This is a genomic window from Streptomyces sp. BV286 (genome assembly GCF_019090165.1).
Classification (GTDB): domain Bacteria; phylum Actinomycetota; class Actinomycetes; order Streptomycetales; family Streptomycetaceae; genus Streptomyces.
In genome coordinates, this window is the sequence record NZ_JAHRIB010000061.1 from 1 (window position 1) to 110,210 (window position 110,210).

112 protein-coding genes, 3 tRNA genes, 3 pseudogenes and 1 riboswitch (1 of these 119 running past the window's edge) are annotated in these 110,210 nt (G+C 70.6%); of the genes and pseudogenes, 69 read left to right on the plus strand and 49 right to left on the minus strand.

The features are described from left to right. Positions 1-135 precede the first annotated feature (135 nt). On the minus strand, positions 136-1,242 hold the full coding sequence (locus KUF83_RS08515; RefSeq protein WP_217453977.1) for a S1C family serine protease: 1,107 nt from the start codon (positions 1,240-1,242) through the stop codon (positions 136-138). Positions 1,243-1,481: 239 nt separating this feature from the next. On the opposite strand from KUF83_RS08515, the gene KUF83_RS08520 reads away from it, so the two are divergent. Then, complete coding sequence (locus tag KUF83_RS08520) at positions 1,482-3,242, plus strand: trypsin-like serine protease (protein ID WP_217453978.1); 1,761 nt, start codon at positions 1,482-1,484, stop codon at positions 3,240-3,242. Positions 3,243-3,488: 246 nt separating this feature from the next. Here KUF83_RS08520 and KUF83_RS08525 read toward each other — a convergent pair whose 3' ends face one another. Beyond that, on the minus strand, positions 3,489-4,511 hold the full coding sequence (locus KUF83_RS08525) for a LacI family DNA-binding transcriptional regulator (RefSeq protein ID WP_217453979.1): 1,023 nt from the start codon (positions 4,509-4,511) through the stop codon (positions 3,489-3,491). A gap of 23 nt (positions 4,512-4,534) precedes the next feature. After that, a complete protein-coding gene (locus tag KUF83_RS08530; protein ID WP_217453980.1) occupies positions 4,535-5,353 on the minus strand; it encodes a response regulator transcription factor in 819 nt (272 codons plus the stop codon). A 278-nt stretch (positions 5,354-5,631) separates the two neighbouring features. Here KUF83_RS08530 and KUF83_RS08535 point away from each other — a divergent pair, with 278 nt between their 5' ends. The 8 genes from KUF83_RS08535 to KUF83_RS08565 all read left to right on the plus strand — a co-directional run bounded on the left by KUF83_RS08535 (position 5,632) and on the right by KUF83_RS08565 (position 11,220). Then, positions 5,632-6,537 carry an alpha/beta hydrolase gene (locus KUF83_RS08535; protein WP_217453981.1) on the plus strand — a complete coding sequence of 302 codons (906 nt, stop codon included), beginning with the start codon at positions 5,632-5,634 and terminating at the stop codon, positions 6,535-6,537. Between the two features lie 50 nt (positions 6,538-6,587). Next, positions 6,588-6,842 (plus strand): MoaD/ThiS family protein, encoded by a 255-nt coding sequence (locus tag KUF83_RS08540; RefSeq protein ID WP_217453982.1) that lies wholly within the window; start codon positions 6,588-6,590, stop codon positions 6,840-6,842. A gap of 7 nt (positions 6,843-6,849) precedes the next feature. Continuing rightward, positions 6,850-8,223 (plus strand): hypothetical protein, encoded by a 1,374-nt coding sequence (locus KUF83_RS08545; RefSeq protein WP_217453983.1) that lies wholly within the window; start codon positions 6,850-6,852, stop codon positions 8,221-8,223. Between the two features lie 138 nt (positions 8,224-8,361). Further along, positions 8,362-9,120 carry a DUF2993 domain-containing protein gene (locus KUF83_RS08550; protein ID WP_217453984.1) on the plus strand — a complete coding sequence of 253 codons (759 nt, stop codon included), beginning with the start codon at positions 8,362-8,364 and terminating at the stop codon, positions 9,118-9,120. 277 nt (positions 9,121-9,397) lie between these two features. Continuing rightward, entirely contained in the window at positions 9,398-9,478 is an 81-nt protein-coding gene (locus tag KUF83_RS42950; RefSeq protein ID WP_350310325.1) for a putative leader peptide, read from the plus strand. Between the two features lie 161 nt (positions 9,479-9,639). Next, on the plus strand, positions 9,640-10,479 hold the full coding sequence (locus KUF83_RS08555; protein WP_217453985.1) for a sulfurtransferase: 840 nt from the start codon (positions 9,640-9,642) through the stop codon (positions 10,477-10,479). Between the two features lie 37 nt (positions 10,480-10,516). Then, positions 10,517-10,804, plus strand: coding sequence for a DUF1416 domain-containing protein (locus KUF83_RS08560; RefSeq protein WP_033324392.1), 288 nt, complete (start codon positions 10,517-10,519; stop codon positions 10,802-10,804). A gap of 155 nt (positions 10,805-10,959) precedes the next feature. Further along, positions 10,960-11,220 (plus strand): DUF3099 domain-containing protein, encoded by a 261-nt coding sequence (locus KUF83_RS08565; RefSeq protein ID WP_217453986.1) that lies wholly within the window; start codon positions 10,960-10,962, stop codon positions 11,218-11,220. Between the two features lie 25 nt (positions 11,221-11,245). On the opposite strand, the gene KUF83_RS08570 is transcribed toward KUF83_RS08565, so the two are convergent. Next, the gene (locus KUF83_RS08570) at positions 11,246-11,608 is read right to left on the minus strand and encodes a DsrE family protein (protein ID WP_217453987.1); all 363 of its coding nucleotides are present in this window, start codon (positions 11,606-11,608) and stop codon (positions 11,246-11,248) included. A 231-nt stretch (positions 11,609-11,839) separates the two neighbouring features. Between KUF83_RS08570 and KUF83_RS08575 the strand changes: the two genes are divergently transcribed. From KUF83_RS08575 to KUF83_RS08585, 3 genes are read left to right on the plus strand one after another with little or no spacing between them, the layout of a single operon-like run. Further along, positions 11,840-12,415, plus strand: a complete 576-nt coding sequence (locus KUF83_RS08575; RefSeq protein ID WP_217453988.1) for an FABP family protein — start codon at positions 11,840-11,842, stop codon at positions 12,413-12,415. Between the two features lie 15 nt (positions 12,416-12,430). After that, positions 12,431-12,895 (plus strand): transcriptional repressor, encoded by a 465-nt coding sequence (locus KUF83_RS08580; protein WP_308402947.1) that lies wholly within the window; start codon positions 12,431-12,433, stop codon positions 12,893-12,895. A 34-nt stretch (positions 12,896-12,929) separates the two neighbouring features. Then, positions 12,930-13,904 carry a folate-binding protein YgfZ gene (locus tag KUF83_RS08585; RefSeq protein WP_217453989.1) on the plus strand — a complete coding sequence of 325 codons (975 nt, stop codon included), beginning with the start codon at positions 12,930-12,932 and terminating at the stop codon, positions 13,902-13,904. A gap of 66 nt (positions 13,905-13,970) precedes the next feature. Here KUF83_RS08585 and dtd read toward each other — a convergent pair whose 3' ends face one another. After that, on the minus strand, positions 13,971-14,396 hold the full coding sequence (gene dtd, locus KUF83_RS08590) for a D-aminoacyl-tRNA deacylase (protein ID WP_217453990.1): 426 nt from the start codon (positions 14,394-14,396) through the stop codon (positions 13,971-13,973). A gap of 160 nt (positions 14,397-14,556) precedes the next feature. Between dtd and KUF83_RS08595 the strand changes: the two genes are divergently transcribed. Both KUF83_RS08595 and KUF83_RS08600 read left to right on the plus strand, forming a co-directional pair. Continuing rightward, complete coding sequence (locus tag KUF83_RS08595; protein ID WP_217453991.1) at positions 14,557-15,222, plus strand: hypothetical protein; 666 nt, start codon at positions 14,557-14,559, stop codon at positions 15,220-15,222. Between the two features lie 163 nt (positions 15,223-15,385). Next, positions 15,386-16,642 carry a GNAT family N-acetyltransferase gene (locus KUF83_RS08600; protein ID WP_217453992.1) on the plus strand — a complete coding sequence of 419 codons (1,257 nt, stop codon included), beginning with the start codon at positions 15,386-15,388 and terminating at the stop codon, positions 16,640-16,642. 338 nt (positions 16,643-16,980) lie between these two features. Here KUF83_RS08600 and KUF83_RS08605 read toward each other — a convergent pair whose 3' ends face one another. After that, positions 16,981-17,166, minus strand: coding sequence for a hypothetical protein (locus tag KUF83_RS08605; protein ID WP_217453993.1), 186 nt, complete (start codon positions 17,164-17,166; stop codon positions 16,981-16,983). 204 nt (positions 17,167-17,370) lie between these two features. Between KUF83_RS08605 and KUF83_RS08610 the strand changes: the two genes are divergently transcribed. Beyond that, positions 17,371-18,282, plus strand: coding sequence for a winged helix-turn-helix domain-containing protein (locus KUF83_RS08610; protein WP_217453994.1), 912 nt, complete (start codon positions 17,371-17,373; stop codon positions 18,280-18,282). Here KUF83_RS08610 and KUF83_RS08615 read toward each other — a convergent pair. Together KUF83_RS08615 and KUF83_RS08620 are read right to left on the minus strand one after the other, a co-directional pair. Further along, the gene (locus KUF83_RS08615; RefSeq protein WP_217453995.1) at positions 18,272-18,436 is read right to left on the minus strand and encodes a hypothetical protein; all 165 of its coding nucleotides are present in this window, start codon (positions 18,434-18,436) and stop codon (positions 18,272-18,274) included. The genes KUF83_RS08610 and KUF83_RS08615 overlap by 11 nt on opposite strands. Continuing rightward, positions 18,433-18,621 carry a hypothetical protein gene (locus KUF83_RS08620; RefSeq protein ID WP_217453996.1) on the minus strand — a complete coding sequence of 63 codons (189 nt, stop codon included), beginning with the start codon at positions 18,619-18,621 and terminating at the stop codon, positions 18,433-18,435. Before KUF83_RS08620 ends, KUF83_RS08615 begins: the two co-directional genes overlap by 4 nt. A gap of 278 nt (positions 18,622-18,899) precedes the next feature. Between KUF83_RS08620 and KUF83_RS08625 the strand changes: the two genes are divergently transcribed. Together KUF83_RS08625 and KUF83_RS08630 are read left to right on the plus strand one after the other, a co-directional pair. After that, entirely contained in the window at positions 18,900-19,781 is an 882-nt protein-coding gene (locus tag KUF83_RS08625) for a winged helix-turn-helix domain-containing protein (protein WP_217453997.1), read from the plus strand. Then, on the plus strand, positions 19,730-20,524 hold the full coding sequence (locus tag KUF83_RS08630; protein WP_217453998.1) for an HAD-IA family hydrolase: 795 nt from the start codon (positions 19,730-19,732) through the stop codon (positions 20,522-20,524). Before KUF83_RS08625 ends, KUF83_RS08630 begins: the two co-directional genes overlap by 52 nt. Here the strand turns inward: KUF83_RS08630 and KUF83_RS08635 are convergent. Next, positions 20,500-20,700 (minus strand): hypothetical protein, encoded by a 201-nt coding sequence (locus tag KUF83_RS08635; RefSeq protein WP_217453999.1) that lies wholly within the window; start codon positions 20,698-20,700, stop codon positions 20,500-20,502. The genes KUF83_RS08630 and KUF83_RS08635 overlap by 25 nt on opposite strands. 171 nt (positions 20,701-20,871) lie before the next feature. Here KUF83_RS08635 and KUF83_RS08640 point away from each other — a divergent pair, with 171 nt between their 5' ends. The 4 genes from KUF83_RS08640 to KUF83_RS08655 all read left to right on the plus strand — a co-directional run bounded on the left by KUF83_RS08640 (position 20,872) and on the right by KUF83_RS08655 (position 27,296). After that, positions 20,872-21,810 carry a GntR family transcriptional regulator gene (locus tag KUF83_RS08640; protein ID WP_217454000.1) on the plus strand — a complete coding sequence of 313 codons (939 nt, stop codon included), beginning with the start codon at positions 20,872-20,874 and terminating at the stop codon, positions 21,808-21,810. Between the two features lie 144 nt (positions 21,811-21,954). Further along, the gene (locus KUF83_RS08645) at positions 21,955-24,279 is read left to right on the plus strand and encodes a phosphotransferase (RefSeq protein ID WP_374106020.1); all 2,325 of its coding nucleotides are present in this window, start codon (positions 21,955-21,957) and stop codon (positions 24,277-24,279) included. Between the two features lie 181 nt (positions 24,280-24,460). Then, positions 24,461-25,090 carry a TetR/AcrR family transcriptional regulator gene (locus KUF83_RS08650; RefSeq protein ID WP_217454121.1) on the plus strand — a complete coding sequence of 210 codons (630 nt, stop codon included), beginning with the start codon at positions 24,461-24,463 and terminating at the stop codon, positions 25,088-25,090. 40 nt (positions 25,091-25,130) lie between these two features. Beyond that, positions 25,131-27,296 (plus strand): AAA family ATPase, encoded by a 2,166-nt coding sequence (locus KUF83_RS08655; RefSeq protein ID WP_254643561.1) that lies wholly within the window; start codon positions 25,131-25,133, stop codon positions 27,294-27,296. Between the two features lie 55 nt (positions 27,297-27,351). On the opposite strand, the gene KUF83_RS08660 is transcribed toward KUF83_RS08655, so the two are convergent. Further along, positions 27,352-28,212 carry a nitroreductase/quinone reductase family protein gene (locus tag KUF83_RS08660; RefSeq protein WP_217454001.1) on the minus strand — a complete coding sequence of 287 codons (861 nt, stop codon included), beginning with the start codon at positions 28,210-28,212 and terminating at the stop codon, positions 27,352-27,354. A 561-nt stretch (positions 28,213-28,773) separates the two neighbouring features. Here KUF83_RS08660 and KUF83_RS08665 point away from each other — a divergent pair. From KUF83_RS08665 to KUF83_RS08680, 4 genes are all read left to right on the plus strand, one after another. After that, positions 28,774-30,144 carry a hypothetical protein gene (locus KUF83_RS08665; protein ID WP_217454002.1) on the plus strand — a complete coding sequence of 457 codons (1,371 nt, stop codon included), beginning with the start codon at positions 28,774-28,776 and terminating at the stop codon, positions 30,142-30,144. Between the two features lie 35 nt (positions 30,145-30,179). Next, positions 30,180-30,251: transfer RNA gene (locus KUF83_RS08670), tRNA-Phe, on the plus strand. A gap of 12 nt (positions 30,252-30,263) precedes the next feature. Further along, positions 30,264-30,337 (plus strand) — tRNA-Pro (locus tag KUF83_RS08675). Positions 30,338-30,413: 76 nt separating this feature from the next. Next, on the plus strand, positions 30,414-30,809 hold the full coding sequence (locus KUF83_RS08680; protein WP_217454003.1) for a hypothetical protein: 396 nt from the start codon (positions 30,414-30,416) through the stop codon (positions 30,807-30,809). A gap of 257 nt (positions 30,810-31,066) precedes the next feature. Here the strand turns inward: KUF83_RS08680 and KUF83_RS08685 are convergent, their stop codons facing one another. Further along, the gene (locus KUF83_RS08685; protein WP_217454004.1) at positions 31,067-31,915 is read right to left on the minus strand and encodes an AraC family transcriptional regulator; all 849 of its coding nucleotides are present in this window, start codon (positions 31,913-31,915) and stop codon (positions 31,067-31,069) included. Positions 31,916-32,158: 243 nt separating this feature from the next. Here KUF83_RS08685 and KUF83_RS08690 point away from each other — a divergent pair, with 243 nt between their 5' ends. The 4 genes from KUF83_RS08690 to KUF83_RS08705 all read left to right on the plus strand — a co-directional run bounded on the left by KUF83_RS08690 (position 32,159) and on the right by KUF83_RS08705 (position 34,472). Continuing rightward, on the plus strand, positions 32,159-32,554 hold the full coding sequence (locus KUF83_RS08690) for an MmcQ/YjbR family DNA-binding protein (RefSeq protein WP_217454005.1): 396 nt from the start codon (positions 32,159-32,161) through the stop codon (positions 32,552-32,554). Positions 32,555-32,660: 106 nt separating this feature from the next. Then, positions 32,661-33,209, plus strand: a complete 549-nt coding sequence (locus tag KUF83_RS08695) for a helix-turn-helix domain-containing protein (protein ID WP_217454006.1) — start codon at positions 32,661-32,663, stop codon at positions 33,207-33,209. A gap of 133 nt (positions 33,210-33,342) precedes the next feature. Beyond that, positions 33,343-33,960 (plus strand): hypothetical protein, encoded by a 618-nt coding sequence (locus KUF83_RS08700; RefSeq protein WP_217454007.1) that lies wholly within the window; start codon positions 33,343-33,345, stop codon positions 33,958-33,960. Positions 33,961-34,133: 173 nt separating this feature from the next. Beyond that, on the plus strand, positions 34,134-34,472 hold the full coding sequence (locus tag KUF83_RS08705; protein WP_217454008.1) for a DUF2516 family protein: 339 nt from the start codon (positions 34,134-34,136) through the stop codon (positions 34,470-34,472). A 244-nt stretch (positions 34,473-34,716) separates the two neighbouring features. Here the strand turns inward: KUF83_RS08705 and KUF83_RS08710 are convergent, their stop codons facing one another. The 3 genes from KUF83_RS08710 to KUF83_RS08720 form a co-directional block, all read right to left on the minus strand. Beyond that, on the minus strand, positions 34,717-36,162 hold the full coding sequence (locus KUF83_RS08710) for a PP2C family protein-serine/threonine phosphatase (protein ID WP_217454009.1): 1,446 nt from the start codon (positions 36,160-36,162) through the stop codon (positions 34,717-34,719). A gap of 381 nt (positions 36,163-36,543) precedes the next feature. After that, positions 36,544-37,626 (minus strand): C40 family peptidase, encoded by a 1,083-nt coding sequence (locus KUF83_RS08715; protein WP_217454010.1) that lies wholly within the window; start codon positions 37,624-37,626, stop codon positions 36,544-36,546. Between the two features lie 385 nt (positions 37,627-38,011). Beyond that, positions 38,012-38,821, minus strand: coding sequence for a class I SAM-dependent methyltransferase (locus KUF83_RS08720; protein ID WP_217454011.1), 810 nt, complete (start codon positions 38,819-38,821; stop codon positions 38,012-38,014). A 349-nt stretch (positions 38,822-39,170) separates the two neighbouring features. Here KUF83_RS08720 and mshA point away from each other — a divergent pair, with 349 nt between their 5' ends. The 3 genes from mshA to KUF83_RS08735 all read left to right on the plus strand — a co-directional run bounded on the left by mshA (position 39,171) and on the right by KUF83_RS08735 (position 42,879). After that, positions 39,171-40,508, plus strand: a complete 1,338-nt coding sequence (gene mshA, locus KUF83_RS08725) for a D-inositol-3-phosphate glycosyltransferase (RefSeq protein WP_217454012.1) — start codon at positions 39,171-39,173, stop codon at positions 40,506-40,508. Beyond that, positions 40,501-41,010: a YbjN domain-containing protein gene (locus KUF83_RS08730; protein WP_217454013.1), complete on the plus strand. Its 510-nt coding sequence runs from the start codon at positions 40,501-40,503 to the stop codon at positions 41,008-41,010. Before mshA ends, KUF83_RS08730 begins: the two co-directional genes overlap by 8 nt. 135 nt (positions 41,011-41,145) lie before the next feature. After that, the gene (locus KUF83_RS08735) at positions 41,146-42,879 is read left to right on the plus strand and encodes a glycoside hydrolase family 55 protein (protein WP_217454014.1); all 1,734 of its coding nucleotides are present in this window, start codon (positions 41,146-41,148) and stop codon (positions 42,877-42,879) included. Here the strand turns inward: KUF83_RS08735 and KUF83_RS08740 are convergent. Next, positions 42,858-43,655: an AraC family transcriptional regulator gene (locus KUF83_RS08740; protein WP_254643563.1), complete on the minus strand. Its 798-nt coding sequence runs from the start codon at positions 43,653-43,655 to the stop codon at positions 42,858-42,860. The genes KUF83_RS08735 and KUF83_RS08740 overlap by 22 nt on opposite strands. A 49-nt stretch (positions 43,656-43,704) precedes the next feature. Between KUF83_RS08740 and KUF83_RS08745 the strand changes: the two genes are divergently transcribed. Continuing rightward, the gene (locus KUF83_RS08745; protein ID WP_217454016.1) at positions 43,705-44,235 is read left to right on the plus strand and encodes a DUF2000 domain-containing protein; all 531 of its coding nucleotides are present in this window, start codon (positions 43,705-43,707) and stop codon (positions 44,233-44,235) included. A 65-nt stretch (positions 44,236-44,300) separates the two neighbouring features. Here the strand turns inward: KUF83_RS08745 and KUF83_RS08750 are convergent, their stop codons facing one another. Beyond that, entirely contained in the window at positions 44,301-45,614 is a 1,314-nt protein-coding gene (locus KUF83_RS08750; protein ID WP_217454017.1) for an MFS transporter, read from the minus strand. Positions 45,615-45,904: 290 nt separating this feature from the next. Here KUF83_RS08750 and KUF83_RS08755 point away from each other — a divergent pair, with 290 nt between their 5' ends. Further along, on the plus strand, positions 45,905-46,666 hold the full coding sequence (locus KUF83_RS08755; protein WP_217454018.1) for a phosphoglyceromutase: 762 nt from the start codon (positions 45,905-45,907) through the stop codon (positions 46,664-46,666). Between the two features lie 128 nt (positions 46,667-46,794). Here KUF83_RS08755 and KUF83_RS08760 read toward each other — a convergent pair whose 3' ends face one another. From KUF83_RS08760 to KUF83_RS08775, 4 genes and pseudogenes are all read right to left on the minus strand, one after another. Next, the gene (locus KUF83_RS08760; RefSeq protein WP_217454019.1) at positions 46,795-47,304 is read right to left on the minus strand and encodes a DUF4760 domain-containing protein; all 510 of its coding nucleotides are present in this window, start codon (positions 47,302-47,304) and stop codon (positions 46,795-46,797) included. Between the two features lie 28 nt (positions 47,305-47,332). Then, positions 47,333-47,637 (minus strand): annotated as a pseudogene (locus tag KUF83_RS08765) (site-specific integrase); the annotation flags it as partial. 26 nt (positions 47,638-47,663) lie between these two features. Next, positions 47,664-48,302, minus strand: coding sequence for a response regulator (locus KUF83_RS08770; protein WP_217454020.1), 639 nt, complete (start codon positions 48,300-48,302; stop codon positions 47,664-47,666). A 402-nt stretch (positions 48,303-48,704) separates the two neighbouring features. Beyond that, positions 48,705-49,250 carry a hypothetical protein gene (locus KUF83_RS08775; RefSeq protein ID WP_217454021.1) on the minus strand — a complete coding sequence of 182 codons (546 nt, stop codon included), beginning with the start codon at positions 49,248-49,250 and terminating at the stop codon, positions 48,705-48,707. Positions 49,251-49,856: 606 nt separating this feature from the next. On the opposite strand from KUF83_RS08775, the gene KUF83_RS08780 reads away from it, so the two are divergent. After that, positions 49,857-50,480, plus strand: coding sequence for a hypothetical protein (locus KUF83_RS08780; RefSeq protein ID WP_217454022.1), 624 nt, complete (start codon positions 49,857-49,859; stop codon positions 50,478-50,480). On the opposite strand, the gene KUF83_RS08785 is transcribed toward KUF83_RS08780, so the two are convergent. From KUF83_RS08785 to phoU, 3 genes are all read right to left on the minus strand, one after another. Continuing rightward, on the minus strand, positions 50,431-50,973 hold the full coding sequence (locus KUF83_RS08785; RefSeq protein ID WP_217454023.1) for an HAD domain-containing protein: 543 nt from the start codon (positions 50,971-50,973) through the stop codon (positions 50,431-50,433). The two genes, KUF83_RS08780 and KUF83_RS08785, sit on opposite strands and share 50 nt — an antisense overlap. Positions 50,974-51,179: 206 nt before the next feature. After that, positions 51,180-51,332, minus strand: coding sequence for a hypothetical protein (locus tag KUF83_RS08790; RefSeq protein ID WP_217454024.1), 153 nt, complete (start codon positions 51,330-51,332; stop codon positions 51,180-51,182). A gap of 272 nt (positions 51,333-51,604) precedes the next feature. After that, the gene (gene phoU, locus KUF83_RS08795) at positions 51,605-52,282 is read right to left on the minus strand and encodes a phosphate signaling complex protein PhoU (protein ID WP_217454025.1); all 678 of its coding nucleotides are present in this window, start codon (positions 52,280-52,282) and stop codon (positions 51,605-51,607) included. A 289-nt stretch (positions 52,283-52,571) separates the two neighbouring features. Here phoU and KUF83_RS08800 point away from each other — a divergent pair, with 289 nt between their 5' ends. Continuing rightward, positions 52,572-53,900 carry a cell wall metabolism sensor histidine kinase WalK gene (locus KUF83_RS08800; RefSeq protein WP_217454026.1) on the plus strand — a complete coding sequence of 443 codons (1,329 nt, stop codon included), beginning with the start codon at positions 52,572-52,574 and terminating at the stop codon, positions 53,898-53,900. Then, positions 53,897-54,577 (plus strand): response regulator transcription factor, encoded by a 681-nt coding sequence (locus tag KUF83_RS08805; protein WP_189771758.1) that lies wholly within the window; start codon positions 53,897-53,899, stop codon positions 54,575-54,577. The genes KUF83_RS08800 and KUF83_RS08805 overlap by 4 nt, the downstream gene beginning before the upstream one ends. 139 nt (positions 54,578-54,716) lie before the next feature. On the opposite strand, the gene KUF83_RS08810 is transcribed toward KUF83_RS08805, so the two are convergent. Continuing rightward, positions 54,717-55,406, minus strand: a complete 690-nt coding sequence (locus tag KUF83_RS08810; RefSeq protein ID WP_217454027.1) for a copper chaperone PCu(A)C — start codon at positions 55,404-55,406, stop codon at positions 54,717-54,719. Between the two features lie 646 nt (positions 55,407-56,052). Between KUF83_RS08810 and KUF83_RS08815 the strand changes: the two genes are divergently transcribed. From KUF83_RS08815 to KUF83_RS08840, 6 genes are all read left to right on the plus strand, one after another. Further along, the gene (locus tag KUF83_RS08815) at positions 56,053-56,535 is read left to right on the plus strand and encodes a CarD family transcriptional regulator (RefSeq protein ID WP_003953493.1); all 483 of its coding nucleotides are present in this window, start codon (positions 56,053-56,055) and stop codon (positions 56,533-56,535) included. 353 nt (positions 56,536-56,888) lie between these two features. Then, positions 56,889-57,641, plus strand: coding sequence for a 2-C-methyl-D-erythritol 4-phosphate cytidylyltransferase (ispD, locus tag KUF83_RS08820; protein WP_217454028.1), 753 nt, complete (start codon positions 56,889-56,891; stop codon positions 57,639-57,641). Further along, positions 57,631-58,185: a 2-C-methyl-D-erythritol 2,4-cyclodiphosphate synthase gene (ispF, locus tag KUF83_RS08825; protein WP_254643564.1), complete on the plus strand. Its 555-nt coding sequence runs from the start codon at positions 57,631-57,633 to the stop codon at positions 58,183-58,185. Before ispD ends, ispF begins: the two co-directional genes overlap by 11 nt. 195 nt (positions 58,186-58,380) lie before the next feature. Continuing rightward, positions 58,381-59,778, plus strand: a complete 1,398-nt coding sequence (cysS, locus tag KUF83_RS08830; protein WP_217454029.1) for a cysteine--tRNA ligase — start codon at positions 58,381-58,383, stop codon at positions 59,776-59,778. Between the two features lie 122 nt (positions 59,779-59,900). Next, the gene (gene rlmB, locus KUF83_RS08835; RefSeq protein WP_217454030.1) at positions 59,901-60,857 is read left to right on the plus strand and encodes a 23S rRNA (guanosine(2251)-2'-O)-methyltransferase RlmB; all 957 of its coding nucleotides are present in this window, start codon (positions 59,901-59,903) and stop codon (positions 60,855-60,857) included. 135 nt (positions 60,858-60,992) lie between these two features. Continuing rightward, positions 60,993-62,645, plus strand: a complete 1,653-nt coding sequence (locus tag KUF83_RS08840) for a DoxX family protein (RefSeq protein WP_254643566.1) — start codon at positions 60,993-60,995, stop codon at positions 62,643-62,645. Between the two features lie 91 nt (positions 62,646-62,736). Here the strand turns inward: KUF83_RS08840 and KUF83_RS08845 are convergent, their stop codons facing one another. The 3 genes from KUF83_RS08845 to KUF83_RS08855 form a co-directional block, all read right to left on the minus strand. After that, on the minus strand, positions 62,737-63,468 hold the full coding sequence (locus KUF83_RS08845; protein ID WP_217454031.1) for a nucleotidyltransferase family protein: 732 nt from the start codon (positions 63,466-63,468) through the stop codon (positions 62,737-62,739). Between the two features lie 165 nt (positions 63,469-63,633). After that, positions 63,634-64,116 (minus strand): hypothetical protein, encoded by a 483-nt coding sequence (locus tag KUF83_RS08850; protein WP_217454032.1) that lies wholly within the window; start codon positions 64,114-64,116, stop codon positions 63,634-63,636. Between the two features lie 217 nt (positions 64,117-64,333). Beyond that, a complete protein-coding gene (locus KUF83_RS08855) occupies positions 64,334-65,470 on the minus strand; it encodes an ABC transporter ATP-binding protein (RefSeq protein WP_217454033.1) in 1,137 nt (378 codons plus the stop codon). 253 nt (positions 65,471-65,723) lie between these two features. Here KUF83_RS08855 and KUF83_RS08860 point away from each other — a divergent pair. Continuing rightward, positions 65,724-65,797 (plus strand) — tRNA-Thr (locus KUF83_RS08860). A 26-nt stretch (positions 65,798-65,823) separates the two neighbouring features. Here the strand turns inward: KUF83_RS08860 and KUF83_RS08865 are convergent. Both KUF83_RS08865 and KUF83_RS08870 read right to left on the minus strand, forming a co-directional pair. Continuing rightward, positions 65,824-66,552, minus strand: a complete 729-nt coding sequence (locus tag KUF83_RS08865; protein ID WP_217454034.1) for an alpha/beta hydrolase — start codon at positions 66,550-66,552, stop codon at positions 65,824-65,826. Between the two features lie 16 nt (positions 66,553-66,568). Next, positions 66,569-68,056, minus strand: a complete 1,488-nt coding sequence (locus tag KUF83_RS08870) for an FAD-binding oxidoreductase (RefSeq protein ID WP_217454035.1) — start codon at positions 68,054-68,056, stop codon at positions 66,569-66,571. Between the two features lie 23 nt (positions 68,057-68,079). Here KUF83_RS08870 and KUF83_RS08875 point away from each other — a divergent pair. Next, positions 68,080-68,962: pseudogene (locus KUF83_RS08875) on the plus strand (aminoglycoside phosphotransferase family protein). Between the two features lie 41 nt (positions 68,963-69,003). Then, positions 69,004-69,489 (plus strand): GNAT family N-acetyltransferase, encoded by a 486-nt coding sequence (locus KUF83_RS08880; protein ID WP_217454036.1) that lies wholly within the window; start codon positions 69,004-69,006, stop codon positions 69,487-69,489. A gap of 182 nt (positions 69,490-69,671) precedes the next feature. On the opposite strand, the pseudogene KUF83_RS08885 reads toward KUF83_RS08880, so the two are convergent. Together KUF83_RS08885 and KUF83_RS08890 are read right to left on the minus strand one after the other, a co-directional pair. Beyond that, a pseudogene (locus KUF83_RS08885) lies at positions 69,672-70,654 on the minus strand (zinc-binding dehydrogenase). A gap of 68 nt (positions 70,655-70,722) precedes the next feature. Then, positions 70,723-71,895: an FAD-dependent oxidoreductase gene (locus KUF83_RS08890; protein WP_217454125.1), complete on the minus strand. Its 1,173-nt coding sequence runs from the start codon at positions 71,893-71,895 to the stop codon at positions 70,723-70,725. A 205-nt stretch (positions 71,896-72,100) separates the two neighbouring features. On the opposite strand from KUF83_RS08890, the gene KUF83_RS08895 reads away from it, so the two are divergent. Further along, complete coding sequence (locus KUF83_RS08895) at positions 72,101-72,820, plus strand: pentapeptide repeat-containing protein (protein ID WP_217454037.1); 720 nt, start codon at positions 72,101-72,103, stop codon at positions 72,818-72,820. Positions 72,821-73,148: 328 nt separating this feature from the next. Here the strand turns inward: KUF83_RS08895 and KUF83_RS08900 are convergent, their stop codons facing one another. After that, a complete protein-coding gene (locus KUF83_RS08900) occupies positions 73,149-73,649 on the minus strand; it encodes a hypothetical protein (RefSeq protein ID WP_217454126.1) in 501 nt (166 codons plus the stop codon). 37 nt (positions 73,650-73,686) lie between these two features. Here KUF83_RS08900 and KUF83_RS08905 point away from each other — a divergent pair, with 37 nt between their 5' ends. Then, complete coding sequence (locus tag KUF83_RS08905) at positions 73,687-75,060, plus strand: M1 family metallopeptidase (protein ID WP_217454038.1); 1,374 nt, start codon at positions 73,687-73,689, stop codon at positions 75,058-75,060. 12 nt (positions 75,061-75,072) lie between these two features. Here KUF83_RS08905 and KUF83_RS08910 read toward each other — a convergent pair whose 3' ends face one another. Together KUF83_RS08910 and KUF83_RS08915 are read right to left on the minus strand one after the other, a co-directional pair. Next, entirely contained in the window at positions 75,073-75,588 is a 516-nt protein-coding gene (locus tag KUF83_RS08910) for a GNAT family N-acetyltransferase (RefSeq protein ID WP_217454039.1), read from the minus strand. A gap of 105 nt (positions 75,589-75,693) precedes the next feature. Continuing rightward, positions 75,694-76,269: a TerD family protein gene (locus KUF83_RS08915; protein WP_217454040.1), complete on the minus strand. Its 576-nt coding sequence runs from the start codon at positions 76,267-76,269 to the stop codon at positions 75,694-75,696. 278 nt (positions 76,270-76,547) lie between these two features. Between KUF83_RS08915 and arfB the strand changes: the two genes are divergently transcribed. After that, positions 76,548-76,976 (plus strand): alternative ribosome rescue aminoacyl-tRNA hydrolase ArfB, encoded by a 429-nt coding sequence (gene arfB, locus KUF83_RS08920; RefSeq protein WP_217454041.1) that lies wholly within the window; start codon positions 76,548-76,550, stop codon positions 76,974-76,976. An 11-nt stretch (positions 76,977-76,987) separates the two neighbouring features. Here the strand turns inward: arfB and KUF83_RS08925 are convergent, their stop codons facing one another. Then, a complete protein-coding gene (locus KUF83_RS08925) occupies positions 76,988-77,551 on the minus strand; it encodes a flavin reductase family protein (protein WP_308402949.1) in 564 nt (187 codons plus the stop codon). A gap of 325 nt (positions 77,552-77,876) precedes the next feature. Between KUF83_RS08925 and cdgB the strand changes: the two genes are divergently transcribed. Then, entirely contained in the window at positions 77,877-79,559 is a 1,683-nt protein-coding gene (gene cdgB / locus KUF83_RS08930; RefSeq protein WP_217454042.1) for a diguanylate cyclase CdgB, read from the plus strand. A gap of 118 nt (positions 79,560-79,677) precedes the next feature. Next, positions 79,678-80,637, plus strand: coding sequence for a carbohydrate-binding protein (locus KUF83_RS08935; protein WP_217454043.1), 960 nt, complete (start codon positions 79,678-79,680; stop codon positions 80,635-80,637). Positions 80,638-80,759: 122 nt separating this feature from the next. Here the strand turns inward: KUF83_RS08935 and KUF83_RS08940 are convergent, their stop codons facing one another. The 3 genes from KUF83_RS08940 to KUF83_RS08950 form a co-directional block, all read right to left on the minus strand. Further along, positions 80,760-81,689, minus strand: coding sequence for a 1-phosphofructokinase family hexose kinase (locus KUF83_RS08940; RefSeq protein ID WP_217454044.1), 930 nt, complete (start codon positions 81,687-81,689; stop codon positions 80,760-80,762). A gap of 176 nt (positions 81,690-81,865) precedes the next feature. Then, positions 81,866-83,095: an N-acetylglucosamine-6-phosphate deacetylase gene (nagA, locus tag KUF83_RS08945; protein WP_217454045.1), complete on the minus strand. Its 1,230-nt coding sequence runs from the start codon at positions 83,093-83,095 to the stop codon at positions 81,866-81,868. Further along, a complete protein-coding gene (locus KUF83_RS08950; protein WP_217454046.1) occupies positions 83,092-84,033 on the minus strand; it encodes an ROK family protein in 942 nt (313 codons plus the stop codon). Before KUF83_RS08950 ends, nagA begins: the two co-directional genes overlap by 4 nt. 181 nt (positions 84,034-84,214) lie before the next feature. Between KUF83_RS08950 and KUF83_RS08955 the strand changes: the two genes are divergently transcribed. Both KUF83_RS08955 and KUF83_RS08960 read left to right on the plus strand, forming a co-directional pair. Further along, on the plus strand, positions 84,215-85,459 hold the full coding sequence (locus KUF83_RS08955; protein ID WP_254643581.1) for an ABC transporter substrate-binding protein: 1,245 nt from the start codon (positions 84,215-84,217) through the stop codon (positions 85,457-85,459). A 123-nt stretch (positions 85,460-85,582) separates the two neighbouring features. Next, positions 85,583-85,822, plus strand: a complete 240-nt coding sequence (locus KUF83_RS08960) for a DUF3263 domain-containing protein (RefSeq protein ID WP_217454048.1) — start codon at positions 85,583-85,585, stop codon at positions 85,820-85,822. Positions 85,823-85,826: 4 nt separating this feature from the next. On the opposite strand, the gene KUF83_RS08965 is transcribed toward KUF83_RS08960, so the two are convergent. Continuing rightward, positions 85,827-86,585 (minus strand): helix-turn-helix domain-containing protein, encoded by a 759-nt coding sequence (locus KUF83_RS08965; protein WP_217454049.1) that lies wholly within the window; start codon positions 86,583-86,585, stop codon positions 85,827-85,829. A 223-nt stretch (positions 86,586-86,808) separates the two neighbouring features. Here KUF83_RS08965 and KUF83_RS08970 point away from each other — a divergent pair, with 223 nt between their 5' ends. The 4 genes from KUF83_RS08970 to otsB all read left to right on the plus strand — a co-directional run bounded on the left by KUF83_RS08970 (position 86,809) and on the right by otsB (position 90,455). Continuing rightward, positions 86,809-87,480, plus strand: coding sequence for a DUF4097 family beta strand repeat-containing protein (locus KUF83_RS08970; RefSeq protein ID WP_217454050.1), 672 nt, complete (start codon positions 86,809-86,811; stop codon positions 87,478-87,480). Positions 87,481-87,598: 118 nt separating this feature from the next. Beyond that, positions 87,599-88,636 carry an ATP-binding cassette domain-containing protein gene (locus tag KUF83_RS08975; protein ID WP_217454051.1) on the plus strand — a complete coding sequence of 346 codons (1,038 nt, stop codon included), beginning with the start codon at positions 87,599-87,601 and terminating at the stop codon, positions 88,634-88,636. Continuing rightward, complete coding sequence (locus tag KUF83_RS08980) at positions 88,633-89,424, plus strand: ABC transporter permease (RefSeq protein ID WP_217454052.1); 792 nt, start codon at positions 88,633-88,635, stop codon at positions 89,422-89,424. The genes KUF83_RS08975 and KUF83_RS08980 overlap by 4 nt, the downstream gene beginning before the upstream one ends. 179 nt (positions 89,425-89,603) lie before the next feature. Beyond that, complete coding sequence (otsB, locus tag KUF83_RS08985) at positions 89,604-90,455, plus strand: trehalose-phosphatase (protein WP_217454053.1); 852 nt, start codon at positions 89,604-89,606, stop codon at positions 90,453-90,455. Positions 90,456-90,666: 211 nt separating this feature from the next. Here otsB and KUF83_RS08990 read toward each other — a convergent pair whose 3' ends face one another. Then, positions 90,667-92,085, minus strand: coding sequence for a trehalose-6-phosphate synthase (locus KUF83_RS08990; RefSeq protein WP_217454054.1), 1,419 nt, complete (start codon positions 92,083-92,085; stop codon positions 90,667-90,669). A gap of 77 nt (positions 92,086-92,162) precedes the next feature. After that, the gene (locus KUF83_RS08995; RefSeq protein ID WP_217454055.1) at positions 92,163-93,137 is read right to left on the minus strand and encodes a glucosyl-3-phosphoglycerate synthase; all 975 of its coding nucleotides are present in this window, start codon (positions 93,135-93,137) and stop codon (positions 92,163-92,165) included. Between the two features lie 186 nt (positions 93,138-93,323). Beyond that, positions 93,324-93,479: riboswitch (SAM riboswitch) on the plus strand. A gap of 17 nt (positions 93,480-93,496) precedes the next feature. On the opposite strand from KUF83_RS08995, the gene thrC reads away from it, so the two are divergent. The 8 genes from thrC to KUF83_RS09035 all read left to right on the plus strand — a co-directional run bounded on the left by thrC (position 93,497) and on the right by KUF83_RS09035 (position 101,764). Next, complete coding sequence (gene thrC / locus KUF83_RS09000; RefSeq protein WP_217454056.1) at positions 93,497-94,801, plus strand: threonine synthase; 1,305 nt, start codon at positions 93,497-93,499, stop codon at positions 94,799-94,801. Between the two features lie 89 nt (positions 94,802-94,890). Beyond that, on the plus strand, positions 94,891-95,166 hold the full coding sequence (locus tag KUF83_RS09005; RefSeq protein WP_217454057.1) for a MoaD/ThiS family protein: 276 nt from the start codon (positions 94,891-94,893) through the stop codon (positions 95,164-95,166). A gap of 452 nt (positions 95,167-95,618) precedes the next feature. Further along, entirely contained in the window at positions 95,619-95,825 is a 207-nt protein-coding gene (locus tag KUF83_RS09010; RefSeq protein WP_007493268.1) for a cold-shock protein, read from the plus strand. 412 nt (positions 95,826-96,237) lie between these two features. Continuing rightward, a complete protein-coding gene (gene groL / locus KUF83_RS09015) occupies positions 96,238-97,866 on the plus strand; it encodes a chaperonin GroEL (RefSeq protein WP_217454058.1) in 1,629 nt (542 codons plus the stop codon). Positions 97,867-98,085: 219 nt separating this feature from the next. Further along, a complete protein-coding gene (locus KUF83_RS09020) occupies positions 98,086-98,544 on the plus strand; it encodes a hypothetical protein (RefSeq protein WP_217454059.1) in 459 nt (152 codons plus the stop codon). Positions 98,545-98,799: 255 nt separating this feature from the next. Beyond that, positions 98,800-99,540, plus strand: a complete 741-nt coding sequence (locus tag KUF83_RS09025) for a hypothetical protein (protein WP_217454060.1) — start codon at positions 98,800-98,802, stop codon at positions 99,538-99,540. Positions 99,541-99,794: 254 nt separating this feature from the next. Further along, positions 99,795-100,919 (plus strand): NADH:flavin oxidoreductase, encoded by a 1,125-nt coding sequence (locus KUF83_RS09030; RefSeq protein WP_217454061.1) that lies wholly within the window; start codon positions 99,795-99,797, stop codon positions 100,917-100,919. Positions 100,920-101,146: 227 nt separating this feature from the next. After that, entirely contained in the window at positions 101,147-101,764 is a 618-nt protein-coding gene (locus tag KUF83_RS09035; protein WP_217454062.1) for a hypothetical protein, read from the plus strand. A 69-nt stretch (positions 101,765-101,833) separates the two neighbouring features. Here the strand turns inward: KUF83_RS09035 and KUF83_RS09040 are convergent, their stop codons facing one another. The 3 genes from KUF83_RS09040 to KUF83_RS09050 all read right to left on the minus strand — a co-directional run bounded on the left by KUF83_RS09040 (position 101,834) and on the right by KUF83_RS09050 (position 104,150). Further along, positions 101,834-102,769 (minus strand): hypothetical protein, encoded by a 936-nt coding sequence (locus tag KUF83_RS09040; RefSeq protein WP_217454063.1) that lies wholly within the window; start codon positions 102,767-102,769, stop codon positions 101,834-101,836. 291 nt (positions 102,770-103,060) lie between these two features. Beyond that, positions 103,061-103,327 carry a DUF397 domain-containing protein gene (locus KUF83_RS09045; RefSeq protein ID WP_217454064.1) on the minus strand — a complete coding sequence of 89 codons (267 nt, stop codon included), beginning with the start codon at positions 103,325-103,327 and terminating at the stop codon, positions 103,061-103,063. Beyond that, positions 103,308-104,150, minus strand: coding sequence for a helix-turn-helix transcriptional regulator (locus tag KUF83_RS09050; protein ID WP_217454065.1), 843 nt, complete (start codon positions 104,148-104,150; stop codon positions 103,308-103,310). Before KUF83_RS09050 ends, KUF83_RS09045 begins: the two co-directional genes overlap by 20 nt. 107 nt (positions 104,151-104,257) lie before the next feature. Here KUF83_RS09050 and KUF83_RS09055 point away from each other — a divergent pair, with 107 nt between their 5' ends. Together KUF83_RS09055 and KUF83_RS09060 are read left to right on the plus strand one after the other, a co-directional pair. Then, a complete protein-coding gene (locus KUF83_RS09055; RefSeq protein WP_217454066.1) occupies positions 104,258-104,488 on the plus strand; it encodes a hypothetical protein in 231 nt (76 codons plus the stop codon). Beyond that, complete coding sequence (locus KUF83_RS09060) at positions 104,485-104,685, plus strand: hypothetical protein (RefSeq protein ID WP_217454134.1); 201 nt, start codon at positions 104,485-104,487, stop codon at positions 104,683-104,685. Before KUF83_RS09055 ends, KUF83_RS09060 begins: the two co-directional genes overlap by 4 nt. A gap of 48 nt (positions 104,686-104,733) precedes the next feature. Here KUF83_RS09060 and KUF83_RS09065 read toward each other — a convergent pair whose 3' ends face one another. The 3 genes from KUF83_RS09065 to KUF83_RS09075 form a co-directional block, all read right to left on the minus strand. Further along, the gene (locus KUF83_RS09065) at positions 104,734-105,333 is read right to left on the minus strand and encodes a hypothetical protein (protein WP_217454067.1); all 600 of its coding nucleotides are present in this window, start codon (positions 105,331-105,333) and stop codon (positions 104,734-104,736) included. Positions 105,334-105,487: 154 nt separating this feature from the next. Then, positions 105,488-106,477 (minus strand): N-acetylmuramic acid 6-phosphate etherase, encoded by a 990-nt coding sequence (murQ, locus tag KUF83_RS09070; protein WP_217454068.1) that lies wholly within the window; start codon positions 106,475-106,477, stop codon positions 105,488-105,490. A 61-nt stretch (positions 106,478-106,538) separates the two neighbouring features. Then, the gene (locus KUF83_RS09075) at positions 106,539-107,462 is read right to left on the minus strand and encodes a MurR/RpiR family transcriptional regulator (RefSeq protein WP_217454069.1); all 924 of its coding nucleotides are present in this window, start codon (positions 107,460-107,462) and stop codon (positions 106,539-106,541) included. Between the two features lie 236 nt (positions 107,463-107,698). Here KUF83_RS09075 and KUF83_RS09080 point away from each other — a divergent pair, with 236 nt between their 5' ends. Both KUF83_RS09080 and KUF83_RS09085 read left to right on the plus strand, forming a co-directional pair. After that, entirely contained in the window at positions 107,699-108,109 is a 411-nt protein-coding gene (locus KUF83_RS09080) for a hypothetical protein (RefSeq protein WP_217454070.1), read from the plus strand. Continuing rightward, positions 108,106-108,384, plus strand: coding sequence for a DUF4031 domain-containing protein (locus KUF83_RS09085; protein WP_217454071.1), 279 nt, complete (start codon positions 108,106-108,108; stop codon positions 108,382-108,384). Before KUF83_RS09080 ends, KUF83_RS09085 begins: the two co-directional genes overlap by 4 nt. A gap of 35 nt (positions 108,385-108,419) precedes the next feature. On the opposite strand, the gene KUF83_RS09090 is transcribed toward KUF83_RS09085, so the two are convergent. After that, positions 108,420-109,520 carry a GNAT family N-acetyltransferase gene (locus KUF83_RS09090; protein ID WP_217454072.1) on the minus strand — a complete coding sequence of 367 codons (1,101 nt, stop codon included), beginning with the start codon at positions 109,518-109,520 and terminating at the stop codon, positions 108,420-108,422. Positions 109,521-109,538: 18 nt separating this feature from the next. Beyond that, positions 109,539-110,210: the 3' portion of a Cmx/CmrA family chloramphenicol efflux MFS transporter gene (locus KUF83_RS09095; RefSeq protein WP_217454128.1), read on the minus strand. The gene runs 552 nt beyond the window's last position; 672 of the gene's 1,224 nt are visible here — the last part of the coding sequence; the start codon falls outside the window, past its right edge; it ends in the stop codon at positions 109,539-109,541.

Genomic DNA, 110,210 nt, shown 5'->3' on the forward strand with positions numbered 1-110,210 from the left:
GCGGCGCCGGGGCGTGCAGCTCGTACGCCACTTCGAGGGCCAGGGCGTACGCGGCGGGGTCGGTGTCCGCGACGGTGCGGGAGACGGTCCTGATCTTCATGACGACCTCCGGGGTCGGCTCGGGGTGAGCTCGGGTCAGCTGTCGGAGCCACCGGCCCGGAGCGTGTCCAGGTCGGCCTTGACGGTGTTGATCGGGATGGCGAAGCCGAGACCGACGCTGCCGGCGGTCGACGAGGTGGCGTCCGCGGCCGAGTACATCGCGGAGTTGATGCCGATGATGTTGCCGTTCATGTCGATCAGCGCGCCGCCGGAGTTGCCCGGGTTGAGGGACGCGTCGGTCTGGAGGGCCTTGTACGTCGTCGTGGACGAGCCGGTGTCGCCGTTGAACTGCTGGCCGCCGAACTCGAACGGCCACTGGCCGCCGCCACCGCCCTGCTGCTGTTGCTGCTGGCCCTGGCTCTCGTCCGTGGAGACGGTGACGTCACGGTCGAGCGCGGAGACGATGCCGCTGGTGACCGTGCCCGTCAGGCCCTCGGGGGAGCCGATCGCCACGACCTGGTCACCGACCTTGACGGCGTCGGAGTCGCCGAGCGTCGCGGCCGTCAGACCGGACGGGGCGTCCTCCAGTTTGATCAGCGCGAGGTCCTTCTTGCTGTCGGTGCCGACGACGGTCGCGGTGTACGACTTGCCGTTGCTCAGCTGCACCTTGATCTGGGAGGCGCCGGAGACCACGTGGTTGTTGGTGACGATCTCGCCGCCGGTCGTGATGATCACGCCGGACCCGGTCGAGGAGCCCGCGTTCGAGGTCGCGCTGATCTCGACGATGCTCGGGCTGACCGACTCGGCGACCCCGGCGACCGTGCCCTTCTTGCTGGCCGGGACGACGCTGGTGCTGGTGCTGCTGCTCGCCACGGTGTCGCTGCCGGTCAGCTGCTGGAAGGCGTACGCGGTTCCGCCGCCCACGGCCGCCGCGGCTATCGCCACCGCGGCCAGCAGCGCCAGCGGCCCCTTGGCACGCTGTCGGGGAGCGGCGGGGGAGACGGGCTCGGTGAGGAGAGCGGTGGGAGCGGCGCCCGGCTGCGTCGGCTCGTACGCCGGCGGGGGCGGCCACTCCGGGTTCACGGAGGAGGTCGTGGGGTTCTCGGGAGAGGCGTACGGCTGCGCGTACGGCTGCTCGGAGTACGCGGACTGCTGGTGGTCGCCCTGGGGGTACTCGCCGCTGCGGCGGAAGCTCTCGGTCATGGATCAGACTCTGCAGCCCCACCATGAGAGCTCCCTGAGTGCTCCCTGAGAAGCCCGACAGAACCGCGTATGCCCGATATAAAGCCGTCGGGGCCGGTGAAACAGGGGGTTGCGGCATGGTGTTGTCACGGAAGCGGCGGACGAATACTTGTCGGGCCGCTGTGAAGTGCGTGTGCGGGGAGGTCCGCGGGCCGCAGGCTTGGCGGGTTCACGAACCTCACCCACCTCAGGAGCCCTGAGTGATACGTGCCCTGCGCAGCCGCCTGAGACGCCCCGGCACGGCGTTCCCCGCGGCCGCTCTCGCGCTGGCGCTGAGTTGCGCCGGTGCCGTCGCGGCCCAGCCCGCGACCGCGGCGGACGGCCCCACCGTGGGTCTGCCCGACGCGGGCCTCGCACAGCCCGCGAAGCCGGCCGCCTCCACCGAGGAGCTGCGCGACCGGATCGTCGAGGCCGCGAAGGCGACGGGCGAGACCCCGGAGAAGGCCTCGCCCGGCAGGTCCCCGTTCATCATCGGCGGCGGCGAGACCACCATCGAGAGCGCCCCGTGGATGGTCCAGCTCGGCTACTCCGACCCGGCCACCGGCGACGGCTACTTCTGCGGCGGCACCCTCGTCGCCCCCAACAAGGTCCTCACCGCCGCCCACTGCGTGGCCGGCCTCGACTGGGCGGGCAACGGCGCCGTCCTGGCGGGCACCACCGACCTCGACGACTACACGACCGGCACGGCCGCGGGCGTGTTCCGCCAGTGGACCCACCCCCGCTACAACGCCGACACCACGCAGAACGACATCGCGGTCCTCACCCTGGACCGCCCGCTGCTGGACCGGCCGACCCTGCGCCTGGCCGCCTCCGACGACAGCACGCTCTACCGGCCCGGCACCACCGGCTCCGTCTACGGCTGGGGCCTGACCTCCGGGGCCGAGGACGCCACCCTCTCGACGAAGCTGAAGAAGGCGAACCTGCCGCTGGTCGCCGACGCGACCTGCAAGAGCGCGATGGCGTCGGTCCTCGACGGCGACTACTTCGTCGCCGGCTCGATGACCTGCGCGGGCACTCCCGCGACCGGCGTCGACGAGGGAACGAACAGCCCCTGCAACGGCGACTCGGGCGGCCCGCTGGTCGTCGGCGGCAAGATCGTCGGCATCGTCTCCTGGGGCGTCGCGGGCTGCACCGCCAAGGGCGCCTACCCGGTGTTCACCAAGGTCAGCTCCTACACATGGGCGGCCCAGCCGCGCGTCGACGACGCCGACCTGTCGTACGACGGCCGCGCCGACCTGCTCGCGCGCACGCCCTCGGGCGGGCTCTTCCAGCAGAACAGCAAGGGCACCTCGCTCGCGCAGCGCGCCTACCAGGGCAGCGGCTGGCAGAACGCCACCTGGGCCCTGCAGGCCGACCTGGACCGGGACTTCCACCAGGACCTGATCATCCGCGACAAGAGCGACGGCAAGCTGTACCGCAGCTACATGGACCACTCCGTCGGCGACTGGACCTGGATGCAGGTCAGCTCGGTCTGGGGCGGCTACAAGTCGTACGCGATCCCCGGCGACCTGACGGGCGACGCCCGCCCGGACCTGGTCGCGGTGGACGCCGACGGTTCGGTCTACCTCTACCCGGGCCGGGGCAACGGCCAGTTCCACGGCAAGGTCAAGGTTGTCAGCGGCGCCTGGAAGGGCGTGAAGGTCTTCGGCCGCGGCGACCTCTCCGGCGACGGCAAGCCCGACCTCCTGGTCCGCTCCACGGACGGCACGCTGTGGCTCTACCGCGGCACCGGCAAGGAGAAGACCCCCTGGTCGGCCCGTATCAAGGCCCGTACCGGCTGGAACTTCACCTCGTACGTCTCCAACGGCGACGTGACGGGCGACGGAGTGGCCGACGTCATGGCCCGCGACTCGGCCGGCACGCTGTGGCTCTACCGCGGCACGAACAAGGCGTCCGGCGACCTCTTCGCCACCCGCACCAGCCTGGGCACCGGCTTCAACCAGTACAACCTGCTGTTCTAGACCGGCGGAAGCACGCGTCGGCCCTCGCCACCGGGCGAGGGCCGACGCTTTCTGCTTTCCAGGGCCACGGGGACCGGCGCGCGTTCAGGGGCGCCGGGCCACCGCGTGCCTTCAGGGGCGCGGGGACCGTCACGCTTCCGGGCCGGCCGAGGCGCCGGGCAACCGCATCCCTTCAGGGGCGCGGGGAACTGCGTGACCAGCCACGACCCACCCGCAGCCATCAATCAAACGCACCTACCAGCGGAACTACCCACACCCACAAGAGCGCCGCACGACCAACTGGGAGGGGAACAGCTTCAACCGCTCCCGCCGAGCCCCGGCGACCCGCAGCCCGTCATCGAGTACGAGATCCACCGCGGCCCGGGCCATCGCGGACCGGTCGGACGAGATCGTGGTCAGCGGCGGATCGGTCAGCGCCGCTTCCTTGATGTCGTCGAACCCGGCGACCGCCAGCTCACCCGGCACATCGATCCGCAGCTCACGGGCCGCCCGCAGCAGTCCGACCGCCTGGTCGTCGGTGGAACAGAAGATCGCCGGCGGCCGATCGGGCCCGGCCAGCAGTTCGAGGCCCACCTTGTAGGCGTCGTAACGGTTGTAGAGCGCCTCGAAGAGGCGGCCCTCCGTGGAGCGCCCCGCCTCGTGCATCGCACGCCGCCAGCCCTCCACGTGGTCGGAGACCGGGTCACCGACGGTGGGGGTCTCCGCGACACCGCCGAGACAGGCGACGTACTCGTAGCCGTGCTCCAGAAGGTGGCTGGTGGCGAGCTGCGCGCCGCCCACGTCGTCCGTGACGACCGCGACGTCGTCGATGGCCTCGGGCCGCTCGTGCAGCAGCACCACCCGGGCGTCCCACGCGTCGATCTCGGCGGCGGCCAGGTCGTTCAGCGCGTGGCTGACGAGGATCAGCCCCGAGACCCGCATGCCCAGAAAGGCCCGCAGATAGTGGACCTCGCGCTCACCGACGTAGTCGGAGTTGCCGACGAGCACCATCTTTCCGCGCTCGGACGCGGCCTGTTCGACCGCATGCGCCATCTCCCCGAAGAAGGGCTGGCGCGCGTCCGGCACGATCAGGCCTATGAGGTCCGTACGCCGGGACGCCATGGCCTGGGCGACCCGGTCCGGCCGGTAGGACAGCTCCTTGATCGCGGCGAGGACACGCTCGCGCGTGGCCGGGGCGACCGGCCGGGGTCCGTTGTTGATGACATAGCTGACGACGGCGGTGGAAGTACCCGCAAGTCGCGCCACGTCATCCCGAGTCACCTTGGCCACGCGCGGAGTCTACGCGGATGGACCTATCGCCGGGCAGGCCGTACGGCTTCTTCCTGCGCCTTCGCGGTCGTCTCCCCGGCGGCCGCCGCGTCCAGGTGGGCGGTCTCGTCCGCATCCTCCGGCTTTGGCTGGGCCGCCTTGGCCTTCGTCTCGTCCGCCGCCCGCTCCACCTTCTCCGGCGTAACGAATCGATAACCGACGTTCCGGACCGTCCCGATCAGCGACTCGTGCTCGGGGCCGAGCTTCGCGCGCAGCCGCCGGACGTGCACGTCGACGGTCCGGGTGCCACCGAAGTAGTCGTAGCCCCAGACCTCCTGGAGGAGCTGAGCGCGGGTGAAGACGCGGCCGGGGTGCTGCGCCAGGTACTTCAGGAGCTCGAACTCCTTGAAGGTGAGGTCGAGGACCCGCCCCTTGAGCTTCGCGGAGTACGTCGCCTCGTCGACCGACAGGTCGCCGTTGCGGATCTCCATGGGGGAGTCGTCGTTGACGATCTGCTGGCGGCCCATGGCCAGCCGCAGTCGCGCCTCGACCTCGGCCGGGCCGGCGGTGTCGAGGAGCACGTCGTCGATGCCCCAGTCGGCGGTGACGGCCGCGAGGCCGCCTTCCGTGACGACGAGGACGAGTGGACAGCCGGGCCCGGTGGAGCGCAGCAGCTGACACAGGCTGCGGACCTGCGGGAGGTCACGCCGGCCGTCGATGAGGATGACGTCGGCACCTGGGGTGTCGACGAGAGCGGGGCCCTCCGCCGGAGCCACGCGCACGTTGTGCAGCAGGAGGCCGAGGGCGGGAAGCACCTCCGTCGACGGCTGGAGGGCATTCGTAAGGAGCAGCAGAGAGCTCATCGCGCCCCACCTGCCTGGGTCGTCATACGGTCACGCACGGTTCGCTCGCCCATAACGTCTGGTTCCTCCTCGGTCCCTGCGAGGACGTTTGCGGCACTGCTTCGTAGTGCTTGCGGCTCCCGCGCCCCCGGGCGCCGCAACTGCGCATTCACGGCGCATTTCTCATGCCGTTCTCGAACCGGAACCTCGTATACAGCGTTCGTATACAACGCTCCGGAAAGCGCAAAAGGACCCGGGGGCTACGCTGCCCGAGTCCTCTGCCCAGCAGAATAGCCCACATGAGCCAAGGTCCGGCAGGTCATGTGACGCGATCTTTCATTCGTCCAGAACCTGAGACGGCGGAGAGATGTACGGAAACTTCTCCGGAACGAACTCCGGAACGATCTCCGAGAGGGGTGGCGCGGAGGTTTCTGCGCACCGCCGACGGAGTCACGATCGACGCGGAGCACCGGCCCGGAACCAACGCGTCCGACACCTCCGGCGACCTCGTCATCGTTGTCGCGCACGGCTTCACGGGGGATCTGGAACGACCCCACGTCCGGCGGGCGGCCACCGTCTTCGCGCGGTACGCGGCGGTGATCACCTTCTCCTTCCGCGGACACGGCGCCTCCGGCGGGCACTCCACGGTCGGCGACCGTGAGGTCCTCGATCTGGCGGCGGTGGTGGAGTGGGCGCGAGAGCTCGGTCACACCCGCGTGGCCACCGTCGGATTCTCCATGGGCGGCTCGGTGGTGCTCCGGCACGCGGCCCTGCACGCCAAGAGCGGTGAGGAGCACGAGGGGCGCACGGGAGCGCATACGGACGCGGTGGTTTCGGTCAGTGCACCCGCCCGCTGGTACTACCGGGGGACGGCCCCTATGCGGCGCCTGCACTGGCTGGTAACCCGGCCGGTCGGCCGCGCGGTCGGCCGCTACGGACTGCGTACCCGGATCCATCACCGCGAATGGGACCCGGTGCCCTCCTCCCCGGTGGAGTCGGTTCCCCTGATCGCGCCCACACCGCTGCTGATCGTCCACGGCGACCGCGACGGCTATTTCCCGGTGGACCACCCGCGCATGCTGGCCGCCGCGTCCGGGGACCACGCGGAGCTGTGGCTGGAGCGGGGGATGGGCCACGCCGAGAACGCGGCGGACGACGAACTCCTGGCCCGTATCGGGGAATGGGCCGCCGCCCACGCGGGCTAGCCTGACGGTGTCCGTCACCCGTTTCTTCCACCGTTGATCGAGGACATCAGATGGCAAAGGGCACGGTGCGTTACTGGGCCGCCGCCAAGGCCGCCGCGGGAGTCGCCGAGGAGCCGTACGAGGCGCAGACCCTCGCCCAGGCGCTCGACGCGGCCCGCGAGCGACACCCCGGCGAACTCGTCCGCGTCCTGCGGCGATGCTCGTTCCTCATCGACGGCGACCCCGTGGGTACCCGCGGACATGAGACGGTACGGCTGGCCGAGGGCGGCACGGTCGAGGTGCTCCCGCCGTTCGCAGGAGGGTGACGGGACCATGAGCAACCAGCCGTACGAGGGGAACGGGCCGTACGAGGGGTACGACCCGTACCAGCAGCAACCCCAGCCGCAGCAGCAGGACCACCAGCACCAGCAGGCCCCGCAGCAGCCGTCCGGGTGGACCGGGCAGCAGCAGTACGACGAGGCCGCTGCGCAGCAGCAGTACACCCAGCAGTGGGAGGGCCGGACCTGGGAGACACAGGTCCAGCCGCCGGTCGCGCCCGCCGCGGACACGGCGTACCTGCCCCAGCAGGGCCCGGGAGAGGACGCGTACGGGGCTCAGCCGCCGCACGCGGCCCGGTACGGCGTCGTGGGACAGCCGATGCCCGCGGAGGCCGGGGCGGGCTGGAACCACGCCCCACAGCCGCAGGGCCGGCCGGGCCAGGGTCAGCCGGGCCAGGGCCCGCAGCACGCCCAGGGTGCCCATCGGGCCCAGGACGGCCCGTACGCCCAGGCTGCCCCCTACTCCCAGGGCGGGCAGCAGGCCGAGGGCAGCGGAAACCCCGTCCCCGCGCCGGCGGCCGGACCCGGCCCCACGCCCGCCCCCGGCGCCTTCGCCGCCGACCCCGCGTCCGCCTCGGGCTACGGCCCCGCCACGGTCACCGGCAACACCCGTGTGACCGACGCCCAGCGGGCCCGCGCCGAGGGGCGTTCGCCGATCATCGAGCCCGGCGCGCAGCCTGCCGTGCTGACGGCGGTCCTCGGACTGCTGCTCGCCGGGGCCGCCGCGGTCGGGCAGTACGCGCTGGTCGTACCGCTGGTGATCCTTCAGGCGGTGACCGCGGCGGGCTGGTTCCGGCTGAACGGCATGTGGCCCGCCCGGCAGGGCATCGCACTGGCCTTCGCGGGTGCGCTCACCGCTGACGTGGCGCTGCTCGCGGCCGGGCGGGACAACGCCCCCGCCGCGATTCTCGGCACCCTCGGTGTCTGGGTCCTGCTGACCCTGGTCCTCCAGCTGCGCAGCCACGCCGAACCCGACGAGCGGATGTACGGCCTGATGGCCACGGTCGTCTCGGCGGCCCTCGCGATCGTCGCGACGGGCCACCTGGCGGCGGACGCGGACGCGGTGACGGTCGGCGGGGTGGCGGTGGCGGCGGCGATTCTGGCGCGGGCGCTTCCCCTGCCGACGATCGCCTCGGTGGCCGTGGCGCTGCTGGCCGCGGCGGGGGCGGGGATCGCCGTCGGCGGGCTCACCGATCTCGGCGAGGCCGGGGCGGTTCTCGGGGCCGGGGCCGGTGTCTGCGCGCTGATCGGACACCGGGTCGCCAGTTACGACTATCCGTCGCGGTTCGTCCACTTCACCGCGGGAGTGGCCCTGCCCCTCGCGGCGGCGGCCCCGGCCGTCTATCTGCTGGGCCGGGCCCTGGCCTGAGGCCCCGGAACCGGGACGCACCCCCGGGTGCACCCCTGTCACAGCTGATCGACAACCCACCCCGTCCCCCCGGCCGGAGGGACCGTCAGGGTTACCCTCGCGCTCAGAAGACCGCCTAGGTGGGGGAACACGGAAAACATGCGAGCACTGCGAATACTTCTGATCGTGACCGTCATCCTGGGCGGCCTCTTCGTCATCGCCGACCGCGTCGCCGTGGGCTTCGCCGAGGACGAGGCCGCGGACCGGCTGAAGACCAACGAGGGCCTGGCCACCACCCCGGACGTGTCGATCAAGGGCTTCCCCTTCCTCACCCAGGTGGCCGGCGGCGAGCTGGACGAGGTCGAGGTCGGGATCAAGGACTACGAGGCCGACACCAGCGGCGCGACGGGCGGCACCGGCGGGGGAGCGCCCGCCAAGATCCGTATCGACAACCTCGACGCCCGGATGAAGGGCGTCGCGTTCTCCGGCGACTACAGCTCCGCGAAGGCCGCCTCCGCCACCGGCACGGCCACGATCTCGTACGACGAGCTCCTCAAGGCCGCCAAGGCCGAGCCCGTGGACGTCGCGACCGGGGTCACCGCCAAGGTGGTCGGTCTCTCCGACGGCGGCAACGGAAAGATCAAGGTCGAGGTGGAGGCCACCGTGCTCGGTACGAAGCTGCCCCGCCCGGTCTCCGTGCTCAGCTCGGTGAGCGTCAAGGGCGACACCGTCGAGGTGCGCGCGGACTCCCTGCCCAACCTCGGCGTCCAGCTCGCGGAGGACCGGGTGCGCCTGATCACCGACTTCCGGCAGAAGATCGACGGCCTGCCGGGCGGCATCAGGATCGACAAGGTCGAGGCGGCCGACAAGGGCGTCGACATCGGGGTGAAGGGTTCCAACGTCAGCCTCGTCGGGTAGGACACCGGGCGGCCGGGACGGCCGGAGGGCGGACCGCCGGGCGGGCGGCGGCCCCCGACCACGGTCCGGGCGGCGTGCGGATCACCCTCGCCGTCCGAAAGGCGAGACGGACCAGTCCGCACAGCAGATGCATCAGTGATGTGACGAGGGCTACAGAGACCCCCGGGGCGTGCGGGAGTTGGTTCCGCGCCCCGTGCATCCCACATCGCGGACGATCGCGTCTCAGCATGCGACACGCCGGTGACATGTCCGGCTTTCCGTCCCTACGATCGACGGCATGAAGCGACAGGCGGACCTCACGAAGCGGCGGGCAGTAGACCTGTGCCGCGTCGCCGCCATGCTCTGTCGCACCTTCTGAGCGGAAGCGTCCGTACTTCCGCGAGCCGGGCCCTTCGACCTCTCTTGTCGGGGCCACCCCCGCGCCGCGTACACCTCGCAGCCATGGCCACCGAGCCCGTACGTGCCCGCACCCCTCACTTACGCAACGCCCCGCCGCAACTGCCCCGGAGGAGAACGAGCATGAGCCGCAGCGACGTCCTGGTAGACGCCGACTGGGTCCAGGACCACCTGGACGACCCGAACGTGGCCGTCGTCGAGGTCGACGAGGACACGTCCGCGTACGAGAAGAACCACATCCGCAACGCGATCCGGATCGACTGGACCAAGGACCTCCAGGACCCGGTCCGCCGTGACTTCGTCGACCAGGAGGGCTTCGAGAAGCTCCTGTCGGAGAAGGGCATCGCGAACGACACCCTGGTCGTCCTCTACGGCGGCAACAACAACTGGTTCGCGTCCTACGCCTACTGGTACTTCAAGCTCTACGGCCACGAGAACGTGAAGCTCCTCGACGGCGGCCGCAAGAAGTGGGAGCTCGACTCCCGCGACCTGGTCGCCGAGGTGCCGGCCCGCGCGAAGACGGACTACAAGGCCAAGGCCCAGAACACCGCGATCCGCGCCTTCCGCGACGACGTCGTGGCGGCCATCGGTTCGCAGAACCTGGTCGACGTCCGCTCGCCCGACGAGTTCAGCGGCAAGCTGCTCGCGCCGGCCCACCTGCCGCAGGAGCAGTCGCAGCGTCCGGGCCACGTCCCGTCCGCGCGCAACATCCCGTGGTCGAAGAACGCCAACGACGACGGCACCTTCAAGTCGGACGACGAGCTCAAGGAGCTCTACGCCGACGAGCAGGTCGACCTCGCCAAGGACACCATCGCGTACTGCCGCATCGGTGAGCGTTCCGCGCTCACCTGGTTCGTGCTGCACGAGCTCCTCGGTGTCGAGAACGTCAAGAACTACGACGGCTCGTGGACCGAGTACGGCTCCCTCGTCGGCGTGCCGATCGAGCTCGGCGCCAACAAGTAACCCCTAGGCCCGCAGTACTGAAGGACGGAATCGAAACATGTGTGGAGCGAAGGCAGGCGGCCCCGACGCCTCGACGATCAAGCCCGGTGAGACCACCATCCAGGGTCAGGTGACCAAGGACGGCGAGCCGGTGGTGGGCTACGTCCGCCTCCTGGACTCGACCGGCGAGTTCACCGCCGAGGTCCCCACCTCGGCGACCGGGCAGTTCCGCTTCTACGCGGCCGAGGGCACCTGGACCGTCCGCGCCCTCGTTCCCGGCGGCACGGCCGACCGCACGGTCGTCGCCCAGACCGGCGGCCTGGCCGAGGTGGCCATCGCCGTCTGAACCGTCTGACGGTTCGCACCGTATGAACGGCCGAAGGGCCGCACCCCCGGGGGTTGGACGCTTTCCGGTACGGGGTGCGGCCCTTCGGCTCGCCCACGCCGCCTTGGGGGCCCGCGGGGCGGGCTTTCCCGCCGGGGGCGCTCTACGCTGGACGTATGTATGCGCGAAGGCGTCACGTCTACTTCGCCATGATGGGGACGTGCATCGGGTTGTTCGTGCTGGCCTGGGGCGTCGTACGGCTCTGGTCGGTCCCCGTCGCCGTCGGCATGTGCGTGGTGGCCATGGTGATCCCGCCGATCGCGGCGATGACGGCCAACCGGCGCGGCCCCGACGACCGCTGGTGGGACGACCCCTCCGGCGACGCCAGGTCCGACGAGTGGTGGGACGAGCTGGACGGCAAAAAGCGGCGGCCCTAGAAGCCGTGGGGCGACGACCGGGGACTCAGTAGACGAGCGCCTGCGTGTCCTCCGCCAGTGCCTCCTGCACGAAGACCTGCGCGCCCGCGATCCGTACGCCCTGCAGGACGTCCTTCTCCGAGATGTCACGCCGGGCGGCGCACTGCGTGCAGAGGGTGACACGGCCACCGGCCAGGACCGAGGCGAGCAGACCGGGAAGCGGGGCCGCGTGCGGCAGCTCGAACTCGGCGGCGCGGCCCGGCAACGCGAACCACGCGGACTCGCCGGTCAGCCACAGCGACACGTCCACCCCACTGGCCACGGCGACCGCCGCCACCGTGAAGGCCTGCGAACACCGCTCGGGAGAGTCGGCCCCTGCCGTCACCTTGATCACTAGCTTCTTCGCCATGCAGCGCATCGTAGGGCCTACCTCATGAAGAGCCCGGGTCCCGGCCCGACTAGAGTGGAAGCGGCTCTGTACTGCCCACCACCGCGTCACCCGAGGAGCACCCCGTGCTTGAGTACTTCTTCGAAGCTCTGCTGATCCTGGTCTGTGTCGGCGTTCTCGCCTTCACCGGGCTCGCCGTGAAGAAGCTGTACCAGGGCCAGCGCTGACCCCCACCAAGGAACTGCCGACCTCATGATCGAGATCCCGTCCGACCTGCATCCGGACCTCGTCCCCCTCGTCTTCCTGCTCGGCGACTGGACCGGCGCGGGCGTCCACGACTTCCCCGGCGACGAGAAGTGCAACTTCGGCCAGGAAGTCAGCTTCACCCACGACGGGCGCGACTTCCTCGAGTACCACTCGCACACCTGGGTCCTCGACTCCGAGGGCAACAAGGTGCGGCCGCTGGAGTCCGAGTCGGGCTTCTGGCGTATCGACAAGGACCGCAAGGTCGAGGTCGTGATGGTCCGCGACGACGGCGTGGTCGAGGTCTGGTACGGCGAGCTGGCCGACAAGAAGCCGCAGATCGACCTGGTCACGGACGCGGTGGCGCGCACGGCCGCCTCGGGCCCGTACAACGGCGGCAAGCGGCTGTACGGCTATGTGAAGAGCGACCTCATGTGGGTGGGCGAGAAGCAGACCCCCGAGATCCCGCTGCGCCCGTACATGTCGGCGCAGCTCAAGAAGGTCGTCAGCCCGCAGGACGTCGAGCGCTGGGCGAAGGCCCTGCCGGACGACATGCCGGACGACGGGATCGCTTTCTTCAAGTAGTTCTAGACTTTCGGTGTGGTGAGCACCGGAAGCAGCACCGAAGGCACGGACTGGAAGAGCGATCTGCGGCAGCGCGGCTACCGCCTGACCCCGCAGCGGCAGCTCGTGCTCGAAGCCGTGGACACCCTGGAGCACGCGACTCCCGACGACATCCTCGTGGAAGTGAGGAAGACGGCGTCGGGGGTCAACATCTCCACGGTCTACCGGACCCTGGAGCTCCTGGAGGAGCTCGGGCTGGTCTCCCACGCGCACCTCGGGCACGGCGCGCCCACGTACCACCTCGCGGACCGGCACCATCACATCCATCTGGTCTGCCGCGACTGCACGAACGTCATCGAGGCGGACATCGAGGTCGCCGCCGACTTCACCGCCAAGCTGCGCGAGACCTTCGGCTTCGTCACCGACATGAAGCACTTCGCGATCTTCGGGCGCTGCGAGGACTGTGCGGCCAAGGCCGGCGCCGGCGGTGCCGGGAAATAAAATCGGCCACCACTCGGTCGTAGGCTGTGTGGATATGAAAAGCCCTCTGCTGTCCCTGCCCGGTGCCGTGCCCGCCGAGGGCGTCGACGAAGGTGTCGCCGCCCACTACGGCGACCTGTTCCGTGAGCAGCGTGCCCTCGCCGAGGGCACCGGTTTCGTGGACCTCTCGCACCGCGGGGTGGTCGCGGTCACCGGCGACGACCGGCTCAGCTGGCTGCACCTGCTGCTCACCCAGCACGTCAGCGATCTTCCGGCGGGGCAGGCCACCGAGGCGCTGATCCTCTCCGCGCACGGTCACGTCGAGCACGCGCTGTACCTCGTCGACGACGGGACGACGACCTGGGCCCACGTGGAGCCCGGCAGCCAGGACGCGCTGATCGCGTACCTGGAGTCGATGAAGTTCTTCTACCGCGTCGACGTCACCGACCGGAGTGCCGACTTCGCGGTCGTGCACCTGCCGGCCGGCTCCATCGCCGAGGTCCCGGACGGCGCGGTCGTCCGCGAGACCCCGTACGGGCGTGATCTCCTGCTTCCGCGGGCGGACCTGGAGTCGTACGCCGCCGACGTCGCCAAGCACGGTCCGGCGGTCGGCCTGCTGGCGTACGAGGCCCTGCGCGTCGAGCACCACCAGCCGCGGCTCGGCTTCGAGACCGACCACCGCACCATCCCGCACGAGCTGGGCTGGATCGGCAGCGCGGTGCACCTGCAGAAGGGCTGCTACCGCGGCCAGGAGACCGTGGCCCGGGTCCAGAACCTGGGCAAGCCGCCGCGCAGGCTCGTCTTCCTGCACCTGGACGGCAGCGAGGTCCACCTGCCGCCGCACGGCACCGAGCTGCGTCTCGCGGACGACGGGCCCGAAGGACGGAAGATCGGCTTCATCACGACGTCCGTACGGCATCACGAGCTCGGCCCGATCGCGCTGGGCCTCGTCAAGCGGAACGTGCCCCTGGACGCCCGGCTGGTGGCCGACACGACGGCCGCGGCGCAGGAGGTCGTGGTCGAGCCGTAGGAGCTGTGAGGGCCGTGGGGGCGGGCTGGTCCTGGGGCGCCTCGTCGTGAGCGGCGGCCCCGGGGCTCACATGTCGAGCAGCACGGTGAACGGGCCGTCGTTCGTCAGGGAGACGCGCATCTGCGCGCCGAACCTGCCCGTGGCCACGGTCGCCCCCAGCGAACGGAGTTGAGCCACGACCTCGTCCACGAGGGGCTCGGCGACCTCGCCGGGGGCCGCCGCGTTCCAGGTGGGGCGCCGGCCCTTGCGGGCGTCCCCGTAGAGGGTGAACTGGCTGATGACGAGGAGCGGCGCGTCGATGTCGGAGCACGACTTCTCGTCGGCCAGCATCCGGACGGACCAGAGTTTGCGGGCCAGTTGGGCTGCCTTCTCCTTCGTGTCCTCGTGGGTCACCCCGACGAGGACGCACAGTCCCTCGCCGTTGATCTCCCCGACCGTCTCGCCGTTCACGACGACGCTCGCGCCGTCCACCCTCTGCACCACCGCACGCATGCGGACCATCATGCCGTGCGCCGGACCGGCCTCCGTACGGGGTCTTTCTTATTGATCCTTAACCGTCCATCTGGGGCCGATCGGGGGCACTCGGTCACATAGCGGCCACTTGGGGTGGCACGATGCTCACACGCGCCGGTCGAGGGGACGGTTGAGGCACATGAGCACACCGAGTACGGGGCAGTCACCCGGGTTCGCATCACTGAGCCGGGGGGAGCCTCCGTCACCGCAGCCGTCACCGTCAGCGGGCCGTCCGGTCACCACGCGTCCGCCCACCCAGCGAACGGACAGTCCGATGCCGGAGCCGTCGCCCGATCTGGGCATGCTGCGACTGCCCGAACTGCGCACCCTGCGGCGGGACGCGCAGCGGGACGAGGCCGATCTCAGTTACGTACGGCGCCTGTTGCAGGGGCGGATCGACATCCTGCGGGCCGAGCTGGGGCGGCGCACGGAACCTCCGAGGGGCCAGGCGGGCGACCGTGCGACCTGGGCCGCCGAGGAGGCGTCCGTCGTCGACCGGCTGTCGGAGATCCTCACGGACGCGCCCGCCAGGCACCGTTCGTCGGCGCGGCACGTGACGGTGGGGACGCCGCACAGCGAGGAGTACCGGCGGCTGGCCGCCGACATGCTCGCCGAGGTCGAACTGTCCGACCTGGAGGCGCGTACGGATCCGGAGCTGAACGCCGCGATGGGGCGGCTCGTGCGGTACGAGCAGCAGGTCTCGCGGCGGCGGCAGCACCTGCAGCGCACGGCCGACGACTGCAGCGCGGAGATCGCCCGCAGGTATCGCGAGGGCGAGGCCCAGGTCGACGACCTGCTCGTGTAGAGCGCCCGGTCAGGGTGCTTCCACGGGTTCGGCGCGGCGCGGGCGTGTGTGGGGGCTGGCCGCCCGGTCCCCGCGCGGGCGCCCCGTCCGGTCGGCGGAGGGCGGTCGGCGGCGCACGAAAATCCGCACGACACCTCCCGGGCCGTATGCCTAGCGTGGGCGCATGAGTTCGCGCGAGGACATCGACGTACGCCCCGTCCGTGACGGCGAGATCCCGGAGTGGATCCGCGCGCTGAACACCGGGTTCCTGCGGCCGCCGAGTGTGTCGGAGACGGAGGTCGCGGACCGCCGGACCTACATCGAGCCGGAGCGGACGCTGGGAGCGTTCGACGGGGAGCGGTGCGTGGGGACCTTCCGGTCGTTCCCGCAGGAGATCACGGCGGTGGGCGGTGCGACCGTGCGGGCGGACGCGATCTCGAACGTCACCGTGACCTCGACCCACCGCCGACGCGGGATCCTCACACGGATGATGGCCCACGACCTCGCGGCCGCGAAGGAACGCGGCGACGTCGTGGCGACACTGATCGCCGCCGAGTACCCGATCTACGGGCGGTACGGGTTCGGGGCGGCCACCTCGGCCGCCGAGTGGACGATCGACGTCCCGCGGGCAGGGCTCGACCCCCGCTGGGCCGGCCCTGACGACGGCGGCCGTATCGACCTCGTCGACGCCGACGACGTACGGAAGACGGGGCCTGAGCTGCATGAGCGGCTCAGGCGGGCGCAGCCGGGCGCGATCGACCGGAACGAGCGGTGGTGGCAGGTCGCCACCGGGGCCGTGGTCCTGGACCGGGCCCCGTGGACCGAGCCCTTCCACGCGGTGTACCGCGATGCGCGGGGGCAGGCCGAGGGCCTGCTCACGTACTCCGTGGACGACCGATGGGGGGATGCGAAGCAGCCGCTCGACACGGCGAAGGTCAGGGATCTGATCGCCGTCACACCGGCCGCGGAACGCGCGCTGTGGCAGTACGTCTGCTCGGTCGACTGGGTCACGGCGGTCAGGACGGGCCGGCGGGCGCCGGACGACCTGCTGCCGCATCTGCTGCCCGATCCGCGCGCGGCCGCCATCACCTCGCAGGTGGACTGGCTGTGGGTGCGGATCCTGGACGTCGTCGCGGCACTCGAGGCGCGTACGTACGCGGCGACGGGCGCCCTCGTCCTGGAGGTGGTCGACGGGAACGGGCCGGCCGCGGGGCGGTACCGGCTGGACGCCTCACCCGAGGGCGCGAGCTGCACCCGGACCGGCGAGAGCGCCGAACTCACGCTGTCCGCGGCGGAGTTGGGGGCGCTGTGGCTCGGGGACCAGTCCGTGGTCCGGCTCGCGTCGCTGGGGCGGGTCCGGGAAGAGCGAGCGGGCGCCGCCGAAGTGGCCGACGCCCTGCTGCGCACGTCCAGGCGGCCGTGGTGCCCGGACATCTTCTGAGTCCTGCTTCTGAGTCCTGCTTCTGATTTCTGACTTCCGACTTCTGGCCGCTGCTTCTGGCCTCTGCTCCTGACGCAGGCCTGCGGCCGGTGCTTCGTGGTTCCTCCGTTCCGTTTCGGTTGATCCGGTGGTGCGTCGATCCCGTGGTGCGTCGATCCGGTGGTGCGTTGATCCGTAGCGATTCAGTTGTGTTCCGGTACTGCCGTACGGCCGGTGGTTCTGTTCTGCCGTACTTCCGCGGGCGTGGAACCTGTCCGCGGTGGTGCGGACCGACCGGGCTCCCGGCTCCCCTCCGGAAGGGAGCCCGGTCGGCCGGACTGCCGGACGGTGGCGCCCGATCAGCCGGACTGGGCGAGCAGCATCACGAGGATCACTGCCCCGATGCCGCCGATCATTGAGTTCTTGGCCTTGATTCCGACGGCGAGGGCGACGAAGGCGATGACGCCCATCACTCCGTACTTCACCTGGAGCAGTTGCTCGAGGGCGATGACGAGGGCGGCGACGACGATGGCGATGAGCGGCATGCGGTCCCTCCTTGGGGACGGGAGACGGACCCCCGCTGGGACCGATCCACCTGGTCGACGCTTGCGACTCTGGCGGCCAACCCCTGGGAAGTTTGACCATGTTGCTCAAGTTGGTGACCAACTTCAATGAAGTTATCTCCGCTTGGATGCGTCTCATAACCACCTTCTCTGTAACTGCCCAAAGATGGCGCGAAGTTGTAGTGTTTGGTCGTGGACCCGGAACGCGTCGCCGTCAACGGGCGGAAGAGGTCACAACGGCCACAGAGGTCACACCGAGAGGTGGCCGACGAGCTGCGCAGCCGGATCAGGTCCGGTGAACTGCGGGCTGGAGAGCGCATGCCCACGCAGGCCAGGCTGGCCGACGAGTTCGGTGTCGAGCGCGGGACCGTCCGCCAGGCGCTGCGCATCCTGCAGACGGAGCACCTGCTGTCCAACGTGTCCAAGGGGAGCCCGGCGACCGTCGCGCAGGACGTGGACAGGGCCCTGACCGGCCCGGAGGCTCCGCCGCAGCCCACCATGGTGGCGCTGGCGGCACGGATCACGGACGCCTTCTCCGCGCCTCACGTGGAGATCGACGCGCTGTGCCTGACGGCGGTCTCCCTCACCCTCGCGATGGGCGAACCGTTGCGTCTCATCCACGAAGGGCGAACAAAACCAGCCAGGATCGACGTCCGGGTGCTGCTGCCGTCCCGCGACATCGACCTCGCCTTCCCGGCGGCGGTGGACGCGGCGGAGGACGGTGACCGGATCCAGCGGCGCTGGCTGGCCCAGCGCAACGCCCAGGGCCAGGTCCTCAGGCACAACCTGCTGGCGTTACGGGCGACGCACGGCATCGACGTACACGTCACGTTCCGGGCCCTGCCGTTCACGCCGCCGGTGAAGTTGTACCTGCTCAACGGGGCGGAGGCGCTCTTCGCCTACTACACGCTGTCGCGGCGCGGCGAGGAGATCGACCACGAGTACCTGGAGATGTACGACGCGGAGGGGACGCAGTCGATGCTGTTCCCCTTCGAGCAGGGTGAGGGCCTGCGGGCCATGACGTTCGTGGAGCAGTCGCATCTGTGGTTCAACGCACTGTGGGAGACCATCAGCTCGGAGCTGGTGCTCACGCGCTGAGGTCTCCCACAGGTCCGGTCCGGAGCTTCTCCGGATCCTCCGGTGGATCGTCCTCGTGGATCGTGCCGCTGGTGCGGGCGGTGCCGTCCGAGCGGCCGGTGCGGGTCGTGCGGATGGTGCCGGCCCTGCGGACCGGGCGGTTCGCGCAGGTCACAGGGCCGGCCCCGCGAACATCAGGGCGAGGACGACGGCTCCGACCGAGCTGCAGGTGGGGCTCTTCGTCTTGAGACCCACGGTGAGCAGCAGCAGTCCGACGACGCCGCTCGGGCCGTACCGCCACTCGACGAACTGCTCGAAACCGACGACGAAGAGGGCGGAGAGAAGGGCTATGGCGGGCATGGTGGATCCTCCTTCGGGTCTTGCGGGGGCGGGCGGGAGGAGTGCGATGGTGCTGTGGTGCGGTGCGGAGCCGTGGTGCGGTGCCGTGGTGCGGCAGTGAAGTCCTGGTGCCGGGGAGGTGCGAAGCCTTCCCAGCTGCCAAGTGCATGCGAGAGGAGGCAAACCTTCCGCCATCTCCACCAAGTTGGCAACCAACTATGGTTAAGTTATCCCCAGTTGGTTCCTACTTATAAACAACTTCCAAACAACTCCCCTTAGATGGGGCAAAGTTGTAGCGTTTGGTCGTGACCCAGGAGAACGTGGCAGTGAACGGCAGCAGAAGGCTCTCGCCGCAGGAGATCGCCGACATCCTGCGGGACCGCATCCGCGCGGGCGACCTGCGCGCCGGCGACCGCCTGCCCACGCAGGCCGAGCTCGCCGAGGAGTTCGGGGTGGAGCGGGGCACGGTCCGCCAGGCCCTGCGCGCGCTTCAGGACGACGGACTGCTCAGCAACGTCAGCAAGGGAAGCCCCCCCCGGATCGCGGAGGTCACCCCGACCCGGGACGAACCCCAGCCGACGATGGTGGGGCTGGCGCCGCGACTGGTGGAGGCGTTCGCCGCGCCGCACGTCCGGGTGGACGCCGCGTGCCTCACGGCCGAGACCCTGATGCTGGCCCTCGGCGAACCGGTCCGGCTGATCCACGAGGGCAAGCTCCGTCCGGAGTCGATCGACGTCCGCATCCTGCTCCCGTCCCGGGACATCAACCTCGCCTTCCCGGTCTCGGTGGAGGTGCAGGAGGGCGGCGAGGACCCCGTCCACCAGCGGTGGCTGGAGATGCGCAACGCCCAGGGCCACGTCCTGCGCCACAACCTCAAGTCCCTGCGCTCCTCCCACGGCATCGACGTCCGGGTGACGTTCCGGGCGCTTCCGTTCACCCCGCCGGTGAAGCTGTACCTGCTCAACGGCGTCGAGGCGCTGATGGCGTACTACATGATCGCCAGGCGGGAGGAGGCCGGAGACAGCGGCATGCTCGACATGTACGACGCGCTCGGCTCCAAGTCCCTCCTGTTCTCCTTCGAGGAGCGGGCCGGCCAGCGTGACGCCGCCTTCGTCGAGCAGTCCCAGAAGTGGTTCGACGCCCTCTGGGAAACCATCACGACGGACCTGACACTCTCCTAGTGACTAGTGATACGGCGCAGACTGAACAGGTGACAGCGGAGACAGAGAAACTACGAGAACTGATCAAGCTCGCTCGTTACGTGGCCTTCGACTTCGACGGGCCGATCTGTCGGCTGTTCGCGGGGCACCGGGCGGAGCTGATCGCCGACGAGCAGGTGCGGTGGCTCGGGGACCGGGGGCTGCACGGCCTGCTCACCCCGGCCGAGCGGGATCATCCCGATCCGCACGTCGTTCTCCGCGCGGTGAACGAGCGTCACCCGGGCAGCGATCTGGCGGCCGAGCTGGAGGAGAGACTCACCCAGCACGAGCTGAGGGCCGCGGCTTCAGCCATGCCCACGGCCTTCGCCGATCCGCTGATACGGACCTGGACCGCCGTGGGAGCCCGGCTCGCCATCGTCACCAACAACTCCGCGCGGACGGCGTACGCGTATCTCGCCGACCGAGGGCTCACCTCGTGCTTCGACCCGCATGTCTACGGCCGTACGCAGGAACTCCACCTGATGAAGCCGGATCCGTACCGGCTCAACCAGGCGCTGAGCGCCATGGGGGCCGCACCTTCGTCCTCGCTGATGATCGGCGACGCCCCGTCGGACTACGTGGCCGCGCAGGCCGCGGGCACCCACTTCCTGGGCTACGCGCGTAACGAGCGCAAGTACGAGGCACTTCGGAAGGCCGAGGTGGAGCCCGCCCACATCGTCACCTCGCTGGAGCCGGTGCTTCACCTGCTCAGGGCGCACCCTTGAAGCATCAGCATCACGAAGAGGAACAGTGCTGGCCACCACGCCTGGCGCAGCTGTCCCGCCCGTACGGTCGCCACGGCGAGCGCCACGAGCAACAGGCCCAGCAGGCCCAGTCTCTGGCGCACCAGCTCCGTGAGGACGAAACGGACCGCCATCCCGATCAGTTCGTAGAGAACCATTCGCCCACCCCTGTCAGCTTCCGGTCAACCGGCCAACTGGCCATCCAATTGGGCTGGTTGACTCATATTGGTTATGCCCGCCCGCTCTGATCCCTTAACTGGCAGTCCAGTTGGGCCGGTCACTTGACCGGAAGGGGTTTGTTCGTGGACTGAAAGCGGTACGGTCGCCGTGTGACTGAAGGGCGGGCGGTCGACGGCGGTGGCAGGGAGTTCGAGCGTGTTCTGGAGGCGCTGCGGGCTCGCATCGCCGACGGCACCCATCCGTTCGGGTCCCTCCTGCCTCCCCAGCGTCAGCTCGCCGAGGACTTCGACGTGTCCCGTGACACCGTGCAGCGCGTGCTGAGGGAGCTGCGGAACCACGGGTGGATCGCCTCGCGGCAGGGCAGCGGGTCCCGGGTGGTCAAGGTCCCGGCCGGGTCCGCGGCGGCGTCCGTGTCCGCGCCCACGTCTTTGCCCGCGCAGGCGCAGGCCGGGACGGAGACGCAGACATCAGGGGAGCGCGGCAGTCGGCCGCATGAGGAAGTGATCCTGCGCCCCCTCATCAGTGAGGCCTTCGAGCGGCCCCACGTCACTCTGGACGTCTACACCCTGACCTCGGAGTCCCTGGACGCCCACATAAGGCTGCAGGAGGAGCGGATCAGGCGGGGGGCGATCACCCCTCAGAGCATCACCCTGCGCCTGCTGCTCCCCTCCGACGGCGTGGACCTCCCGTATCCGCGGAACGCCGAAAACCCGAGCGATCCACGACCGCGCAAACGCCTTCGCGAGATCACCGGCCGGCAGACCGCCTCACTGAACGCCGTCTTCCGCGACCTGCGCGTGGACGGCCTCGTCCCGTCCTGCGACATCCGGATACGGCGCGCGCCCCTTGCGCCCGCGTTCAAGCTCTACCTGCTCAACGGGGTCCAGGCGCTGCACGGCGTCTACCAGGTGGTGCAACGGCCCATCGAGTTCGAGGACGGCGAGCGGATCGACGCCCTCGACGTCCTCGGCCTCGGCGCCACCCTGTCGCGGTTCGACGTGGACGACGACCCGGGCTCCCACGACTCCGTCTTCGTGGCCGGCATGAACGCGTGGTTCGAGTCCGTCTGGACGCACCTCTCCGAGTGACCGGCGCCCCGGCCGGCGTCGTACGCCACGCGCGTCCCGCGCAGTGTCGTACACCTCATTGAGACCTCGGATCCTCCGACTCCGGTCGTGAGGCCTTCGTGCGCGCACTAGGGTGTGCACACCTTCCAGCTCCAGGAGTGGCCCGTGGGCGCACATCCTGCTTCCGGGCCAGCCTCACGGGAGCGACGTGCCGCCGATGACGCCTACGACGAGTTCGTACGGCGGGCGAAACAGTTCGGAGTGATGAGCCGCGGCCATCACCACCGCAATTACGTGCTGCCCCTGACGGAGGCCATGGCACGGTACGTCGACGCCGAGGCGGGCACCCCGGTCGTCGTACGGATCCGCAGGCCCGAAGCCCTGCCGGTCGTGGTCAGGACCTGGCGGCACGAGGCGCGGATCCTCGATGCCGCGCGCGGGATCCTGCCGCAGGTGCCGCGCTGTCTCGCCACGCGGAGGGACTCGGCCGTCCACAGCCATGTGGAAGGCATCCCGCTCTCCCAGCTGTGCCCCAGCGGCAAACCGGTCGACGGCATCACGATGGGCGCCCTGGCCGAGGTCCTGGCGCGGATGTCGCAGGTGCGCAGGGAGGCGCTCCCGCCGCTGCCCGCCGACTGGCCGCGCAACGACAAGGACAGTCAGGGCTTTCTGCGCATGCTGACGCAGCTCGCCGACCGGCAGATCCGTCAGCCCAATTGGGCTGCTTACGGTGGGCTCTTCGCCGCCCTGGGTGTCCCGGAGGACGCCCTGACCAGGCTGGCCGCGCGGGTTCCCGCCATGGCCCGCAGGCCGTACAGCCTGCTCCACACCGACCTGCACCGGGACAACGTGGTGGTGACGACCCACGGAGACCCCCATCTGGTCTGCGTCGACTGGGAACAGGCCACCTACGGCGACCCGTTGCACGACCTCGCCACGCACCTGGTGCGGATGCGGTACGCGGACTGGGAGCGGGACGAGGCGATCAGCGCCTGGGCGCAGGCCATGCAGACGATCAAGCCTGCGGCGACCAACGGCCTCGCCAGGGACCTGCGTCACTACATCGCCTTCGAGCACGCGCAGTCGGTCTTTCCGGACGTGATACGGGCCGCGAGGTCGCTGCAGGACGCGCATGAGGACGGGCACGAGGACAGGCACGAGGACGGGCATGAGGACGGGCACGAGGACAGGCGGCTGACCGAGGCGGTGGCCACCGTGCGTCAGGCGCTGGCGTCCGCGGCGGAGCCGCTCGGGCTGTCGGCCGTGCCGGAGAGGCTCGAGGTCGAGCGGGTGCTCCACCGGTGGCAGACGGCATGGCGTCAGCGCGGGGGCCGGCCCGCCGTCCGCTGGAAGCGGGACAGGCGCGTCGAGAGGCACCCCGGGTTCCCTCCGGCAGCGGTGCACGACGCCCTGGTCGCCGAGGGCGCCGCACCCACGGGCCGGGTGTTCAAGGGCACGGCACACCTCAACACGGTGGTCCGGGTCCCGGACGTCGACTTCCCGGTCGTGGTGCGCCGCAAGATCGTGTCCCCGGCGCGCCGTGAGCCGCGCTTCCTCAGCGAGCACGCGGTGCTCCGGGCGATCGAGCGGTCCAAGGTGGCGGTGACGGCTCCGCGCGTACTCGCGCTGGGCGAGAGCCATCCCGAGGACCTGTTCGCCATCCACACCTACGTGGGGCCGCTGAACAGCGACCAGCCCCCCAACCATCCGGTCCTCGGTCTCCTCCCGCACGAGGCGGACGGGCTCGTGGGCCAGCTCGCCGCGCTGACGGACGTCGATTTCAGCGAGCTGGATCCGACGGCTCGCGAGGCGGACTTCCACCACTGGCTAAGCGACCAACTGGTCCTGTTCGTCGCGCAGTTGCCGAGCGAGTCGCAGCAACTCGCCCGGGCGATGGGACTGCCGGACGCGGCCCGGCTGAAGGAGATCCTCGCCAGGCACGAGCTGACGTTCCGGGAACCGACCCTGCTGCACGGCGACCTGAATCCATGGAACCTCGTGCGCCGGGACGACGGCTTCGCGCTCACCATCATCGACTGGGAGATGGCGATGATCGGTGACCCCCTGTACGACCTGGTCCGGCATCTGCATCTGACCCCCACGCGGCCGGAGATCCGGGACCGCCTCTTCCGGGCGTGGGAGAAGCTGCTGCCCGCCACGCACACGCGCGACTGGCGCAAGGACTGGCGGGTCTACCGCTGGATCGAGCTGGTCCGCTCCGCGTACGTGGATCTCGACCGCATGGTCACCGGGGCCGGCCTCGACGCCCCCAACGTCCGCCGGGCGGTGGACTCGTACGCGATGACTCTCAGAGCCGCCACGGCCTCGCTCGGCCTTCCGCTGCGCCCGTCGCCCAGGGCCGGGGGCGGCCCGGGCCCGGAGCGGCGGGACCGCGGTCCCGCCTCAGGGGGCGGGCGGCCGGTCGTGGCCGTGCCCGCGTCCTCGGTGGCGGCCCTTCCGTCGGCCGGCCGTTCCCCGTCACCGCGGTGAGTTCCGCGCCGCCCGTGGCCGCGGTGCCTTCGTGGGCCCCGGGAGCGCGGTCCCCGGCCGCCAACCTCGTCGGGTCCAAGGGGAGGGCGGGAGTCCGGAAACTGCGTAGGCTCGGGGCATGGGCGAGACGGGTGCGAGGGACGCGGCTGGTGCGAGCCGCGCGGGTGAGGAGAGAGCCGTGATGGGCGCCGCGAACGCCATGGGGCTGCGGGAGCGCAAGAAGCTGCGGATGTACCAGGACGTCTCCGACGTCGCCATCCAGCTCTTCCTCGCGAAGGGGTTCGAGAGGGTCTCCGTGGCGGAGGTCGCCGCCGCGGCCGAGATCTCCAAGCCGACCCTCTTCCGGTACTTCCCCGCGAAGGAGGACCTCGTCCTGCACCGGTTCGCCGATCACGAGACCGAGGCCGCGCGGGTGGTCGGGGGGCGGGCGCCCGGGCAGTCCGCGATCGACGCGCTGCGGCTCCACTTCCTCGCCGGGATCGAGCGGAGCGACCCCGTGACCGGCGTCAACGGCGATCCCCACATCCTTGCCTTCCACGAGCTGCTGTACGGGACTCCGTCCCTGGTGGCGCGGCTGTACGAGTACCTGGAGCGGTCCGAGGCCGCCCTCGCCGCGGCGCTCGGCGGCAGTCTCGGAGCGCGGCTCGCCGCCGGGCAGGTCGTCGCGGTGCAGCGGATCCTCGCGATGGAGAACTGGCGGCGGATCGCCCGGGGCGAGGACGTCGCCACGGTGCGGGGGGATGCCGTCGAGGCGGCGGAGGGCGCGTTCGCGAGGCTGAGGGAAGGACTCCCGGAGTACGCGACAGAGTAAGAAATCTAACTCAGTTGCATTTTCGGGTATTCTCAGCCGAATGACGTCAGCCGACCCCGCCCGCGGCTCCTCCCGGCCCCAGGACCCTTCCGCCACGGCCTCCCAGGGCAGCTCGCCCGACCGTTTCCCCGACCGCTCACTCGACGCGGTCCTCCGACGCGAACGCGACTACCACGACGTCTGCCGTGCCGCCCTCGCCGCGATGGTCGAAGGGGCACAGGAGCACGTCGTCTCGGGAGAGGACGTGTCGGCGTCCGGTGCCGACGCCGAAGTACTCGGGTACCGGCTCCGCAGCCGGGCGAAGGAGATGCGCGAGCTGCCCGAAGGCCCGCTGTTCTTCGGGCGGCTGGACCACGGCAGGGACCGCCCGGCCGCCGGTGACCATGCCGGGCAGAGCTATCACATCGGACGGCGGAGGATCAGCGAGCACCCCGCGGCCCCGCCCCTCGTCGTCGACTGGCGTGCGCCCGTCTCCCGCGCCTTCTACCAGGCGAGCTCCCGCGATCCACAGGGTGTGGACGTGCGGCGGCGGTTCGGCTGGGCGCCGGGCAGCCGGGGGGACTCCGCCGACCTCACCGGGCTGGAGGACGAGCACCTCGGCGGGAACGAGCGCCCTACGAGCCCTCAGAAGGGGAGCCGCATTCTCGCGAGCGAGATCGAGCGCCCCCGCGTCGGCCCGATGCGCGACATCGCCGCGACCATCCAGCCGGACCAGGACGACCTCGTACGGGCGGACCTCGCCGTGTCCGTGTGCGTCCAGGGCGCGCCCGGCACGGGCAAGACGGCCGTCGGGCTGCACCGGGCCGCGTACCTGCTCTACACGTATCCGCAGCGCATCCGGCGCGGGGGACTGCTGATCCTCGGGCCGAACCCCACCTTCCTCTCCTACATCTCGGAGGTGCTGCCCGCGCTCGGCGAGACCGGCGTGCGGCAGTCCACGATCGCCGACGAGATCGGCCGGCACCCGATCAGGGGCGAGGACGACGAGACGGCCGCCGTCGTCAAGCACGACGCGCGCATGGCGGAGGTGCTGCGGCGCGCCCTGTACGCCAGGGTGAACCCGGCCGTCGCCGACGACCTGGCCGTGCCCGACGGTTCGTACCGCTGGCGGGTGCCCGCCCGGGCGCTCGCGCGGATCGTGGCGGACGTACGGGCGGAGGAGCCGCCGTACGCCGTCGGACGGGAGCGCGTACGGACCCGGGTCGTGCGGCATCTGCAGGCCCAGGCGGAACTGCGGTCCGGGCCCCCGGCGAACGCCTGGCTGCAGAAGGTCTCGCGGGCACGGCCCGTGAGCGCGTACGTCGACGCGGTGTGGCCCAGGGTGCGGCCGGAGGAGGTCGTCGCGGAGCTGCTCACCGACCCGGACGCACTGGCCGCGGCGGCGGACGGTGTCCTGGACGCGGACGAGCAGAAGGCGGTCCTGTGGGCGCGGCCGCCCAGGTCGTGGAAGTCGGCCCGCTGGTCCACCGCCGATCTGGTGCTGCTCGACGAAGTGGCCGGACTGGCCGAACACCCCGTCGGATACGGCCACTTGGTCATCGACGAGGCGCAGGACCTGTCGCCGATGGAATGCCGTGCGATCGGCCGCCGCGCCACCTTCGGATCGGTCACGGTCCTCGGCGACCTCGCCCAGGGGACCACGCCGTGGGCCGCGCGGGAGTGGGGCGAGCTGCTTGCGCACCTGGGGAAGCCCGAGGCGGCGGTCGTGCCGTTGACCATCGGGTTCCGGGTGCCCGAGGCGGTGGTCGGACTGGCCAACCGGGTACTGGCCCTGCTGGACGTGGGGGTGCCTCCGGGGCGGTCCCTGCGCAGGGACGGCGAGTTGAGGATCCTCCCCACGGACGACGTGCTGCGCGAGACGGTCGACGCCGTCCGCCGGGCGCTCACCCACGAAGGGTCCGTGGGGGTCATCGCGGCCGACCCGGACGTCGAGCGGGTGCGGGAGGCGCTCGACGCCGCCGGGATCGAAGTGGCCGATGTGGACCAACTCAGGGCTCGTACGACCGTGTTGGCGGCCGGAGCCGCGAAGGGACTCGAGTACGACCACGTCGTCGCCGTGGAGCCGGCGACGATCGCGGACGGGCCGGTAGGTGAACGGGGCCGGGGGTCGGGGCGGGGGCGGGGGCTGAACCAGCTGTACGTCGTCCTGACGCGGGCCGTGTCCAGGCTGGACGTCGTACACGCGCGGCCGTTGCCGTTCGAGTGAGGGCTGCGGCCGCGCGTGGCTCGCCGGCGGTGAACGGCATCCCCGGCCGACCGGTCTACGGGGTGTCGCCGGGCCCTGCCGGAGCGTCGAGCACGGGGATCAACTGCTCCTCCTCGTAGGTCAGATGCGCCTCCAGCGCGGCGGTGAGGCGCTCGACCTCCTCGCGTACGTGCGCGGGGTCCGCCTGAGCCGTACCGATGACCTGCTTCAACTCCGCGGTCAGAGCGGCGATCTGCACGTGTTCCTCGCGCAGGCGGTCCAGGGCGGGGGAGAGCTCCGGGCGCTGGTCGGCCAGGAAGGGGAACATGCCGAGGTCCTCGCCGGTGTGGTGGTTGTGCAGGCCCTGGCAGAAGGTCAGACAGTTGATACGGAGCTGGGCGCCGAGCGTGGCGCCCGCCTCGCCGATCTCCTTGCGGATCAGGGCGAGTTCGCGGCGGAACGCGTCATGGATCGCCTTGACCGCCTGCCCCATCGAGGAGGCGTTCACGTTCGGCGGGCCGTCGCCGGCGATCTCGTGGAGGGCGACGACCGGAATCACGCGACGTGTACCGGCCTGGTATTCCGCCCAGCCCAAGTCGGCCTCGACCGCGCGGGCGAAGGCCTCGTCGCGTGCGGCGCCCGTCAGCACCTCGGCCTTGGCCTCGTACGTGAACACCCCTGTCTCCACCGTGACTTGGGGTTGTGCGACGAGATTGTGGTACCAGTCCGGGTGCTTCGGGCTGCCGCCTGCCGAGGCGATGACCAGCACGCTGCCGCCGCCGTCGGGGTAGTAGCCGAGGGGGGTGGTGCGGCGCTCGCCGGAACGGGCCCCAGTGGTGGTGAGCAGGATCAGCCGGGCGCCCTCGAAATAGCCGCCGACCTCCCCGGCGTTGGCGCGGAATTCCTCGATGACCTGCTGGTTGAAGTCGTTGGGCATTCTCTTCTTTCTTCTCGGTGGATTCCGGATCAGGGCATGGGGAATCGCCACGCGGCGAATTCGGTCCCGCCCGTGCGGGGGTGATGGAACGGTGAGCGCCGGAAACTTCAGCGCTGGAGCGGGGGGTGACGTGGACGCTTACGGTGGCGAGACGCGCGAACGCACGCTGTACGGAGGCGTGGTCGCGTCGGTGTGCCCTTGGGCTGGCGCGTGGATGCGTGGATACGTGGATGCGCGTACGGGGCAACGGGGCACGTGGGTACGCGGATGCGACGCGCTCGGCACGCTTGGCCCGCCTGGCGTGTCGCCGTGCGGCGCCCGCTACGAGCGCTCGGCGTACGCACGGGAGAAAGGGCGGCCCTCTGGCCCGCCCGGGCCTCACTCGGAGGCCGGGAACCCTACTGTTTCTTGGCCCATGGCCGACCCGGCAGTCACGGAGAAGAGATTAGGGGAATGGGCGCGTACAGGCAATGCCTTTGTTTTCGCGGTGCTTGATATCGGCCGCGCTCGGCGAAATCAATCCGGTGGAACCGTCGGGCGCCGGATGTCAGCCTGGTGCGCATGTCCGAGAACACCGAGGCGGTCTTGCGGGAGTTGTACGCCTCTCTCAGTCTGCGCAAGCGTCCCGAGGACGTGGCCCAGCTCGTCCGCGACCTCCTCGAAGCGGGCGCGGGGCCGGACGGCCTCGACCCGGCCACCCGCAGGGCGCTCGACAAGGCCACCCGCACCTCGCTGCGCACCCTGTGGCACGGATACACCTCGATGCTGGAGGACTTCGCCCGCCCGGTCGGTGCCGGGCGCCAACTGGACCGAGCGGCAGCCCTGTTCGAGTCCGTGCAGGTGCTGCCCGACGAGGCCGGTGAGGATCCCGCACAGGTGGAGGCGGCGATCAGGGCCGCGGGTGCCGAGATCCGCAAGGAGTTCGGCCGCAGCGACTTCCTCGACGACCGGCTGAACCGCACTCAGCGCGCCGAGGCCGGACTGGGCGAGGTGTCCAAGCGGCAGTACAACAAGCGCTTCAGGCTGCTGCGGCGCATGGAGGCCAAGCTCGCCACGATCCTCGCGGGACAGCGCAAGCGCGAGATCACGATGATCGGCAAGAGCGGCCTCGCGTCCCGGCTGTCGTACGAGGAGTTCGCGGCCGATCACGCCACGGCGGCTTTCATCGCGTACCTCACCGCCCGCGCCAACCTGCGCGGCGAGTTCACGATCCAGGGGCAGCAACAGGCGTACGACGAGGTGGCCGAGGCGCTCTACCGGCGGCTGGAGCCCGGGACGGCCGGCTGGTTCGCCGTCGCGCACGTGCATCCGACGGCCGACGTGCTGCGGCACGTCGGAGACGAGCAGCGGGGGACGCTGCTCGGGCGCTGGTACCGGATCCTGCTCGACGTCGCCGAACAACTGGAGGCGGTGTGGGAGCGGGGGCCCCTGGACCGTACGACGATGATCGTGCAGCGCGGGAACGACTCCACGACCTGGAACCAGGCCGCCCGGGCGTGGACGAGGGCGCGGGCCAACTGGTTCGCGCTGCTGGAGTCGATGGGGGCGGGTGACGTCATCGATCGGATCTGCCCCGGCAAGGTGCTGCTGCTCGTCGCGGCGGATGTCGCCGCGTGGCACCGCCGGTCGGGCGGCGGGCTGCACCCGGACACCGACGTGTGGGCGGAACTGCCGTTGCCCTGGGAGGTGTTGCGGGGCGAGGCGCAGTGCCCGCGGTGGCTGGTCGATCAGGTGTGCCGGCGCAACGGCGTGGATCCGGAGCGGGGTGGCTGGACCCGGGCCCGGCGGGCTGTGAGTGCCGTGCCGTTCCGGGCGACGCCCGAGCTGGTGCACGGGGTGACGGTCGCCGACCCGATGCTGGCGACGCTGCTCCGCTCCACGGGCGCGTTCTCCGGGAAGAAGCCGCGTCCCGCCGCATCGGAAATCCTTTGACCCGTGAGGGAGTCAGTGGCGAGGATCGGGACAGCGACGGGGAAGCTCAGTGGTGGAGCGGCCGGCTGAAATCCGGTTGGACGCAGGTTCGAGCCCTGCCCCCGTCGTTCGTGCCACGGGCACCGGGAAGCTCTGCGGTGGAGCGCCCGGCTCGGGACCGGGTGGACGCAGGTTCGAATCCTGCTCCGGTGCCTGTGGGACGGCCGGACCCCGTGCTGTGACCGGTGCACGGTGGACCGCCGGCACCTGTCCGTGGTCGACTCCCTGCCATGAGTCTGTCGGTCGATGTGTACGTGCCCCGTGCTGAGGGCGGCATCGAGGTGCTGGACGTGCCGCCCGGATGCTCCGACGCGGCGGGCGGGGAGCACTGGCGCACCGAGGTGTGGGGGTCGGAGCCGGTCCGTTCGCTGGGCGCGCGGTTCCTTCCGCGACTGGCCACCGAGGACCTCACCGTGGCGCCGGACGAGATGCCCGCGTTCCTCGCCGAGTGCGACCTCGTCCGCGCGCACCTGACGCGGATCGCCGAGCACCTGGACCCGGACCCGGGAACAGGCCCGCCGAGATCCCCCTCCGAGCACGCCGACGACGTGGGCCGCCGCCTGGACAACATCGTGGACGCGGCCCGGCGGGCGCTGGACATCGGCGGCGGGGTCATCATCTGGTAGCCGGGGCCGCGACGGGCGGACAGGCGTGGCCCGGCTACCCGGAGGGGCCGCATCGGCGGAGGGGGCAGCGGAGTGCCTCCGGGGCGTGGGGCCGCAGGGTCTGCGGACGATGAGGAACGGCGAGGAACGACGAGGAAGAGGAGCGGCTGACTGTCACCTGGTGACCATCGTGCCGAAGCCCGGCGGGCATCCGTGGCCTGGAACGTTCAGGTGTCGGCCGGGACGGGTTTCCTCGGCCGGCTGACGCCGGGTTTCCGTCACACGTCGGTCCTCGCTGCGCGGGCGGCGAAGGCGGCCGGGGTGAGGCCGGTGCGGTCGCGGAAGAAGCGGCCGAAGTTCGCGGGGTCGGTGAAGCCGAGGTGGACGGCCACAGTCCGGGCATCCCACCGGGCACCTCCCAGCAGGCGCCGGGCTTCCAGGAGGCGCCGCTCGTCGATGAGTTCACGTACACCCTTGCCCGTGGCGTCCCGGGCGGCACGGCTGAGGGTGCGGACCGAACAGCCGAGCAACTCGGCGTAGTCCGCGGCGTGATGCAACTCGCGAAAGTGCAGCTCCAGGGTGTCCAGGAAGCGCCCGTACCTGTCGGCACGGCCGCGGTCGGCGCGGGCCGTGGCGGCGGCCGTTGCCGTACCGAGGGGGTCGAGGCCCGGGGAGTTGGCCAGGCGCAGCAGCAGCGATTCGAGCAGGCTGCGCCGCAGGGCGTGGTGGATGTCGAGAGGGCGGCGTCCCAGTGCGCGGTGTTCGTCCAGGAGCTGGAGCGCCGTCTGCTGGAGCCAGGCGGCGTCGTCGGCTTGCGGGCTCAGCACGGCAGGGGCGTCGTGCGCGGTGAGCGGGGCCAGCAGACGGGCGATGTCGGGCCGCAGCACGTCCGGTTCGAACAGGATGAACGGGCCGCGCGCCGCGCCGGGCGGATGCCAGCACTGCGCGTGCCCGGGACGCACCCACAGCCACTGGCCGGCGGCGACGGTCCGCGTGACGTGGTCGACGTCGTGCCGCAGCTCACCCTCGGTGACCAGGATCAGGTAGTGGAAGGTGGCACGGCCCGGCCGGGGCGGGTTCCACGGCCAGCTGTCGTGCTGGGCGAAGAAGTCCTCGACGGTACTCACTTCAAGGCCGTAGGGAGTACCGACCGGGGGCTGGAAACCGTACAGCGGAACCGCAACTGGTCCGCCCCGCCCGCCCTGCACGCTCGGCCTCGAGTGTCGCTTGTCGACCATCACGTGTCCGCAGCCTACCGCCCTTCCCGTCGGCTTCGACGGAAGGATGGAACGCGCCACCGCGCCCGCGCGGCGCGCTCTGCGCCCCCTTCGATGCCGCAGCCCGTCACCACCCGAGAAGGCTCACCACCCATGAACGGATCGACTCTGCACAAGACCGCCGCCGACCGCGCCGAGGAACTTCCCGGAGCCCAGCTGGAGCATCCCTTCGGCCCCGACTGGGAGGTCTTCAAGGTGCGCGGCAAGGTGTTCATGCTGATGACCGACGTCCCCGGACGCCCCGTCGTGATCCTCAAGGCGGACCCCGGCGAAGCCCACGCCCTGCGGGAGCAGTACAGCCACATCACCCCCGGCTACCACATGAACAAAAAGCACTGGATCACCCTGGAGAGCGGAGAAGGCATCGACAAGGAGCTCGTCAGGGAGCTCGTCACCGACTCCTACCGGCTCGTCGTCGCCCTTCTGTCCAAGGCCGAGCAGCCCGTCGACCCGCACACCTACGGCACCGGCACGCGGACGGCCCGGTGAGCGCGGACGGCAACCGGCTCCAGGACACCGCCCGCCGGACGTGGCGTAGCGCACTTTTGCAAGCACGTGCTTGCAATAGTTAGCAAGGGTGGTGCAGGGTGGGGGCATGGCATCGCTCAACGTCGGCAATCTTGGTGAGTACCTGCGGGACCAGCGGCGCAACGCGCAGCTGAGCCTGCGGCAGCTCGCCGAGGCGGCCGGGGTGTCCAATCCGTATCTGAGCCAGATCGAGCGCGGGCTGCGCAAGCCGAGCGCGGAGGTGTTGCAGCAGGTCGCCAAGGCCCTGCGGATCTCCGCCGAGACGCTGTACGTCCGTGCCGGGATCCTGGACGCGGAGCGCGACCGGGACGAGGTGGAGACGCGTGCGGTCATCATCGCGGACCCGACGCTCACCGAGCGGCAGAAGCAGGTGCTGCTCCAGATCTACGAGTCCTTCCGCAAGGAGAACGGGTTCGAGATCAAGACCGTCGAGGACGCTCTGGACGTCACGGACGCCGACACGACAGGCGCAGCGGACGCAACAGCCGTAACGAATGGTGGGGACACCGTCGTTGACAGGGCCCGCACGGCCGACGGCAGCGATGCCGCAGAGAACGATCCGCATGACCCGCACAACCCGCACAGCCCGTTTGACAAGCATTCCTCCGCCGGCTGACCGAGTCCGGCACGACCGGGCGCGGCACGGCCGAGTCCGGTACGGACCGGCCCGATCTGCCCGGTCGGCCGCGGAGTACCGACAGACAAACCCTCACGCTCCACGCCTTAGCGATTCCGGGAGGACCGCCACCATGGCCATCACCGACGACCTGCGCAAGACCTTCAGCGACCCGACCCCGCTCTACTTCGCCGCAGGCACGGCCGACCTGGCCATCCAGCAGGCCAAGAAGGTGCCCGGCATCGTCGAGCAGCTTCGTGCCGAGGCGCCGGCCCGTATCGACGCCGTTCGCGGCATCGACCCGAACGCCGTCCAGGAGAAGGCCTCCGCCCGTGCCAAGGAGGCGCAGGAGACCATCCAGACCCGGGTGAGCGGCTTCATCACCAACCTGGACACCGACCTGAAGAAGATCGGTGAGTCCGCTCAGGACCTCGCCCTGCGCAGCGTCGGCGTCGCCGCCGAGTACGCCGTGAAGGCGCGCGAGACGTACGAGAAGGTCGCCGAGCACGGCGAGCAGACCGTGAAGACCTGGCGCGGCGAGGCGGCCGAGGAGATCGAGGAGCTGGCCATCGCCGTCGAGCCGAACACGGCGCCGGTCGAGGTCAAGGACGAGAAGCCCACCGAGGTCAAGGCCACGCCCGCCCCGGCCAAGAAGCCGGTGGCCAAGCCCGTGGCCAAGAAGGCCCCGGCCCGCAAGACCACCGCCGCCACCAACGCCACGGCCAAGAAGACGACGCCGCCCGCGAAGTAGGCGCGAGCTCGGGCTGAAGCGAGCGGCAAGTGAGCGGCAGGGGATACAAGCCGTAACAGCGGACCCGTGTCACGCGAACGGGCCGGGGACTCCGGGCACTATCGGAGTCCCCGGCCCGTTCTGCGGGTACGGTGACCGCGTAGGGACGACGACTCGACTCGGGTGGTGGGCACATGCTCTTGACGGCATTCGGCGGCCTCATGTGGCTGCTCTTCACCGCCATGCTGGTGCTGGCGGTGGTGGCGCTGGTCATGGCCGGTCTGGCCCGCGACGACGCCTACCGTGCCGCGAACAAGCAGAGCAAGATGTTCTGGCTGGTCATCCTCGGTGTCACGGTGGCCGTGAACCTGCTGGTCCCGATGGTCTTCCTGCAGATCGCCGGCCTCATCGCCACGATCGTCTTCTTCGTCGACGTCCGGCCCGCCCTCAAGCAGGTCTCGGGTGGCGGCGGCCGTCGCGGCGGCGGCAGCAGCAGCGACGGTCCGTACGGTCCCTACAACGGCGGGCGCTGAGCCCCGGTCTCGAAAGCCGAAAGCCGAAAGCCGAAAGCCGGAGGCCGAATGCCGAATGCCGGAGGCCGGGCGTTTCGGAAGCCCCGGGGGCCGACCGGCCGGCAGCAGGCTCTTGGCGCCCGACGCCCGGCACCGAGCACCTCGACAGAACCCTCGCGCCAGGTCTCCCTTGCCCGGGCAGTGACGGCCCCGGACCGGACGTACGTACGTACCCGACGCACGTACCGGACGCCGTGCCCTGCGCCTACGCCATACGGTCCAGCAGCAGTACCGCCACGTCGTCCGTCAGCTCCCCGCCGTTGAGGTCGCGCACCTCGTTCACGGCGGCGCGCAGCAGTTCCTCGCCGCGCAGGCCCTGGGCCAGCTGGCGGCGGACCATGTCCACCATCCCGTCCTGGCCGAGCCGCTCCCTGCCCTCGCCGGTCCGGCCCTCGATCAGGCCGTCCGTGTAGAGCATCAGACTCCACTCGCCGCCCAGCTCCACCTGCTGGCGCGGCCACCGGGCGTTCGGCAGGAGACCGAGCGCCGGGCCGCCGTTCTCGAACGGCAGCAGCTCGGCGACGGGGGGTGCATCGATCACGCCCGTACCGTCGACGCCCGCCAGTGCCCGGGAGCGGGCCGGGCGCGAGATCAGCGGAGCGGGATGGCCCGCCAGGCACAGACCCGCGCGGCGGCCATCGGGTGCGATGTCCACCGTGCAGAGCGTCGCGAAGATCTCCTCGCTGTCGCGCTCGTGCTCAAGAACCTGCTGGAGCGTCGACAGCAGCCGGTCGCCGCACAGGCCCGCCAGCGTCAGCGCGCGCCACGCGATCCGCAGCTCCACACCGAGCGCGGCCTCGTCGGGGCCGTGCCCGCAGACGTCACCGATCATGGCGTGCACGGTGCCGTCGGGAGTGCGGACGGTGTCGTAGAAGTCGCCGCCGAGCAGCGCGCGTGAGCGGCCGGGCCGGTAGCGCGCGGCGAACCGCAGCGAGGAGCCCTCCAGGAGCGGGGTGGGCAGCAGACCGCGCTCCAGCCGCGCGTTCTCCTGCGCGCGCAGCCTGGACTCGGTCAGCCGCCGCTCGGCCCGGTCGGAACGCTTGCGTTCGACCGCGTAGCGGATCGCGCGGCTCAGCAGCCGGCCGTCCAGCTCGTCGCGGAAGAGATAGTCCTGGGCGCCGACGCGCACGGCTTCGGCGCCGCGCTCGGTGTCCTCGGACGCGGTGAGCGCGAGGACGGCGTGCCGGGGCGCGAGCCGCAGCACGTGCTTGAGCGTGGCCAGCTCGTCGTCCGCCTCCTCCGCTGTGGCCGCCGGGCCGGGGGTCCGCAGCGCGAGGTCGAGCAGGATGCACTGGACGTCGTCGGTGAGCAGCCGCTCGGCCTCGGTGAGGTTGCGTGCGGTACGGACGCGGATCTGCTTGCCGGCCGCGTCCCGCAGCTCGGGCACGGTCAGCGCGCCGGCCGGGTCGTCCTCGATCACGAGCAACGTCAGCGGGGCGGTGCCGGTGACGGCACCGCCGCCGTGGCCGGTCTCGCCGTGGCCGGTGTCGGTGCCGCGCCTCGTCGAGGGCGGCGCCTGGCCGGACGGCTCGCCGGGCGCGGGTACGGGTGCGGGCGCGGCCTGCGCCGGTCCGCCGGAAGAAGACGCGGCGCGAGCCTGACCACCTTCCACGGCGGGGATCGCTCTCTGCCGCGGTACGGGTACGGGCATCGTCTTGGGTTCCTTCCCTCCCCCCGAGGGCATGGCGGGCCGAGGGACCTCGACCCACCGACGGGGACCATAGCGTCAGGCGCCGCCCCATAGGAATGGCGTAAGGATGCACGTGTCGAATGCAGCCACCGTCATATGCCGCATCCTGTACCGCAATTGGGCAGGATGTGCGCTTGTACGGGATGACGTACATCACGCCCCGGTGGTTGATCGGTGGCCCGGAACGTGCCGCGCATCACGTGCGGCAGGTCACGCGAGCGTGACACCCGGCCGGACCCGGTACGGCACCAATGCGACAAGCCTCGCTCGACGGGACGTATGCCCCTCACCCTGTCGGGGCGCCTGGCGCGGGTGCGCTCCTGCCGGGGCGGGCGGGCCCCACTAGTCGGGGCGCACCACTCCGAGTATCGGCATCGAGCCCGCTCCCGCGATCGTCACCGTACGGCCGGGCCGGGGTGCGTGGATCATCGCGCCGTCGCCTATGTACAGCGCGACGTGGCTGGCGTCGGAGTTGTAGATGATGAGGTCGCCCGGGCGCATGGCCTCGACGGAGACGCGGTCGAGCTGCTTCCACTGCTCCTGCGAGGTGCGGGGGATGCCCTGCCCGGCCGCCGCCCATGCCTGGGAGGTGAGACCTGAGCAGTCGAACGTGTTCGGTCCCTCGGCGCCCCACTGGTAGGGCTTGCCGATCTGTGCCGTCGCGTACTCCACGGCCTTCTTGCCCTGGGTGGTGGCCTTGCCGCTGACGTCATCCAGGACGCCGGAGCTCAGCCAGTTCGTCTGCGCCTCGTACGCGGCCTGCTGCTCCAGCTTCGCCAGGCGCTGCTTCTCTTCCTTCTCCAGCGCCGACTCGACCTTCTCGGCGGCGGCGATCTGCTTCTTGACCTTCTTCTTGGCCTTGGCCTTCGCCTCGCGGTTGGCCTCCAGCTTCTTCCACTGGGCCGCCGCGTCGCGCGCGTACTGCTCCAAGTCGTCCTGGGTGCGGCGCATTTCGGCGAGCAGGCCCTTGGTCGCCTGCTGACCCTGGCGGACCCGGCCCGCACCGTCCAGGAACTCCCGCGGGTCGTCGCTGAGCACCAGCTTGGCCTCGTCCGGCAGACCGCCGCCGCGGTACTGGGCGCGGGCCGCGGCGCCCGCGCGGTGCTTCAGCTCGTCCAGCCGGGCCTTGCCCTCGACGATCTCGCGGGCGAGGCCGACGATCTGTGTGGACTGCTCCTCGGTGCGCTCCTCGGCGAGGTTGTACGCGTCCGTGGCGACCGCCGCGTCGTGGTAGAGCGTCTCCAGCTTCTTGCGGATCGCTTCAAGGTCCGCGTTGCTCGCGGGCGTTGAGGCCGGAGCCGGGGTCGGGGTGGGTGTCGGCGTGGGTGTCGGGGCCGCGTACGCCACGCCTGGCGCGGCCAGGATGGTCGCCGCGCAGGCCAGGGCCATGGCCGTAGTGGTCAGGCTCCGCACGCCGGATCCCATGGACCGACCCCCAAACTGATTTACCGTCAGTAACTTACGAACGCCTCGGGGATCGTGCCATGTCGGCGCGCATTACGACAGAGGCGGGCAAGAACTCCCTCCCCCGTACCGCCCGTTCCCTCCCCCTCACTGCCCACTAGGCGGTGATCTTCCTCGCGCTCCCCGTCAATGTGACGAACCACTCAGCGAGATCGTTCCCGTCCCGCCCCATCCCGCCCCCATCCCGTCCCCATCCCGTCCCGCCCCGTCCCGCCCCGTCCCCTCCCGCTCATCCCGTCGCGCCCCATCGCGTCGCACTCCAGCCACCGGGTTCTGCCGCGCCGGAGTTCCGCCCCGCCCCTGGCCACGCGGGCGGGTCTATGCGGGCGGGTCTGCGCGGGCGGGTCTACGCGGCCGGCGCCAACGCCTCCCACCGCACGGTCACTTCGCCCTGCCGCCAGCGCGAGACCCCGTCCGTGACCGGCCAGTCGGCCGCCAGGTCGCGGACCGACCGGATCCAGCGCTGCCGGGCGCCGTAGGAGGCGTACGGCGCGGCACTCGCCCACGCGCGGTCGAAGTCGCGCAGGAAGGCGTGCACCGGCTCGCCCGGGACGTTGCGGTGGATGAGGGCCTTGGGGAGGCGTTCGGCCAGGTCGGACGGGCGGTCCAGGGAGCCGAGGCGGGTGGCGAACGTGACGGTCCGCGGGCCTTCGGGGCCGAGGGCGACCCACACGTGCCGACGGCCGATCTCGTCGCACGTGCCCTCGATGAGGAGCCCGCCGCGCGAGACGGCGTCCGCCGGTGCCAGGCGGGCGCACAGCCGGGCCCACACCGCGGCGACCTCGGCCTCCTCGTACTGGCGCAGGACGTTCGCCGCGCGGATCAGGGACGGCCGCTCCGGCAGCGGGATCTCGAAGCCGCCGTGCCGGAACTCCAGGCCCTCCCGCTCGTACGGCTTCGCCGCCGCGACCCGGGCCGGGTCGATCTCGACGCCCACCACGCGCGCGCGTGGAGCGGCGGTACGCAGGCGCTGGAGCAGTTCGAGCGCGGTCCAGGGAGCCGCCCCGTATCCGAGGTCGACCGCCACGGGGTCGCCGGACCGGCGCAGTTCGGCGCCGTGGGTGGCCGCGATCCAGCGGTCCATGCGGCGCAGGCGGTTCGGGTTGGTCGTCCCGCGCGTGACCGTCCCCACCGGGGTCGCTGCGCGGGCTCTCATGGGGACCAGGGTAGGCGGTGCCCATCGGCGGAGCCGCCCGCCCGTCGGGCCCGCTTCCGGTGGCTCCCGGGCCCCCTCATCGGCCGGACGGTCCCATGTCCTGAGCCGGACGGCCCCGTGCTCCTGAGCCGGACGGCCTGCCGGGCTACGGGCCCACGCAGCCGAGGGTCGAACGGTTGAGCGACTTCCGGCAATGATTCGGCAAAGAGGAAATGGAGCAGAGTGCGCCGGCGTTCAAGGAGCTGGAGGGCGCCCCACGTCCTCCGTCAGGCGTGCCCGCGACACGGTCCGTGCAAGCGCGGCAAATCCGCTAAGTCCGCAGTAAGTCCGCAGCAAGGAGGAACGCCACGTGAGCCAGTACGTGAGCAGGCTCGGGCGCCGCTCGCCGGCGGCCCCGTCGAGGCTCCGGCTGCACCGCAGGCCGCGCCGCGTGGCGATGCTCTCCGTCCACACCTCGCCGCTGCACCAGCCGGGCACGGGCGACGCGGGCGGCATGAACGTCTACATCGTGGAGCTGGCCCAGCGCCTCGCCGCGATCAACATCGAGGTCGAGATCTTCACGCGCGCGACGACCGGAGCCCTGCCGCCCAAGGTGGAGCTCGCGCCCGGCGTCCTGGTCAGGCACGTGGACGCGGGCCCCTACGAAGGGCTCGCCAAGGAGGACCTGCCCGCCCAGCTGTGCGCCTTCACGCACGGCGTGATGCAGGCCTGGGCCGGACACCGTCCCGGCTACTACGACCTGGTGCACTCGCACTACTGGCTCTCCGGCCATGTGGGCTGGCTGGCCGCGGAACGCTGGGGCGCCCCTCTCGTCCACGCGATGCACACCATGGCGAAGGTCAAGAACGCCGCTCTGGCCACCGGCGACACCCCGGAACCCGCCGCCCGTGTCATCGGCGAGACCCAGATCGTCCGCGCCGCCGACCGCCTCATCGCCAACACCGCGGAGGAGGCCGACGAGCTCGTCCGGCACTACGAGGCCGAGCAGGACAAGGTCGCGGTCGTCCATCCGGGAGTGAACCTCGACCGCTTCCGCCCCGCCGACGGCCGTGCCGCCGCCCGCGCCAGGCTCGGCCTCCCGCAGGACGCCCTGATACCGCTCTTCGCGGGCCGCATCCAGCCGCTGAAGGCCCCGGACGTGCTGCTGCGCGCGGTCGCCGTCCTCCTGGAGGAGCGCCCCGAGCTCCGTTCGAACATCGTGGTGCCCGTGGTGGGCGGCCCGAGCGGCAGCGGCCTCGCCAAGCCCGAGGGTCTGCAGAAGCTCGCCGCGAGGCTGGGCATCGCCGACGTGGTGTGTTTCCGGCCCCCGGTCGACCAGGATCAGCTCGCGGACTGGTTCCGGGCCGCGTCCGTCCTCGTGATGCCGTCCTACAACGAGTCCTTCGGGCTCGTCGCCATAGAGGCGCAGGCGGCCGGTACGCCGGTGCTCGCCGCCGCGGTGGGCGGCCTGCCGGTCGCGGTGCGCCACAAGGAGACGGGCTTCCTGGTGCCCGGCCACAATCCCGTCGACTACGCGCGCGTGCTGCGCGACTTCGCCGACAACCGCGCCCTCCCGGACCGGATGGGCGCGGCCGCCGCCTGGCACGCCAAGTCCTTCGGCTGGGACACGGCCGCCACGGCCACGGCCGACGTGTACACGGCGGCGATGCACGAGCACCGTCGTCACGTACGCTCCCACCATGGCTGAGACGGCGGACGTGGAGCGGGCGGCGGGGACCGTCGAAGAGGTCCTCAAGGACGCCGAACTGGAGTGGGAGAGCCCGGAGCCCGGCCACTTCGTGGTGAAGCTCCCCGGCACCCGGAAGCTCTCCACGACCGTCTCGCTGATCGTCGGCAGACACTCCCTGTCGCTCAACGCCTTCGTGATCCGGCACCCGGACGAGAACGAGGCCGGAGTGCACCGCTGGCTCCTGGAGCGCAACCTCAAGCTCTACGGCGTGGGGTACGCCGTGGACCCGCTCGGCGACATCTACGTGGCGGGCAGGCTGCCGCTGGCGGCCGTCACCGCCGAGGGGATCGACCAGCTGCTCGGCTCGGTCCTGGAGGCCGCCGACGGCGGATTCAACACCCTCCTGGAGCTCGGATTCGCCTCCGCGATCCGCAAGGAGTACGCCTGGCGGGTGTCGCGCGGCGAGTCCACGCGCAACCTGGACGCGTTCAGTCACCTGACTCGGCGTTCGACCGACTGATCCGGTGGTCCGTACTAACTAACCGTTGCACGACCCTTTCCCGGTGCAAGGGTGCCGTGCCATGCTCACCGCCGACGCACATCTGAACTTCGTTCATATCCATGGAAGTCCCCCTCCCTGGAAGGCGGTTCGGACATGAGTGACCGTTGCGCGGGCATCACCCGGCGGGCCCTGCTCGGCAGCGCGACAGCCGTGGCGGCGGTCGCCGCTACCGGCTCACCCGCGAGGGCGGCCACCTCCCGGCCGGACACGGCCACGGTGTGGGACAACGGCCCCCGGGCGCGTACGGGCCCCGGCGCGGGGTCGGGCCAAGTGCCCGGCCTCTGGCGGGAGTTCACCCGCACCCCCTTCACCCACCCGCAGATCCCGTACGTCGGCAGAGCCGGCCACCGCGCCGGGGCGGCGCACTTCCCCCGCCGCCCCGTCGTGGCCGACGTCCGCGCGTACGGCGCCAGGGCGGACGGCTCGGCCGACTCCGCACCCGCGATCAACCGTGCCATCGCCGCTGCCGGAAGGGCCGGCGGTGGCACGGTACTCATCCCGCCCGGCACGTACCGCCTCGACGGACTGATCCACATCGGTCACTCGGACGTCGTCCTGCGCGGCGCCGGCAGCACCCGTACGACACTGCGCGCCACCAGGAGCCTCACCGAACTGATCGGCGTCTACGGCTCGCGCTACGGCGGCGACAAGTCGTCCTGGTCCTGGGCGGGCGGCCTCGTCTGGCTCTGCCCCACCGACCGCTTCACCGGCCTGACCGCCGCCATCAGGGCGAAGGAGTGGCCCTTCGAGGGCTGGACGGGCAACCGGCGCGACGAGTGGCGGACCCTGACCACGGTCGAGCCCGCACGCCGGGGCTCCTGGTCGGTGACGGTGGCGGACCCGGCCGGACTCACGCCCGGCAGGCTCGTCCTCCTGCGCCTCGCCGACGACTCCGCACACACCCTCCTGGAGCACATGGCGGGCGGCGGGCCGGGCCCGGAGGCCTACCACTGGGACGACAAGACAAAGCTGACCAGTTACGTGCCGTACGAGTGGCCCGTGCGCATCGCGCGCGTGCGGGGCAGGAAGGTCACCCTGGAGCGCCCGCTCCCGCTCGACGTACGCCCGGAGTGGGACCCGCGCCTGACCACACACGTACGGGCCCTGACGGGGTCCGGCGTGGAGGGCCTCACGATCGAGGCCGTCGAGACGCCGCAGTCGCCGCACCTCCTGGACCGCGGCTTCAACGGCGTCACCTTCCAGTGCGCGTACGACTGCTGGGCCGACGACGTCGTCGTGCGGCACATGGACAACGGCTTCGGCCTGGTGGCCGCCTCGGCCTGCACCCTGCGCGACACCCGGGTCGCGGGGCGCGGCTCCCACCACCCGTACTTCTGCCGTGAGGGTTCCCACGACAACCTCGTCGACCGCTTCACGATCGAGGAGCGCACGACACCCGCCCCCGCGGGCACCCAGCTCCACGGCATCAACGTCGAGGGGCTGTCCTCGTACAACGTCTGGTCGCGGGGCGACATGCGCATGGGCACCTTCGACTCCCACCGCGGCATGCCCTTCGCGAACGTCCGCACCGACATCACCGTCACCAACAACGGCCGCCACGGCGGCGACGCCAGCGCGGGGCCCCTCTTCGGCGGCCGCTTCACCCACTGGAACATCCGCGTCACCAACGCCCGCGCCGGCCTGATGAAGATCGACGGCCTCGCCCCGTACAGCGCCACGGTCGGCATCAACGAGGTGACGGAGTTCGACCAGATCGACGTGCCCGACTTCGCCGGGCCGCTGAACTCCCGCCTGGAGCTGTACGGGACGACGGACGCGGTACGCCCCCGGAACCTGTACGACGCTCAGCGCGAACTGACGCGGTAACGCCCGGGAGCCACCCCGACCAGCCGCTTGAAGTGCCGGGTCAGGTGCGACTGGTCGTAGAAGCCGGTCTCGGCCGCCACCTCGCCCGGCGCGCGGCCCTCCAGCAGCAGCCGCCGGGCGTGCTCCACCCGGCGCGACATCAGGTACTGGTGCGGCGGTATGCCGAAGGCGCCGCTGAACGCCCTGACCAGGTGGGCGGGGTGCGCGTGCACGAGAGCGGCGGCCTCCTGGAGGGTCACGCCCCGCAGGAGGCGTTCGTCGAGGAGCTCGCGCAGGCGGTGGGCGAGCGGGTGGTCGGCCGCCAGTGTGTCCGGGGCGGGCCCGGGCCTCAGATGGCCGCGCAGCCGCTCGCCGATCAGGGTCAGCCTGCTCTCCGCCTCCAGTTCGTCACCGGGCTGGGCGAGGGCGGTGTGCAGCTGCCCGACGCGCCGGCGCAACACCGGATCGAGGAGCTCCGGCGTGTCCACGGCCGCGCCGATGTACGTCTCGTCGAGCCTGCTGAGGTCCAGGTACAGGACGCGTTTGCGGAAGCCGTACGGGGTGACCGGCGAGCCGTTGTGCGGGACGTGCGGCGGGAGCAGCGAGACCGTGCCGTCCGGGGTGCCGTGCTCGTGCCGGTCGAGGTCGTACCGCACGGCCCCGGCGTCGACGATCAGCAGCGTCCACGCGTCGTGCACGTGCATCGGATACGCGTACTCCGTGAAGTGGGCGTGGAAGACCTCCACGACACCCGGCACGCGCGGGCGCCAGGCGGAGACTTCTCGCTGGGCCACCATGCAAAGAACGTACAAGACGAGGTCGCACGGGGGTCGGCAGTCTCGAAGCATGAACGCCGACGCCTCACGCACCGAACCCACCGCCCCCGCGCCCACCGCATCCGCAGCCTCTGCCTCCACCTCCGCCGCCTCTGCCTCCGCCGGCTCCCGGACCACCGCTCCCGGACCCGTCCGTTTCGACACCAAGATCGCCGTCCTGCTGCGGGAGGACCTGGAGCCGTGGCAGCGGCTGAACGTGACCGCGTTCCTCGTGAGCGGGCTCGGCACGGCGGTGCCCGAGGTGGTCGGAGAGCCGTACGAGGACGCCGACGGTGTCGGCTACCTGTCGATGTTCCGCCAGCCGGTCCTGGTCTTCGAGGGCACGAAGGAGACGCTGACGGCGGCCCACGCGCGCGGGCTGTCCCGGGCGCTCCCCAGGGCGCTCTTCACCTCCGACCTGTTCGCCACGGGCAACGACCGCGACAACCGCGCGGCGGTACGGGCCGTACCGACCGCGGACCTGGACCTGGTCGGCCTCGCCGTGTACGGCCCCCGCAACGCGGTGGACAAGGTGGTGAAGGGCGCACGGATGCACCACTGAGACACGAGGACGGCCTACGGGGCCGGGACATACGGGGCCGAGACCTACGGGCGGCGCGGACCGGTCTACGCGGGGCTGACCTCGGGCTTCGCGGCCAGGGGCACCTCGGCGACGGGCACCTCGGCGACGGGCTCCTCGGTGGAGGTCTCCTTGACGGCGGTCTCCTTGACGACGGGCTCCTCGTCCGGCAGCCGCCGCATCAGCATCCCGTACCCCACACCGGCCGCCGTACCGACGACCGCGCACAAGCCCCACAGCCACTGCGCCCCGTACCGGTCGATGATGACACCGGACATCACGGGCGCGACGAGAGCGGCGACGGACCACGACATCGTGTACATGCCCTGGTAGCGGCCGCGGCCGTGCGTGGGGGAGAGCCGGACGACGAGGCCGGTCTGGGTGGGCGCGTTGACGATCTCGGCGAGGGTCCACACGCAGATCGTCAGCGCGAAGACGCCGACCGAGCCCGCGAAGGCGGTGAGCCCGAACCCGTATCCGGCGAGGAGGGACGACACGACGAGGAGACGCCGTGGGTCCCGGTGCTCGATGAAGCGGGTGACCGGGATCTGCAGGACGACGATCAGGACGCCGTTGACCGCGATCGCCATGCCGTAGTCGGCGGGCGTGAACCCGGCCTCGCCCATCGCCACCGGCAGACCCACGAACCCCTGCTGGAAGATCAGCGCGACGAGGAAGGACAGCCCGACGACACCCATGAAACGCCCGTCACGCAGGACCGTGCCGAGGCCGACCTCGGGTTCACCGGCCGCCTTCGGAACCCGCTCGGGCCGCGACTCCGGCAGCTTCGCGAAGATGACGATCGCGCAGGCCATCGTCATCCCGGCCTCGATGAGGAACCCGGCGAGGTAACTGGACTGCGCGATGAACCCGGCCGCCATGGAGGAGACGGCGAACCCCAGGTTGATCGCCCAGTAGTTGAGGGAGAAGGCCCGGACACGGTCCTCGGGCCGGACGATGTCGGCCATCATCGCCTGCACGGCGGGCCGGGAGGCGTTGCTCGTCATACCCACCAGGAAGGCGACGGCGGCGATGGCGACCGGGTGGTGCACGAAGCCGAGCAGCGCGACGGAGACCGCGGTGGAGGACTGGGCGATGAGCAGGGTCGGCCGGCGTCCGAGCCGGTCCGTCATCACGCCCGCGCCGAGTGAGGAGACGACTCCGCCGAGCCCGTGCAGCGAGGCGACGAGTCCGGCGTACGAGGCGGAGTAGCCGCGCTCCAGCGTGAGATAGAGGGCCATGAAGGTGGCGACGAACGCGCCGAGCCGGTTCACGAGGGTGCTCGTCCACAGCCACCAGAACTCGCGGGGGAGCCCGGAGACGGTCTCACGGGCGGCACGTCTCAAGGACGTGAGTGACATCGGGACCCCCAGGTACAGGTGAGCGGAGCGACGCAGGCCGTGTAAGTGGCTCGGGCGGTGCGCACAACTTACGAGTACGGCTTCGGCGGGGGCCACTCAATTAACAGAACCTGTCAACTGACGGTGGGCGGCGGGGAGTGGGCGGTGGGGCGTGGGGAGTGGGCGGAGGGCGGAGATACCGGCGGCCGTGCCGGTAGTGGTGCCGGTAGTGGTGCCGGTCGGTTTCCGTCGCCTGTCCGACTCCCGGGCAGGCGCGCGGGCGATCCGAGGCTTCGATTACGCTCGGGGCCATGGCCGACGCACCGTACAAGCTGATCCTCCTCCGCCACGGCGAGAGCGACTGGAACGCGAAGAACCTGTTCACCGGCTGGGTGGACGTCAACCTCACGGAGAAGGGCGAGAAGGAGGCAGTCCGCGGCGGTGAGCTGCTGAAGGACGCCGGCCTGCTCCCCGACGTGCTGCACACCTCGCTCCAGAGGCGCGCCATCCGCACGGCGCAGCTCGCGCTGGACTCCGCGGACCGCCACTGGATCCCGGTCCACCGCTCGTGGCGCCTGAACGAGCGCCACTACGGCGCCCTCCAGGGCAAGGACAAGGCGCAGACCCTCGCGGAGTTCGGCGAGGAACAGTTCATGCTGTGGCGCCGCTCGTACGACACCCCGCCGCCCCCGCTCGAGGACGGCACGGAGTTCTCCCAGTCGGACGACCCGCGCTACGCGACGATCCCGCCGGAGCTCCGCCCCCGCACGGAGTGCCTGAAGGACGTCGTCGTCCGCATGCTCCCGTACTGGTACGACGGCATCGTCCCGGACCTCCTCGCGGGCCGCACGGTCCTGGTCGCCGCCCACGGCAACTCGCTGCGCGCCCTCGTCAAGCACCTCGACGGTGTCTCGGACGAGGACATCGCTGGCCTGAACATCCCGACGGGCATCCCGCTCGCGTACGAACTCGACGCCGAGTTCAAGCCCCTCAAGCCGGGCGGCACGTACCTGGACCCGTCGGCGGCGGCGGCAGCGATCGAGGCCGTCAAGAATCAGGGCAAGAAGAAGTAGACAGGCACGAACTAGCCCCCTACCTGCGGGTTCTCCGTTGGTAGGGGGCTTGTTGCTGTACTGGGGCCGCGGCCGGGTCGTGGGAGGGTGCGGTGCGGCGGCGCAGGTGGAACAGGCCGGACGGAGTGCTATGGCGGGCAATGTCCCAGCCGCAACTGAGCGTGTACCGAGTCCATAGGCCTTGCTTTGGCTCGTGCGGCAAGATCCTCGAAATAGACCATTGCCCTGGTCGTGAGCATGCGCTCTTTGTAGATGTACGGGGCCAAGGCGTCCCACATGTTCACGATGTTCAAGCCGTAGGAGCCAATGATCAGGCGTTCCTCCACCACCCCAAAGGAGACGAGCTTACCCACGTCGTCATAGAAGAGGCTGACTCGGCGGATGTCGCGCTTCACCTCAGGCGGCAGGCTCCTGTACCCCTGATCAGGTGCATGCTCAATGGCGAGGCGTGTGGATATGTACTCGATTGCTCGGGAGAACTCGGGTTCTCTCGTTTCCTTGAAGAGCTGGAGGACAATGGGCAGGACGTTGGAGTTCTGTGCCAGTCGTAGTTGGCGCCGCGAAACAGCCACCGAAGTAGCCAGAGCGATCACTGCGACCAGGACAGCCCCTAAGTTCAGTGCGAGCGACAGACCCATGTCAGGAGGCTAGCCGCGTAGGAGGTCCTCAAGAAGAGTCCGTGGTGGCAGGGTTCACATAAAGGGCAGCGACTGCTTTACGGGTGCGTTCCTGACTGGACGGCATGAGGAGTGCGTACACGCGGAGCGTCAGGGCCCGGGTCCGGAGTGGCCGAGGTACTCGGCGAGGGCTTTGATGTTCTCTCCCGCGTCCAGCAGAACTGAGGCGTAGAAGTGGCGCAGCGCGTGCATGCCGTTCTCGCGCGCTCGACGTACAGATCGGCCCCGCTCAGGCACCGGGATCACTCCGGCGCTGGCCAACGTCCGCTTCCATGCCTCCTCGTTTAGCGAGGTTCCCTCTCAACGCCGTTCCGCCGACCTCAGACCTCCGGTGCCCCGAACCTGACTCGCTCCATCAGGTCGATGACGTAGTGCACGATTTCCGCCGGGTTGTTCGTTGCGGCGAAGATCCGGCGGTCAACACCCAACTCAGGATTGAATTTCTGTGAGTACATCACGACGGGCCGATCGACGTTTCGGCCCTCTAACTCACGCAACATGCTGATCCCCGCCCGAGGATCTCCATCACGATCTATGTCGCTCAGAATGACGTCGTACGAGCCATGCCGCAGCGCGACCAATCCTTCGTCGGTTGAACGAGCCGTGTCCACGACCATTTCCATAGACCGGAAGAGGCTGATCAAGGCTCCGTTGTGCTCAGGATGATCGTCGATCCAGAGGATCCTGCCGCCCCTCAGTGTGGCGGCTGCGTGCTCAAGTCTGCCCAGGACTCCACGCCTCATGTTTGGCGTCACCGGGGTGTCGCTGTGCTCGGCGACCTGGTCGAGCAGTTGACCAGCCATCTCGACCTCAACCCCGAGAGCCCGCAGTGCTGTAACCCGGGGAACCAAGCTATGAATGATCGTCCCTCGCAACGACAGAAAGGCGACGACGGCGAAGGTCACCCAGAGGAGGCTGGGCAACGTGCCAATCAACTTGATCCATATCGCTTCCGGCATGTGGCCATGATCGGCCCTGGCTGCGACTGTTGCAGAGCAAACGAAACATCAGCCGGATCCTCTGCACCATGCAAGGTCGTACAACAACGGCAGAGGGCACCGGAGGTGACCTGTCCCGGGCTGCTTAGACGGTCCCTGGCAAGCACCAGAAGAGAGGAGCCGCGCCGAGTAGGGCGGTTGGTGGCATGCGAGACCGTCTCAGTTTCCGTCTCATTCAGCGCCGTTCACGGCGGTTCAGACAAGACCGAAGACGGTGGCCGCTCCCACAGCAGACTGCCCGTGAACGCAGGTGAAGACCCCTGCCCGCAGTCCAACACCCCACCACCCCAGCTGGAAAGCGTGTTGGAGCATCGGCGGGATCGCCCGCGCGGTCGATTTAGGGCACGGTATCCCTCGGTTGTGTTACAGCTGCCTGGGGTCCTGTCCCAGGGTGACCGGATCTTCTGCTCGTAGTCGAAACGCTGCATAGACGCCCAGGCTTTTGCGCGCCGCGACGTAGAACTCGTCACGCTTCTCCTGAAACTGTCTGAACGCTCGCTCCCAGTCTTCTGCCGTACCCGAGCGCATGTCACGAACGAACTGCTCCAGTACCCAGGCGTGACGTTGCAGCGCTCTCGCTGCCGAGATGGTGTCCGCGTCTCCCATCAGGAGCACCGCCTCAAACGCGTACCCACGCTCCAGTTCGGCGTCAGCCAAGCGCTCAAGGCCGATGTCCTGGGGCAGTGGTTGGGGAAGGTCGAAGAGCCCCTTGCCCGCTGCCAGACGGCCGGCCATCGAGGTGAACCTCTTGATGGCATCGGCGTATCGGAGGTAGGCCTCCAGACGGCGTTCGTCCCATCTCGTTGAGAGTTGGCGCCGCCAGCGGGATCTCTCCATCAACGCCCCGCCAACGTAGGAGGCGGCTGCGCCAACGAGCACACCCATCAGAGTGAACAGCTCTCCTGACATGTCCCCCTGCCGATCGGATAGGCGCCGGATGGAGACTACTTGCGGAGAGCCATAGCCGAAAGAGCGATCTTCGCCGGTCGTTGGGAGAGGGGACGTTTCGGGCGACCTGACGCTGTGGTCTGAGCACCGCACCACAGCCGCACCAGGTCGAGCGGGGAACAGCGGGGAATCACGGTGAAGTCGTTCCCGACCGATCGGGTATCAGGTAGGCGGTTCGCCCCAGCCAATGCCTCAACCGCCCGCAATCGACCGCAGCTTCCCAATCTGATGTTCAGTGCCGGCCACGACTGTGAACTGGTCATCAGGTGTTCGCTGCCCCACGCTCGGAAAGTTGGTGGAAGCGTCGTACCCCACGACCAGGGCAGTTCGCCGCCGGCCCATCGTGGCTTCGGTCGACAGCACCCGCTTGGGAAACCGATCACCGGGTGCGGCAGAACTCTTGAACGTTCGGTGGAAGCCGTCAGCAGCAGTGGCCTTCTTCTCCGCCGATAGAGGGCTTGTTGCTGCTTCGGCTCAGTAGCGACGTACTCACTGCAAAAGCGGGCAGGAAGCGGCCAGATGTGCGCATCCGGCTTGTCGGGTGCGGCTCCTGCCTAGCTTGAGCGGATGCTCAAGGCGTTCCTCATCAACGTGCTGCCGGTCGTCATCGCCGTGGTCGCCATCGCTGTGCCCACGTGGATCAGTGTCCGGCAGACGCGGATCAGCCGGCACGTGAACAACATCCAGGCGATGATCAACCTGCTGGACGAGTTCCGGGCGGCCACGTTTCACGACCAGCACGACTACGTGTGCAACCAGCTTCGGCAGGAACACGACCCCGCTGAGGGGGTGCGTGGGCTTCCCGGTGAGGCGAAGGCGGCCTTCTGCAACGTCGTGTACTACTACCAGTCCTTCGCCACCCTGACCATCTTCCATCTCGTGGACGAGGACCTGTTCCTGCCGCTGCTGCGTCACCGGATCCGTGACGTCTGGACGGCCGCCCAGCCGTACGTGGAACGAGAGCGCGAGCTGCGAGGCAGTGACAGTTCCTATCTCTCGGCGTTCGAGGAACTCGCGCATCGGTCGGCCGCGCTGCCTCACACGTACATCCACGACCGCATTCTCGACACCCGGCGTACCCGGCGGACCTGGCGAAGGTGGTTCCCCCTCTGGGCCGGCCGCCGACGTTCCACACCGCACGTCACCGGTCGATCAGGCCTGCCGCCCGCCGCAGCCACGCGTCGAGAGTGACGAAGTCCGGATCGCCGAGACCCTGGCGGGGATCGACGCGGTGGAGCAGCGCGTGTCCTTCGTGCTGGGCGGAGACCCACGCCCGGTCCGTTTCGGTGATCTCGTCGTCGATCCAGGCGAACGAGCGGCCTGCTGCCAGGTCGACGAGGGCACGGGTCTTCCAGTGCAAGCCGTTCCGCTCGTCCCGCTCGTCCACGTCGGAAGGCTCCGGCCAGGTCACCACGGGCAGCTGCGGCAGGCCCAGGCGTGGTGCGACGCACTCGTTCGCGTCGGCCATCCATGTCGTGGCCCAGACCAGCTCGCACGGCAGCGCTGCCAGCCGGGGCCCGAGCCCGGGATCGATCCTGGCCAGCAGCGGATTCGAGCCGCTCTCCCACGGTTCGGGACCGGTCGGACACGTCCGGTACTGCTGTGGCGCCGCCCCGAAGGGAATGAGTGGTCCGTCGACATCGAGGAACAACAGTGGACGTCGTACGGAGCTGGAGCCGGTCACGGCAGCACTTTGACATGCTCCTCGGGCCGAAGCCCAGGGGTTCCAGCCATCCGGGCAGGGAGCAACAAGCGAAAGGGCCCCGCACCTGAAGCGGGGCCCGTTCGCGGTCGTATGCCGCCGTTCGTACGCCACGTCTCGGTGGCTAGCTCAGTGGCTACCGCGGTGGCACGCCGGTGTCGTACGGCGTTACTTCTTGCTGCGGCGTGTCAGCCGCACTGGCAGGGGTTGCCGGACTGGCACCCGCATCCGCAGCCCGAGCCGCAGCCGCAGGCGCCGAAGAGCGGCAGGCTCTTGATCTCGGCGGGCTGCTGCGTCTCGCGCTCCTGGGTCGGGTCGGGCGTGGTGGGGGAATCAGCCATGGGTCCCTCCTCGAAGGCTTGTGCCTACGCCCATTGCATGCCCACCAGGTCGGGCGCATCAACGGCGCACAGAGGCTCGTACGCCCCTGCGGGAAAGCCTCACGCCCCCCAACGCCCTCCATACGGGCGGCACGAGCCGCGGCAAACGCGGTGAACGCCGTGAACGCGGCGCTCGCCAGCCCGCCCAACCGCCAGCCCGCCCGACCTTCAGTCAGTCAGTCAGCCGACCGGACCGCCTGGCCGGCCCACGGCCAGCCCTCCCCGGGAGGGGCCTACGCCCCTTCGACCTGCGGTGTGGTCTGGAGACCGTCGGCGTGTTCGCCCGTCACCAGGAACACCACCCGGTTCGCCACCGACACCGCGTGGTCCGCGAACCGCTCGTAGTAGCGGCCCAGCAGCGTCACATCCACCGCCGTCTCGATGCCGTGCTTCCAGCGGTCGTCCAGGAGGTGCTGGAAGAGCGTGCGGTGGAGGAGGTCCATCGCGTCGTCGTCCTGCTCCAGCTGGAGGGCGAGGTCGACGTCCTTGGTGACGATGACCTCCGCCGCCTTGGCCATGAGCCGCTGCGCGAGCTGGCCCATCTCCAGGATCGTGGCGTGCAGGTCATGCGGAATGGCACGCTCCGGGAACCGCAGCCGCGCCAGCTTCGCCACGTGCTGGGCGAGGTCGCCGGAGCGCTCCAGGTCGGCGGACATACGGAGCGAGGTGACGACGATCCGCAGGTCCGTGGCGACGGGCTGCTGCCGCGCCAGCAGGGCTATCGCCCGAGCCTCGAGGTCGTGCTGGAGATCGTCGACCTTCTGGTCGGCCGCGATCACGCTCTCCGCGAGCTTCAGGTCGGAGTCGAGGATCGCCGTCGTGGCGCGACCGATCGCCGACCCGACGAGGCGGGCCATCTCGACCAGGCCCTCGCCGATCGAGTCAAGTTCCTCGTGGTACGCGTCCCGCATCAGGATGTCCCTTTCCTACGTCTGCTTCGGGGGGCTCACAGGGGCTCGTGAACCCCACGCTCCCACGGTCCGGCCTGAACGCGTCGGTTTCCGCCCCCTCAAATGAACCATCACCGGCACCCAGGTGAACTCTGGGCGACGCCGCCTCCCCCACCCGGTGGAAAGGGCGCCCTGCCCGCTCGTACGAAGTGAACCAGCACGGTCCCCAGGGTGAACTCTGGGCGACGAGTGTTCGAGTCCACCCTCGTACGGCTGTGACCGGGGCGTACGGCGTGCCTAACCTGGAGCCATGGACGTGAACGCGGCGGTCGCCGCAGCGGCAGCGATCGCCGGTGTGCTCACCGGCGTCATCGCCGTGCTGGCGTTCCGCTGGAGCGAGCGGGAACAGAAACGCCCCACCCGCACCTCCCTGCACACGGACCCGGTCCTTCCGCCGGGAGTGGACACGGTCCTGTCCGTGCTCCGCTCCTCCGCCGTGGTGCTCGACGAGGCCGACGCCGTGGTCAAGGCCAGCTCGGCCGCGTACGCCCTCGGCCTGGTGCGCGGCGGGAAACTGGCCGTCGAGCCGATGATCCAGATGGCCCGTGACACCCGCAGGGACGGTGAGATACGCCAGGTCGAGCTGGATCTGCCCCGGCGGGGCACCGGCCGGGGCGACGCCCTCGCCGTGTCCGCCCGGGTGGCGCCGCTCGGCTCCAGGCTCGTACTGCTCCTGGTCGAGGACCTCACCGAGGCCCGCCGGATCGAGGCGGTTCGACGTGACTTCGTCGCCAACGTCAGCCACGAGCTCAAGACCCCGGTCGGCGCGCTCTCCCTGCTCTCCGAGGCCGTCATGGGCGCCTCGGACGACCCGGAGGCCGTGGAGCGCTTCGCCGGGCGGATGCAGATCGAGGCCACCCGCCTCACCAACCTCGTACAGGAGCTCATCGACCTCTCCAGGGTCCAGAACGACGATCCGCTGGAGGACGCCGAGCCCGTACGCGTCGACGAACTGGTCGCCGAGGCGATCGACCGCTGCCGCCACCAGGCCGGGGCCAAGCAGATCACCATGGCTTCGAACATGAGGCCGCCCGAAGGGCTGCAGCCGGACGGCGGCGGACGGCGGGCGGGCGGCACCGCCGATCTGAGCATCTGGGGCAACCGGGGTCAGCTGGCCGCCGCACTGGGCAACCTGGTGGAGAACGCCGTCAACTACTCGCCCGCCCGCACCCGGGTCGGCATAGCCGCGCGCCGGGTGACCACACCCGGCGGAGACCTCATCGAGATCGCCGTGACCGACCAGGGCATCGGCATCTCCGACAAGGACAAGGAGCGTGTCTTCGAGCGCTTCTACCGCGTCGACCCGGCCCGTTCCCGCGCCACAGGCGGTACGGGGCTGGGGCTCGCGATCGTCAAGCACGTGGCCGCCTCGCACGCCGGGGAGGTCACGGTGTGGAGCTCCGAGGGTCAGGGCTCCACCTTCACCCTGCGGCTGCCGGAGGCGGGCCCGGCCCGCGACCGGCAGACCGACGACCGGACACCCGGCCTCGACGAAGACGACGAGACCGGTCAGACCGACGGGACGACCACCGTCTCATCCCCGTACGAACCCTTTTCTGCCCCGGAGGTCCATCCGTGACCCGAGTGCTCGTCGTCGAGGACGAGGAGTCCTTCTCCGACGCCCTGTCCTACATGCTCCGCAAAGAGGGCTTCGAGGTCGCCATCGCGACCACCGGGCCCGACGGTCTCGACGAGTTCGAGCGCAACGGCGCCGATCTCGTCCTCCTCGACCTGATGCTGCCCGGGCTGCCCGGCACCGAGGTGTGCCGCCAGCTGCGCAGCCGTTCGAACGTCCCGGTGATCATGGTCACCGCCAAGGACAGCGAGATCGACAAGGTCGTGGGGCTGGAGATAGGAGCCGACGACTACGTGACCAAGCCCTTCTCGTCGCGTGAGCTGGTCGCCCGTATCCGGGCCGTCCTGCGCCGCCGCGGCGAGCCGGAGGAGGTCAGCCCGGCCGCGCTGGAGGCCGGTCCGGTCCGTATGGACGTCGACCGCCACGTGGTCACCGTCTCCGGCTCCAAGGTCGACCTCCCGCTCAAGGAGTTCGACCTCCTGGAGATGCTGCTGCGCAACGCGGGCCGCGTCCTGACCCGTATGCAGCTCATCGACCGGGTGTGGGGTGCCGACTACGTCGGTGACACCAAGACGCTGGACGTCCACGTGAAGCGCCTGCGGGCGAAGATCGAGCCGGACCCCGGTGCGCCCCGCTACCTGGTGACGGTCCGCGGCCTCGGATACAAGTTCGAGCCGTAAACCGGCCGCCTCTCCCGCTCACAGCGGTCATGACGAAGGGCGGGACCCCGGAAACGGGGTCCCGCCCTTCGTCATGCGCTCGTACGCGGTTCTCCCGTACGCGGCTCTCCCGTACGGGAGAACGGTGGCTGTGGGCCGCTCAGTGGCCCGCGGCCGGCTGCGAGGACGACGCGCTCGCCGACGCCGCGTCCGTGGGCCTGGCGCCCGCCTCGCCCGTCTCCTCGGCCTGGCCCGAGGCGCTCCCGGAGGGCGACCCGGACGCCGCGCCGGACTCCGGCGTGGACGCCGAGGGCTCGGTGCTGGGCGCCGCCGGGGCCTCGGTCGGGCCCCAGTCGGAGTAGTAACCCTCGGCCGGCACGACGAACGCCTCCAGCTTCACGGCACCCGTCTTGCTGAAGGTGAAGGTGACCGGCTGCGCGTCGCCGTCCTTGAAGGCCTCGCGGCTGCTCTCCAGCACGGCGGAGGCGTTGTCCTTGCCACCGAGGATCAGCGAACCGCCGGCCGGGACGGTCACCTTGCCCGAGCCCTTGGCGGGCTTGAGCTTCGCGGGCCGGTCGATGCCCTCGACCGTGACGGATTCCAGGGTCTGGGCGGTCGACCCGCTGTTGAACAGGGTCGCGGAGACCACGGCCGGTCCCGTCGACTCCAGTTCGGCCTGGGTGATGACCACGGCGTTCTGGATCTTGATCTCGCCGACACTGACGGCGGCGTTGTCCGGCTTGACCTCCAGGGTCTGGGCCTTGTTGCCGGCACCGCAGGCGGCGAGCGAGGCGATCGAGAACGCGATGGCGGCGGCGGCGAGGGCGCCGCGTCGAAGGCTGCTGCTCACGGCGGCGGCAACTCCTAGAACGTGGGCGAAGCAGAGCGGCTCCTGTGTAAAGCCGCTCTAAGGGTCTGTCAGCGGCCTTAGGTTACCGAGCCGTTCCCGTGCCGCCGCACCCGACCCGCCTCTACGGCTCCTCGGGCACGGTCGGACGCCGGTTCTCGCTCTGCCCGTCACTCACGTCACACGCTGTACATGCACACTCCATGGACCTCATGGGTCACCCACTCGTCCGTCTTTCACATAAGAACCCTCAGTAAGCCTCCGGCGCGGACTTGCGGATTTCCCGTAAGGAATGCATGGCGGGTCCGAGAAATTGATCTTCGGGCGATCTCCCGTCCCCGTGATCAATTCCGGATTCGTCTCGTACGTGACTCCGTGCACCGAACGGAGTAGCGGAGGATCGGCTCCCTGAACCCGACAAATCCGGACGTTCAGGCACGTGAGCGGGCCTCCTGGATGTTGTAACGTGCGCGTTTCGCCCCGCTCGGAGAGCCGCTCCGACCTGCGAATACCGTCTTCCGCTCCCCCTCCGCAGCACGTTCCTGTTGCGATTGTCAAGCCCCGAGATGTGCCCTGACCTGCGAAAACGCCATTCAGAACCCGCAGTTTCCGTGTTACTCTGGATAGCCACGGAAGGGGTACCTGTCACATGACGTTCAAGGTTGGCGACACCGTGGTCTATCCCCATCACGGGGCCGCGCTGATCGAGGCTATCGAAACTCGCCAGATCAAAGGCGTGGACAAGACCTACTTGGTGCTGAAGGTCGCCCAGGGTGACCTGACAGTGCGTGTGCCAGCGGACAATGCGGAGTTCGTCGGCGTACGTGATGTGGTCGGTCAGGATGGGCTGGACCGGGTCTTCGAGGTACTGCGCGCGCCGTACGCCGAAGAGCCCACGAACTGGTCGCGTCGTTACAAGGCAAATCTCGAGAAGCTCGCCTCCGGCGATGTCATCAAGGTGGCGGAAGTAGTCCGTGACCTGTGGCGTCGTGAGCGCGAGCGTGGACTCTCCGCCGGCGAGAAGCGCATGCTCGCCAAGGCCCGCCAGATCCTGGTGAGCGAGCTCGCCCTCGCGGAGAACACGAACGAGGACAAGGCCGAGGCCCTGCTCGACGAGGTCCTCGCGTCCTGACGCCCGTCACACTCTGATCGCTTTCTGACCTGAGGCGAAACGAGCGGTTCGGCGCAATGAAATGCCGCGGTGCCCGATGACGTATCCATTGTCGCCGGGCGCTGCGGCATGTCCGTACCCGGAAACCGTGCACTCCCGGAAACCCGAGACGCGGGGGGCCGCGCACTCTTCGGACCTCTGAACAATTCAGGGATCCGATACTAGGTGTGCCGGGCCCGTGCAGCCTGCTCGACCGGATGTCACGGAAGGGTCCGGTCGGGGCGTCGCGCCCGGCACACCCCCGAACTCTGCGAGCCGGGGGCACGCCCAGGCCATACCCATGTCGGCCGAGCACACAAACCTGACAGGAACCGATGTCTGACGATTCGCGCCCCTCGCCCTCGGGGGCCCGTACGGCGGCCGTGATTCCGGCCGCCGGCCGGGGCGTACGCCTTGGCCCGGGCGCTCCCAAAGCGCTTCGCGCGCTGAACGGCACTCCCATGCTCATCCACGCGGTGCGGGCCATGGCCGCGTCGCGTGCCGTCTCCCTCGTCGTCGTCGTGGCTCCGCCCGACGGGGCCGCCGAGGTCAAGACACTCCTCGACGCGCACGCGCTGCCCGAGCGGACCGACTTCCTCGTCGTGCCCGGCGGCGAGAGCCGGCAGGAGTCCGTGCGGCTCGGGCTCGACGCGCTGCCGCCCGGCATCGACATCGTGCTCGTGCACGACGCGGCGCGCCCGCTCGTGCCCGTCGACACGGTCGACGGCGTCATCGAGGCGGTCCGCGACGGCGCTCCCGCCGTCGTCCCGGCGCTGCCGCTCGCGGACACCGTCAAGCAGGTCGGGCCCCCCGCGGCGCCCGGGGAGCCCGAGCCCGTGGTCGACACGCCGGAGCGGGCGCGGCTGCGTGCCGTCCAGACCCCCCAGGGCTTCGAACGCGACACCCTCGTACGGGCCCACGAGACGGTCACGGACAACGTCACCGACGACGCGAGCATGGTCGAACAGCTCGGGCTCCCGGTCGTGGTCGTGCCCGGCCACGAGGAGGCGTTCAAGGTGACGCGTCCGCTGGACCTGGTGCTCGCGGAGGCGGTTCTGGCCCGCCGGAGGATGAACGATGGCTTCTGAGACACCTCAGTCCGAGACACCTCAGTCCGAGACGTCGCAGTCCGAGGCATCCCGGTCTGGGGCGCCCCTGTTGCCGCAGGTCGGCATCGGCACCGACATCCACGCCTTCGAAGAGGGCAGGGAGTTGTGGTGCGCCGGGCTGAAGTGGGAGGGCGAGGGGCCCGGGCTCGCGGGCCACTCAGACGCGGACGTCGTCGCGCACGCCGCGTGCAACGCGCTGTTCTCCGCGGCGGGGCTCGGCGACCTGGGACAGCACTTCGGTACGGGACGGGCCGAGTGGTCCGGGGCGTCCGGGGTGACCCTCCTGACGGAGGCGGCCCGCATCGTCCGGGCGGCGGGGTTCACGATCGGCAACGTCGCCGTGCAGGTCGTCGGCCCCCGGCCCAAGATCGGCAAGCGGCGGGACGAGGCGCAGAAGGTCCTCTCGGAGGCGGTCGGGGCGCCGGTGTCGGTGTCCGGGGCCACGACCGACGGCCTCGGGTTCCCCGGACGCGACGAGGGGCTGATGGCGGTCGCCACGGCGCTGGTGGCACGGGTGGCTTGAGCGGGGTCCCTCACCCCCCTGCTCGGGTACTGCTCGGGGTTCCACCCCGCGACTCCGTTTTTCGCACGCCGAAGGGGCCGGAATCCGGGGCGGAATCCCCTGGGCGCGGCGACCGCGGGACGCAGATGTCACGAATCGTGCCCCATGTGCCGGAAGGGTCGCGGGGCACTGCCCACTGCCCACTACCCTGGTGGGGTGACTATTCGGCTGTACGACACCAGCGCCCGGCAGATTCGCGATTTCACCCCGATCACGCCGGGTTGTGTCTCGATCTACCTGTGTGGCGCCACGGTGCAGGCGGCCCCGCACATCGGGCACATCCGGTCCGGGCTGAACTTCGACATCATGCGCCGCTGGTTCGAGCACCGCGGCTACGACGTCACGTTCGTCCGGAACGTGACGGACATCGACGACAAGATCATCAGGAAGTCCGCGGAGCAGAACAGGCCGTGGTGGTCGATCGGCTACGAGAACGAGCGCGCGTTCAACGACGGCTACGCGGCACTGGGCTGCCTGCCGCCGACGTACGAGCCGCGGGCCACCGGTCACGTGACCGAGATGGTCGAGATGATGCGCACGCTCATCGAGCGCGGTCACGCGTACGAGGCCGACGGGAACGTCTACTTCGACGTGCGGTCCCTGCCCGGCTACCTCTCCCTCTCCAACCAGGACCTGGACGAGCTGCGCCAGCCCGCTGAGGACGGCGAGACCGGCAAGCGGGATCCGCGGGACTTCGCCATGTGGAAGACGGTCAAGCCCGGCGAGCCCTCCTGGGAGACGCCCTGGGGGCGCGGCCGGCCCGGCTGGCACCTGGAGTGCAGCGCCATGGCGCACAAGTACCTGGGTGCCGCGTTCGACATCCACGGCGGCGGCATCGACCTGATCTTCCCGCACCACGAGAACGAGATCGCCCAGGCCAAGGGCTTCGGTGACGAGTTCGCGCACTACTGGGTGCACAACTCGTGGGTCACCATGAGCGGCGAGAAGATGTCGAAGTCGCTCGGCAACTCCGTGCTGGTGAGCGAGATGGTCAAGGCGTGGCGCCCCATCGTGCTGCGCTACTACCTCGGCACCCCGCACTACCGCTCCACCATCGAGTACAGCGAAGAGGCGCTGCGCGAGGCCGAGTCGGCGTTCGCGCGGATCGAGGGCTTCGTGCAGCGCGTGGTGGAGAAGGCCGGCGCCGTCGAGCCCGCGGCCGAGGTGCCGCCGGCGTTCGCCGAGGCGATGGACGACGACCTGGGCGTCCCGCAGGCGCTCGCGATCGTCCACACCACGGTCCGCCAGGGCAACAGCGCCCTGGCCGCCGACGACAAGGAAGCGGCCGTCGCCCGGCTCGCCGAGGTCAGGGCGATGCTCGCCGTCCTCGGCCTCGACCCGCTCGACCCGCACTGGGCGGGCGAGAGCGACCGCGGCGAGGACCTGCACGGGGTCGTCGACACGCTCGTACGGCTGGTGCTCCAGCAGCGCGAGTCCGCCCGGACCCGCAAGGACTGGGCCACCGCCGACGCCATCCGCGACCAGCTCAACCAGTCCGGTCTCGTCATCGAGGACGGCCCCCAGGGCCCGCGCTGGACCCTCGGCCCGCGCTGAGCGTTTCCTTGATCGATTGTGCCGTCCGGGTCTCCGGGCGGCACACTCGTAGACGCACGGCATTTCACAGACACGTACACCAGAGGCGTACACGCGTACGTCCGCGCACAGACAGGTAGGTCATGGCCGCTAACAACCGCCGCATGTCCGGCAAGAAGGGCGCGCAGGTCGGCAGTGGCGGCCAGCGACGCCGGGGCCTGGAAGGCAAGGGCCCGACCCCGCCCGCCGAGGCGCGCAAGGGACACAAGAAGAACCGCATCGCCAACGCCAACGCCAGGACCAACGCGAAGCAGACCGTGCGTCGTCCCTCGCCGCGCGGCGGCCGGGGCGGCAAGGGCACGTCCGAGATGGTCGTCGGGCGCAACTCCGTCGTCGAGGCGCTGCGCGAGGGCGTGCCCGCGACGATGCTGTACGTCCAGCAGTTCATCGACAACGACGAGCGGGTGCGCGAGGCGCTCCAGCTCGCCGCGGACCGCGGTGGCATCCACCTCATGGAGGCCCCCCGCCCCGAGCTCGACCGCATGACCAACGGGCTCAACCACCAGGGGCTCGTCCTCCAGGTCCCGCCGTACGAGTACGCGCACCCCGAGGACCTCGCCGCCGCCGCGTACGACGAGGGCAGGGACCCGCTGATCGTCGCGCTCGACGGTGTGACGGACCCGCGCAACCTCGGAGCCGTCGTCCGGTCCGTCTCCGCCTTCGGCGGCCACGGCGTGGTCGTGCCCGAGCGCCGCGCGGCCGGCATGACCGCCGGTGCCTGGAAGACCTCCGCCGGCGCGGCGGCCCGTACGCCCGTGGCCCGTGCCGCCAACCTGACCCGGGCCCTCGAGTCCTACAAGAAGGCCGGGCTCGTCGTGGTCGGTCTCGCCGCGGACGGCGAGGCCGAGGTCGGCGACCTGGAGGCGCTCAGCGGTCCCGTCGTCATCGTCGTCGGCAGCGAGGGCAAGGGCCTGTCGCGACTCGTGGGCGAGACCTGCGACTTCCGGGTGCGCATCCCGATGCCGGGCGGCACCGAGTCGCTGAACGCCGGTGTGGCCGCGGGAGTTGTGCTGTACGAGGCCTCGCGGCGCCGGGTCTGACAGCGTTTCGCCGGACCGGGGGCGGTGCCGAACACCGTCCCCGCGGGGCGATTCGGGCGGGCTGGTTGATCTTGACGGGGTCCGGACAGATCGGCCCGGTCAAAGCAGTGTCCTAAACACACGTCACTCGGTTAGATGAGTGTGGACACCAGAACACCCCGCACACCCACGGGGGACCGCTCGTTGGGATTCGACGACGCTCCCGCGCTGAGCATGGTGAAGGTGCCGAGCGATCCGGCGCAGGTCATCGTCAATCATGCGAGCTTCCGCGTGCAGCTCAACACCGCGCCGCGGGCCCAGTCCCCGCGTGCCGCGCGGCACTTGAGCCAGGGCGACGACACAGCGCGCATCCCCGCCGTCGGAACCGCCGCAGGCACCCGCCGCCGCGCGCCCGTCGTCTGGAGCGGGAAGTCCGCCCCCGACGACACCGGCGCCACCCGGTTGTTGCAGGCCGTACGGAGTACGAGTCTGCGGCACGGCGCCGAGGAACCGGCGGGCGAAGGCGGTTCGACCCAGGTCATCCCGCGTGTCGACGGCGGCGGTCCCGCCGGGTTCGACGTCGACGCCACCGTCGAGACCCCCGCCGTCCGCGGCCCCGAGACCCGCCTCCTGCCGCAGCAGATGCGCAGCGCCGGGAGCGCGTACGAGGAGCTCGACGAATCCCCGTACGCCCAGGGCGAGTTCGGCGACGACTCCTACGACGACGAGTACCGGGACGACGACGGCTCGGAGCTCAAGCGGCACGGCGCCGCTCCGGTCCGGCACGGGTACTACCCCGGTCGCCGGATGAACCTCGGCGTCGTCCTGCTCCCGCTCCGCGTCTTCCTCGGCTTCATCTCCATCTACGCAGGCATGGGCAAGCTCTGCGACCCCGTCTACTTCGACGGCGGCAAGCGCGGCTCCATGGTCAAGTGGCTCAACTCGCTGCACCCCTGGGAACTCGCCGAGCCCCTGCGCGAGTTCGCACTGCAGCACCCCGTCGGCGCCGGACTCCTCATCGCCTTCTTCCAGGTGATCGTCGGCGTCCTCACCGTCCTCGGCCTGTGGCAGCGGGTGGCGGCGGTCGTCGGCGCACTGCTGTCGGCGGCGCTGCTGCTCACCGTCAGCTGGAAGTCCGTCCCCGCCTACGACGCGCCCGACATCATCTACCTGGCGGCCTGGTCGCCGCTGATCATCGCGGGCGCCCCCGTCTACTCCGTCGACGGCCGTCTCGCGGGCGAGGCCTGGCGCACGCTCGGGCCGCGCGCCGAGATCTGGGAGCTGCGCCGGCGCGTACTGCGGCGCGGCGCACTCGTCGCGGCGATCGTCGTCGGGCTCACCCTGCTCATCGGTTCGCTGCTCGGCGGCGCCGTCCGTGACGCCGACCGCGTGGTCGTCCCCGGCCCGGGTGAGGCTCCGCGCAACGAACTGCCCGGCTCCCCGCTCCCGGAGGAGCCCGGCCAGCGCCGCGACAAGCAGAGCCCGTCGGCGTCCAACTCGCCCACCCGGGGCGCGACGTCGGCGAGCCCCTCGGGTGCCGCCGCGACCACCCCAGGCGCCGCGGCCCGCGAGACGGCCGGCGCCGGCGCGGGCCAGCCCAGCCAGACGCAGGGCTCCGGCCAGGCCCCGCCGCAGCAGTCGGCACCGCCGCAGGCGCCCAGCACCAGCGCGGGACCGTCCTCCTCGGGCGGCACCACGGGCGGTACCGGCTCGGGCGGCGGCAGCGGCTCCGGAGGCGGCTCGGGCGGCAGCGGGGGCTCCGGAGGCTCCGGCGGCGGCTCCGGGCTCGTGGGCGGTCTGCTCGGCTGAGGAACCCGTACGACGTCGATGGGGCCCCGCACCACTCAGGTGCGGGGCCCCATCGGCGTGTGGGACAGGTCCGCGGGCGGAGGCAGTGACCTCAGCGCCCCAGTGCCGCCAGCTCCTTGGCCGCCTCCGTGAGGTCCTTGGCGGTGTCGATGGCGCGCCAGTAGGCGCCCTGGGGGATCGGGTAGCCGGCCAGGCGGCGCTCGCGCGCCAGGCGCGGGAAAGTGGAACGCTCGTGGTCACCGAGGGCGGGAAGCAGGTCGGCGAACTCGGGGGAGAAGACGTACACGCCCGCGTTGATGCCGTACGCGGTCGGCGGGGACTCGATGAAGTCCGTGATGTGACCGAAGTCGTCGGTCTCGACGGCGCCCCACGGGATGCGGGGGCGGGCCAGCGCGAGGGTGGCGACCGCGTCGCGCTCGGTGTGGAAGTCCGCCATCTCCCGCAGCGAGAAACGGGTCCAGATGTCACCGTTCGTCGCGTACCAGGGGCGGTCGGGGTGGGGCAGGTGCTTGGCGGCGAACTTGAGGCCGCCACCACGGCCCAGGGGCTCCGTCTCGACCACGGTGGTCACGGAGACGGGCAGGTCCGCCGACTCCAGCCACTGCTGGAGCACTTCGGCGAGGTGACCGCACGAGACGACGACGTCGGTGACGCCCTCCTCGGCGAGCCAGGCCAGCTGGTGGCCGATGATCGGGGTCCCGGTGCCGGGAATCTCGACCATCGGCTTGGGACGGTCGTCGGTGTAGGGACGCAGCCGGGAGCCCTGGCCGCCGGCCAGGACGACGGCTTGAACGGGGCGCGACGCGGCGTTCGGATCGGTCATGCCCGAACTTTACGTGGCGCCCCGCGGGATGTGCGGAGGGGGAGCTGCGGGCCGCGCGGGCGGGCGTCCGCGGGACGGTGGGGGCTGGGCGCGCAGACACCCGCGCCCCTTCGGGGCTGCACCCCTGCCGGGGCACAGCCCCCGCCGACGGGGCCGCTGTCCGCCTCAGGTGTGCTGGGCTGCCACGCCCGTGGCGAAGGACGTGTCGCAGACCGGGCGGGCGAACGACTGGGCGCGGGTCGGACCGTACGCGCGGACCGCGGCGCGGCCCAGGGCACGGGCGATGGACGCGCAGTGCTTGCCGAGGGAAGGTCGGTCGTTCACGGCCTCCTGGAGGTGGGTGAGGGCCACGCCCGGGTTCTTCTCCTGGAGTTCGATCAGGAGCTGGTCGCGCAGCACGTCCTGCGGAGTGCGGGACGGGGCGCGCCGGGAGACGTCCGCGGCGGACGCCGCGAGCGCCGACGTGGAGGAGTCGTTCCCCGACCAGTTGACTCGGGTGACCGCGAGCGTCCCGGAGAGCACCAGGACGACGGGCAGAACGAGGGCGAGAGTACGGCCGATCCGGCGGGCCGGGCCGCGCCCGTGCCGTGTCGGTCGGTCGGCGGAGCCGCGGCCGTGTCGCGTCGAGTGGTTAGTGGAGTGCTTCACGCGAGTGAGGGTAGCGCGGGGTGATGATTTGGCGACATTTAGTAATCAGTTCGGGGGACGGGCGAATCCTCATTTTCGAGTTTGATGTTGACGAACAGGTGTCGAAATGACCGGTCTGCCGGGGTATTTGTCGACAACGAAGAAGGCCCCGCAGTGGTCTGCGGGGCCTTCTTCGTCAACCTGGGTGAATTCTCCGGGATCCGCCCGGCCGGTCGGGTCAGTCGGTGAGGCGCTCACCGGTGGACGTCGAGAACACGTGGGTCTCGCCCGGACGCGGCACGACGTGCAGCGTGGCGCCCTTGTCCGGGACCGCGCGGCCGCTGACGCGCACCACCAGGTCCTTGAGTTCGCCGTCGACCTTGGCGCTGCCGTAGACGTAACCGTCGGCGCCGAGCTCCTCGACGACGTTCACGGTGACGGCGAGGCCCGCCGGGGCGTCCTCGGTGTCCTTCGACAGGGAGGCGGCCGCGGCGCCGTTGTGCTCGACGATGTCGAAGTGCTCCGGGCGGACGCCGACGGTGACCGTGGTGTCACCCTTGGCGGAGGCGGCCGTGAGGGCCTCGCGGTTGACGGGCACCACGCTGTTGCCGAACTTCACACCGCCGTCGGTGATCGGGACCTCGACGAGGTTCATCGCGGGGGAGCCGATGAAGCCGGCCACGAAGAGGTTCGCCGGGCGGTCGTACATGTTGCGCGGCGAGTCGACCTGCTGGAGCAGACCGTCCTTGAGGACCGCGACGCGGTCGCCCATCGTCATGGCCTCGACCTGGTCGTGGGTGACGTACACCGTGGTGATGCCGAGGCGGCGCTGCAGCGACGCGATCTGCGTACGGGTCGAGACGCGGAGCTTGGCGTCGAGGTTCGACAGCGGCTCGTCCATGAGGAACACCTGGGGCTCACGCACGATGGCGCGACCCATGGCGACACGCTGGCGCTGACCGCCGGAGAGGGCCTTCGGCTTGCGGGCCAGGTAGTCGGTGAGGTCGAGGATCTTCGCCGCGTCCTCGACCTTCTGGCGGATCTCGGCCTTGTTGATGCCGGCGATCTTGAGCGCGAAGCCCATGTTGTCCGCGACGGTCATGTGCGGGTACAGCGCGTAGTTCTGGAACACCATGGCGATGTCCCGGTCCTTCGGCGGCAGGTGCGTGACGTCGCGGTCGCCGATGTGGATCGAACCGGCGTTGACGTCCTCGAGACCCGCGAGCATGCGCAGGGAGGTGGACTTTCCACAGCCGGAGGGACCGACGAGGACGAGGAACTCGCCGTCCGCGACGTCGAGCTCGAGCTGGTCGACGGCGGGCTTGTCGCCACCCGGGTAGATGCGGGTCGCCTTGTTGAACGAGACAGTGGCCACGGTGCTGGGCCCCCTTCACCGGCAGGAACGTGCCGGACGATCCGTTGTAAAGGTGGTGTGACCGCTACGGAACGGTCCGTAGTGGTGTAGTCCACATGAGCGAACTGGGTCAGGACGCTACCCCGCGTTCACACGTTCTGTCAGTACTCCGAGAGCGATGAAGTTCGAGGAAATTTTCGACGGAGCCCCTCTGTGACGTGGGTACACTGCTCGGGCGTGCCCGCGGGTACGCGCAGAGCACGCCCGCGTGCAGGCCTCCTTAGCTCAGCTGGCCAGAGCAACGCACTTGTAATGCGTAGGTCGTCGGTTCGAATCCGACAGGGGGCTCCGGATGCAGTGCCGAAAGGCCCAGGTCACTTCGTGGTCTGGGCCTTTCGCGTGGGTACGCCCGCTGCCTGGGCGATGACCCGGGCCGTGCGCAGGCCCTCGCGGTGGGCCGATCCGGAGTGGGCGGGGCGGCAGCGGCCCCACTCGGGGGAGTACTCGGCCATCACCGCGCCCGGGTGGTCCGTGGTGAGCTCCGTGAGGGGTGCCGTGCGGCCGCACTCGGCCAGGACGCGCTGGAACTCGCCCGCGTTGGCGAAGTCGCACACCGTGTCCTGCGAGCCGTGCACCAGGTGGATGGGCAGCGGCGGGGCGGAGGCGCAGACGTCCATGGGGGAGGGCAGGCCGAGCAGCGGTTCGGGCTGGTTGTAGCGGGCGGCGATGCCGACCACGGCGGCCGGGCGCCAGCCCTCCGGCGGGTCGGGGCGCAGGGCCGTGGCCATCGCGGCCCGGCCGCCCAGGGACCAGCCGACGAGGACGACCTCGGCCGGGTCCCGTACGAAGTCCCAGGTGAAGCGGAGGGACGCGGCGAGCTGGGGGCGGCCGCCGTCGGCGGCGTCCGGGTGCCAGTCGGGGACTATGACGGTCGCGCCGAGGCGGGCGACCTCCGCGGCCAGCGCGCCGAGGACGTCCCGTTCGGCGGGGCCGCGGCCGTGCCAGAGCAGGACCGTCGGGGCGTCCGGGGCGGCGGCGCGGTGGATGTCGAGGAGCTGACCGTCGGACGAGTAGCGGACGGTGTCCATGACTGCGGTGCTCATGGGGTTCCCCTGTCTCTCAGCGGCCCGCGACCCGGTCGGCGATACGCGCGATCCGGGACGACTGTGCGGCACGGGTGGTGACTTCGCGGCGGTCGGCGGCTCGATACGTCGCGTACATGCCGTGTACCCCGAGCCAGCGGAAAGGCTCGGGTTCCCACTTACGGACCTTGTGTTCGACCCAGGGGAGGGTGGTGAGGTCGGTCGCGCCCGACTGGCCGGAGTCGCGCTGGACCAGGTCCCGCAGGGTGCGGGCGGCGAGGTTGGCCGTCGCGACGCCCGAGCCCACGTAGCCGCCTGCCCAGCCGAGGCCGGTGGAGCGGTCGAGGGTGACCGTGGCGCACCAGTCGCGCGGCACGCCGAGGACGCCCGACCAGGCGTGGGTCACGGCGACGTCCGTGAGCTGGGGGAAGAAGCGGACGAGGAGTTCGCGCAGTGCCTCGACCGTCGCGGCCTGGGTACGGCCGTCGTTGTCCGTGCGGGAGCCGAAGCGGTACGGGACTCCGCGGCCGCCGAGCGCGATGCGGTCGTCGGCGGTGCGCTGGGCGTACATGTAGGCGTGCGCCATGTCGCCGAGGGTCTCGCGGCCCTCCCAGCCGACGGACTCCCACTGGGCGGGGGTCAGGGGCTCGGTGGCGATCATCGAGGAGTTCATGGGGAGCCAGGTGCGCCTGTGGCCCTTGAGGGAGGCCGTGAAGCCCTCCGTGCAGCGCAGGACGTACGGGGCCCGGACCGTGCCGTACGGGGTGACGGCGTGCTTGGGTCTGATCTCGGTGACGGGGGTCGACTCGTGGATCGTGACGCCGAGTTCCTCGACGGCCGCCGCGAGGCCCTTGAGGAGCTTGACCGGGTGCAGGCGGGCGCCGTGCGGGGTCCAGGTCGAACCGACGGCGTCCGCGACCCGGATGCGGTCGGCGGTCTCGCGGGCGCCGTACAGCTCGCGGTCCTTCTCGCCGTACGAGAGTTCCGTCTCGTGGAAGGCCTTCAGGCGGGCGAGCTGCGCCGGGGTGTACGCGACTTCGAGTACGCCGCCCTGGTGGATGTCGGCGTCGATACCTTCCTCGCCGGCGACCCTGACCACCTCGTCGACCGTGGCGTTCATGGCCTCCTGGAGGCGTACGGCGGCCTCGTGGCCGTGCAGGCGCGCGTAGCTGTCACGGCCCGCGATGCCGTTGTAGAGCCAGCCGCCGTTGCGCCCGGAGGCGCCGTAGCCGCAGAACTTCTGCTCCAGGACGGTGATGCGGAGGAAGGGGGCGGCCTTCTTCAGGTAGTAGGCCGTCCACAGGCCGGTGTAGCCGCCGCCGACGATCACGACGTCGGCGCTCGCGTCACCCGGGAGGGGCTCGCGGGGGGCGGGGAGGCCGTCCTGCGCGTACCAGAACGAGATGCCGCCGTTGACTACGGTGCGGGGCGTGCGGGGCACGTGGGGTGTCTGGTGGTCCGTGCCGGCCGCGTGCTCCGCGTTGTCCGCGCTGTCCGCGTGCTCCGCGTTCTCCGTGCTGCTCATGCGCGGGACGTTAGCTTCTCGGGGTGGCGGGTGTCTCCTTCGGATTTCGTGGTTCTCGTGAAGGTGGGCGTGAGGGTGGAGTCGATGGCCGGGTACGGGCGACTGCTGGAGCGGGGCGGGCTGTTTCTGGAGCGGTGGGGGCTGCGGCAGCAGGGGGCGCCCATGAGCGGGCGGGTCTCGGTCGTGCTGCCCGTGGTGTGCGGCGACGGGACGCCGGCCGCGCTGAAGCTGCAGGACGTCGACGAGGAGACAGCCGGTGAAGGGCTCGCGCTGCGGACCTGGAGCGGTGACGGAGCCGTACGGCTGCTGGACGAGGACGCGGAGACCGGCACGCTGTTGCTGGAACGGCTCGACGAGGACCGGCCGTTGGCGTCCGTGCCGGACGTGATGGAGGCGACCGCGGTTCTCGCGGAACTGCTGGCGCGGATCTCGGCCGTACCGGCGCCCGCGGGCCTGCGACGGCTCGACGGTGTCGTGGCGGGCATGTTCGAGCGGTTGCCGCCGGTGCTGAACTCCCTTGCGGCGGAGGGCGACCGGCGGCTGCTGGCGGACTGCGCGGCGGCCGTGCGCGAGGTCGCGGACGAGCCCGGGGACCGGCTGCTGCACTGGGACCTGCACTTCGAGAACGTCCTCGCGGCCGACCGTGAGCCCTGGCTCGTCATCGACCCGAAGCCGCTCGCCGGGGACCCCTGCTTCGAACTGCTGCCCGCGCTCTGGAACCGGTTCGACGAGGGCCGGTTGACGCGCCGCTTCGACCTCATGACGGAGACGCTGGGCGTGGACCGGGACCGGGCGCGTGCCTGGACGCTGGGGCGGGTGCTGCAGAACTCACTGTGGAACGTCGAGGAGGGCGAGGCGCTCGACGAGGAGCAGGTCGCCCTCGCCCGGCTGCTGCTGGGGCGTTGAGCCCTTCCGGCCCCGGCCCCGGGCTGTCGTAGCCTGCCCGCATGATTCGTACGGCGACGCCCGCTGATGTGCCCGTGATCCACTCCATGATCCGTGAACTGGCCGAGTACGAGAAGGTGGTGGACGAGGCCAGGGCCACCGAGGAGCAGTTGCGGGAGGCGCTCTTCGGGGAGCGGCCGGCCGCCTTCGCGCACATCGCGGAGTCCGCGGAGTCCGCGGAGGGCGAGCCGGTCGGGTTCGCGCTGTGGTTCCTGAACTTCTCCACGTGGCGCGGGGTGCACGGCATCTACCTGGAGGACCTGTACGTACGGCCCCAGGCCCGGGGCGGCGGTCATGGGAAGGCGCTGCTCGGGGAACTGGCGCGGATCTGCGTGGAGCGGGGCTACGAGCGGCTGGAGTGGGCGGTCCTCAACTGGAACAAGCCGTCGATCGACTTCTACGAGGCGATGGGCGCGCGACCGCAGGACCAGTGGACGGTGTACCGGCTGACGGACGGGGCGTTGGCGGAGCTGGGGTCGGGGAGCTGAGCCGGGCGTCGCGGGGACGGACGCCGCGCGGACGGACGCCGCGCGGACGGACGCCGCGCGGACGGACGCCGCAGGGGCGGCCGGCCGGGCTCGTCAGTTGGTGCGGTGCCGTGCGGTGCGTGGGGTGCTGTGCGGGTGCGGGGTGTGGGGCGCGACGTGGTGTGCCGGGCGGGTGTGAGGGGTCACGGTTCCAGGACCACTTTTCCGATGGTCGCCCTCGTCTCCAGCGCGCGGTGTGCCGCGGCCGCCTCAGCGAGAGGGAAGCGCTGGACGGCGGGGACCAGACGGCCCTCGGCGGCCTCGGTCAGGGCACGCAGTTCCAGGGTGCGGATCGGGCTGGGGCCGCCTGCCTTCCGCATCATGACAGGGCCGAGCACCGACTCCGACACGCCCTCGACGAGATACGGGCCGCCGTCGTGCAGGCCCGCGCCGGACCAGCCGAAGACGAGGTGCCTGCCGCCCGGGCCGCGAGCAGGGCGACCGCCTCACGGGCCGTGTCGCCGCCCACACCGTCGAAGACGATGGTGGCCGGGCGGTCGCCGAGGAAGCTCCTGACCCGGTCCGGCCAGCTCGGGTCCCTGTAGTCGACGGCCAGATCGGCACCGTTCTTCTCGACATGGGCGACCTTCTCCGGCCCGCCCGCGAGGCCGATCACGGTGGCGCCCACGTGCTTCGCGTACTGCACGAGAAGGGTGCCGATGCCGCCCGCCGCCGCGGGGACGACTGCCACGGAGTCGGCGGTGAGGTCGGCGAACTGGAGGATTCCCATCGTCGTACGGCCCGTGCCGATCATCGCGACGGCCTGGGCGAAGTCCAGGTTCGCGGGGATCTCGTGCAGACGGTCGACGTCCGTGACCGCGAGCTCGGCGTACCCGCCGGGGCTGAAGCCGAGATGCGCCACGACGCGCTTGCCCAGCCACAGGTCCGCGACGCCCTCACCGAGCGACTCGACGGTGCCGGCGACCTCGCGGCCCGGGACGGTGGGCAGGGCCGGCAGCTCCGGCAGCGGGCCCTGGACGCCCGTCCGGAGCGCGGTGTCGAGGAGGTGCACACCGGCTGCGGCTACCGCGACACGGACCTGGCCGGGGGCGGGCTCGGGGGCGTCGGCCCGCTCGTACGTGAGGTTCTCGGCGGGACCGAAGGCGTGGAGGCGGATGGCGTGCACGGGGTTCCCCCTGGGTGTCGTGGGTGTCGTGCCGCTCGGTGGAGTGGCTCGTGCCCAAGCGTTCAACCTCAGGCATGCTTGAGGTCAAGGCCGGCCCGGCTGCGGATCCCGAACGCCAGGGACACCGCCTCCAGAGCGCTGTTGAAGGACACCTCGGACAGCACGCCCGGGGCCGCCACCTGGTCGCCCGCGAGGTAGACGTCGTCGCCGCGGTCGATGGCCGGGCGGTCGCGCCAGCTCGTGCCGGGGAAATCGACCGCGCCTGTGCGGCCGTTCGCGAGGGCCTCCCGGCGGTACGTCACGCGGTCGCGCCAGTCGGGGAAGGCGAGGTCGAGCAGTTCCTCGGCGCGGGCGATGCCCGCCGCACGGGACTCGTGGGGTGCGATCGGGATCTGGCCCTGGAGGAGCTGCTCACCGGCCGGGGCGAGGGTGCGGTCCTGGGCCGTGAACCGCTCGATCCAGCCCGGCGCGTCCAGGTCGGAGACGGCGAACGCGTCGCCCCGGCGAGTGCGGACGGCCAGGTCGAGCAGGGCCGTGCGGCCGCTCGGCCACGACAGCGAGCCGTCCTTGAGGAGGCCGCGGGCCGCGTCCAGGGACGTGGCCACGATCACCGGGCCGTGGTCGGTGGGGAGCGCGTCGACGCGGGCGAGCGTTTCGACACGCACGCCGAGATTCCAGGCCCTGGCCGCCATGCGGTCGATGACGCTCGCCCAGCCGCCGCGCGGGTAGTGCGCCTCCGGGGGCAGCTTCGTGGCGCGGCGCAGGCGCTCCTGCACGAAGGCCGCGGAGAGGGCGCCCGGGTCGTGGTGGAAGAGGGCGACCGCGGAGTAGTGGGCCGCGGCGGTCGCGCCTTCGGGGCCTGCGACGTTCGTGGCCCAGGTCCTGAAATCCTGGTCCACCGGGGCCTGTTCGGCCGTTCGGCGCAGGAGCTTGAGCATCGGGAAGGGCGGGGTGCGGCGGAGGGCGCCCTTGTGGCGGAGGCGCAGGCGGGCGGCTTCCAGAGGTGGGAGCGGGGCCAGCTCGCCGATCAGATCGCGCTGCTTCAGCCAGGTCCAGTGGGGGCCGCCCTTGTACAGCGCGTGCGGGCCCTCGTTCGTTCTGTACGGGCCCTCGGTGGTGCGGGCGCGGCCGCCGAGGGTGTGGTGGGCTTCGTACACGGTGACCTGGGCGCCCGCCTCCGCGGCGGTGATGGCGGCGGTGAGGCCGGCGAAGCCGCCGCCGATGACGGTGATGCGGTGCATGGGGCGGGGCATGGGTGGGTCTCCCTCTGCTGCGGAAGTGTTTGCGTGCGGGTGTTGTGTGCGGGTGTTCTGTGCGGGTGTTCTGTTCGGTGCGACAGCGTTTCTTGCGACTGCTCTTATGACTCGTCGTGCGGCCCGGAATGTGACATCGGGGGATTCTTCGCAGGTCGGAGGGGCTGTCGGTGGTGGGGTGCAGGATGGGGGGATGGCGAGCAGAGCGGCGAGGACCGGGGCGAGGGCGGGCACGGGCGCGGGGGCCGGTGCGGGGGTGAAGGGGGCGCGGCGGCCTGAGATGCGGCTGCCGCCGCTCGAGCCGTACGAGGGTGGTGAGCTGGAGCCCGACGGGGACTACGACGGGCTGCGGTTCGACGAGTTGGACTTCGTGGGGCAGGACGGTGGGGGTGCGCGGTTCATGGACTGCGTGCTGACGGGGTGCGCGGTGGACGAGACGCGGCTGCGGCATGCCCGTGTGCTGGACTCCGTGCTCACCGGGCTGCGGGGGGTGGGTACGGACCTCGGCTCGGTGACCTTCCGGGACGTGGAGGTGGTCGACGCGCGGCTGGGCGGGGTGCAGATGCACGGTGCCGTGCTGGAGCGGGTGGTCTTTCGCGGCGGGAAGATCGACTACCTGAATCTGCGGGAGGCCCGGATCCGGGACGTGGTGTTCGAGGGGTGCGTGCTGGTCGAGCCCGACTTCGGGGGTGCTCGGCTGGAGCGGGTGGAGTTCGTGGACTGTGTGCTGAAGGGGGCGGACTTCACCGGGGTGTCGCTGACGGATGTGGATCTGCGGCGGGCGGCGGCGGTGGAGTTTGCTCGAGGGGTGGACCGGTTGGCGGGGGCTGTGATCAGTCCGGCTCAGTTGTTGGATCTGGCGGCGGTGTTCGCTGCCGAGGTGGGGGTTCGGGTGGTGGGGGTGGACGTGTGACCCTGGCGTTGGGCGGCTGGTGTCTGGTGTTCGTGACGGCTGGGAGGGGGGTCGGGGCCGTACCGGTGTGTCGAGTCCGCCGCAACTGGGTGTCCTGCTGTGGGTTTCAGGGCGCCGTTTCCTGGAGGAGCCCTACGCGGCGGACTGCGACACACCGGTACGGCCCGCTCCCGTGCGATGGCCACCGCCGCCCCGCATCAGCCCGGTCGGCGACGACCACCGTGGTCTCGGGCCGGAACTTCGGGGTCGGGCGCGTCTCATCAGCCCGACCGGCGATTGAGGACGAGGCCGATCGGGGGGTCGGGGGGCCGGGGCGGAGCCCTCGGGGTCAGGGGAGTCTTGGGTAGCGGGCTTCCAGGGTCCAGATCGCCGGGTTTTCGCGGAGCGCCTCGTGGAGGTCCGTCAGGTCCGCCAGGAGGTCGTGGAGGAAGTCGCGGGCCTCGCGGCGCAGTTCGGAGTGGGAGAAGGTGAGCGGGGGCTCGTCGCCGGGCATCCAGTCGGACTCGATGTCGACCCAGCCGAAGCGGCGCTCGAAGAGCATGCGGTCGGTGGACTCGGTGAAGTCCAGTTCGGCGCGCTGGGGGCGGGCGGCCCGGCTGCCCATGGGGTCCTGGTCGAGTTGCTCGACGATGTCGCACAGGGCCCACGCGAAGTCGAGTACCGGCACCCATCCCCAGGCTGTGGACAGCTCCCGGTCCGCCTTGGTGTCGGCGAGGTAGACGTCCCCGCAGAACAGGTCGTGGCGGAGCGTGTGGACGTCCGCGCGGCGGTAGTCGGTCTGCGGGGGGTCCGGGAAGCGGTAGGAAAGGGCGTAGCCGATGTCGAGCACGTGGGTGATGGTGTCACGCCGCTCTACGATCGTCCTCATGGCCCGATCCGTCTTCTTTGTTCCCCTGCTGGTGTGTGTTCTCGTCGCCTGTGACGGAGGCGTGCGGGGCACCACGGGGGCTCCCGGGGTACGGGATCCGTACTTTCCCCGGTCGGGCAACGGCGGGTACGACGTCACGCACTACGGGCTCCGACTGGACTACGACCCGAAGGCACGTCGGCTCACGGGTGAGGCCGCGATCCAGGCGCGGGCACTGCAGGACCTCAGTGCGTTCGACCTCGATCTCAAGGGCATGGAGGTCGAGTCCGTGGAGGTGGCGGGGAAGGCCGCCCGGTTCAATCGCAGCGGTGGTCATGAGCTCGTCGTCCGCCCGCGTGACGATCTGGACAAGGGGGCCGTCTTCACCACGGTGGTCCGGTACTCCGGGTCTCCGGAGACGATCACTGATCCGGACGGTTCGCAGGAGGGCTGGCTGCCCACCCGCGACGGGGCCCTCGCCCTCGGTGAACCCACCGGGTCCATGACGTGGTTTCCCGGGAACCACCACCCGAGCGACAAAGCCGCGTACGACATCACGATCGCCGTGCCCGAAGGTCTGCAGGCCGTCTCCAACGGGGAGTTGCGGAGCGAGGTGACGAAGGGCGGGCGGGCCGTCTTCGACTGGCACGTCGGCGAGCCGATGGCGTCGTACGTGGCCACGGTCGCCGTCGGTGACTTCGAGACGCGTCGTTCGACGACCGCTGACGGGCTGCCCGTTCACGTCGCCGTGGATCCGACGCAGGTGGCGGCGAGCCGTGACGTGCTCGACCGGATTCCCGAGGTCGTGGAGTGGGCCGAGCGCACCTTCGGTCCGTACCCCTTCTCGTCGGCCGGGGCGATCGTGGAGCGGGAGGGCGATGCGGGATACGCCCTGGAGACGCAGAACCGGCCCGTGTTCCCCGGCGCCCCCGGCATCGGCCTCCTCGTCCACGAGCTGGCCCACCAGTGGTACGGGAACTCCGTCACCCCCGAGTCGTGGCGCGACATGTGGCTCAACGAGGGCTTCGCGACCTACGCCGAGTGGCTCTGGGAGGAGGATCACGGGGGTGACACCGCCCAGGACGTCTTCGACGACAAGAAGGCGGACGGCGGCGCCGTCTGGGCCTTCCCGCCGGCCCGGCCGCCGAGCGCCGCGCACATCTCCGACCGCCCGGTGTACGAGCGGGGCGCCATGGTCCTGCACCGGATTCGTCAGACGGTCGGCGACAGGACCTTCCGCGCCATCCTCCGGGGCTGGGCCGCCCGGCACCGGCACGGCAACGCCGACACGGACGACTTCACCGCCTACGTGGAGAAGAAGGCGCCGGACGAGGATCTCTCGGGTGTCTGGGACGACTGGCTCTACGGGGATGGTCGTCCGGGCTCCCTCTGAGCTGTTCCGGCGCTACCGCAGGATTTTGCGCAACACCGCGCACGGGCGGTTCAGCTGGCGGTCCCCGCGGTGGCCGATCGTCTCGTACCCGATGCTCGTCCAGAAGGTGAGGGCCTTGGGGTTGTTGTCCAGGGCGGCCAGCCGCAGGGCGTCCCGGCCCGCCTCTCGGAACCGGTCCTCGACGTGCGCCGCCAGCTGCCGCCCGTACCCCTTGCCCTGCTCCGCCGCGTCCACCAGCAGCAGGCCGATCCAGGGGTCCGGGTCGGCCGGGTCGGGGTGGTGCGCGAGTGTGATCGCGACGGCGACGAGCCGTCCGGCGCTCCGGGCCTGGAGGATCTCCACGTCCGGATTCGCCAGCTCGTCCGCCAGCGCCCTCGCCACCTGCTCGGGCCGGATGTCGTACGGGTCCGGGAAGTCACCGCTCAGGGCGTAGAAGGCGTGGTTCGAGGCGTAGAGCGCGGTGAGTTCCGTGAGGAGCGGGCCCGGCAGGTCGTGGTCGGGAGTGAGGGCGAGCGGTTCGAGGATCACGCGGGGCAGGCTAGCCGTCCGGGTGATCCGGGACGGGGAACGGGAGAGGGGCCCCGGTCCGGCCGCAGCCGGGCCGGGGCCCCTCGAACGCCGTGCGGGTCGGACTCAGACGTTGACGCCGAAGTCCTGGGCGATGCCCGTCAGGCCGGACGCGTAGCCCTGGCCGACCGCGCGGAACTTCCACTCGGCGCCGTTGCGGTACAGCTCGCCGAAGACCATGGCCGTCTCGGTGGCCGCGTCCTCCGAGAGGTCGTAGCGCGCGATCTCGGTGCCGCCGTCCTGGTTCACGATGCGGATGTACGCGTTGCGGACCTGGCCGAAGTTCTGCGAGCGGGTCTCCGCGTCGTAGATCGAGACCGGGAAGACGATCTTGTCGACGTCGGCGGGGAGGCCCGCGAGGTTGACGTTGATCGCCTCGTCGTCGCCGGCGCCCTCACCCGTCCGGTTGTCGCCCGTGTGGACGATCGTCTGGTCCGGGGTCTGCTTGTTGTTGAAGAAGACGAAGTGGGCGTCCGAGTAGACCTTGCCCGCGGGGTTGACCGCGATGGCCGAGGCGTCCAGGTCGAAGTCGGTTCCCGTGGTGCTGCGGACGTCCCAGCCGAGGCCCACGGTGACGGCGGTCAGGCCCGGAGCCTCCTTGGTGAGCGAGACGTTGCCACCCTTGGACAGGCTTACAGCCATTGTTGGGAGTCCTTCCCTCGTTTGACGTACGTACAGGTCGTGCGGTGCTGCGCGTCGGGCTTCGTACGGGACGAAGCTACCGCCAACCCTAAGAACGCCGATGGGGGTCCCCAGGGTTCCGCTCCTCTTTACTTTCTTTACCCGGGGCCGGGAGCGGGGGTTCGCAGGCCGTCGGCGTACGGGTCGTGCGAGGGCGTGCGAGTACGCGGGCCGGGGCCGCGCGGGCCCGGTGCGAAAAGTGGGTGACGTGGGCCGGACGGACAAGGGACCATGGGGGCATGTCCGGTCCCTACGTCATCCGTGGCTCCGTCTCGCTGCCCGAGGCCGAGCTCATGTGGCGTTTCTCGCGGTCCTCCGGGCCGGGCGGGCAGCACGTCAACACGACCGACTCGCAGGTCGAGCTGCGCTTCGACCTCGCGAAGACGGAGTCGCTGCCGCCGGTGTGGAAGGAGCGGGCGCTCGCCAGGCTGGCCGACCGGCTGGTCGACGGGGTCGTCGCCGTGCGCGCCTCCGAGCACCGGTCGCAGTGGCGGAACCGTGAGACGGCGGCCGTCCGGCTCGCCTCCCTGCTCGCCGAGGCCAGCGCGCCGCCACCGAGGCCCCGCCGGGCCACCCGCATCCCCCGGGGGATCAACGAGCGCCGGCTGCGCGAGAAGAAGCAGCGGGGCGACACGAAGCGCGGCCGTTCCGGGCGCGACTGGGGATGAGGGCGGGGCTGCTAGCCCAACTGCCGGTAGCGGCCCCGGAAATACGTGAGCGGGCCGCCGTCCGCGCCCGGCAGTGAGGACGTCAGCACCCGGCCGATCACCAGCGTGTGATCGCCCGCGCTCACCCGCTGCTCGGTGCGGCATTCCAGGGTCGCCAGAGCGCCGGTCAGCAGCGGCGCCCCGGACGCCTCCCCGCGGACGTACGGCACGTCCTCGAAGAGGAGGCGGTCGGAGATGCGGTTCTTCATGGCGAAGCGGCCCGCGACCGCGCCCTGGTTCTCGGCGAGGAACGAGACCGCCCACAGGGGCTGCTCGTCGAGCAGGTCGTCCATGCGGGAGCCCTCGCGCAACCCGATGAGGACCAGGGGCGGATCCAGGGACACGGACATGAAGGACGTCGCCGTCATGCCCACGTCCTCGCCGCTCGGGCCGTCCGGGTCGGACTGCGCCTCGTGGGCGGTCACCAGGACCACACCCGCGGCCAGCTGGGACATGGCGGCGCGGAACTCGTCGTTGCTCACCCCATCAGCATGCACGGGTGGGGCGGAAGGAGCGGCAGAGAAAGTGTTCAGCACGGGAAGACGCTATTCTCCGGCCGGCGTTCGTCGCATCGGACCAACGTCCCAACCGGGTCCTAGGACCCGAGAGGGAGTGTGGCTCACGCCTCTCATCAGGCGCGCGCACATGTTCCACCAATTTGCGTTCAGTAAACGCACGGCGAAAACACAGAAACTCTACTCAATTGTTCATCTTCACCTGTGACTTGAGTCACAGGTGCCATTTTTTGTTGACCCTGTGTACCGAGTGGGCAGCGCGCTGTGATTCAGTGGCGGGAAGATGGCAGGGGAGTAGGCCGGAGAGAACCCTGGAGTTGCTGCCGAGGTCTCGAGGGGAGGTCGGATGGAGACGGAGTCGGAGCCGTACGTCCGTCTTGCCACCCTGCGGCAGTTGCACCAGGTCATGGCGGACATGAACACGGCCCGCAGTCTGGCCGACACGCTGCAGACCGTCGCCGACGGAGTCGTCACCGGCCTCGGCTACGAACTGGCCTGCGTCAACCTCGTCCGTGCCGACGGCGACCTGGTGGTCGCCGCCCTCGCGGGGAACTCCGCCGCCGAGGCGCTCATCACCGGCCGCACCGGATCCCGTACCTCCTGGGACCGCCGGCTGAACATGGGGGAGGCGTGGGGCGACCTGCGCTTCATACCGCACACGGAGGGCTGGGTCCTCGACGAGGACGACGTCCCGCAGTGGTACACCGACGGCCCCGCACCGCGCTTCGAGGACGAGTGGCATCCCGCCGACCGCCTCTTCGCGCCCATGTACACCCCGGGCGTCCCGGGGGGCTCCTGCGGCGAGCTGATCGGCGTCCTGTCCGTGGACCGTCCGCGCAACGGCCGCCGGCCCGGCGCATGGGGCCGCGAAGCCCTCCAGATGTACGCCTTCCAGGCCGCCATCGCGATCAGCAACGCCCGGCTCAGGGCCAACATGCAGCGCGCGCTCGTCCGCCTGGAGCGGGAGCAACAGGCGCTGCGCGCCAGCGAGGAAAGCTTCCGGCAGGCCTTCGAGTACGCCCCGTCCGGCATGGCCATCGCCGAGATGGGCGGCGACGAGCACGGCCGGATCCTGCGGACGAACGACGCGCTGTGCCGGCTCCTGGGCCGCCCCGCCTCCTCGATGCGCCGCTACTCCTTCTCCGACCTCGTCCACCCCGAGGACATCGGCACGCTGCTCAGGACCTCCGCCGAGGGCGGGCGGGCCGAGCTGAGGCTCTGCCGCCGTGACGGCACGTACGTGTGGGTGTCGCTGCGCAACAGCGTCGTCGCGGACGCCACCGACGGGCCGCGCTTCCTGCTCACCCACGTCGAGGACATCGAGGAGCGCAAGCGCCGCGAGCTGCAGCTCGCCCACCGCGCCTCGCACGACTCGCTCACCGGGCTGCCCAACTCCGCGGAGCTGCGCTCCCGGCTCTCCTCCCGCCTGTGCGCGCGCCCCGCGGCGACGGAACCCGGCGTGGTCGACACGATCGACGCGGCGTACGGGCAGGTGGTGGCCGCTCGCAAGGCGAGCGGTGTGTACGACTCGAACGGGCACGGTTTCGACTACAAGCCGGTCCCCGACGCCTTCGACGCCTACGACCACCATGTGCACGCCGTCGCACCCGAGGGGGAGCGGGACGACGGGGCGAAGGGCCTCGCGGTTCTGTTCTGCGACCTGGACGGCTTCAAGTCGATCAACGACCGTTTCGGGCACAACGCCGGGGACGCCGTGCTGATCGAGGTGGCCCGCAGGCTCGGCGGCGCCGTGCGTGACGGGGACACCGTCGCGAGGCTCGGCGGCGACGAGTTCGTGGTGCTCGCCGACGGGCTCGGGCGGGCCGACGCGCAGGACCTCGCGGTGCGGCTGCGCAACGAGATCATCCAGCCCATCAGGGTCGACGGCCGGGCCATGCGGGTCGGCGCCAGCTTCGGTATCGGGTGGGCGCACTGCGGGATGTCGGCGGACGAGGTCCTGCAGTCGGCCGACGAGCGTATGTACATAGAGAAACGTTCTCGTCCCAAAGCGCACAGGCGTGCGGGCTGATCCGCAGGTCAGGGTTGCCATGCGATCTGAGTCACCCGTTTGGGGCAGCCGGAGCGGGTAGGCTCGCCTTTCGATCCCCTGTACCGCATCTGAACCGCACCCGCTAGGAGACCAAGGGATGACGCCCGGCAACAACGGCGCGAGCACGCCCGAGGACGACGACCCGTTCGGCTATCTGTACGCCGACGGGCAGGCCGCCGGAGCCCAGCCGCCGAGCGGCGCCGGTGGCTACGGCTACCCCGGCTCGGTCAACCGGGTGCGGCCGGTCGGTGAGCGCCAGTACGGCCAGCCCGCCGCCGCCCCCACCGCCCCCACCGCGCAGTACGGGCAGGTGCCCCAGCAGGGCGCGTACGGCCAGTCGAACGCGAACTACGCGGCGCCCGAGAGCTTCTCCGGCGGTGCCCCCACCACGCGCCAGTCGCTGCCCGACACCAGAGGCGGCGGCCGGGGCCGCGGCCCCAACACCAAGGGGCTGCTGATCGGCGCCGTGGCCGTCGTGGCCGCCGTGGTGATCGGCATCGGCGTCGCGATGCTCGGCGGGGACTCGGACGACGACAAGGGCGGCGACGCGGCGGCCCCGACCCAGTCGGCCGGCCAGAGCGCCGAACCGAGCCAGGACCCGACGAAGCAGGCCGCGAACCCGGCCGACCTCCCGAAGATCGACGCGAAGGCCATGAAGCTGGGCCCCGGCGTGACGACGGCGTCGGACGTCCAGGGCGCCCAGTCCACGGGCGGCATCTACGTCTCGGGCCTCAACCAGGTCGGCGCCGAGGTCACCTGGACCGTCAAGGACATCCCGAAGGCCGGCACCTACACCGTCTTCTCGCGGTACAGCGTCGCGGGCTCGGACGCCAAGATGACGCTCACCGTGAACGGCAAGGAGTTCGGCACCAAGCTGAACATGGGCAACTTCACGGGCGCCAAGGACGGCGAGTGGGAGAAGGGCTGGACGGAGACCTACTCCTGGCCCACCCTCACCAAGGGCACCAACACGATCTCCGTCTCCTGCCAGGAGGGCGACGACTGCAACGTCCTCCTTGACCAACTCCGCCTGAAGGCCGGCCAGGTCAAGAACTGACCATCGTGGTGTTCGGGGGCGTCCCGCGCTCCTGAACAGGGTGCGTGTGCTGGTCGGCGGCCGGCCCCCACGCACCCGTACGGGACGTTCGGTGTGCTGTCCGTCCGCCCCGGGCGGAGCGCTCACGCGGCGACGTCCTCGCCCGTCACCGAGACCCGGCCCAGCAGCTCCTCGTACGCCGCACGGTCGAACTCCCCCGCCACCGGCGCGAGTACCGTCGCCGCCGACAGGGCCACCGCGCGGGCCAGCCGCTCGGGCCACGGCAGGCGCTCCACCAGGCCCGACAGCAGGCCCGCCACCGCCGAGTCGCCCGCGCCCGTCGGGTTGCCGCGCACCGGGCGGGGCGGAGTGGCCCGCCAGAGGCCGTCGGGTGTGCGGGCCAACAGCCCCTTGGCTCCCAGCGATGCCACGACCGCGTGCGCCCCGCGCCGACGGGCGTCGCGGGTCGCCCGCACGGGCTCGTGGGCGCCGGTGAGCTCGGCCAGCTCGTCCGCGTTCGGCTTGACGACGTCGGGGCGGGCCGCGATGCCCCGCCGCAGCGGCTCACCGCTGGTGTCGAGCAGCACCGGGACGGCCAACGCCCGTGCGGCACGGATCAGTTGGGCATACGCCCCCACCGGCACCCCGGGCGGCAGACTCCCGCACAGGGCCACCGCCGAGGAGGCCCGCAGCAGGACCTCGTACGCCTCCTGGAAGGCGGACCACTCGGCTGAGGTGATCACCGGGCCCGGTTCGTTGAACTGAGTCGTGTCACCGGTGGTCGTGTCGACCACCGCGATCGTGCGGCGGGTGGAGCCGCTCACCGGGAGCAGCGCGTCGATGACGCCCGGGACGGGCGCGAGCTGGTCCCGCAGGGACCGTCCGGTGGCGCCGCCCACGAAGCCCGTCGCCGTCACCTCGTGGCCGAGGGCCGCGAGCACCCGGGCCACGTTCAGCCCTTTCCCGCCGGGCCGTTCGGTCATGTCGGTGACCCGGTGGGAGGCGTGCGGGCGCAGCCCCCGCACGCGGTACGTGATGTCGAGAGCGGTGTTCAGCGTGACCGTGAGGATCACCCGGGCCGACCTCCCTCGATAGGAACGCGCTCACGGAGCGCGCCCGTCCGTCCGAAGGACCGATCATGTCAAAGACCACGGCGGTCGGCCCAGCCCCCCGGTCGGCGGGCACGGCCAACAAGGGGGAGAACCGGCCGGGTTGGGATCCGCACGGCCGGGATCCTCCCAGGTGGGACTCAGCCGGTCGGGGGGCCGACCAGCCATTCGCCCCGGCGCATGACGCCCACGATCTCGAAGCCGGAGTCCAGGACCACCAGGTCGGCGTCCTTGCCCGGCTCCAGCGAACCCACCCGGTCGTACAGGCCCAGCTGCCTGGCCGGATTGGCGGAGATGGCCGCCACGACGTCCTCGATCGGCAGCCGGTCCACGGTCACCGCCCGCCGGAAGGCCCGGTCCAGCGTGAGTGTCGAGCCCGCGATGGACCCGCCCTCCACCAGGCGCGCCACACCGTCCGCGACCTCCACCTCCAGCGGGCCGAGCATGTACCGGCCGTCGCCGAAGCCCGCCGCGTCCATGGCGTCCGTGATGAACGCCACCCGCCCGCCGCCCGCGTGATGGAAGGCCAGCTGGAGGGAGGCCGGGTGGAGGTGGACGCCGTCGTTGATCAGCTCGACGGTGATCCGCTCGTCCTCCAGCAGGGCCGCGATCGGTCCCGGCGTGCGGTGGCCGAGCGCGGGCATCGCGTTGAAGAGGTGCGTCGCCACGGTCGCGCCCGCGTCGATGGCCTCCACCGTCTGCTCGTACGTGGCGTCCGTGTGCCCGATCGCCGCGATCACTCCGTGCTCGGCGAGGAGGCGTACGGAGTCGATGCCGCCCGGCAGTTCGGTGGCGAGCGTGACCATGCTGGCCCGGCCGCGGGCCGCGTCGACCAGCTTGCGGACCTCCGCCGGGTCGGGGTCGCGCAGCAGCGCCTCGGAGTGCGCTCCCTTGCGGCACGGGGAGATGAAGGGGCCCTCGAAGTGGATGCCCGCGATGTCGCCCTGCTCGGCCAGCTCGGAGAGCAGGCCGGCGCGGTGGGCCAGCCCGTCCATGTCACCGGTCACCGTCGAGGCGACGAGGGTCGTGGTGCCGTGCAGGCGGTGGGTGCGGACGCCCCCGAGGATCTCCTCGACCGTGCCCGACGTGAAGGAGGCTCCGCCGCCGCCGTGGTTGTGCATGTCGACGAAGCCGGGCACCACCCAGTGGTCGCGCAGGTCCACCGTGGGGGCGCCCTCGGGAGCGCTTCCGGCGATGCGGGTGCCCTCGACGATGACTCGGCCGCCGGTCACCGTTCCGGTGGGGAGTACGACTTTGGCACCGGTGAGGACCACGACGTGCGGGTCGGTGGGGGCTGGTCGCGCAGTTCCCCGCGTCCCTGACGGGGCGCCCTCGTGCGGCCCGGTCGGAGACTTGCGCTCAGTGGTCATCGGGCGGATACCTCCGAAGTGGTGGCCAGCAGGTCCCAGGCGAGGAGGCCCGCGCCCAGGCATCCGGCCGAGTCCCCCAGTGCGGCGGGGACGATGGACGGCAGTTTCTGGAAGGTGACGCGTCGCTCGACCGCGGTGCGCAGCGGTGTGAACAAGGTTTCCCCCGCCTCGGCGAGTCCGCCACCGATGATCAGGGTTCGCGGGTCCAGCAGGGTGAGCGCGGTGACGAGTCCGTCGGCGAGCGCGTCCACGGCGTCCTGCCAGACCACCAGGGCCCGCGGGTCACCGGACTCGACGGCCTTCGCGCAGTCCGCCGCGTCGGCTTCCGGGTCACCGGACACCCGTGCCCAGGCCTCGCTGACCGCCGCCGCGGACGCGAACCGCTCAAGACAGCCGCGCTGCCCGCACGGACACGGGGCGCCACCGGGGCGTACGACGATGTGGCCGATCTCGCCCGCGAAGCCGTGCGCGCCCGCCTCCACCCGGCCGTCGATGCCGATCGCGCCGGCGATGCCCGTGCCCAGCGGTACGAACAGGAAGCGGTCCGCGCCCCGGCCCGCGCCGATCCGGCCCTCGGCGAGGCCACCGGTGCGCACGTCGTGGCCGAGGGCCACCGGCACTCCGTGCAGTCGCTCGCTGAGCAGGTCCCGCAGCGGCACGTCGCGCCAGCCGAGGTTGGCCGCGTAGGCCGCGATGCCGCGGTCGGTGTCCACGATGCCGGGGACGGCGACGCCGGCGGCCGCCGCGGGCTCGCCGAAGTGGCGCTCGCCGTGGGCGCGCAGCTCGGCGGCGAAGGCGAGGATCGACTCGACCACGGAGTCCGGGCCGCGCTCGCGGCCCGTCGAGCGGCGGGTCCGGTGCAGCAGCTCGCCGTCCGCCCCCACGAGGGCGGCCTTCATTCCGGTGCCGCCCACATCGAGGGCGATGACGTGTCTCACGGGTACAGTGTCGCCCCTTACCCCGTGAGAGGTCTAGTCCACTTACGTGGTGTAGACCTTAGAGCGAAAATTGCGAATCGAAAGCATGGGATCGCACGAGCGAATCCACGGACGTGACGACAGGGTTACGGACGTGACGACAGGGTTGGGGACGGCAGCAGTGCAGCGGCGAGTGACAGGTCTGATCGCGGCGGTGTCCGCACTGGGTGTGACCGCGGCCCTCGGTGGCTGCGGCGGTTCGGCCGAGTCCGGGGACGTCACGCTGAGACTCGTGGCGGCCGACTACGGCGACTCCTCGGCGAACAGCTCCGAGAAGTACTGGGACAAGCTCTCCAAGGCGTACGAGGCCAAGCACCCCGGTGTCGACGTCCAGGTCAGCGTCTACTCCTGGAACGACGTGGACGCCAAGGTCAAGGCGATGGTCGCCGACGGCAACCCGCCCGACATGGCCCAGATCGGCGCGTACGCCGACTACGCCGACGCGGGGCAGCTCTACCGGGCGGACGACGTGCTCTCCATCGACACCCAGTCCGACTTCGTGTCGCGGCTGTCGTTCGCGGGCGAGATAAACCGCACGCAGTACGGCATGCCCTTCGCCTCCTCCACCCGGCTGCTCTTCTACAACAAGAAGCTCTTCAGCGACGCCGGCCTCACCCCGCCGCAGAGCTGGAGCGAGCTCGCGTCCGACGCCGAGGCACTCAAGGCCCAGGGCGTGAAGTACCCGTACGCGCTGCCCCTCGGGCCGGAGGAGGCGCAGGCCGAGACCATGATGTGGCTGCTCAGCGGCGGCGACGGGTACACGGACACGGTCGGCTCCTACAGCCTCGACTCCAAGGAGAACATAGAGACCTTCACCTGGCTGAAGGAGAAGCTGGTCGACAAGGGCCTCACCGGTCCGGTCGCGCCCGCGAAGCTCAACCGTGCCCAGGCGTTCGCGGCGTTCACACGCGGCGAGGTCGGCATGCTGAACGGCCACCCGACGCTGATGAAGGCCGCCGCCGCGAAGGGCGTGGAGTTCGGCATGGTGCCGATGCCCGGTGTCGACGGCCGGTCCAAGGCCACGATGGGTGTCGCCGACTGGATGATGGCGTTCAAGAAGAGCGGGCACGCCGAGGAGATCGGTGACTTCCTCGACTACGTCTACAGCGAGAAGAACGTGCTCGAGTTCTCCCACGAGTACGACCTGCTGCCCGTGACGACGTCCGCCTCCGAGGCGATGGCCGCCGACAAGGACGACGCGGACCTCGTCGAGTTCCTCGGGGAACTGCCCAACGCCGAGCTGTATCCCGTGTCGCAGACGTCCTGGGCGACGGTCAGCGCGGACATCAAGCAGCAGATCGGCAAGGCCGTGAGCCCGAAGGGGAATCCGGCGGCGACTCTGGGCCAGCTGCAGCGGGCCGCCGCCGCGGCGGAGAGCGCGGGATAACACCCCGCCGGTCGGCTCCGGGGCCGGGCGCGCCCGGCGGCGAGCCGCGACCGTCATGGTTCCGCGCCCCTCAGCGTCCCGCTCCCGGTGGGGCTGTCGGTGGCAGCCGTTAGCGTGGCGGGTATGGACGACGAAGGGCTGACGGCTCAGGAGCGTGCCGTCCTCGCGCTGGAGCGGCGGGGGTGGGCGTCGCCGGGGGCCAAGGAGCGGGCGATACGGGAAGAGCTGGGGCTCGCCCCGGTCCGCTACTACCAGTTGCTGAACGCCCTCCTGGACGCGCCCCGGGCCCTGGCCCACGACCCGGTGACGGTCAATCGGCTGCGGCGGGTGAGAGAGGTCCGCCGGACCGGGCGCGAGGCGTGACGCGCTACCCGCGGTCCGCGGGCGGCTCGGCGGTGTCGCCCGTGGCCGCCGCTTCGGCCCTCGAGTGGAGGATCTCGCGGGCCTGCTCCGCGGCATGGGTGATGCTTTCGCTGACGAAGTCGATGAAGCGGGCGATGTTCTCCAGGCGGGCCGCGGCCGGGGTGTCACGGCCGAGGACGCCGACGCCCTGCCGCGCGGTCTCGGCGAGCAGGGCGTTCGCCCGGGCGCTGGCGATCATGCCCTGGTAGAAGACGTCGTCGTCGACGATGTAGCGCTCGCGGCGGCGGTCGTCCCGCTCCCGGCGGACGAGGCCCTGGCTTTCAAGGAACGTGACCGCCTTGGAGACGGACGCCGGACTGATCTGCAGTCGCTGGACGAGTTCTGACGCGGTGACACTGCCCGCGTCGGTGGTGTAGAGGCAGGTCAGCACCCGGGACGTCATCTTGGGCAGACCCTGCTGCATGAGCAGGGTGGTGAAGGTCTCCTCGTACGCGCGTACGGCTTCGGCGTCGCGCCCGTGGGCCTGTGGGGGCGCCTGTGCTCCGCGGGGCGCGGCCTGCCTGCGCCGGTGGGTGCGGTGCTCGGTGGCGCGGTGGGCCAGGTCGGCGCGGTAGGCGGTGGGCCCGCCGTTCCGCATCACCTCGCGCGTGATGGTCGAGGTGGGGCGGTCGAGACCCCGGGCGATCTCCGCGTAGGCGAGCCCGTCGGCCAGCCCCAGCGCGATCTGCTGGCGTTCCTGCTGAGTGAGCCTGCCTCCCGGCATCGCGATTCCCTTCATAGGCCTTGATGCCCCCACCATAGCGTTCGTTTTTCATTCATTGCAACGACTCGACTGACTGACGTTGCGTTAGAACGCAATCCATTGCAACGATCTCTCAGCTCTGAGCTGGTCTTTTGTCAACCAAGCGCAACGATTGCGTTGTCAGATCCTTGAACGCAACGTAGCGTTTCCGTTGTCAGAAACCAGCGGGTCCAAGGAGAGAACCATGCAGAAGTTCGCCACCACCGCCCCCGTCTCCGCCGTCCTCGACATCCCCGCGGGACGCATCCGGTTCATCGCCGCCGACCGGGCCGACACCACGGTCGAGGTCCGGCCGGCCGACGCCTCGAAGGGCCGCGACGTGAAGGCCGCGGAGCAGATCACGGTCGAGTACGGCGACGGTGTCCTGCGGATCGGGACCCTGCCGCCGAAGAACCGGATGCTCGGCCACCCCGGATCCGTCGAGGTGACCGTCCAGCTGCCCACCGGCTCCCGCGTCGAGGCGAAGGCGGCCGGCGCCGACTTCCGGGGCGTCGGACGGCTCGGCGACGTCGCCTTCGAAGGCGCGGAGGGCACGGTCAAGCTCGACGAGGCGGCGAGCGCCCGCCTCGCCCTCCTCGCCGGTGACGTCTCGGTCGGCCGCCTGGGCGGCTCCGGGGAGGTCAGCGTGCAGAAGGGCGACATCAGGATCGCCGAGGCCGTGCGCGGCAAGGTCGTGCTGCGCACCGAGGCCGGTGGCATCTCGGTCGGCGCGGCCCGCGGAACCTCCGCCTCCCTGGACGCCGGCACCGCCTACGGCCGGGTCCACAACGCGCTCATGAACACCGAGGGCGCCGCCGCCGGCCTGAGCATCCACGCGACCACCGCCTACGGCGACATCACCGCCCGCAGCCTGTGACCCGCAGCCCCTGCGCCCTCCGGCCCTGCGGCCCCCGGCCCTACGACCGCGGGCCCCACGACTCCCCGCCCCAGACCCCCGGCTTCCGTGACAAGCAAGCTCTGAAGGAGCACCGATCATGACCGACCTGGCCATCGCGGCGTACGGGCTGCGGAAGTCCTACGGCGACAAGACCGTGCTCGACGGCGTCGACCTGGCCGTCCCCACGGGAACGATCTTCTCCCTGCTCGGCCCGAACGGTGCCGGCAAGACCACCGCCGTCAAGATCCTCTCCACTCTCGTCTCCGCCGACCCGGGCACCGGCGCCATCCACATCGGCGGCCACGACCTGGCCGCCGACCCCCAGGCCGTACGGGCCGCGATCGGCGTCACCGGGCAGTTCTCCGCAGTCGACGGCCTGATCACCGGCGAGGAGAACATGCTCCTCATGGCGGACCTGCACCACCTGTCCAGGAGCGAGGGACGGCGGACCGCCGCCGAGCTGCTGGAGCGCTTCGACCTGGTCGACGCCGCGAAGAAGCCCGCCTCCACCTACTCCGGCGGCATGAAACGCCGTCTCGACATCGCCATGACCCTGGTCGGCGGACCGCGGATCATCTTCCTCGACGAACCGACCACCGGCCTCGACCCGCGCTCCCGTCACAACATGTGGCAGATCATCCGCGAGCTCGTCTCCGACGGCGTCACCGTCTTCCTCACCACCCAGTACCTGGAGGAGGCCGACGAACTCGCCGACCGCATCGCCGTGCTCCACGACGGCAGGATCGCCGCGGAGGGCACCGCCGAAGAGCTCAAGCGGATCGTCCCGGGAGGCCACGTCCGGCTCCGCTTCTCCGACCCGGTCGCGTACCGGACCGCCGCCGCGGCGCTGCGCGAGGCCGCCCTTCCGCAGGCGCCCGGCTTCGCGCCGGCCGGAGGCACCTCCCACGACGAGGCGCTGACGCTGAGGATCCCCAGCGACGGCACCCAGCGCGAGCTGCGCTCCATCCTCGACTGGCTGGACGCCGTCGGCATCGAGGCCGACGAGCTGACCGTGCACACGCCCGACCTCGACGACGTGTTCTTCGCCCTGACCGGTGGCACCGACGTGCCCAGCCAGTCCAGCCAGTCCAGCCAGCCCAACCAGCCCAACCAGCCCAAGGAGGCTGTCCGATGAGCTCCCTCTCCCTCGCCGTGCGCGACTCGTCCACGATGCTGCGCCGCAACCTCCTGCACGCCCGGCGCTACCCGTCCCTCACCCTGAACCTGCTGCTCACACCGGTCATGCTGCTCTTCCTCTTCGTCTACGTCTTCGGCGGCGTGATGAGCGCCGGCATCGGGGACGGCGGGGCGGACCGGTCCGAGTACATCGCGTATCTCCTCCCGGGCATCCTGATGATGACCATCGGCGGCACCACGATCGGCACCGCGGTGTCCGTGTCCACGGACATGAGCGAGGGCATCATCGCCCGCTTCCGCACGATGGCCATCCACCGCGGTTCGGTGCTCGTCGGGCACGTCCTCGGGAGTGTGCTGCAGTGCGTGATGAGCGTGGTCCTGGTCGGGGCCGTCGGGCTGGCCATCGGGTTCCGGTCCACGGACGCCACGGTCCTGGAGTGGCTGGCGGCGTTCGGGCTGCTCGTACTCTTCGCCCTGGCGCTCACCTGGATCGCGGTCGGGATGGGCCTGGTCAGCCCGAACGCCGAGGCGGCCAGCAACAACGCCATGCCGCTGATCTTCCTGCCGCTCATCTCCAGCACCTTCGTCCCGATCGACGCGATGCCCGGCTGGTTCCAGCCGGTCGCCGAGTACCAGCCCTTCACACCCGCCATCGAGACCCTGCGCGGGCTGCTGCTCGGCACGGAGATCGGCCACAACGGGTGGCTCGCGGTCGTGTGGTGCCTGGCCCTGACCGCGCTCGGCTACTTCTGGTCGAAGGCATCGTTCGACCGTGACCCGAAGTAGGCGCCCCGACCGTGCGGGCCCGCCTCCCGACTCCGCCCGAGGGCGGCGTACTCCGACACCGCGTCGGCGTACGCCGCCCCGTTCGTGTTACCCCGTACCAGCCACCCGCCCCGGTGTCGCGAGCAGGCGCCGAGGCCGACGGGGGCGTAAGACCGGACCCTCGCGGATAGGGTCGCAGCATGGCCGCTCACCCCGACTCATCGTCGATGCCGAACCCCGTGACCCCGGCGGGCCGGGACGGTCTCGACGCCATCATCGCGAGGCCCGAAAGGGCCGTGCTCGCCTTCGACTTCGACGGCACACTCGCCCCGATCGTCCCGGACCCGGAACAGGCCCGCGCCCATCCGGACGCCGCGGCCGCCCTGGCGGCGCTCGCGCCCAGGGTGGCGTCGGTGGCCGTCGTCACCGGACGGCCGGCGAGCGTGGCCGTGCGGTACGGCGGTTTCGCCGGAGTCCCCGGTCTCGAACACCTCGTCGTGCTCGGCCACTACGGGGCGGAGCGCTGGGACGCCGTCACCGGCACCGTCCGGGCTCCCGCCGCTCACCCCGGCGTCGCCGCCGTCCGTGCCGAACTCCCGGGCTTCCTCGACGGCATCGGCGCCTGGCAGGGCACGTGGATCGAGGAGAAGGGCAGGGCCGTCGCGGTCCACACCCGCCGCGCCCAGGACCCCCAGGCCGCCTTCGAGGCACTGCGCGAACCCCTCAACCGGCTCGCCCAGAAGCACGGCCTGATCGTCGAGCCGGGAAGGATGGTGCTGGAGCTGCGCCCGGCGGGCATGGACAAGGGCGTCGCCCTCAGCGAGTACGTACGGGACGTCGGCGCCGAGTCGGTCATGTACTGCGGCGACGACCTGGGCGACCTGCCGGCCTTCGCCGCCGTGGACAAGCTCCGCTCCGACGGCGTACCGGGCCTGCTGGTCTGCAGCGGCAGCAACGAGGTGACGGAACTGGCCGACCGCTCCGACCTGGTGGTGGACGGCCCGGAGGGAGTAGTACACCTCCTGACCGCACTGACAGCACAACTGAACTGACACCCCCGCGCCCCTCCAGGGGCGCGGGGAACGGCGCAGTCTTTAAGGGGCGCGGGGAACGGCGCAATCTTTTAGGGGCGCGGGGAACTGCGCGACCAGCCCCCACCGGCCCGCGGCCGACGATCGACATGCCCCGCCCCGCCCCGCCCCGCGCAGCGCCCCGCGGAGGTCGCCAGACCATCCGCGGGGCGAACCACAACCGTCACCCGACCTACCCCGCGGAGCGCACCGCGTGCAGCTGGTCCAGGAACCACTGCGCCGGAGGCAACGCGGTGGCGGCCACAGCCAACCGCTTCGTCCGCTCGGCCCGCTCACCCACCGGCACGCTCAGCGCCTCGTGCAGCGCGACGGCGGTGCCCGACACGTCGTACGGGTTCACGGTGATCGCGTCCTCGCCCAGCTCCTCGTACGCCCCCGCCTCCCGCGACAGCACCAGCACGCAGCCGTCGTCCGACACGACCGGCACCTCCTTCGCGACGAGGTTCATGCCGTCGCGGATCGGGTTGACCAGAGCCACGTCGGCCAGCCGGTACGCCGCCAGCGAGCGCGCGAAGTCGTCCTTCACGTGCAGCACCACCGGCGTCCAGCCGGCCGTGCCGTACCGGGAGTTGATCTCGTCGGCGACCCGCTGCACCTCGGCCGTGTAGTCGCGGTAGACCGCCAGGTCCTGGCGGGAGGGGTAGGCGAACGCCACGTGCACCACCCGCTCGCGCCACTCGGGCCTGTCCTCCAGCAGTTCCCGGTACGCGAGCAGCCCGCGCACGATGTTCTTGGACAGTTCGGTGCGGTCCACCCGCACGATCGTCTTCCGGGCGCCGCCGTCGGGGGCCACGCCGATCTGCTCCCGCAGCGCGGCCATCCGCTCGTCGACGTCCGGCCGGTGCGAGCGCTCGCGCAGGAAGTCGGCGTCCGCGCCGAGTCCGTGCACGCCGATCCGCGTCTCCGCGGCGACCCCGGGGCCCAGCACGGCCTGACAGCACTCGGTGAAGGCGTCCGCCCACCGCTGGGTGAGGAACGCGGCCCGGTCGGCTCCGAGGATCCCGTCGAGCACCTGCGCCGCGATGTCGTCGGGCAGCAGCCGGAAGTAGTCCGGCGGAGCCCACGGCGTGTGCGAGAAGTGCCCGATCCGCAGGTCGGGGCGCAGTTCGCGGAGCATCCGCGGCACCAGCGTCAGGTGGTAGTCCTGTACGAGGACCGCGGCGCCCTCCGCCGCCTCCTCGGCCAGTGCCTCGGCGAAGGCACGGTTGTACGTCTCGTAGGCCGCCCACTTCCGCCGGAACTCCGCGTCGAAGACCGGCTCCAGAGGCGTCTGGTACAGCATGTGATGGACGAACCACAGCGCGGAGTTCGCGATGCCGTTGTACGCGGCGGCGTGGGTCTCGGCGTCGATGTCGAGCATCCGCACGCCCTGTTCGCCGACTCCGCGCCGGACCGCCTCGCGGTCGTCGTCGCCGAGGGCCGAGCACACCCACAGGGCGCCCGCGTCCGGGCCGATCGCGGAGAGCCCCGAGACGAGACCGCCTCCGCCGCGCTTGGCGGTGAGCTCGCCGGTGGTGCTGTCCAGGGTGTACGAGACCGGGCCGCGGTTGGAGGCGACCAGGATGTCGTGGGTGGCGCGGGTGGAAGCCATGCCTCGAAATCTAGCCCCAGGTGTAAACGCTCAAACGTTCCCACCTGCCGTATACGGGGTGGTGTCGAGCACCCCGCCTACGCCGCCCGGCGTTTCACGTACTCCTCGATGTCGATCATCGGGGGCCGCTCCTCGACGTCCACCGAGTAGGTGCGGGGTTCGAAGCCGTGCTCGCCCCGTTCGAACTGGGTCAGGGACGGGCGGACCAGGTGGCCGCGGGCCAGGCGGAGCTGGGCCGTGCGGTAGATCGCGGCGGACATGCGGCCGAGCGCCTGGCCGTCCTGGTGTCGGTGCTTGCGGACGCCGACGTCCACCTGGGCCAGGGCGTCGAGGCCGACCAGGTGCAGGGCGTCGATCAGCATGCCGAGCTCCACGCCGTAGCCGACGGGGAACGGGAGCTGTTCGAGGAGGGAGCGGCGGGCCGCGTACTCCCCGCCCAGCGGCTGGACGAAGCCGGCCAGCCGCGGCCAGTGCATGTTGAGGAGCGGGCGGGCCATGAGTTCCGTCACACGGCCGCCCTGGCCCGCCGCGGTCGTGCCGGTGGCGGAACCGTCGGACACCGTGAGCGGGCGGTCGTACATCGCCTTGACGAGATCCACGCCCGGGTCGGTGAGCAGCGGGCCGACGATCCCGGAGACGAAGTCCGCCGAGAACTCCTTCAGGTCCGCGTCGACGAAGGCCACGATGTCCCCGCCGGTGACGAGCAGCGAGCGCCACAGCACCTCGCCCTTGCCGGGGACGGCCGGGATGCGGGGCAGGATGTCGTCCCGGTGCACGACCCGGGCGCCCGCGGCGGCGGCGACCTCGGAGGTACGGTCCGTGGAGCCCGAGTCGATCACCACGATCTCGTCGACGAGCGGGACCCTGGCGGTCATCAGCTCCCGGCGGATCACGGAGACGATCTCGCCGACGGTCGCCTCCTCGTTGAGCGCGGGCAGTACGACGCTCACCGTGGAGCCGGTGGCACGCTTCGCGGCGACGATCTTCTTGAGCGGGCGGTCGTCAACGGACCAGGAGCGCGTGCTCAGCCAGCGCTCGACGTCTTCCAGCACGTGCGGCTCTCCCTTGCGTTCATCGGGACACGTGTGCCCGCCGCGACATGAGCCGGTATGAGGGGCATCTCGCGGTTCGGACGGCTCTCTCCACCATCCAGGCCTTCGGTTACAGTCTTGAACAACGCTGATGACCATCGCATGTCGGGGGTCGTCCCGCGGAGAACGAAAACCACAACCGAATACCGCTCATCCAGAGGGGCAGAGGGATACGGCCCGTTGAAGCCCCGGCAACCCTCCAGCCGGTCTCGTCCTGATCATCGTCGATCAGCAGCGAGGCTCCCGGCTCGGGAAGGTGCCAAATCCGTCTCACGGCGAAGTGCGCCGTGAGGAAGATGAGGAGAAAGGGCCTCGCCTCCATGGCTGCGCAGACAGTTGCAAGCACCACGAACTCCACCACCACCGCGAACGCCGTCGATCTCGGCCCCGCCGCCGCGCTCTCCTGCCGCGAGTGCGGCCACCGCGTCCCGCTCGGCCCGGTCTTCGCCTGCGAGGAGTGTTTCGGCCCGCTGGAGATCGCGTACGACTTCTCGGACTACGACACCGAAGAGCTCCGCAAGCGCATCGAGGCGGGCCCCGCGAACATCTGGCGCTACGCGCCGCTGCTGCCCGTCCCCGCGGACGTCGCGGACAAGCCGAACATCAACCCCGGCTGGACCAAGCTCGTCAAGGCCGACAACCTGGCCCGCGAGCTGGGCGTCGACGCCGGCAAGCTCTTCGTCAAGGACGACTCCGGCAACCCGACGCACTCCTTCAAGGACCGCGTCGTCGCCCAGGCCCTGGAGGCCGCGCGCGCCTTCGGCTTCACCACCCTCTCCTGCTCCTCGACCGGGAACCTCGCCGGTGCCGTGGGCGCCGCCGCGGCCCGTGCCGGCTTCCGTTCCTGCGTGTTCATCCCGCACGACCTGGAGCAGGGCAAGGTCGTCATGGCCGCGGTCTACGGTGGTGAGCTCGTCGGCATCGAGGGCAACTACGACGACGTGAACCGCTTCTGCTCCGAGCTGATCGGCGACCCGGCCGGCGAGGGCTGGGGCTTCGTCAACGTCAACCTGCGCCCGTACTACGCCGAGGGCTCCAAGACGCTGGCGTACGAGATCTGTGAGCAGCTGGGCTGGAAGCTTCCCGACCAGCTGGTCGTGCCGATCGCCTCCGGCTCGCAGCTCACGAAGATCGACAAGGGTCTCAAGGAGCTGATCGAGCTCGGCCTCGTCGAGGACAAGCCGTACAAGATCTTCGGTGCCCAGGCCGAGGGCTGCTCGCCGGTGTCCGTCGCCTACAAGGCCGGGCACGACGTCGTACGGCCGCAGAAGCCGAACACGATCGCCAAGTCGCTCGCCATCGGCAACCCGGCGGACGGCCCCTACGTCCTCGACATCGCCCGGCGGACGGGCGGGGCCGTGGAGGACGTGAACGACGAGCAGGTCGTCGACGCGATCAAGCTGCTGGCGCGGACCGAGGGGATCTTCGCGGAGACCGCCGGCGGTGTCACCGTGGGTGTCGCGAAGAAGCTGATCGAGAATGGTCTGCTGGACCCCAGCCTGACGACCGTCGTCCTCAACACCGGTGACGGGCTGAAGACCCTGGACGCGGTCGCCTCCGACACGGGGCTCACCGCGACCATCCGTCCCAGCCTGGACTCGTTCCACGAGGCCGGCCTCGCGTAAGAGGTTGTCCGTCTGCGGGCCGGTGGAGGGCCGGTCGCGCAGTTCCCCGTGCCCGTCCGGGCGCGCCACCTGACCGGAGGTCGAAAGTCATGAGCGTTTCCGTCCGCATCCCCACCATCCTGCGTACCTACACGGGCGGTAAGGCCGAGGTGGCCGCCGAGGGTGCGAATCTCGCCGAGGTCATCGCCGACCTGGAGAAGAACCACACCGGTATCGCGGCCCGGGTCCTGGACGACCAGGGGAAGCTGCGGCGGTTCGTCAACGTGTACGTGAACGACGACGACGTCCGCTTCGAGCAGGGGCTGGAGACGGCGACGCCGGACGGCGCCGGGGTGTCGATCATTCCGGCGGTCGCCGGAGGCTGAGCGGCCCTCTCGTGACGGTCGATCATTACCCTCGGTAATGCCGAACACGCAGAGTTCATCGAATTGCCCCCTCCGTGAGAGAAGCGGAGGGGGCAATTCTGTATGGTTGAGCGCGCTACAGTTGGGGAACCTGCTTCGCTCCGCTTGTCCGGCACGTATGAGTCCCCGTCCGGAGCCCGATAAGAAGCAGCCAAAGTGCCCTGTGATTTTCAGCCGTTTATGGCATTTGCGGGGCCCGACTTGCCCTGAATCTTCGTGAATCCTTCACATATTCCCGATCAGTCGTGCCCGGAATTCTCGTCGGATTGACCTGTTGCAGACGGCAGTTGGACGGATACATTCAGCCGCGGTCGACGCGTTCCGGCGCACACCCCCAACCGTTGGGGGGTGAGGTCTGACCCGGATCCGCGAAGTGCGGGTCTGTGCAAGGGCCAGTAATAGGGGAGTTAGGCATGGCTCAGGGCACCGTCAAATGGTTCAACGCGGAGAAGGGGTACGGCTTCATCGCGGTCGACGGTGGTGCGGATGTTTTCGTCCACTACAGCGCGATTCAGATGGACGGCTACCGCACCCTGGAAGAGGGTCAGCGGGTCGATTTTGAGATCTCGCAAGGCCAGAAGGGGCCGCAGGCGGACATGGTCCGACTGGCGACCGGCTGAAGCACGCGCCGACTAACTGCAGCGACGTTCTTCTCCCGAAGGGCTCGCACCTCAGGGTGCGGGCCCTTCGGCATGTCCGAGGGGACTCTGCGGGAGGGCGCTCCGGGCGTTCCCCGAGGTCACTCCCGCCCTTCGGACCCCGTCCGACCCGTACGGCCGGCAGCTTGTCGACGCCTGCCGACGCCTGTCCGTACCTGCTCCCACCTGCGGATCATCAGGAGTCGCTTGCACTCGCATGGGTCGAGTGCTAATCATTGGCGTTAGCACTCTGAAGGTGAGAGTGACAACGAGGACCGGGTCGGTGAGGCCCGCAGGCCAGGTGGGGCAAGGAACCACGAGGCAGGCAGGCCGTCCGTCGCGGGCGCCAGCGCGGTCCGGAGCAATCCACCCCAGTCCGGGAGGACCACTTCACATGGCCAAGATCATCGCGTTCGACGAGGAGGCACGGCGCGGTCTCGAGCGCGGGATGAACCAGCTCGCCGACGCCGTCAAGGTAACCCTCGGCCCCAAGGGCCGTAACGTCGTCCTCGAGAAGAAGTGGGGCGCCCCCACGATCACCAACGATGGTGTTTCCATCGCCAAGGAGATCGAGCTCGAGGACCCGTACGAGAAGATCGGCGCAGAGCTGGTCAAGGAAGTCGCCAAGAAGACGGACGACGTCGCCGGTGACGGTACGACCACCGCGACCGTCCTCGCCCAGGCGCTCGTCCGTGAAGGCCTTCGCAACGTCGCCGCCGGCGCCAACCCGATGGCTCTCAAGCGGGGTATCGAGAAGGCCGTCGAGGCCGTCTCCGGTGCCCTGCTGGAGCAGGCGAAGGATGTCGAGACCAAGGAGCAGATCGCTTCGACGGCCTCCATCTCCGCCGCCGACACCCAGATCGGCGAGCTCATCGCCGAGGCGATGGACAAGGTCGGCAAGGAAGGCGTCATCACCGTCGAGGAGTCCCAGACCTTCGGTCTGGAGCTGGAGCTCACCGAGGGTATGCGCTTCGACAAGGGCTACATCTCGGCGTACTTCGCCACCGACATGGAGCGTATGGAGGCCGTCCTCGACGACCCGTACATCCTGATCGCGAACTCCAAGATCGCGAACGTCAAGGACCTGCTCCCGCTCCTCGAGAAGGTCATGCAGGGCGGCAAGCCGCTGCTGATCATCGCCGAGGACGTCGAGGGCGAGGCCCTGTCGACCCTGGTCGTCAACAAGATCCGTGGCACCTTCAAGTCCGTCGCCGTCAAGGCTCCGGGCTTCGGTGACCGCCGCAAGGCCATGCTGGCCGACATCGCGATCCTCACGGGTGGTGAGGTCATCTCCGAGGAGGTCGGCCTCAAGCTCGAGAACGCGACCGTCGACCTGCTCGGCCGCGCTCGCAAGGTCGTCATCACCAAGGACGAGACGACGATCGTCGACGGTTCGGGTTCGGCGGACCAGGTCGCCGGTCGCGTCAACCAGATCCGTGCCGAGATCGAGAACAGCGACTCGGACTACGACCGCGAGAAGCTCCAGGAGCGTCTGGCGAAGCTGGCCGGCGGCGTGGCCGTCATCAAGGCCGGTGCCGCCACCGAGGTCGAGCTCAAGGAGCGCAAGCACCGCATCGAGGACGCCGTTCGCAACGCGAAGGCGGCCGTCGAGGAGGGCATCGTCGCCGGTGGTGGCGTGGCCCTGCTCCAGGCCTCCTCGGTCTTCGAGAAGCTTGAGCTGACGGGTGACGAGGCGACCGGCGCGAACGCCGTGAAGCTCGCCCTGGAGGCCCCGCTCAAGCAGATCGCCGTCAACGGTGGTCTTGAGGGTGGCGTCATCGTCGAGAAGGTCCGCAACCTGCCCGTCGGTCACGGCCTCAACGCCGCGACCGGTGAGTACGTGGACATGATCGCCGAAGGCATCATCGACCCGGCGAAGGTCACGCGCTCTGCTCTGCAGAACGCCGCGTCCATCGCCGCGCTGTTCCTCACCACCGAGGCCGTCATCGCCGACAAGCCGGAGAAGGCCGGCGCCGGCGCCGGCGCCGGTGGCGGTATGCCGGGCGGTGACATGGACTTCTGAGCCCCCGGCCGATCCGGCCAAGGCTCAACAGTTCATCGCAGTACGTGAACGAGGGCGGCACTCCATTCCAGGGGTGCCGCCCTCGGGCGTTTTCGTCGGCAGCTGGCCGCTCGAAATTAAGAAGTTGAAAGTGCGACATGTTTCGTTTGTCCTCTTGACCCCTTGTCGATCATGGAAATATCCTGCGGATCGCCTTTATGGCCAGTGACAGGGGGAAGCATGAGTATTTCCAAGAAGGTGGCGGCTGTGGGCGTCGCCGCCGCGCTGATGTCGGTCGCCGGTATCACTCAAGCCGGTGCGACCGAGTACAAGGGGACCACCTGTGCGGGTCTCGTCCCGTGCATCTCGATGTACTTCAATTCCACCCAGCAGGGCTCGCACACCGATTTCGGTGGATACGGAAAGATCAACTTCGAGGGTTACAACTTCGCCTCGGCGTCCAATGGGCAGGGCCAGCCCATCAAGAACAACGCCGCGTCGGCCTACTTCAGGGCGAAGACCTCTGACGAGAGCGCGATCATCTACTTCTACAGCAACCAGGCCGGTCCCTGTGACTGGCTCTGGGCGCAGGGCAACAAGTTCTCCATCGCGAATCGCCTGAACAAGACGTACAACGAGAACGCTTCGCTCAGGCTGGTCGACAGCAGCCCGGGTGTGGATGAGTGCTATCAGTTCTGATTCGGTCTGAAGGTCGGCGGGTGCCGGACGCGAGCGTGACGCGTTCGGCACTTCCTTTTTTTGTGCGGGAGGGGATCGATGTCCGGGCGTCGTGGAATGCCGACGCGTGTCGGCGCGCTGGCCTGCGTCCTGCTGGTCGGAGCGGTGGGCTGTGGTGGGGGAGGGAGCAGAGGCGAATCCCCGGTTCAGCCGCGACCGGCGCCCACCAGTACCGCCGGTGGTGAGGCGATCGAGGCCTCGCCCCTGGAGGGTCAGATGGAGCTTCCCATCGGCGCGTACGCGTTCAGCCGCGAGGAGCTTCGGGTGATCTCCTCGGCGGAGAGCAGGCTCACGGGCGCCTGTATGCGGAAGTACGGACTTGGGTATCGCGCCGGAACCGCTGAGAGGGCTACCGAGTACCAGCCCGGAACCAATCGGCGTTACGGCGTGCTGAACCCCGCCGTCGCGTCGCGGTACGGCTATCACTTCCCCGAGCCGGTGTCCGCTCCGAAGCCGGAGACGCTCACCGAGAAGGAGCTCCTGGCGCTCAACGGCAGCCCTTCCGGAGCCGCCGAGGTGAAGGGGAAACAGGTCCCGGAGGGGGGCTGCATAGGGCAGTCCAAGGCGAGGATCCGGGGAAAGTACACCTATGCGAAGGGTGCCGAGGTGGCCGGTTCCATCGCCACCGACAGCTTCACCGAGTCCATGAGGTCGCCGGAGGTGGTGAAGGCGACCGGGGCCTGGGCCCGGTGCATGAAGGAGAAGGGGTTCTCCTACGCAAGCCCGATGCAGGCGATCGGGGCGGAGGAATTCTCCGGACAGGACGTCACGAAGCGGGAGATCTCCGTCGCGAAGGCGGACGTCGACTGCAAACTCTCCACGGACCTGGTGAAGATCTGGAGCGCCCAGGAGTCCGAGATCCAGAAGTCCTTGATGAAGAAGAGCCGGAAGGATCTCGACCGCCTGGCCTCGTCCCACCGGAAGGTCCTCAAGGAGGCGCGCTCGGTGACCGGATGACCGCCGAGCCCGTCGGTGAGCGCGGGGGCGGGTGTGACAGGTACGGGCGGGGGCGTGGGCGCGGGTCTTGGCGCCGTTGGGGGTGCCGGGCGTGTCCGGGGTCACAGGGGTGTGCGGTGACCAAGCGGAATGCGCGGGCCCGATTGAGTGGTTGCCTCTGGGGGCGGGTTGATGCATATGCACATACCAACCGGGATCCGCCCTGATCACTCGATTCACTCGATGTCGTACCGACCTCTCCGAGGAGCACCTACGTGACTGCCACCGCCTCCGCGTCCCGCGCGGCCCAGATCCTCTCCCGGCCCGTCTCCCTGAACGGCCTGACCGTTCCGAACCGGATCGTGATGGCGCCGATGACCCGGGAGTTCTCGCCGGGAGGCGTGCCCGGGGACGACGTGGTGTCGTACTACGCGCGCCGGGCGGCGGCCGGGGTCGGCCTGATCGTCACCGAGGGCACGTACGTGGGACACGACTCGGCCGGGCAGAGCGACAACATCCCGCGCTTCCACGGCGCGGAGCAGCTGGCGGGCTGGGCGAAGGTCGCCGACGCCGTGCACGCGGCGGGCGGGAAGATCGTGCCGCAGCTGTGGCACATCGGGAGTGTGCGCAGGGCGGGCCAGCCGCCGTTCGCGGACGCCCCCTCGGTCAGCCCCTCCGGCATCCACACGGCGGGCGCCGAGGTCACCGGCAGGGCCATGACCCAGCAGGACCTGGACGACGTCATCCAGGCCTTCGCCGAGGCCGCCGCGGCCGCCGAGCGCATCGGCTTCGACGGCGTCGAGCTGCACGGCGCGCACGGGTACCTGCTCGACCAGTTCCTGTGGGCCGGCACGAACCGCCGCACCGACGCGTACGGCGGCGACCTGGTGGCCCGGACGCAGTTCCCCGTGGAGGTCGTGGCCGCGGTGCGTGCCGCCGTCTCACCGTCGTTCCCGGTCATCTTCCGCTTCTCGCAGTGGAAGCAGCAGGCCTACGACGCGCGCCTCGCCGAGACGCCGGAGGAGCTGGAGGCCCTGCTGACCCCGCTCGTCGCGGCCGGCGTGGACGCCTTCCACGCCTCCACCCGCCGCTACTGGCGCCCCGAGTTCGACGGCTCGGACATGAACCTGGCCGGCTGGACGAAGAAGCTCACGGGCAAGCCCGTCATCACCGTCGGCTCGGTCGGCCTCGACGGCGACTTCCTCAAGGGCTTCCAGGGCGAGGGCGCCCCGGTCAAGGGCATCGACGACCTGCTGGACCGCCTGGAGAGCGACGAGTACGACATGGTGGCCGTCGGCCGCGCGCTGCTCCAGGACCCGCAGTGGGCGGCGAAGGTGCTCGACGGGCGGTTCGGCGAGCTGGGGGCGTACGACGCGGCGGCGCTGAGCTCGCTGAGCTGAGCGTCCACCGAGGTGGCGGTGTGAGCGGGGTCTCCGCCGTCACCGCTGTTGCCCGGCGGTGACATTCCGGACGTATTCGTAGCGTGGCGGAGTACAACGGGCAGGGGTGGTCGCAGGTCAAATCAGGTGTTGCGGGAAAGCCGGGTGGTTCACAGCAGACCAGCCGACCAGCAGACCGGCCGGCCCGCCGCGACAGACATCCTGAACGACCGACACGGGGGAAGACCATGAACGTTCGTACCCGCAGCACCCGACTTGCTCTCGCCGCCCTGACGGCTCTGGCCGGTGTCGCCGTGGCCGCTGTTCCGGCGGCCGCCGGTACCGCCGCCTCCGACTCGCCCCGGTTCCTGAAGGCGAGCGAGCTGCCGCCGCACCCGACCTCTCCCTGGACCGCCGGACCGGTCACCGCCGGCCAGCCCGACCCGCTGCCGATGTGCTTCGGCGAGGTGCTGCCGTCCATCACCAGCCACCGCTCGTTCGGCACCGAGTACGACACCAGCGCCCTGCAGGCCACCGTGGTGGAGCGGGACGAGCAGCGGGCCAAGGACTTCGCGGCCCTGCTGCGCAAGAGCCTCACGGACTGCGCGCAGAAGCTGATGGAGCAGGACCCCGACATCACCGCGACGCAGAAGTACTACGGCAAGCTGAACGTCGAGGAGGGCGCCCACGTCTACGGCATCCACACCGCGTCCTCGTGGGGGTCCTCCGACATCGGCCTGTTCTCGGTCGGCCGGGACGGCCGGACCGTGACGGTCGTGCAGTGGGGCCAGATGGGCAACTTCCAGCACGCCCAGGTCGCCGACTTCAAGAAGACGACGGTCACGGCCGTCAACAAGCTGTACTGACCGACTCCGCAGGTCCGAAGGGTGTGTTCCCCGGCTGATGCCGGGGGCACACCCTTCGGTGCGTCCCCGTCACAGGCGTGCTCGCTCATGCCGGTCGACCATCGCCGCACGGGCCGCCGCGGCGTGCGCGTGGACGGCCGCGGACGACAGGGGGACGGACGGCGGGCGTGGCGCGGGCCCGCCCGAGCAAGGGCCGCAGACGCCGCCCGGCAGGGCTTCCGGACGCCCTGGTGTGCCGCACTTCGCACACTCCAGTACGCGGAGGGGTGGGCGCGGGGCCCGCGCCGGTCCCGGGGCCGGTCCCAGCGCCGGTTCCGGGCCCGGAGCCGGACCGGGCGCCGGTTCGGGTTCCGGTGGGAGCTTCGCGGTCAGGCGGTTGCGGACGAGGGCGGCCGGGCTGTGGACCGGAGTGGGGAGGCCTGCCGTCAGGGCCCGGAGTACGTGTTCGTCACTCGCACCCCTCGCGAACCACTCCGTGACGAGCGGGGCGAGTTCGGCGCACGCCCCGGCGGAGAGCGACAGGGCCGGGGCCGTGCGGCCGAGGGCCGCGAGCAGGATGTACGCGCGGGAGCGGGTGGGGCCGGTCGGGCCGGCCGGCCAGGTGGGGTGGCTGGGGCCGGGGCCGGGGCTGAGCTGTCTGTCGGGAGGCTCCGGCGCCTCCTTCGGTACGTCGCCCCGTGTGAACGCCGCCCACCAGTCGTCGTCCCGTGCCGTTCGCGAGAACCACGTTCGGGTGATCCAGCGCGAGCTTCCCGAGTCGGCCAGGTGTTCGCGTCCCCGACGCAGGTGGCCCGCCCGTTGGAGGTTGTTGAGGGCCGTGCGGAGGGCGCACTGGCCGTACGGGAGCGTCTTGGCCAGCATCTTCACGGAGATGTCGGCGCCGTTCGAGAGGCGGTCGATGTACGCGGCGACGGCGGCCTCGCGGGCTGGAAGGTGCGCGAAGTCGTGTGCGGAGCGGGGGTGTTGGTCCGGCGCGCCGCGTTTTCCGTAACCCGGGTTGGCCATCGGGTGGGTGTGCGGATGCGGGGTCGCGTGCGCGGGCGGGCAGGCAGGACTAGGCTTGGCGTCAGCCATGGGATCGAGTCTCGTTCGGTCTCGTAGGTCAAACCCCCGCAGGTGTTCCAGCACCTAGCGGGGGTTGTTCGTTATTCGGGCACGCTAGACCCTCGTGACTGTCCGTGGCAAGCCGGTCGCTTCAAGTCAACTTCCAGGGAGGGTGGGTGGGTTGAGGCCCACCACCCAATCCTGACAAACAGGGCTCGGAGCTTGGTCCTTGAGCTTCGGGACGGCTGCGGGCTAGTCCTGCTTGAGGTGTGCCACGAACGCCGACCAGGCCTGGGCCCGGAACGCGAGCTTCGGGCCGTCGGCGTTCTTGGAGTCGCGTACGGGGATGTGGGTGGGGTGGCCGGGGGCCACTTCTAGGCAGTCGCCGCCACTGGCACCGCTGTACGTCGACTTGCGCCAGCGGGCGACTTCCAGGCAGTTACCCCCGCTGCCGTCGCTGTAGGCCGACTTGTGCCAGGTAGCGGTGCTCAGGTCGTACTCAGGGGTGCTGTTCTCCATGTTCGTAATCCTGCGCCACCGACTCGATCAGGGCCAGGGATTCTTGAGGCGCGAGGGCGTTGGCGCCGAGCAGGTTGTAGGTCAGCTCGTAGTCGCCAACTGTGGCGGGATCGTCCTCCAGACGGCCTGTTCCCAGACCCTGCAGGTAAGCCAGCGGGGGTGCATCGGCGCACGTCATCAGCTTGAGAGGGCCTTCCATTGCCATGTGGCCTCCCGCGCTGAACGGCAGTACCTGCACGATGACCCGGTGCTTGCGCGCGAGCGTGGCGATGTGTCTCAAGGCTTCGGCCATGACCGTCGCGGCGCCGACCATCCGGCGAAGCACCGCCTCGTCGAGGATCGCCCACAACAAGGGCGTTGTTGGATCGTCGAGGAGGTGTGCTCGCTCCAGTCGAGCCGATACCAGTTGGTCAATGACGTCCTCTGTGGCAGTGGGGCGGCCTGCACGAAACATCGCCCGCGCGTATCTCTCCGTCTGCAACAAACCAGGGATCAGGGACGGTGCGTACTCCCTGATGGCCCTGGCAACCGCCTCCGCCTCCGCCGCCTCTGCGAAGTGGTCCGGGTACTTGGACCGGTTCACCGCCTTGCAGTTGCGCTCGAAGAAGCCGTTCGTGCCGAGGATTTCGTCGAGCTTCGACGCCATGTCCGGCTGGACGCGGCGCGTGCCCGCCTCCAACTGGCCGATGAACGAACCGCTGACGAAGAGGGACTGGCCCAACTCGTCCTGGCTGAGGCCGGTCGCCTCGCGGGAGTGGCGGAGTTCGGCGCCCAGCAGGGCGCGAGGTGAGGAGGACGGGTCGAGGTTCTTCGGGCCTGGCATGCGCAACTCCCTGTCACACAGGCGGGACTGTTGGGGCGCGGTCTCTGGCCAGGCTAGAGGCCGAATGGCCACTCTGTGTGGCGAACGCAAACACGCAGAGTGGAGGCATGTCGGTGGTGGAGATGACGTCGGGTGAGCGGGTGCGGTCGACCGAGGACGCGGTGAGGTGTTTGAGAGCGGCCCTCGCGGGAGCCGGTGTCGTCCTGCCGTCGCTCGGCGTCGATCCGGTGACCGCGGCGACCGGGGAGCCTTTCGCCCTGGTCGAGTTGGGGCGCTGCAACGTACGCACGGCCGAACGCCTGGCCACTGCGCTGCGCGAGGCGGGCGGGGAGGCGTGAGCGCGCGGTACGTGATCGACGTACGGGACGGTCGCCTCGGCCAGGTCATGGGGCACGAGGGAGGTTACGTACAGCTGCGGCCCGTGGGCGGCGGGCGGGAGTGGGACTGCCCACCGGACGCGGTGGGCGAGGCCCCTTTGGGCGAGGTGCTGCGGGCACGGGTGCGCCGGATCAACGAGGAGGGGCGGCTGCCGTGACGTGGGGTGTGACGCGAGGGCCGGGCGGGACCGGGTGGCCCCCACTCGTCAGAGATTCCCCATCGGCTCGATGTCGATCTTCACCGGGGTGCCCCAGATCCGCAGGACCTCGTAGTCCGTGAACTCGTGGACCAGGCGGTAGGCCATGCTCGGGCGGGGGCCCCGGCGCTGGGCGGCGAGATACAGCTCCGCCTCCTGCTTGTCGCGGCGTGGGGTGCCGCAGAGCTGCCAGGCCTGGCCGGTCCACATCTCCGGGAGCCAGCGCTGCTGGGGCTCGGGGCGGTCGCCGCGGACGCCGTAACGGGACTTCGTGCGCTCCCCGCTCTCGTCCGGGGCGGACGGCCTGCCCTGCGGGTAGGAGTCGTGGAACGAGTCGTTCATCTTCGAGCGGCGCGCGAGGCGGCGGCGGGTCTCGCAGAGCAGGCAGAGGTCGGGGGCGTCCTCGTCGACCGGCCCCGTGGGGTGCTCGGAGCATCGCGTGGTGGGCGCCGCCGTCGTGACGGTCTCCTCCAGGAGGTCCAGGGCCCGCTTCAGGTCGGCCTTCACCTCATGCAGCTTCGCGTCCGCCGTCTCGCCCGACAGCGCGTCCCCGTGCTCCCCGAGCACGCGCAGGGCGCGCCCCAGAGCGGTCAATTGCGCGTGATTCACGACGCTCCTACCCCTTCCTCTCGACACCCCCACCCTCCCACGCGCCACTGACAGCCGGTTCCGCCCGCAACCGCCCACACATCCCGGCCACGGCCGCCACGTCCGGGACGGCCCAGTCCGTGAACACGGCGGGTCCGCCCGCGGAACCCGCTGGTCAGTGGGGTTCGGCTGTCAGGGCTGCGCGCAGGTGGCCGCCGCTCTCCCGTAGCAGGCGGGCGGCGGTGGGGCCGTCCACGCCGCCGAGGATCGTGAGGATCGCGTTCTTCACCTCGCCGTCCGTCTCGGCCAGCGCCGCCTCGATCTCCTCGTCCGAGGCGCCGGTGGCCAGCGCGACGATCCGGCGGGAGCGGGCCCGCAGCTTCTCGTTCGAGGCGCGTACGTCGACCATCAGGTTCCCGTACGTCTTGCCCAGGCGGATCATCGTGATCGTCGAGAGCATGTTGAGGACGAGCTTCTGTGCCGTGCCCGCCTTGAGGCGCGTGGACGCCGTGAGCAGTTCGGGGCCCACCACGACCTCGATGCCGTGGTCCGCCGCGGCCCCCAGCGCGCTGTCCGCGTTGCACGACAGGCCGACGGTGAGGGCACCGAGCGCGCGGGCGTGCTCCACCGCTCCGATCGCGTACGGCGTGCGGCCCGAGGCCGAGATGCCGACCACCACGTCGTCCGCCGTGATCCTCAGCGCCGACAGGTCCTCGACGGCCAGCTCCGCGGAGTCCTCCGCGCCCTCGACCGCCGTCCTGATCGCGGCCGGACCACCCGCGACCAGGCCGATGACCTCGGCCGGATCCGTGTTGAACGTCGGCGGGCACTCCGACGCGTCGAGCACACCCATCCGCCCGGCCGTGCCCGCGCCCGCGTAGACCAGCCGGCCGCCCCGCGCCATCCGCGCGGCGATGGCGTCGATCGCCGCCGCGATCCGCGGCAGCTGCGCGGCGACCGCGCCCGGCACGGTCGCGTCCTCGCCGTTCATGAGCTTCGCGATGTCGAGCGTGGACAGCTTGTCGATGTCGGAGTGCTCGGGACGGAACCTCTCCGTGGTCAGCGTCTCCAACTCGGCTTGCAGATCACGGTACTTGGTCACCCCGGACGCCCCGGGGGCCTCAGGGGTGTCAGCGGCGTCGGGGGCGTCGGGGCTGGAGGTCATGTGCGACGGCTCTTTCCGGTACTGGGCGTTCTCGTTCGGGGTGTACTTGTTCAGGGGGCGACTATCGCGAAGCACCCCGGTGTCGATGCCGGTGCGCCAACGCCTCGTACGACGCGGACAGCGCGGGCGCCGCTGTCTCGTAGGTCCGCTGCGCGACCCCGACGAACAGGCAGTCGACGACCAGCAGTTGACTCGTGCGTGAGGACATCGCCGCCGGCCGCAGCTCGCTCTCCCGGGCCGTGGAGGTGGTCAGGACATGGTCCGCGTACTGGGTGACGGGCCCGTCCGGACGTCCCGTGATCGCGATCGTCGTGGCCCCGCGCTCGAACGCCACCCGCAACGGCTCTATGACGTCCCCGGTCGACCCGGAGTGCGTGATCGAGACCGCCACGTCCTTGGCGCGCAGCTGCACGGCGTTGGTCACGGCGAGGTGGGGGTCGCTGTGTGCCTGGGCTATGAGCCCGATGCGCAGCAGCTTCTGCGTGAGGTCCTGGGCGACGAGTCCGGACGCCCCGACGCCGTACACGTCGATGCGGCGGGCCACGGCGAGTGCCGCGACCGCCGCGCCGAGCTGGACCGTGTCCAGTGCGGCCGCCGTGTCGGCGAGGGTCTGCTGTTCGTCGTACGCGAGCTTGGCGACCACGTCCGCGATCGGGTCGTCCACCGCGATGTCGGCCGTCACGGTGGGGGCACGGCCCGACTGCTGCTGGGCGGCGAGGCCGGCGAGGGCGAGCCGGAGGTCACGGTAGCCGGGGTAGCCGAGGAGGCGGGCCGTGCGGACCACTGTGGCCTCGCTGGTGCCGGTCAGCTCCGCGAGGCCGGTGACCGTGAGGGCCGCGCAGCCTGCGGGGTCGGCGGCCACGGCCTCGGCGACCCGCTGCATGGAGCGGGTCATCGACGGGGCGAGGGTGCGGACCTTGGCTGCGAGGGCTGCGGGGGCCGGAGGGGCCTCACCGGCGAAAATTTCCTTCACTTGGTGGGTCACATGTGAAAGATATTTTCACTTCGGGGGAGGGTCAAGGGGGTGAGGTGAGCGGTGGTGGTTCGGCTGCGGGTGGGTGGGGGCTGGTCGCGCAGTTCCCCGCGCCCCTTAAAGGATTGCGCCGTTCCCCGCGCCCCTAAAAGACTGCGCAGTTCCCCGCGCCCCTAAAAAGTGGCTGCCGCCGCCCCGGTCACAACGTGGCCCCGGAAGGCGCTGTGCGGGTGGCGCACAATGGACGTATGGATTCTCCGGGCTCTTCTCATCCCTTCAGCCCCTTGGAGCGGGCGTTGCACGCGGCGCGGGCGCTCGTGCTTGCCGATCTTGTCGCGGGTGAGGTCGCGGAGGCCGATGTCGTGTCGATGGTCGAGGAGTCCGTCGTACAGCGGCGTTGGTGGGTGGAGCAGTGGCCCGAGGGGGTCGACTACGTGGCGGGGCTGATCGCCCAGGACGTACAGGACGCGCTGCTGGAGAAGTACGGACGCTGGCCGCTGTGCCCCGTCTGCGGTGCCGGTGATCCCCATGCCCTGGAGGTGGAGCCCGAGTTGGGGCCCGACCCGCACTGGGTCTGCCACAAGGCGGGTGTGCGGGTCTCCGCGGTGGGCGCGCTCCGGACGGCCACGGGTGGTTCCGGCGGGACGACCTCGTCGTGACCGTCTACATAGACCCGCCGGACTGGCCGGGGCACGGCCGCATGTGGTCCCACCTCGTCAGCGACGTCTCGTACGAGGAACTCCATCTGTTCGCCGAGCGGGTGGGCGTGCCGGGCAGGGCCTTCGAGCGCGACCACTACGACATCCCCTCGCACCGGTACGCGGAGGTCGTGCGGGCCGGCGCGGTGGAGGTGCGCAGCCGCGAGATCGTACGCCTGCTCGTCGCGTCCGGGCTGCGCAGGCCCAAGGGGCGTACGCAGAGCGGGAGTTCGTAGGGCCTCCGGCGGCCCGGTCGGCTCGGGGCCGGGGCTCAGGCGCGGCGCAGCTCGTATGCGTACTGGCCGCCGCCCCTCCCTTTCTCTCCGTCCGCTTCGATCTCCCCGACCCTGGTGAAGCCCGCGCGGGAGACCACGCCCTGGGATGCGGAGTTGGCGCGGTCCACCGTCGCGAACAGGTACGTGAGGTCCTCGCGGGCCAGGGCCCACGCGGACAGGGCGCGCAGGGCCTCGGTGGCGTAGCCGTTGCCGCGGGCCGACTCCGTCAGGTCGTAGCCGACCTCGGCGCGGCCCTCCTCGTCCGGGGCGCCGTGGAAACCCATCCCGCCGAGCGCACGGCCGTCCTCGCGCCGGACGAGGACGAACATCCCCCACTCCGGACGGTGCACCCCGGCCTCGTACGCCTTGACCACCATCCCCGCGGCGTCCCGCGTGCCCTCGAAGGGGCCGTCCTTGATCCACAGGAAGCCTCCGGTGCCGCCCGCGCGCAGGTCGGCGGCGGCCGCCGGGGTCACGCCCTGGAGGGTGAGGCGGTCGGCCGGTACGACGAGATTGGTGCTCCAGTGCCAGGTGGTGAGGGGTGCGCGGCCGGGCAGGTCGCCCCGGCCCGTGGCCCACAGCAGGGTCCGCCAGTGGTCGGGGCCGGGCTCCGGCCGGACGTGCGGGAAGATCCGGGTCAGTACGTCGGCGCAGAGCGCGGCGGGCGGCTCGTAGGGGATGCCGAGCCCTTCGGCCACGTCGTGCGCGTGCACCAGCACCTCGGTGACGCCCATCGCGGCGAAGCCCTCGCGGTCGGCGTCACCGAAGGGGAACGGGTGGAAGGCCCGCACCTCGCGCGGGGTGGTGCGCACGGCGGCCGCGAGGAGGGCCCCGGCGGTCTCGACGACCTGGAGGACGTCCTCGGCGGACTCGCACTCGTCGAAGGTGATGCCGAACGGCGCCGACCGGTCGGCGGACCGGCCCGCCAACCGGCCCGCGTACCCGAGGAGGCCCGACGCGATGTGCTCCAGCGTCCCGCGGCAGCTCCGTTCGCGGCGCCCCGCCCTGACGCTCCAGTCTTGGCCGGTCCCGCTCCGCAGGGCGGCCACCGCGCTCGCGACGGCCTCTTCCACCTGGTCCCCACCCATGGCTCGCATGCCGGTGAGGATAAGTGATCAGTTCGCGGACGGTGAGTGGTCCACCGCTTCGCCGGGGACCAGGGCGTGGGCTCCGGTGACCACCCGCGACGCCGCCGTACGCCGGTGCAGGCGCAGCGAGACCGCGGTCACCACGCCCGCCACGACGGTCAGGCCCGCGCCGGCCCAGGCCGGGGACGCGAAGCCGAGCCCCGCGTCGATGACGGCTCCGCCGATCCACGGGCCGCCCGTGTTGCCGAGGTTGAAGGCGGCCGTGGTGGTGGCGCCGGCCAGGGTGGGGGCGGCGGCCGCGACGTTGAACATCCGGGCGTTCAGGGCCGGGGCCGTGTAGAAGGCGGAGACCCCGAGCAGGAAGGCCAGGGCGGCGGCGACGGCGGCGTACTGGCCGAGCAGCGCGAGCGCGACGAGCAGGACCGACGAGGCCGCGATGCCCGAGAGCAGCACCCCGAAGAGGTGCGCGTCCGCGATCCGGCCGCCGATCGCCGTCCCGATGAGGGCGCCGATCCCGAACAGCGCGAGCACAGCCGGCACCCAGCCCTCGTCGAGCCCGGCCACGTCCGTCAGCAGCGGGGCGAGGTAGCTGAACGCGCAGAAGACGCCGCCCGCGGCGAACGCGATCAGCGCGATGGAGAGCCAGACCTGCCGGTCGCGGTAGATCCGCAGCTCGTTCCCGAGGCGGGGCTTCTCGTC

Excerpts from the sequence above, each read along its gene's own strand:
- cdgB (WP_217454042.1), top strand. The coding sequence starts at position 77,877 with ATGGAGACGGAGTCGGAGCCGTACGTCCGTCTTGCCACCCTGCGGCAG.
- KUF83_RS08515 (WP_217453977.1), bottom strand. The coding sequence starts at position 1,242 with ATGACCGAGAGCTTCCGCCGCAGCGGCGAGTACCCCCAGGGCGACCAC.
- KUF83_RS08680 (WP_217454003.1), top strand. The coding sequence starts at position 30,414 with ATGAGTCTGTCGGTCGATGTGTACGTGCCCCGTGCTGAGGGCGGCATC.
- KUF83_RS08530 (WP_217453980.1), bottom strand. The coding sequence starts at position 5,353 with ATGAGCTCTCTGCTGCTCCTTACGAATGCCCTCCAGCCGTCGACGGAG.
- KUF83_RS08555 (WP_217453985.1), top strand. The coding sequence starts at position 9,640 with ATGAGCCGCAGCGACGTCCTGGTAGACGCCGACTGGGTCCAGGACCAC.
- KUF83_RS08570 (WP_217453987.1), bottom strand. The coding sequence starts at position 11,608 with ATGGCGAAGAAGCTAGTGATCAAGGTGACGGCAGGGGCCGACTCTCCC.
- KUF83_RS08585 (WP_217453989.1), top strand. The coding sequence starts at position 12,930 with ATGAAAAGCCCTCTGCTGTCCCTGCCCGGTGCCGTGCCCGCCGAGGGC.
- KUF83_RS08690 (WP_217454005.1), top strand. The coding sequence starts at position 32,159 with ATGAACGGATCGACTCTGCACAAGACCGCCGCCGACCGCGCCGAGGAA.
- KUF83_RS09080 (WP_217454070.1), top strand. The coding sequence starts at position 107,699 with ATGGATTCTCCGGGCTCTTCTCATCCCTTCAGCCCCTTGGAGCGGGCG.
- KUF83_RS09025 (WP_217454060.1), top strand. The coding sequence starts at position 98,800 with ATGGAGCTTCCCATCGGCGCGTACGCGTTCAGCCGCGAGGAGCTTCGG.
- KUF83_RS08545 (WP_217453983.1), top strand. The coding sequence starts at position 6,850 with ATGAGCAACCAGCCGTACGAGGGGAACGGGCCGTACGAGGGGTACGAC.
- KUF83_RS08705 (WP_217454008.1), top strand. The coding sequence starts at position 34,134 with ATGCTCTTGACGGCATTCGGCGGCCTCATGTGGCTGCTCTTCACCGCC.
- KUF83_RS08755 (WP_217454018.1), top strand. The coding sequence starts at position 45,905 with ATGGCCGACGCACCGTACAAGCTGATCCTCCTCCGCCACGGCGAGAGC.
- KUF83_RS08990 (WP_217454054.1), bottom strand. The coding sequence starts at position 92,085 with ATGGCTTCCACCCGCGCCACCCACGACATCCTGGTCGCCTCCAACCGC.
- KUF83_RS08715 (WP_217454010.1), bottom strand. The coding sequence starts at position 37,626 with ATGGGATCCGGCGTGCGGAGCCTGACCACTACGGCCATGGCCCTGGCC.
- nagA (WP_217454045.1), bottom strand. The coding sequence starts at position 83,095 with ATGACCACTGAGCGCAAGTCTCCGACCGGGCCGCACGAGGGCGCCCCG.
- KUF83_RS08665 (WP_217454002.1), top strand. The coding sequence starts at position 28,774 with ATGTCCGAGAACACCGAGGCGGTCTTGCGGGAGTTGTACGCCTCTCTC.
- KUF83_RS09005 (WP_217454057.1), top strand. The coding sequence starts at position 94,891 with ATGAGCGTTTCCGTCCGCATCCCCACCATCCTGCGTACCTACACGGGC.
- KUF83_RS08865 (WP_217454034.1), bottom strand. The coding sequence starts at position 66,552 with ATGAGCACCGCAGTCATGGACACCGTCCGCTACTCGTCCGACGGTCAG.
- ispD (WP_217454028.1), top strand. The coding sequence starts at position 56,889 with ATGTCTGACGATTCGCGCCCCTCGCCCTCGGGGGCCCGTACGGCGGCC.
- KUF83_RS08600 (WP_217453992.1), top strand. The coding sequence starts at position 15,386 with ATGAGTTCGCGCGAGGACATCGACGTACGCCCCGTCCGTGACGGCGAG.
- KUF83_RS08965 (WP_217454049.1), bottom strand. The coding sequence starts at position 86,585 with ATGCCGGGAGGCAGGCTCACTCAGCAGGAACGCCAGCAGATCGCGCTG.
- KUF83_RS08635 (WP_217453999.1), bottom strand. The coding sequence starts at position 20,700 with ATGGTTCTCTACGAACTGATCGGGATGGCGGTCCGTTTCGTCCTCACG.
- KUF83_RS08655 (WP_254643561.1), top strand. The coding sequence starts at position 25,131 with ATGACGTCAGCCGACCCCGCCCGCGGCTCCTCCCGGCCCCAGGACCCT.
- KUF83_RS08815 (WP_003953493.1), top strand. The coding sequence starts at position 56,053 with ATGACGTTCAAGGTTGGCGACACCGTGGTCTATCCCCATCACGGGGCC.
- KUF83_RS42950 (WP_350310325.1), top strand. The coding sequence starts at position 9,398 with ATGAAGCGACAGGCGGACCTCACGAAGCGGCGGGCAGTAGACCTGTGC.
- KUF83_RS08535 (WP_217453981.1), top strand. The coding sequence starts at position 5,632 with ATGAGCCAAGGTCCGGCAGGTCATGTGACGCGATCTTTCATTCGTCCA.
- KUF83_RS08695 (WP_217454006.1), top strand. The coding sequence starts at position 32,661 with ATGGCATCGCTCAACGTCGGCAATCTTGGTGAGTACCTGCGGGACCAG.
- phoU (WP_217454025.1), bottom strand. The coding sequence starts at position 52,282 with ATGCGGGACGCGTACCACGAGGAACTTGACTCGATCGGCGAGGGCCTG.
- KUF83_RS08980 (WP_217454052.1), top strand. The coding sequence starts at position 88,633 with ATGAGCTCCCTCTCCCTCGCCGTGCGCGACTCGTCCACGATGCTGCGC.
- ispF (WP_254643564.1), top strand. The coding sequence starts at position 57,631 with ATGGCTTCTGAGACACCTCAGTCCGAGACACCTCAGTCCGAGACGTCG.
- groL (WP_217454058.1), top strand. The coding sequence starts at position 96,238 with ATGGCCAAGATCATCGCGTTCGACGAGGAGGCACGGCGCGGTCTCGAG.
- KUF83_RS08750 (WP_217454017.1), bottom strand. The coding sequence starts at position 45,614 with ATGTCACTCACGTCCTTGAGACGTGCCGCCCGTGAGACCGTCTCCGGG.
- KUF83_RS09010 (WP_007493268.1), top strand. The coding sequence starts at position 95,619 with ATGGCTCAGGGCACCGTCAAATGGTTCAACGCGGAGAAGGGGTACGGC.
- KUF83_RS08745 (WP_217454016.1), top strand. The coding sequence starts at position 43,705 with ATGAACGCCGACGCCTCACGCACCGAACCCACCGCCCCCGCGCCCACC.
- KUF83_RS09050 (WP_217454065.1), bottom strand. The coding sequence starts at position 104,150 with ATGCCAGGCCCGAAGAACCTCGACCCGTCCTCCTCACCTCGCGCCCTG.
- KUF83_RS08575 (WP_217453988.1), top strand. The coding sequence starts at position 11,840 with ATGATCGAGATCCCGTCCGACCTGCATCCGGACCTCGTCCCCCTCGTC.
- KUF83_RS08560 (WP_033324392.1), top strand. The coding sequence starts at position 10,517 with ATGTGTGGAGCGAAGGCAGGCGGCCCCGACGCCTCGACGATCAAGCCC.
- rlmB (WP_217454030.1), top strand. The coding sequence starts at position 59,901 with ATGGCCGCTAACAACCGCCGCATGTCCGGCAAGAAGGGCGCGCAGGTC.
- KUF83_RS08650 (WP_217454121.1), top strand. The coding sequence starts at position 24,461 with ATGGGCGCCGCGAACGCCATGGGGCTGCGGGAGCGCAAGAAGCTGCGG.
- KUF83_RS08790 (WP_217454024.1), bottom strand. The coding sequence starts at position 51,332 with ATGGCTGATTCCCCCACCACGCCCGACCCGACCCAGGAGCGCGAGACG.
- KUF83_RS08780 (WP_217454022.1), top strand. The coding sequence starts at position 49,857 with ATGCTCAAGGCGTTCCTCATCAACGTGCTGCCGGTCGTCATCGCCGTG.
- KUF83_RS08620 (WP_217453996.1), bottom strand. The coding sequence starts at position 18,621 with ATGCCCGCCATAGCCCTTCTCTCCGCCCTCTTCGTCGTCGGTTTCGAG.
- KUF83_RS08770 (WP_217454020.1), bottom strand. The coding sequence starts at position 48,302 with ATGCCGGAAGCGATATGGATCAAGTTGATTGGCACGTTGCCCAGCCTC.
- KUF83_RS08905 (WP_217454038.1), top strand. The coding sequence starts at position 73,687 with ATGGCCCGATCCGTCTTCTTTGTTCCCCTGCTGGTGTGTGTTCTCGTC.
- KUF83_RS08970 (WP_217454050.1), top strand. The coding sequence starts at position 86,809 with ATGCAGAAGTTCGCCACCACCGCCCCCGTCTCCGCCGTCCTCGACATC.
- KUF83_RS09090 (WP_217454072.1), bottom strand. The coding sequence starts at position 109,520 with ATGCGAGCCATGGGTGGGGACCAGGTGGAAGAGGCCGTCGCGAGCGCG.
- KUF83_RS08565 (WP_217453986.1), top strand. The coding sequence starts at position 10,960 with ATGTATGCGCGAAGGCGTCACGTCTACTTCGCCATGATGGGGACGTGC.
- KUF83_RS08895 (WP_217454037.1), top strand. The coding sequence starts at position 72,101 with ATGGCGAGCAGAGCGGCGAGGACCGGGGCGAGGGCGGGCACGGGCGCG.
- KUF83_RS08550 (WP_217453984.1), top strand. The coding sequence starts at position 8,362 with ATGCGAGCACTGCGAATACTTCTGATCGTGACCGTCATCCTGGGCGGC.
- KUF83_RS08660 (WP_217454001.1), bottom strand. The coding sequence starts at position 28,212 with ATGCCCAACGACTTCAACCAGCAGGTCATCGAGGAATTCCGCGCCAAC.
- KUF83_RS08870 (WP_217454035.1), bottom strand. The coding sequence starts at position 68,056 with ATGAGCAGCACGGAGAACGCGGAGCACGCGGACAGCGCGGACAACGCG.
- KUF83_RS08605 (WP_217453993.1), bottom strand. The coding sequence starts at position 17,166 with ATGCCGCTCATCGCCATCGTCGTCGCCGCCCTCGTCATCGCCCTCGAG.
- murQ (WP_217454068.1), bottom strand. The coding sequence starts at position 106,477 with ATGACCTCCAGCCCCGACGCCCCCGACGCCGCTGACACCCCTGAGGCC.
- KUF83_RS09045 (WP_217454064.1), bottom strand. The coding sequence starts at position 103,327 with ATGGAGAACAGCACCCCTGAGTACGACCTGAGCACCGCTACCTGGCAC.
- KUF83_RS09035 (WP_217454062.1), top strand. The coding sequence starts at position 101,147 with ATGAACGTTCGTACCCGCAGCACCCGACTTGCTCTCGCCGCCCTGACG.
- KUF83_RS08730 (WP_217454013.1), top strand. The coding sequence starts at position 40,501 with ATGGCTGAGACGGCGGACGTGGAGCGGGCGGCGGGGACCGTCGAAGAG.
- KUF83_RS08845 (WP_217454031.1), bottom strand. The coding sequence starts at position 63,468 with ATGACCGATCCGAACGCCGCGTCGCGCCCCGTTCAAGCCGTCGTCCTG.
- otsB (WP_217454053.1), top strand. The coding sequence starts at position 89,604 with ATGGCCGCTCACCCCGACTCATCGTCGATGCCGAACCCCGTGACCCCG.
- KUF83_RS08840 (WP_254643566.1), top strand. The coding sequence starts at position 60,993 with ATGAGTGTGGACACCAGAACACCCCGCACACCCACGGGGGACCGCTCG.
- KUF83_RS08800 (WP_217454026.1), top strand. The coding sequence starts at position 52,572 with ATGGACGTGAACGCGGCGGTCGCCGCAGCGGCAGCGATCGCCGGTGTG.
- KUF83_RS08935 (WP_217454043.1), top strand. The coding sequence starts at position 79,678 with ATGACGCCCGGCAACAACGGCGCGAGCACGCCCGAGGACGACGACCCG.
- KUF83_RS08740 (WP_254643563.1), bottom strand. The coding sequence starts at position 43,655 with ATGGTGGCCCAGCGAGAAGTCTCCGCCTGGCGCCCGCGCGTGCCGGGT.
- KUF83_RS08700 (WP_217454007.1), top strand. The coding sequence starts at position 33,343 with ATGGCCATCACCGACGACCTGCGCAAGACCTTCAGCGACCCGACCCCG.
- dtd (WP_217453990.1), bottom strand. The coding sequence starts at position 14,396 with ATGCGTGCGGTGGTGCAGAGGGTGGACGGCGCGAGCGTCGTCGTGAAC.
- KUF83_RS08595 (WP_217453991.1), top strand. The coding sequence starts at position 14,557 with ATGAGCACACCGAGTACGGGGCAGTCACCCGGGTTCGCATCACTGAGC.
- KUF83_RS08735 (WP_217454014.1), top strand. The coding sequence starts at position 41,146 with ATGAGTGACCGTTGCGCGGGCATCACCCGGCGGGCCCTGCTCGGCAGC.
- KUF83_RS08760 (WP_217454019.1), bottom strand. The coding sequence starts at position 47,304 with ATGGGTCTGTCGCTCGCACTGAACTTAGGGGCTGTCCTGGTCGCAGTG.
- arfB (WP_217454041.1), top strand. The coding sequence starts at position 76,548 with ATGTCCGGTCCCTACGTCATCCGTGGCTCCGTCTCGCTGCCCGAGGCC.
- KUF83_RS09040 (WP_217454063.1), bottom strand. The coding sequence starts at position 102,769 with ATGGCCAACCCGGGTTACGGAAAACGCGGCGCGCCGGACCAACACCCC.
- KUF83_RS08975 (WP_217454051.1), top strand. The coding sequence starts at position 87,599 with ATGACCGACCTGGCCATCGCGGCGTACGGGCTGCGGAAGTCCTACGGC.
- KUF83_RS08540 (WP_217453982.1), top strand. The coding sequence starts at position 6,588 with ATGGCAAAGGGCACGGTGCGTTACTGGGCCGCCGCCAAGGCCGCCGCG.
- KUF83_RS09055 (WP_217454066.1), top strand. The coding sequence starts at position 104,258 with ATGTCGGTGGTGGAGATGACGTCGGGTGAGCGGGTGCGGTCGACCGAG.
- KUF83_RS08775 (WP_217454021.1), bottom strand. The coding sequence starts at position 49,250 with ATGTCAGGAGAGCTGTTCACTCTGATGGGTGTGCTCGTTGGCGCAGCC.
- KUF83_RS08880 (WP_217454036.1), top strand. The coding sequence starts at position 69,004 with ATGATTCGTACGGCGACGCCCGCTGATGTGCCCGTGATCCACTCCATG.
- KUF83_RS08720 (WP_217454011.1), bottom strand. The coding sequence starts at position 38,821 with ATGAGAGCCCGCGCAGCGACCCCGGTGGGGACGGTCACGCGCGGGACG.
- KUF83_RS08710 (WP_217454009.1), bottom strand. The coding sequence starts at position 36,162 with ATGCCCGTACCCGTACCGCGGCAGAGAGCGATCCCCGCCGTGGAAGGT.
- KUF83_RS09020 (WP_217454059.1), top strand. The coding sequence starts at position 98,086 with ATGAGTATTTCCAAGAAGGTGGCGGCTGTGGGCGTCGCCGCCGCGCTG.
- KUF83_RS08960 (WP_217454048.1), top strand. The coding sequence starts at position 85,583 with ATGGACGACGAAGGGCTGACGGCTCAGGAGCGTGCCGTCCTCGCGCTG.
- thrC (WP_217454056.1), top strand. The coding sequence starts at position 93,497 with ATGGCTGCGCAGACAGTTGCAAGCACCACGAACTCCACCACCACCGCG.
- KUF83_RS08890 (WP_217454125.1), bottom strand. The coding sequence starts at position 71,895 with ATGCACCGCATCACCGTCATCGGCGGCGGCTTCGCCGGCCTCACCGCC.
- KUF83_RS08915 (WP_217454040.1), bottom strand. The coding sequence starts at position 76,269 with ATGGCTGTAAGCCTGTCCAAGGGTGGCAACGTCTCGCTCACCAAGGAG.